The sequence below is a fragment of the Hymenobacter sp. genome (genome assembly GCF_036387835.1).
Taxonomy (GTDB): Bacteria; Bacteroidota; Bacteroidia; order Cytophagales; family Hymenobacteraceae; genus Hymenobacter.
On record NZ_DASVSY010000105.1, the window covers coordinates 1 to 115,343 of the forward strand.

The 115,343-nt window shown below is 54.5% G+C and carries 93 protein-coding genes and 1 pseudogene; 51 read left to right on the forward strand and 43 right to left on the reverse strand.

Annotated elements, in window-relative coordinates; genetic code table 11:
- Positions 1–132, forward strand: a pseudogene (locus tag VF639_RS25520) (IS701 family transposase); the annotation flags it as partial.
- A 993-nt stretch (positions 133–1,125) separates the two neighbouring features.
- On the forward strand, positions 1,126–1,965 hold the full coding sequence (locus tag VF639_RS19830) for an alpha/beta fold hydrolase (RefSeq protein ID WP_331147678.1): 840 nt from the start codon (positions 1,126–1,128) through the stop codon (positions 1,963–1,965).
- Positions 1,966–2,160: 195 nt separating this feature from the next.
- Here VF639_RS19830 and VF639_RS19835 read toward each other — a convergent pair whose 3' ends face one another.
- The 5 genes from VF639_RS19835 to tsaD form a co-directional block, all read right to left on the reverse strand.
- The gene (locus tag VF639_RS19835; RefSeq protein WP_331147679.1) at positions 2,161–2,658 is read right to left on the reverse strand and encodes an HNH endonuclease; all 498 of its coding nucleotides are present in this window, start codon (positions 2,656–2,658) and stop codon (positions 2,161–2,163) included.
- 210 nt (positions 2,659–2,868) lie between these two features.
- A complete protein-coding gene (locus tag VF639_RS19840) occupies positions 2,869–3,672 on the reverse strand; it encodes a C40 family peptidase (RefSeq protein ID WP_331147680.1) in 804 nt (267 codons plus the stop codon).
- A gap of 153 nt (positions 3,673–3,825) precedes the next feature.
- Positions 3,826–4,293 (reverse strand): SsrA-binding protein SmpB, encoded by a 468-nt coding sequence (gene smpB / locus VF639_RS19845; RefSeq protein ID WP_331147681.1) that lies wholly within the window; start codon positions 4,291–4,293, stop codon positions 3,826–3,828.
- A gap of 84 nt (positions 4,294–4,377) precedes the next feature.
- The gene (locus tag VF639_RS19850) at positions 4,378–4,779 is read right to left on the reverse strand and encodes a thioesterase family protein (RefSeq protein WP_331147682.1); all 402 of its coding nucleotides are present in this window, start codon (positions 4,777–4,779) and stop codon (positions 4,378–4,380) included.
- Positions 4,780–4,972: 193 nt separating this feature from the next.
- Positions 4,973–5,986, reverse strand: coding sequence for a tRNA (adenosine(37)-N6)-threonylcarbamoyltransferase complex transferase subunit TsaD (tsaD, locus tag VF639_RS19855; protein ID WP_331147683.1), 1,014 nt, complete (start codon positions 5,984–5,986; stop codon positions 4,973–4,975).
- A 403-nt stretch (positions 5,987–6,389) separates the two neighbouring features.
- On the opposite strand from tsaD, the gene VF639_RS19860 reads away from it, so the two are divergent.
- The 11 genes from VF639_RS19860 (at position 6,390) to VF639_RS19910 (ending at position 20,158) form a co-directional block, all read left to right on the forward strand.
- Positions 6,390–10,955: a translocation/assembly module TamB domain-containing protein gene (locus VF639_RS19860; RefSeq protein ID WP_331147684.1), complete on the forward strand. Its 4,566-nt coding sequence runs from the start codon at positions 6,390–6,392 to the stop codon at positions 10,953–10,955.
- Between the two features lie 149 nt (positions 10,956–11,104).
- Positions 11,105–11,998: a cell division protein FtsX gene (locus VF639_RS19865; RefSeq protein ID WP_331147685.1), complete on the forward strand. Its 894-nt coding sequence runs from the start codon at positions 11,105–11,107 to the stop codon at positions 11,996–11,998.
- A 29-nt stretch (positions 11,999–12,027) separates the two neighbouring features.
- Positions 12,028–12,429, forward strand: coding sequence for a four helix bundle protein (locus VF639_RS19870; RefSeq protein WP_331147686.1), 402 nt, complete (start codon positions 12,028–12,030; stop codon positions 12,427–12,429).
- Between the two features lie 27 nt (positions 12,430–12,456).
- Positions 12,457–12,768 carry a DUF3098 domain-containing protein gene (locus VF639_RS19875; RefSeq protein WP_331147687.1) on the forward strand — a complete coding sequence of 104 codons (312 nt, stop codon included), beginning with the start codon at positions 12,457–12,459 and terminating at the stop codon, positions 12,766–12,768.
- A gap of 127 nt (positions 12,769–12,895) precedes the next feature.
- On the forward strand, positions 12,896–13,684 hold the full coding sequence (locus VF639_RS19880; protein ID WP_331147688.1) for an undecaprenyl-diphosphate phosphatase: 789 nt from the start codon (positions 12,896–12,898) through the stop codon (positions 13,682–13,684).
- A gap of 141 nt (positions 13,685–13,825) precedes the next feature.
- Positions 13,826–14,647: a tRNA pseudouridine(55) synthase TruB gene (truB, locus tag VF639_RS19885; protein WP_331147689.1), complete on the forward strand. Its 822-nt coding sequence runs from the start codon at positions 13,826–13,828 to the stop codon at positions 14,645–14,647.
- Between the two features lie 170 nt (positions 14,648–14,817).
- Positions 14,818–15,774: a bifunctional riboflavin kinase/FAD synthetase gene (locus tag VF639_RS19890; RefSeq protein ID WP_331147690.1), complete on the forward strand. Its 957-nt coding sequence runs from the start codon at positions 14,818–14,820 to the stop codon at positions 15,772–15,774.
- Positions 15,775–15,882: 108 nt separating this feature from the next.
- Positions 15,883–17,109, forward strand: coding sequence for a carboxypeptidase-like regulatory domain-containing protein (locus tag VF639_RS19895; RefSeq protein WP_331147691.1), 1,227 nt, complete (start codon positions 15,883–15,885; stop codon positions 17,107–17,109).
- Positions 17,110–17,131: 22 nt separating this feature from the next.
- Entirely contained in the window at positions 17,132–17,836 is a 705-nt protein-coding gene (locus VF639_RS19900; protein WP_331147692.1) for a CoA transferase subunit A, read from the forward strand.
- Between the two features lie 216 nt (positions 17,837–18,052).
- On the forward strand, positions 18,053–19,348 hold the full coding sequence (locus VF639_RS19905) for a serine hydrolase domain-containing protein (RefSeq protein ID WP_331147693.1): 1,296 nt from the start codon (positions 18,053–18,055) through the stop codon (positions 19,346–19,348).
- Positions 19,349–19,501: 153 nt separating this feature from the next.
- Complete coding sequence (locus VF639_RS19910; RefSeq protein WP_331147694.1) at positions 19,502–20,158, forward strand: CoA transferase subunit B; 657 nt, start codon at positions 19,502–19,504, stop codon at positions 20,156–20,158.
- 61 nt (positions 20,159–20,219) lie between these two features.
- Here the strand turns inward: VF639_RS19910 and VF639_RS19915 are convergent, their stop codons facing one another.
- Positions 20,220–20,699, reverse strand: a complete 480-nt coding sequence (locus tag VF639_RS19915) for a hypothetical protein (RefSeq protein ID WP_331147695.1) — start codon at positions 20,697–20,699, stop codon at positions 20,220–20,222.
- Positions 20,700–20,793: 94 nt separating this feature from the next.
- On the opposite strand from VF639_RS19915, the gene VF639_RS19920 reads away from it, so the two are divergent.
- Positions 20,794–21,918 (forward strand): T9SS type A sorting domain-containing protein, encoded by a 1,125-nt coding sequence (locus VF639_RS19920; protein WP_331147696.1) that lies wholly within the window; start codon positions 20,794–20,796, stop codon positions 21,916–21,918.
- Positions 21,919–21,934: 16 nt separating this feature from the next.
- Here the strand turns inward: VF639_RS19920 and VF639_RS19925 are convergent, their stop codons facing one another.
- On the reverse strand, positions 21,935–22,414 hold the full coding sequence (locus VF639_RS19925) for a hypothetical protein (protein WP_331147697.1): 480 nt from the start codon (positions 22,412–22,414) through the stop codon (positions 21,935–21,937).
- Positions 22,415–22,798: 384 nt separating this feature from the next.
- On the opposite strand from VF639_RS19925, the gene VF639_RS19930 reads away from it, so the two are divergent.
- The gene (locus VF639_RS19930) at positions 22,799–24,340 is read left to right on the forward strand and encodes a carbon-nitrogen hydrolase family protein (protein WP_414654770.1); all 1,542 of its coding nucleotides are present in this window, start codon (positions 22,799–22,801) and stop codon (positions 24,338–24,340) included.
- Between the two features lie 40 nt (positions 24,341–24,380).
- Positions 24,381–24,872 (forward strand): RDD family protein, encoded by a 492-nt coding sequence (locus tag VF639_RS19935; protein ID WP_331147699.1) that lies wholly within the window; start codon positions 24,381–24,383, stop codon positions 24,870–24,872.
- A 223-nt stretch (positions 24,873–25,095) separates the two neighbouring features.
- Here the strand turns inward: VF639_RS19935 and tnpA are convergent, their stop codons facing one another.
- A complete protein-coding gene (gene tnpA / locus VF639_RS19940; RefSeq protein ID WP_331147700.1) occupies positions 25,096–25,527 on the reverse strand; it encodes an IS200/IS605 family transposase in 432 nt (143 codons plus the stop codon).
- Positions 25,528–25,678: 151 nt separating this feature from the next.
- Between tnpA and VF639_RS19945 the strand changes: the two genes are divergently transcribed.
- Complete coding sequence (locus VF639_RS19945; protein ID WP_331147701.1) at positions 25,679–26,398, forward strand: SDR family oxidoreductase; 720 nt, start codon at positions 25,679–25,681, stop codon at positions 26,396–26,398.
- Positions 26,399–26,448: 50 nt separating this feature from the next.
- On the opposite strand, the gene VF639_RS19950 is transcribed toward VF639_RS19945, so the two are convergent.
- Together VF639_RS19950 and VF639_RS19955 are read right to left on the reverse strand one after the other, a co-directional pair.
- The gene (locus VF639_RS19950) at positions 26,449–26,580 is read right to left on the reverse strand and encodes a hypothetical protein (protein WP_331147702.1); all 132 of its coding nucleotides are present in this window, start codon (positions 26,578–26,580) and stop codon (positions 26,449–26,451) included.
- A 65-nt stretch (positions 26,581–26,645) separates the two neighbouring features.
- Positions 26,646–27,368, reverse strand: a complete 723-nt coding sequence (locus VF639_RS19955; protein WP_331147703.1) for an RDD family protein — start codon at positions 27,366–27,368, stop codon at positions 26,646–26,648.
- A gap of 307 nt (positions 27,369–27,675) precedes the next feature.
- Between VF639_RS19955 and VF639_RS19960 the strand changes: the two genes are divergently transcribed.
- The 6 genes from VF639_RS19960 (at position 27,676) to VF639_RS19985 (ending at position 34,885) form a co-directional block, all read left to right on the forward strand.
- Positions 27,676–28,659, forward strand: coding sequence for a stage II sporulation protein M (locus VF639_RS19960; protein WP_331147704.1), 984 nt, complete (start codon positions 27,676–27,678; stop codon positions 28,657–28,659).
- Between the two features lie 94 nt (positions 28,660–28,753).
- Entirely contained in the window at positions 28,754–29,767 is a 1,014-nt protein-coding gene (locus tag VF639_RS19965; protein ID WP_331147705.1) for a hypothetical protein, read from the forward strand.
- Positions 29,768–29,847: 80 nt separating this feature from the next.
- Complete coding sequence (locus VF639_RS19970) at positions 29,848–30,612, forward strand: DUF4129 domain-containing protein (protein ID WP_331147706.1); 765 nt, start codon at positions 29,848–29,850, stop codon at positions 30,610–30,612.
- 11 nt (positions 30,613–30,623) lie between these two features.
- Entirely contained in the window at positions 30,624–32,114 is a 1,491-nt protein-coding gene (locus VF639_RS19975; protein WP_331147707.1) for a DUF4350 domain-containing protein, read from the forward strand.
- Between the two features lie 171 nt (positions 32,115–32,285).
- Positions 32,286–33,449 (forward strand): AAA family ATPase, encoded by a 1,164-nt coding sequence (locus VF639_RS19980; protein WP_331147708.1) that lies wholly within the window; start codon positions 32,286–32,288, stop codon positions 33,447–33,449.
- 80 nt (positions 33,450–33,529) lie between these two features.
- On the forward strand, positions 33,530–34,885 hold the full coding sequence (locus VF639_RS19985; RefSeq protein WP_331147709.1) for a DUF58 domain-containing protein: 1,356 nt from the start codon (positions 33,530–33,532) through the stop codon (positions 34,883–34,885).
- 157 nt (positions 34,886–35,042) lie between these two features.
- Here VF639_RS19985 and VF639_RS19990 read toward each other — a convergent pair whose 3' ends face one another.
- Positions 35,043–36,851, reverse strand: coding sequence for a hypothetical protein (locus tag VF639_RS19990; protein ID WP_331147710.1), 1,809 nt, complete (start codon positions 36,849–36,851; stop codon positions 35,043–35,045).
- A gap of 361 nt (positions 36,852–37,212) precedes the next feature.
- Positions 37,213–38,781 (reverse strand): right-handed parallel beta-helix repeat-containing protein, encoded by a 1,569-nt coding sequence (locus VF639_RS19995; RefSeq protein WP_331147711.1) that lies wholly within the window; start codon positions 38,779–38,781, stop codon positions 37,213–37,215.
- A 950-nt stretch (positions 38,782–39,731) separates the two neighbouring features.
- Here VF639_RS19995 and VF639_RS20000 point away from each other — a divergent pair.
- Positions 39,732–41,801 (forward strand): beta-N-acetylhexosaminidase, encoded by a 2,070-nt coding sequence (locus tag VF639_RS20000; protein WP_331147712.1) that lies wholly within the window; start codon positions 39,732–39,734, stop codon positions 41,799–41,801.
- Positions 41,802–42,003: 202 nt separating this feature from the next.
- Here VF639_RS20000 and VF639_RS20005 read toward each other — a convergent pair whose 3' ends face one another.
- The 19 genes from VF639_RS20005 to VF639_RS20095 all read right to left on the reverse strand — a co-directional run bounded on the left by VF639_RS20005 (position 42,004) and on the right by VF639_RS20095 (position 67,550).
- Positions 42,004–45,798: a hypothetical protein gene (locus VF639_RS20005; RefSeq protein WP_331147713.1), complete on the reverse strand. Its 3,795-nt coding sequence runs from the start codon at positions 45,796–45,798 to the stop codon at positions 42,004–42,006.
- 165 nt (positions 45,799–45,963) lie between these two features.
- Entirely contained in the window at positions 45,964–49,701 is a 3,738-nt protein-coding gene (locus tag VF639_RS20010; RefSeq protein ID WP_331147714.1) for a sensor histidine kinase, read from the reverse strand.
- Positions 49,702–49,803: 102 nt separating this feature from the next.
- A complete protein-coding gene (locus VF639_RS20015) occupies positions 49,804–50,091 on the reverse strand; it encodes a DUF983 domain-containing protein (RefSeq protein WP_331147715.1) in 288 nt (95 codons plus the stop codon).
- Between the two features lie 111 nt (positions 50,092–50,202).
- Positions 50,203–50,463: a hypothetical protein gene (locus VF639_RS20020; RefSeq protein WP_331147716.1), complete on the reverse strand. Its 261-nt coding sequence runs from the start codon at positions 50,461–50,463 to the stop codon at positions 50,203–50,205.
- 39 nt (positions 50,464–50,502) lie between these two features.
- Positions 50,503–51,066, reverse strand: a complete 564-nt coding sequence (locus VF639_RS20025) for a DUF420 domain-containing protein (RefSeq protein ID WP_331147717.1) — start codon at positions 51,064–51,066, stop codon at positions 50,503–50,505.
- Positions 51,050–51,682: an SCO family protein gene (locus VF639_RS20030; protein WP_331147718.1), complete on the reverse strand. Its 633-nt coding sequence runs from the start codon at positions 51,680–51,682 to the stop codon at positions 51,050–51,052. Before VF639_RS20030 ends, VF639_RS20025 begins: the two co-directional genes overlap by 17 nt.
- A gap of 37 nt (positions 51,683–51,719) precedes the next feature.
- A complete protein-coding gene (locus tag VF639_RS20035; protein ID WP_331147719.1) occupies positions 51,720–52,061 on the reverse strand; it encodes a cytochrome C oxidase subunit IV family protein in 342 nt (113 codons plus the stop codon).
- Positions 52,062–52,140: 79 nt separating this feature from the next.
- Entirely contained in the window at positions 52,141–52,920 is a 780-nt protein-coding gene (locus VF639_RS20040; protein WP_331147720.1) for a cytochrome c oxidase subunit 3, read from the reverse strand.
- 21 nt (positions 52,921–52,941) lie between these two features.
- Positions 52,942–53,535 carry a cytochrome c oxidase subunit 3 gene (locus VF639_RS20045; RefSeq protein ID WP_331147721.1) on the reverse strand — a complete coding sequence of 198 codons (594 nt, stop codon included), beginning with the start codon at positions 53,533–53,535 and terminating at the stop codon, positions 52,942–52,944.
- Positions 53,536–53,639: 104 nt separating this feature from the next.
- Positions 53,640–54,491: a heme o synthase gene (gene cyoE, locus VF639_RS20050; protein WP_331147804.1), complete on the reverse strand. Its 852-nt coding sequence runs from the start codon at positions 54,489–54,491 to the stop codon at positions 53,640–53,642.
- Positions 54,492–54,543: 52 nt separating this feature from the next.
- Positions 54,544–55,629 (reverse strand): COX15/CtaA family protein, encoded by a 1,086-nt coding sequence (locus VF639_RS20055; RefSeq protein ID WP_331147722.1) that lies wholly within the window; start codon positions 55,627–55,629, stop codon positions 54,544–54,546.
- A 162-nt stretch (positions 55,630–55,791) separates the two neighbouring features.
- Entirely contained in the window at positions 55,792–57,606 is a 1,815-nt protein-coding gene (locus tag VF639_RS20060; RefSeq protein ID WP_331147805.1) for a cytochrome c oxidase subunit I, read from the reverse strand.
- A gap of 71 nt (positions 57,607–57,677) precedes the next feature.
- Complete coding sequence (locus tag VF639_RS20065) at positions 57,678–58,739, reverse strand: cytochrome c oxidase subunit II (protein WP_331147723.1); 1,062 nt, start codon at positions 58,737–58,739, stop codon at positions 57,678–57,680.
- A gap of 98 nt (positions 58,740–58,837) precedes the next feature.
- The gene (locus VF639_RS20070; protein ID WP_331147724.1) at positions 58,838–60,163 is read right to left on the reverse strand and encodes a quinol:cytochrome C oxidoreductase; all 1,326 of its coding nucleotides are present in this window, start codon (positions 60,161–60,163) and stop codon (positions 58,838–58,840) included.
- On the reverse strand, positions 60,163–60,927 hold the full coding sequence (locus VF639_RS20075; RefSeq protein WP_331147725.1) for a c-type cytochrome: 765 nt from the start codon (positions 60,925–60,927) through the stop codon (positions 60,163–60,165). Before VF639_RS20075 ends, VF639_RS20070 begins: the two co-directional genes overlap by 1 nt.
- A complete protein-coding gene (locus tag VF639_RS20080; protein WP_331147726.1) occupies positions 60,927–61,451 on the reverse strand; it encodes a DUF3341 domain-containing protein in 525 nt (174 codons plus the stop codon). The genes VF639_RS20075 and VF639_RS20080 overlap by 1 nt, the downstream gene beginning before the upstream one ends.
- Positions 61,444–62,901, reverse strand: a complete 1,458-nt coding sequence (gene nrfD, locus VF639_RS20085; protein ID WP_245119260.1) for an NrfD/PsrC family molybdoenzyme membrane anchor subunit — start codon at positions 62,899–62,901, stop codon at positions 61,444–61,446. The genes VF639_RS20080 and nrfD overlap by 8 nt, the downstream gene beginning before the upstream one ends.
- 105 nt (positions 62,902–63,006) lie before the next feature.
- A complete protein-coding gene (locus VF639_RS20090; RefSeq protein WP_331147727.1) occupies positions 63,007–66,045 on the reverse strand; it encodes a TAT-variant-translocated molybdopterin oxidoreductase in 3,039 nt (1,012 codons plus the stop codon).
- 137 nt (positions 66,046–66,182) lie between these two features.
- Entirely contained in the window at positions 66,183–67,550 is a 1,368-nt protein-coding gene (locus VF639_RS20095) for a c-type cytochrome (protein ID WP_331147728.1), read from the reverse strand.
- A gap of 383 nt (positions 67,551–67,933) precedes the next feature.
- Here VF639_RS20095 and rpsF point away from each other — a divergent pair, with 383 nt between their 5' ends.
- The 6 genes from rpsF (at position 67,934) to priA (ending at position 76,662) form a co-directional block, all read left to right on the forward strand.
- Entirely contained in the window at positions 67,934–68,311 is a 378-nt protein-coding gene (gene rpsF / locus VF639_RS20100) for a 30S ribosomal protein S6 (protein ID WP_331147729.1), read from the forward strand.
- An 8-nt stretch (positions 68,312–68,319) separates the two neighbouring features.
- Positions 68,320–68,571: a 30S ribosomal protein S18 gene (rpsR, locus tag VF639_RS20105; protein ID WP_022822548.1), complete on the forward strand. Its 252-nt coding sequence runs from the start codon at positions 68,320–68,322 to the stop codon at positions 68,569–68,571.
- Between the two features lie 95 nt (positions 68,572–68,666).
- The gene (gene rplI, locus VF639_RS20110) at positions 68,667–69,110 is read left to right on the forward strand and encodes a 50S ribosomal protein L9 (RefSeq protein ID WP_331147730.1); all 444 of its coding nucleotides are present in this window, start codon (positions 68,667–68,669) and stop codon (positions 69,108–69,110) included.
- Between the two features lie 243 nt (positions 69,111–69,353).
- Positions 69,354–71,891: a GSCFA domain-containing protein gene (locus VF639_RS20115; protein WP_331147731.1), complete on the forward strand. Its 2,538-nt coding sequence runs from the start codon at positions 69,354–69,356 to the stop codon at positions 71,889–71,891.
- 65 nt (positions 71,892–71,956) lie between these two features.
- The gene (locus VF639_RS20120) at positions 71,957–73,990 is read left to right on the forward strand and encodes a thioredoxin domain-containing protein (RefSeq protein ID WP_331147732.1); all 2,034 of its coding nucleotides are present in this window, start codon (positions 71,957–71,959) and stop codon (positions 73,988–73,990) included.
- A gap of 128 nt (positions 73,991–74,118) precedes the next feature.
- A complete protein-coding gene (gene priA / locus VF639_RS20125; RefSeq protein ID WP_414654771.1) occupies positions 74,119–76,662 on the forward strand; it encodes a replication restart helicase PriA in 2,544 nt (847 codons plus the stop codon).
- Positions 76,663–76,742: 80 nt separating this feature from the next.
- Here priA and VF639_RS20130 read toward each other — a convergent pair whose 3' ends face one another.
- Positions 76,743–77,354, reverse strand: coding sequence for a hypothetical protein (locus VF639_RS20130; protein WP_331147734.1), 612 nt, complete (start codon positions 77,352–77,354; stop codon positions 76,743–76,745).
- A 187-nt stretch (positions 77,355–77,541) separates the two neighbouring features.
- Between VF639_RS20130 and VF639_RS20135 the strand changes: the two genes are divergently transcribed.
- The 4 genes from VF639_RS20135 to VF639_RS20150 all read left to right on the forward strand — a co-directional run bounded on the left by VF639_RS20135 (position 77,542) and on the right by VF639_RS20150 (position 80,541).
- Entirely contained in the window at positions 77,542–78,336 is a 795-nt protein-coding gene (locus tag VF639_RS20135) for a class I SAM-dependent methyltransferase (protein ID WP_331147735.1), read from the forward strand.
- 139 nt (positions 78,337–78,475) lie between these two features.
- Positions 78,476–79,720, forward strand: coding sequence for an S-adenosylmethionine:tRNA ribosyltransferase-isomerase (locus VF639_RS20140; protein ID WP_331147736.1), 1,245 nt, complete (start codon positions 78,476–78,478; stop codon positions 79,718–79,720).
- 133 nt (positions 79,721–79,853) lie between these two features.
- Positions 79,854–80,084 carry a hypothetical protein gene (locus tag VF639_RS20145; protein ID WP_331147737.1) on the forward strand — a complete coding sequence of 77 codons (231 nt, stop codon included), beginning with the start codon at positions 79,854–79,856 and terminating at the stop codon, positions 80,082–80,084.
- Between the two features lie 139 nt (positions 80,085–80,223).
- Positions 80,224–80,541 (forward strand): hypothetical protein, encoded by a 318-nt coding sequence (locus VF639_RS20150; protein WP_331147738.1) that lies wholly within the window; start codon positions 80,224–80,226, stop codon positions 80,539–80,541.
- Between the two features lie 175 nt (positions 80,542–80,716).
- On the opposite strand, the gene VF639_RS20155 is transcribed toward VF639_RS20150, so the two are convergent.
- Both VF639_RS20155 and VF639_RS20160 read right to left on the reverse strand, forming a co-directional pair.
- Entirely contained in the window at positions 80,717–83,317 is a 2,601-nt protein-coding gene (locus VF639_RS20155) for a M14 family metallopeptidase (protein ID WP_331147739.1), read from the reverse strand.
- A gap of 141 nt (positions 83,318–83,458) precedes the next feature.
- Positions 83,459–83,728, reverse strand: coding sequence for a hypothetical protein (locus tag VF639_RS20160; protein ID WP_331147740.1), 270 nt, complete (start codon positions 83,726–83,728; stop codon positions 83,459–83,461).
- A 223-nt stretch (positions 83,729–83,951) separates the two neighbouring features.
- Here VF639_RS20160 and VF639_RS20165 point away from each other — a divergent pair, with 223 nt between their 5' ends.
- Together VF639_RS20165 and VF639_RS20170 are read left to right on the forward strand one after the other, a co-directional pair.
- On the forward strand, positions 83,952–84,419 hold the full coding sequence (locus VF639_RS20165; protein ID WP_331147741.1) for a hypothetical protein: 468 nt from the start codon (positions 83,952–83,954) through the stop codon (positions 84,417–84,419).
- Positions 84,420–84,614: 195 nt separating this feature from the next.
- Positions 84,615–85,526, forward strand: a complete 912-nt coding sequence (locus tag VF639_RS20170) for a prohibitin family protein (RefSeq protein ID WP_331147742.1) — start codon at positions 84,615–84,617, stop codon at positions 85,524–85,526.
- 72 nt (positions 85,527–85,598) lie between these two features.
- Here the strand turns inward: VF639_RS20170 and VF639_RS20175 are convergent, their stop codons facing one another.
- Both VF639_RS20175 and VF639_RS20180 read right to left on the reverse strand, forming a co-directional pair.
- On the reverse strand, positions 85,599–86,951 hold the full coding sequence (locus VF639_RS20175) for a RagB/SusD family nutrient uptake outer membrane protein (RefSeq protein ID WP_331147743.1): 1,353 nt from the start codon (positions 86,949–86,951) through the stop codon (positions 85,599–85,601).
- 53 nt (positions 86,952–87,004) lie between these two features.
- Complete coding sequence (locus VF639_RS20180; protein WP_331147744.1) at positions 87,005–90,067, reverse strand: SusC/RagA family TonB-linked outer membrane protein; 3,063 nt, start codon at positions 90,065–90,067, stop codon at positions 87,005–87,007.
- 307 nt (positions 90,068–90,374) lie between these two features.
- Between VF639_RS20180 and VF639_RS20185 the strand changes: the two genes are divergently transcribed.
- Entirely contained in the window at positions 90,375–91,547 is a 1,173-nt protein-coding gene (locus VF639_RS20185) for a ribonuclease D (protein WP_331147745.1), read from the forward strand.
- A 192-nt stretch (positions 91,548–91,739) separates the two neighbouring features.
- On the opposite strand, the gene aceA is transcribed toward VF639_RS20185, so the two are convergent.
- Positions 91,740–93,020, reverse strand: a complete 1,281-nt coding sequence (gene aceA / locus VF639_RS20190) for an isocitrate lyase (protein WP_331147746.1) — start codon at positions 93,018–93,020, stop codon at positions 91,740–91,742.
- Positions 93,021–93,240: 220 nt separating this feature from the next.
- Positions 93,241–94,872: a malate synthase A gene (gene aceB / locus VF639_RS20195; protein WP_331147747.1), complete on the reverse strand. Its 1,632-nt coding sequence runs from the start codon at positions 94,870–94,872 to the stop codon at positions 93,241–93,243.
- A gap of 275 nt (positions 94,873–95,147) precedes the next feature.
- Between aceB and VF639_RS20200 the strand changes: the two genes are divergently transcribed.
- Both VF639_RS20200 and mltG read left to right on the forward strand, forming a co-directional pair.
- Positions 95,148–96,638, forward strand: a complete 1,491-nt coding sequence (locus VF639_RS20200; RefSeq protein WP_331147748.1) for a helix-turn-helix domain-containing protein — start codon at positions 95,148–95,150, stop codon at positions 96,636–96,638.
- A 265-nt stretch (positions 96,639–96,903) separates the two neighbouring features.
- Positions 96,904–97,962 (forward strand): endolytic transglycosylase MltG, encoded by a 1,059-nt coding sequence (mltG, locus tag VF639_RS20205; protein ID WP_331147749.1) that lies wholly within the window; start codon positions 96,904–96,906, stop codon positions 97,960–97,962.
- Between the two features lie 227 nt (positions 97,963–98,189).
- Here the strand turns inward: mltG and VF639_RS20210 are convergent, their stop codons facing one another.
- Entirely contained in the window at positions 98,190–99,842 is a 1,653-nt protein-coding gene (locus tag VF639_RS20210; protein WP_331147750.1) for a hypothetical protein, read from the reverse strand.
- A gap of 162 nt (positions 99,843–100,004) precedes the next feature.
- On the opposite strand from VF639_RS20210, the gene dtd reads away from it, so the two are divergent.
- Positions 100,005–100,454, forward strand: a complete 450-nt coding sequence (gene dtd, locus VF639_RS20215) for a D-aminoacyl-tRNA deacylase (RefSeq protein WP_331147751.1) — start codon at positions 100,005–100,007, stop codon at positions 100,452–100,454.
- A gap of 81 nt (positions 100,455–100,535) precedes the next feature.
- Entirely contained in the window at positions 100,536–100,868 is a 333-nt protein-coding gene (locus VF639_RS20220; protein ID WP_331147752.1) for a nucleotide pyrophosphohydrolase, read from the forward strand.
- Between the two features lie 302 nt (positions 100,869–101,170).
- Here VF639_RS20220 and VF639_RS20225 read toward each other — a convergent pair whose 3' ends face one another.
- Together VF639_RS20225 and gcvT are read right to left on the reverse strand one after the other, a co-directional pair.
- Positions 101,171–101,884 carry a 2-phosphosulfolactate phosphatase gene (locus VF639_RS20225; RefSeq protein WP_331147753.1) on the reverse strand — a complete coding sequence of 238 codons (714 nt, stop codon included), beginning with the start codon at positions 101,882–101,884 and terminating at the stop codon, positions 101,171–101,173.
- A gap of 136 nt (positions 101,885–102,020) precedes the next feature.
- Positions 102,021–103,121 carry a glycine cleavage system aminomethyltransferase GcvT gene (gene gcvT, locus VF639_RS20230; protein WP_331147754.1) on the reverse strand — a complete coding sequence of 367 codons (1,101 nt, stop codon included), beginning with the start codon at positions 103,119–103,121 and terminating at the stop codon, positions 102,021–102,023.
- Between the two features lie 225 nt (positions 103,122–103,346).
- On the opposite strand from gcvT, the gene VF639_RS20235 reads away from it, so the two are divergent.
- From VF639_RS20235 to VF639_RS20245, 3 genes are all read left to right on the forward strand, one after another.
- Positions 103,347–103,712 (forward strand): CZB domain-containing protein, encoded by a 366-nt coding sequence (locus VF639_RS20235; protein ID WP_331147755.1) that lies wholly within the window; start codon positions 103,347–103,349, stop codon positions 103,710–103,712.
- 49 nt (positions 103,713–103,761) lie between these two features.
- Positions 103,762–105,297 (forward strand): sensor histidine kinase, encoded by a 1,536-nt coding sequence (locus VF639_RS20240; protein ID WP_331147756.1) that lies wholly within the window; start codon positions 103,762–103,764, stop codon positions 105,295–105,297.
- A gap of 68 nt (positions 105,298–105,365) precedes the next feature.
- Positions 105,366–105,791, forward strand: coding sequence for a response regulator (locus VF639_RS20245; RefSeq protein WP_331147757.1), 426 nt, complete (start codon positions 105,366–105,368; stop codon positions 105,789–105,791).
- An 87-nt stretch (positions 105,792–105,878) separates the two neighbouring features.
- On the opposite strand, the gene VF639_RS20250 is transcribed toward VF639_RS20245, so the two are convergent.
- Together VF639_RS20250 and VF639_RS20255 are read right to left on the reverse strand one after the other, a co-directional pair.
- Positions 105,879–106,454: a ribonuclease HII gene (locus VF639_RS20250; protein WP_331147758.1), complete on the reverse strand. Its 576-nt coding sequence runs from the start codon at positions 106,452–106,454 to the stop codon at positions 105,879–105,881.
- Between the two features lie 111 nt (positions 106,455–106,565).
- A complete protein-coding gene (locus tag VF639_RS20255; protein WP_331147759.1) occupies positions 106,566–106,808 on the reverse strand; it encodes a hypothetical protein in 243 nt (80 codons plus the stop codon).
- A gap of 576 nt (positions 106,809–107,384) precedes the next feature.
- Between VF639_RS20255 and VF639_RS20260 the strand changes: the two genes are divergently transcribed.
- The 7 genes from VF639_RS20260 (at position 107,385) to VF639_RS20290 (ending at position 115,240) form a co-directional block, all read left to right on the forward strand.
- A complete protein-coding gene (locus VF639_RS20260; protein ID WP_331147760.1) occupies positions 107,385–107,966 on the forward strand; it encodes an NUDIX hydrolase in 582 nt (193 codons plus the stop codon).
- Between the two features lie 321 nt (positions 107,967–108,287).
- Entirely contained in the window at positions 108,288–109,139 is an 852-nt protein-coding gene (locus VF639_RS20265; protein ID WP_331147761.1) for a lysophospholipid acyltransferase family protein, read from the forward strand.
- A 26-nt stretch (positions 109,140–109,165) separates the two neighbouring features.
- Complete coding sequence (gatC, locus tag VF639_RS20270) at positions 109,166–109,453, forward strand: Asp-tRNA(Asn)/Glu-tRNA(Gln) amidotransferase subunit GatC (protein ID WP_331147762.1); 288 nt, start codon at positions 109,166–109,168, stop codon at positions 109,451–109,453.
- A 6-nt stretch (positions 109,454–109,459) separates the two neighbouring features.
- Positions 109,460–112,522 carry a tetratricopeptide repeat protein gene (locus tag VF639_RS20275; protein ID WP_331147763.1) on the forward strand — a complete coding sequence of 1,021 codons (3,063 nt, stop codon included), beginning with the start codon at positions 109,460–109,462 and terminating at the stop codon, positions 112,520–112,522.
- Between the two features lie 11 nt (positions 112,523–112,533).
- A complete protein-coding gene (locus VF639_RS20280) occupies positions 112,534–113,262 on the forward strand; it encodes an ABC transporter ATP-binding protein (RefSeq protein ID WP_331147764.1) in 729 nt (242 codons plus the stop codon).
- Positions 113,263–113,456: 194 nt separating this feature from the next.
- Positions 113,457–114,005: a cob(I)yrinic acid a,c-diamide adenosyltransferase gene (locus tag VF639_RS20285; protein ID WP_331147765.1), complete on the forward strand. Its 549-nt coding sequence runs from the start codon at positions 113,457–113,459 to the stop codon at positions 114,003–114,005.
- Positions 114,006–114,175: 170 nt separating this feature from the next.
- A complete protein-coding gene (locus tag VF639_RS20290) occupies positions 114,176–115,240 on the forward strand; it encodes a branched-chain amino acid aminotransferase (protein ID WP_331147766.1) in 1,065 nt (354 codons plus the stop codon).
- Positions 115,241–115,343 lie beyond the last annotated feature (103 nt).

Here is a 115,343-nt window from a genome sequence, read left to right on the forward strand (position 1 = left end):
GCCGTGTTGGCCTACACCAAACTGGAGGCCCTCAAGCTCAAGTGCGGCATCGGGCATTTTCGCCTCAAAGCTCAACTCTATGCCGTCGGCCTAAAAGCCATGTACCGGCAACTCGGGCAACTCCGTGCGTAACATCAGTAAGTAAGTTGTCTTGATTCCAGAATACGTGCGTTGCGGCTTGGTCTTCGTAGCGCAGCATGTAATCGTAAGAAGGCGCGTTGGAACTGGTGTCGGGCTCCGCAGACCTATCCTCTATAAGCTCGGCGATACTTGCTTGGTAGCTCTTTTTGAAAGCGCCAAGTTGCTGCTCCCAATACTGCTCTGGCGAGGCTGGTGCCGCTTTCGTGTCCAACGTGTCGCCGCGTAGGCCAAGCAGAATGCCGGCTGCTAACGTGCTCCGTGCTGATTCGGAACCGTTGGTGGGCACCAAGACGTGCAAGCTCGTGCGGCCGTATGCCGATTTTAACTTGTCGGGATAAGCGGCTACGGAATCGGTGAAGTAGAGGGAAACAAATTTGGTGCTGCCCGGAAGAGCAACTTCGCGCAATTGCACGGGCTGGCCGGCCCGGAACCCTAATAGTTCTTTGCCATTCAGGCGCAGCCGCCACACCGCCCCGTCGGAATTTGCGTCCGATAGTTCCGGGTTCCGGTCGCGCATCACCACACTGTCGGGAGTTACAACGGCATCGTAGTCGGACCTGACTTCGTACGGCCGCCCATCGGGGCCGCTATACGAACCGATGAAGCTGGCCTTGTTGCGGTTTTCCTGGCCAGCGGGCAGCCTTTGCAGGTGGAGCGTGACCGTTTCGGCGCCAAGCGTGCCACGGTAGCACCGATACCAAATGCCGGGCGTATCCTGAGGTACAGATGATTCCGACTGTGTTTTTGTTAGGCTGGTGCTAGCCTTAGTTCCGGAGTCGGTTTTGGATTGGCAAGCAGCCATTAAGCTACCTAGCAGCACTATGTAAACACGGATAATAGGCAAGCGACCGGCAATAAGTAAGCTCATCTTATAAGGCTTAACAAAGAAAGACATGTGCAATATATTGTTATAAAAGTACCTCAGCAGTCTATACCTCGTAGGTACCGACATCTATTACACCATCATCTTTCACATTCTTTTTTATGAGCTACATCAAAGCCAGCCAAGACGCCAACGGGGAGGACATCAAATTGCACTACACCGACCAGGGCCAAGGCAAAACCGTCGTGCTGATTCACGGCTGGCCCCAGAACCACGAAGCCTGGACTTATCAGCTTGGCGAGCTGCCCAAGCATGGCTTGCGCGTGGTGGCATATACCCGCCGCGGCTTCGGCAATTCATCCAAGCCTTTCGAGGGCTACAACTACGACACCCTGGCCGACGACTTGAAGGCGGTACTCGACACGCTTGACCTACAGGACGTAACGCTGGTGGGCTTCTCAATGGGCGGCGGCGAAGTGGCCCGCTACATGAGCCGCCACGGCGGAGCCCGCGTATCGAAAGTGGCTTTTATATCGGCCGTAACCCCGTATTTGCTGAAAACCGACGACAACCCCGACGGCGTACCGCAATCCGTGTTCGACGACATCTTGGCGAACATCAACAAAGACCGGTTCGATTTCCTGCAGTCGTTCGGCAAAGACTTCTACGGGGTTGGCGCCCTCAGCAAGCCTGTCAGCCAGGCGGTACTCGACTGGTCGTTCGGCATGGCCTCGTTGGGCTCGCACCAAGCCACCGTGGAATGCGCCAAAGCCTTTGCCACTACTGATTTTCGCGCTGACCTAGCTACTATCACTGTGCCCGCCCTCGTTATTCACGGCGAGGACGACAAAACGGTGCCCATCAAAAACAGCGGCGCCCGGATGAGTGAGCACCTGAAGCAAGCCACCTACGTTGTTTATGACGGCGCGCCGCACGGCTTGTTCATCACCGATAAAGACAAGCTAAGCGCAGACTTAGTGAAATTCGCGACTGGTTCGTAAGTATCGCTCCTCGGTATAGCTGCCAACAGCTATCCATAAACAAAAAGCCCTTGCCTCGTTCACACGAGGCAAGGGCTTTTTGTTTGGCGCCAGTTTACAATTAATTCACTAGGGCAGGTTGTTGCAGGCTGTAGCATAAAGCACAGCAAGGCTTGAACCTAGGGCAAAAAAAAGCCGGTAAGCATAGCTCCCGGCTTAATTATTCAGATAGGCGTGCCAGTTATGGTCGATGGTACCAGCGCTGAGCTTGAGGAAACCGGATAGGGTCGGTTTCTTCGGCTGCTGTCTTATCGTGAGGCCAGCTTCCTGCGGGGTTCGGTGCCCTTTGGCGTGGTTGCACCGGGAGCAAGCCGTCAGCAGGTTGCCCCAACTGGAGTCGCCGCCGCGCGAGCGGGGCAATACGTGGTCGAGGGTCAGGTTTTTGGTCGAGCCGCAGTATTGGCACTCGAAATGGTCGCGCTTCATGATGTTGTGCCGGCTTAGGGCGATGCCTTTATACGGCACACGCACATAGCGCTGCAACCGGATAATGCTAGGTTTCGGAAACGACTTGCTGACGGTACGCAATACGCCGTTTTCCGAGTTGGCAATCATCTCGGCTTTTTCAAGAAACAATAGAACAAAGGCCTTCTGCACACTGCACAGCGTGATGGCTGTGTAATCACCATTCAGAACTAGAACTTTTTGGTCCATACGCTTTACAAAGGAGTAATCATCAGGTACAGCGAAAGCTAGATGATTCTAAGCGTATTAACAATAGCCAGAAAGTTTAGTTTCTCTTGATCAATTGCCGGTATTCAGTTGCCAGGTCGTTCATACTGGTACCTGACCTTACGCCGTGGTGGGGTGTGGTCCTCCGACTGCGTAACAGCAACTGGTAACTCACAACTGGCAACCGGCAACTCAATCCGGCAGCAGGCGCTTGATCAGGCGCAGCTTGTGGGTGTATTTCTGCCGGTCGCGGTTGAAGATGCCATTGTGGTCGAGGGGGTCGATGCGCACTTCGCCGCTGGCGTGGATAATTTGCTGCTCGTCAAGCAGCAGGCCCACGTGGACAATGTTGCCTTCGGCGTTGTCGAAGAAAGCGAGGTCGCCGGGTTGGGTTTGGGCGACGAAGTGAACGGTTTGGCCGAGGTTGATTTGCTGGCGGGCGTCGCGGGGGAGTTGCACCCCAATGAGGCCGTAGAGCTGCTGCATCAGGCCCGAGCAGTCGATGCCGAAGAGGCTTTTGCCGCCCCACAGGTAGGGCGCTTTCAGGTACACCAGGGCCATTTTCTGGAGCAAGCGCAAGCGGGCGTCGGCGGGACCGTGCGGACCGTGGCCATTTTGGGGGTTGGTGGCGGCCCCGTTGTAGAAAAGCTGCCGCTCGCCGAGGCGCAAGGTCATGCCGTCGAAAAACGGTAGGCGCGAGCCTAGCTGCACCGGAATCCGGGTGGCGGGGTCACTTACCATCTGCACCACATCGAGGGTGCGCGGGTGGTCTTGGGCCTGCCAGGCAACTAAGTATTCGGCCGTGACGGGCGTGTGCTGCTTGCCATCCATCCAGCCCACATACTGGTCGGCCGCCGTGCGCACTTGCACCCACTGATTCTGTACCAGCAAAATAGAATAGCACTCCCCGAAAATCAGTTGGGTAACGATTTCGGCTTTATCCGTAGGCTCGGCGCGTACCGGCACGACGCTCAGCGCGCAGATTCCGTGTTCCAAGGTGGTGAAATTGTGAAATGGTGAATTTGTGGAACGGGGGCAAGTATTTTCGCGGAATCTACTCGCTACCTATAGTGCTCTTCAGCGCGAAGCTCCTTTTTTAACCTGAACTCACCAAGCATCTTCCACAAATTCACCACTTCACAAACTCACCTAATAATCGCGGGCGCGGTCTAATTCGCGTTTCTGATCTTTTTCCTTGATGCTTTCGCGCTTGTCGAACAGCTTCTTGCCTTTGGCCAGGGCAATTTCCAGCTTAGCAAAGCCCCGGTCGTTGACGAACATCCGGATGGGAATGATGGTGAGGCCCTGCTCCTGGTTTTTGTTGGCGAGTTGGTTTAGCTCGCGCTTGTTGAGCAGAAGTTTGCGAGGCCGGGTTGGCTCGTGGTTGTTGTAGGTACCGGCGGTGTATTTGGCAATAGTAAGCCCGTGCACCCACAAGCTGCCGTCGGGTTGAAATACGCAATAGCCGTCCTGAATCTGCACGCTGCCGTCGCGGATGCTCTTTATTTCGGTGCCTTGCAGCATAATGCCGGCGTCGTATTTCGCCAGGAACGCATATTCGTAGGAGGCGCGGCGGTTCAGGATGTTGACGCGCTTGGGGGTATCTTCTTTCTTCATCACTAATGGTCACTGAATTTTCGCTGATTCCACTGATTGAATAGAACAGGGGAATCGATGGGTTAAGCAACTATGGTGGGGCAACTATAGTTGCTGGCGCAACTGCTGGAAGCGGGCTTCAAGCTTCGCCTTGCTTATGATGCGCTGGCCGGTGCGGCCGGTGGCTACCAGTCGCTCGCCTACCCGAGCTTCTACGTAGCAGATGAGTTCGGCGCCTTCCAGTCGTTCAAAAATAGCTTGAATTTCCACGGTTTCTTTTTCGAAGGCCGGGGCGCGGTGCTCAATGGTTAATAGGGTACCAATGCCCTCCTCCTCTTCTTCCAGCATCAATTCCACAAACTGCCGGCTGCTCCATTCCAACGCCTGTCCTAAGGCAAACGTGCTTAGCACCGGATGAATTAGCTTGCCATTGAGCACCGCGAAATCCTGCGGCGTTACAGGGAAGGAGTAGCTTTGAATGTCGCCAGGGTGGAAAATGTGTTTCATGTTGCGGGTTGCTTGTCTCTGGTTACGCAGCAAGCGTGCTATCGATCAAGCGGGGAGAGGCTTCAGCGCGAAGCGCAAGCTTCGCGCCTCGTTGAACGACTGGCATTGCTAACGCAGCAACGAAGATGTTCAACAATATGCGAAGCGTAGGCTTCTCGCTACAGCTTTCGGCACGCCGACTTGAACCTAGAAACTAGGAACCTGAGACTAGCTTCAACCTTGGATCGGAGCTTACCAATTGGGAGGCGAAGTCACCGGCCTGGTACTGGAAGTGGGCGGTCATGGCAACCATGCCAGCATTGTCGGTGCAGAATTGGAAGGCGGGAACAAACACTTGCCAGTGTTGCGTGGCAGCTTCGTCTTGCAAGGCCTGGCGCAGGCCGGAATTAGCGGCTACGCCGCCGGCCAGGGCAACGTGGGTGAGGTGGTGGTCGGCGGCGGCGCGGCGCAGCTGGCGCAACAACGTTTGGATAATGGTGTACTGAATGCTGGCGCAGAGGTCGGGCAAGTTTTCCTGAATGAAGGTTGGATTGGCAGCAGTTTCTTTCTTCAGGAAGTACATAACGGCGGTTTTCAGGCCGCTGAAGCTGAAATCATAGCCAGGCATAGCCCCGACGGGAAACGGGAAACGCGTGGGGTTGCCCTCCCGGGCCAGCTTGTCGAGGTGGGGGCCGCCGGGGTACGGCAGGCCGAGCTGCTTGGCGGTTTTGTCGAAGGCTTCGCCAGCAGCATCGTCGATGGTTTGGCCGATGATTTCCATGTCCAGCGCGCTGCGCACAATCACTAGTTGGGTGTGGCCGCCGCTCACGGTGAGGCACAGAAACGGAAACTCCGGCCGCGGCTCTTCAATGAAATGCGCTAAAATGTGGGCCCGCATGTGGTTGACGGCAATCAGGGGCTTACCGAGGGCTAGCGCCAGGGTTTTGGCGAACATGCCGCCCACCAGCAACGACCCAAGCAGGCCCGGTCCCTGCGTGAAAGCCACAGCATCCAGGTCCTTCTTCTCGACCCCGGCCTTCTGCAACGCGGCCGTCACGACCGGAATCAGGTGTTGTTGGTGGGCACGGGAGGCCAGCTCGGGCACTACGCCGCCGTACAACTCGTGGACTTGCTGGGTAGCCACCACGTTGGAGCGAATTTCTCCGTCTACCATTACAGCAGCGGAGGTGTCGTCGCAGGAAGATTCGATGGCGAGAATGGTAGGCATTTTTGTTTTTTAAGCTTGGTCGGCAGGTATTATAAAGAACGTCATGCAGAGGTGCAGCCGAAGCATCTCGCGTGCTGGCATCGAGTGCTATTGAATTAGCATACTAGCAAAATGCGTCAGTTGCTCAGCATCCTTAGCCCTACAACATTTGCAGGCCTCAACACAACAGGCTATGAGAACCTAAAGAAGTGGTTACTTCGTCGTGACCTGTTCTGAAATAGACGGAATTTCAAACAAAGTTCGTTTAAAAGCTTAAACTGATTCCCTTGAATGCAGTCTGAAGCTTAACCAATGGCTGCGTGGTATCGTTCTTGCGACAGCGCTAACGCAACCATAGGTCTCTACCACGCACCGGTTAACCTGTATCTTCGCCTTTTCCGCTCTGTTTTAGCCCGTTTCGCCTGTGCCTCGTTTCGTTTCTATTCTGCTGAAAGTGCTGCTGGTCCTGGTGCTAGTGGTGGTGGTGGCAGTGGTGGGCACTTTGGTAGCGCTACGGATTCCGAGCGTGCAGACGCGGCTGGTACAACAGGCGGCCAGTATTCTGACCGACAAGCTAGGGCAAAAGGTAGTGGTGGGCCGGGTGGATGTACGGCCGTTTTCGCGGGTGCTGCTGCAAGGCGTGCGGGTGCTCGACCGGCGCGGCGGGGAGCTGTTCAACATTGGCCGGGCCGATGCTTCCATCAATTTATTCAGCGTTTTCGACCCGTCGCACCTGCACATCAGCAACCTTACGCTGGAGGAGCCGCGCTTCGCCCTAGTCACCTATAAAGACCAGCCCGATTCCACCAACCTTACGCAGTTTCTGAGGGCGGTGCGCCGCCTGATGGGCCCCGCTGACACCACCAAAGTCAGTAAGAAGCCCTTCGACTTCAAGATTGAAACCGTCAGCTTGCGCAACGGCCGCTTCATCCTAGAAAACCAGACCAAGCCCCGCGCCGCTTATTACGGCCGCTCGATGGACTACGCGCATATGCAGGTCGACAGCATCTACGCCGACGTATCGGAAATTCAGCTGCACGGCGACACGATTCACACCCAGATCAACGGCTTGCGCGGAGTGGACACGCCCTCCCGGACGCGCCTACGGGAACTGACGTCCAACATGACCTACGCCGCCAAGTTTTGGGAGTTTGATAAGCTGACTTTACGCATAGGCAACAGCCAGATCAGCAACTTCTTGCGCTTCGAGTACCGGCGGTTTCTCAACTTCACTAGCTTCAACGATTCGGTGCGGGTGGTGGCCCGGCTGCAACCCTCGCGCCTCTACTCCGACGACATTGCCCAGTTTGCGCCCCAACAGTCGGTGCGCGACTTAAAGGAAACCGTGCTGATTTCGGGCGAGGTCACCGGCTACGTGCACGACTTCCACACCAAGAATCTGGACATCCGCTACGGCCAGAACACCCGCGTCGTCGGCAATATTGGGGTGGAAGGGCTGCCGAATTTCAAGGAGAGCTTCATTGAAATGAAGCTGCAGCCTTCGGTGATTGATGGGCGCGACATCCGGCGCTACATCCCGGCCAAGGGCTGGCCCTACGTGCAGCGGCTGGGCCGGGTGCAGCTGAAAGGGCAGTTCCTGGGCTTCTACAACGACTTCGTGGCCAACGGCTCGTTCAATACCGCCCTGGGCTCGGTGGTGTCCGACGTCAACCTGAAATTCAAAACCGACCCGCGCTTTTCTTCATACGAGGGCGACATTCGCACCACCAACTTCCAGCTCGGCAAGCTGCTCGGCCAGGAAAAAACGGTGCGCGACATCACCATGAATGGCCGGGTGCAAGGCGTAGGCTTCTCGCCCAAAAGTGCCCGCGTAACGGCCCGTGCAACGGTGCAGAGCGTGTGGATCAACGGGTACCGGTACCGCAACATCACCACCGATGGCCGCTTCAGCAGCGAATCGTTTACGGGGCGTATTGCCGCCAACGACCCAAGTTTGCAATTCGATGCCAACGGTACCATCGACCTCAACAAAGCCACCCAAGCCTTCGACGTGCGGGCCCGCATCCGCCGCGCCGACCTACGCGCCCTCGGCCTCACCAAGCAAAGCGTAACAGTAGCTACCACTGCCAACGTGAAGTTTCGGGGCCTGCGCCTCGACGATTTGCTGGGCCGCATTGTTCTGCGCAACACGCGCCTTGGCTACGGCGGCCGCACTGTGGTCTTGGATACATTCGATGTGCTCAGCCAGCGCACGGCGGGGCAGCGCCAGTTTACGGTCCGCTCAGAAGCGCTCAACCTGACGGCCACTGGCAACTACAACTACACCGAAGTGATTCGTAGCGCCCAAGTGCTGCTGACTGAATATCAACTCAACTTCGAGAGCGACGATGCGGCCATTGCCAACTACTACCGCCGCAAGCGCCAGTCGCCCATTCGGGACTATGCTATTGCGCTGGATTTGTATTTGAAGAAGCCGAATCCGGCGTTGCAGCTGTTTATGCCGGGGCTGAAAGTGTCGAACTACTCGCGCATCGACGGCTCGTTCCGCAACGGGCAGACCTCGATATTCCAGCTTGGCGGCAGCTTCGATACGTTGCAGATTGATAGCATCCGCACCTACCGCACGGCGTTCGACTTCACTACTTCCAAGCTGCCCTACCAGCCCGAGGTGCTGGCGCAGGCCAGCGTAACGTCGGAGCGGCAGGTGCTGCCGACGCTGGGCCAAACTGAGCGGTTTTATGTGGAAGGCGTGTGGGACCAGGAGCGCATCAACTTCTCGACGGCCCTGGCGCAAACCAATACCACCAACCGAGCACAGATCAATGGGGCGCTTTCGTTTTTGCCTAATGCCGTGAAAGTGGTATTCAGGCAGTCGGGGGTGAACCTACTGGGCAAGGACTGGAGCATTGCGCAAGACAATGCGGTGGTGATTTCCAGCAAAGGCAAAGAGGTTGACATTCAGAACCTGAGCTTGAGCAACGGGCCGCAGAGTATCAGTGCGCAAGGTTTTATTTCGCAGGATGCCAGCAAAGAGCTGAAGCTAACGGTGAAGGACATGGAGTTGGGTACGCTCAATTCACTGATCAAGCAGAACTTGACCGGCCGCGTAAATGCCGAAGGCACGATGAGCGGCGTGTACGGCCCGCTGGCCATCAACTCCACCCTCACCGTCGACTCGATGCGGATGGACAAGGTGCTGATTGGGGACGTGAGCGGGAAAAGCAGCTGGGACAACCGCGCCAAGCAGGCCCTGCTAGACCTGGACGTGCTCCGCGGCGGACAGCGCGCGGTGCGCGTGGCCGGTGCCATTGCGCCGAGTGCCGAAGCAGACCAGCTCAACCTAACGGCCGTGCTCGACACGGCCCCCGTGAAGCTGGCCGAGCCCTTCCTCAAAACTATTTTTCGTGACCTGGGCGGCACGGCCGTAGGTACCCTGCGTCTGGCTGGCCGCTTCAACTCGCCCCGCCTCACCGGCACGCTCGACGTGACTGAGGGCCAGCTCACGTTCATCTACCTGAATACCACTTACACTTTCTCCGACCGCATTCGGTTTACCGAAGACCGGATTGTCCTGCGCGACATTCGGATGCGCGACCCGCTCGGCAACACCGGCACCATCACCGGCGACATTTTTCACGACGGGTTCAAGAACATGCGGCTGGACCTGGATGCCACGTTCCGTAAGTTACTGGTGCTCAATACCACGCGCAAAGACAACCAGCTTTACTTCGGCACGGCCTATGCCACGGGCACGGCCCGCGTTAATGGGCCCTCTACCAACCTGGTAGTGAACGTGCAGGCTAAATCCGACCCTGGCACGCGCCTTTCCCTACCGCTCGACAATGCCGCCAAAGCCGAGCAGGCCAGCTACATCCGCTTTGTGAACCGCAACCTGCTCGATACGGCCCGTACGCCCGTTCCGGTAGGCGTGCAGGACAAGATCGACTTGTCGGGCATCCGGCTGAACATGAACCTGGAGGTAACGCCCGATGCCTACGTGGAAATTCTGCTGGACGAAAGCACCGGCGACGTGATTCGGGGCACGGCCGCGGGCCGGCTGCGCCTCAACATCGACACGCGCGGCGACTTCAACATGAGCGGGCAAATCGAGATTGTGCGCGGGGCCTACAACTTCACGTTGCAAGGGCTGGTCAACAAGGAATTTGTGGTGCGGCCGGGTGGTACCATCGTCTGGAACGGCGACCCGCTGGCGGGCGAAATGAACGTGACGGCCGCCTACACGCAGCGTACCTCCCTGGCCCCCGCCTTGCCCGGCAACAACGCGGTAGTACCCGTTACGGCCGTGATGAACCTGACCGGCCCGCTCCTGCTGCCGGCCATCAAGCTGAATCTGGAATTCAATGATATTCCCTCGTCGTTGGAAGGTGACTTGGCGCCGTTTCTGTCGTCGTTGCGCAACGACGAGCAGGAACTGAACCGGCAGGTGTTTAGCCTGGTGGTGTTCCGGCAGTTGGCGCAGGTGGGCTCCTTATCGTCGGTAACCTCGCTCAGGGGGCAGGACAACGCCTTGGGCAACAGCTTGGGCCAGATTATTTCCACGCAGCTCGGCGCCCTTACCTCGCAGCTCGACCCGAACCTGGAAATCAGCTTCAACTTCAATGGCCTATCGGCCGAGCAGCTGCAAGCCCTGCAAGTGCGCTTGAGCTATTCGTTTATGAATGGCCGACTGCGCGTAACCCGCGAAGGCGGCTTCAGCAGCGCTGCCACCACTACTGGCGTGCCCGTAAACGGAGCTAGTAACTCAGTTATTGGTGATTTGAGCCTGGAATACGCACTGCGCACCGACGGCAGGTTTCGGGCTAAGCTGCGCTACGAAACCACCCCGCGCGACTATAGCGACATAACCAGCCAGAACCAGGCTCGTGCTGGCATTTCCTTGCTGCACACCGAGCAGTTCGATTCTCTCAACGAGTTGTTCGCCCGTAAGCACCTGCGCCGCCGCGAAACCAACGCCCGCAAAGCCCGCGAAGTCCTTAACATCGACGACGACCCAAGAACGACGCTGTGATTGGGTGAATGGCTGAATGACTGCATTGTTAAATTGTTGGTCGTTTGATGTAGCTAGCACGACCAACAATTTAACAATGCAGTCATTCACCCAACAATTAACAATCAATAACAAACCATCCACCATTCAATAATTACCTTTGCGCCTCTATGCCCCAAACCCGTCCGACCCGTAAGAAAAAGCTTGGCAGCTACCCGCACCTCATGGTGGTGTTCAGCATTACGTTGGCGTTGCTGGTTATTGGGTTGTTTGGGCTGCTCCTGATTCATGCGCACAAGCTCTCTAACCTGGTGAAGGAGAACATCGAGATGCAAGTGTATCTGGAGCGCGACTTGCCGGCTACGGAGCTACTGCGGCTGCAGCAAGACTTTTCGCGCAAACCCTACATTGCCTTCCGCGACCAAAAGCCGCAGGTGCGCTTCTTGTCGAAGGAGGAAGGTGCCAAGCAGTTCATCGACCAGACCGGCGAAGACTTCAAGAACTTCCTTGGCGACAACCCGTTGCGCGACGCCTACATCCTGAAAATAAAGTCCGAGTATTCCGATTCGTTGCAGATGGGGCGCATCGAGCGAGAATTGAAGGCCGAGCCGGGCGTGTACGAAGTGCAGTACGTGCAAAGCCTGATCAGCTCTATCAATCTGAATGTGCGCAAACTTAGTTTAGTGCTCCTCGGCTTTGCCGTCGTGCTAACCATCGTCGTGACGGTGCTCATCAACAATACCATCAAGTTGGCCTTGTTCTCGCAGCGGTTCCTTATCCGCAGTATGCAACTGGTGGGCGCTACTTCCTTCTTCATTCAGCGGCCGTTTCTGCGCCGGGCTACCTGGCAGGGCCTTGCGAGCGGAATTCTGGCGTCGCTGCTTCTGTTAGCCTTGCTTCAATATGCCTACTTGCAAGTAGCTGACTTGCGCATCCTGCGCGACGACCGGCTTATTGGAGTGCTCCTGCTGGTGATGGTGGGCTTGGGCTGCGGCATCGGTTTCCTGAGTTCCTACCGTGCGGTGCGCAAGTACTTGGGCATGTCGTTGGATGATTTGTATTGAGTTGAATTGCTTAATTGTTGAATTGTTAAATGGCTGAGCAGGATGGTGGGGCCAATGAGCGGAAGTTTCTGCGCTTAGCCGATATCGAGTGTTACCGAATCAGCTTCGCGCTTAGCAATGTAGTGTGGAGTATCGTTTTACAATGGCCACCTTTCACTCAACATAGTCTTGGCAGCCAGTTCGTCCGCTCTATAGACAGCATTTCCGCTAATATTGCTGAAGGCTTTGGCCGCTATGGAAAGAAAGATAAAGTGAAATTTTATCGTATTGCCCGTGGCTCTTTGTTTGAGTCACTGGACTGGAACGAAAAAGCTAAAATCCGTCAAATTATTTCAATTGATACCTATAATTACATCTTTAGTGAACTCCAACGCCTACCAAAATCTATTAACTCGCTTATAAAATACACCAACGACCACCTAACAATTTAACAATTCAGCCATTCAACAATCAACCCCATGCAACCCACACAAGAACCTCGTTTTGCTTTCGGGACGCGCAACTACCGCCTGATGTTTCTTGGGCTGGCCGTGCTGGCTGCTGGCTTCGTTACTATGACGCTGGACTCCACCGATTATGGCGAAGGGTTCCTTGGCATCACCTTGGGTCCTATTTTGCTGGTTATTGGCTTTCTAATCGAGTTTTGGGCCATTATGGCGCGCCCGCATGGCTACGCTCCGGTGGCAGCCGACGCCACCACCCGCGAAACGCTGGCGCAACAGCCTGCTCCTGCTGCTCCCGTTACTGCTCCTACTTACAAACGCTCGTAGCTTTGGAGCGTGAAGCTCCAGCTTCGCGTGTGGCAGTCCGTTCCTGAAGCAACACTTCGCGGCACGGGCACGCACGCCTATCTTCTACGAGGCGCGAAGCTGGAGCTTGGCGCCACACTGCTTCCTTATGAATTACTGGCACGCGCTGCTACTCGCTATTGTTGAAGGTCTAACTGAGTTTTTGCCGGTTTCCAGCACCGGGCACATGGTTATCGTAGCCAACCTGCTCGGCATTGGGCAGCTACCTTTCACCGAAACGTACATCACCTCTATTCAGCTCGGCGCTATTCTGTCGGTGGTGGCGCTGTACTGGCGGCGGTTTTTGCAAAGCGTCGATTTCTACGTGAAGCTGCTCGTGGCATTTCTACCGTTCGGGGTGCTAGGCTTTTTGCTGAAAGATGTTATCGAGGAGTTGCTGAAAAGCGTGACGGTGGTAGCCATTTCGTTGGTGGTTGGCGGAATCATCCTGCTGTTTGTGGACCGTTGGTTTTCGGGCCCGCGCAAAGAAGTAACCACCCCTAGCCTAATGCAGGCCTTTAAAATCGGACTTTTTCAGTGCATTGCGCTGGTGCCCGGCGTGTCGCGCTCGGCAGCTACCATCATCGGTGGCCTGACCCAAGGCTTCGACCGGCGCTCGGCCGCCGATTTTTCTTTCCTGCTAGCGGTACCCACCATGTTCGTCATTACGGCTTACCAGCTCTACAAAACCTATAAGGTAAGCGCGCCGGGGGCTGATGACTTGAAGCTGCTGCTTTTCGGCAACGTTATCGCTTTTGCGGTAGGATTGCTGGCCGTAAAGTCGTTCGTGAACTTCGTGTCGCGCTTTGGCTTCCGGGCGTTCGGCTTCTACCGAATCATTGTGGGCTTGGTTATTTTGGTGATGATCGGGTTGGGTATCAACTTGAAGTTGATTTAATACCGAGTTGAAATTTCCGAAGTAACCATCCGTGTGAGTTGTTCTTACCAAAGAAACACTCATGCAAAGCGCAGCCAGCGCCAAATCAAGCAGGACGTTTTTTAGACCGTCTCGCAAAACAGTCTTTCTAAGTTTCATTCAATGCTAGACGCTTCCTTTCCTCCTTTCGACTTTGAAGCTGGCGAAGTTCTACTGCTTGATAAGCCGCTCACCTGGACCTCGTTCGATGTAGTGCGCAAAGTCAAGAACACGCTGCGCATCAAGAAAATCGGGCACGCGGGCACGCTCGACCCATTGGCAACCGGTCTGCTGATCTTGTGCACCGGCAAGAAGACCAAGGAAATCGACTTAATTCAAGCGCAGGAAAAGGAGTATACCGGCACCTTCCGCCTAGGTGAAACCACGCCTAGCTTCGACCTGGAAACGCCCGTAGATGCAGAGCTGCCTTTCGAGCACCTGACGGAGGCGGCCGTACGAGTTGCTACTGCGCCGTTTATAGGGTTGATCGAGCAAACGCCCCCGCTGTTTTCGGCGGTGAAAGTGAATGGCGAGCGGGCCTACGAAGTGGCGCGGCGCGGCGAGGAAGCCGTTATTAAAAGCAAGCAAATCACTATTAAAGAATTTGAAATAACCCGCTTGGAGCTGCCCGAGGTAGATTTTCGGGTAGTTTGTTCGAAAGGCACCTACATCCGCAGTCTTGCCCGCGACTTTGGAGCCGCCCTAGGATGCGGCGCCCACCTAACCAAATTAGTACGCACACGCATCGGCGAGTACCAGTTGGCGGAGTCCTTGAATATAGAGCAGATAGAAGCCCTACGCCCGCCCCACCCCGAAGGGTCTGCCGACCGGCCACCCCGGCCGCAAAAGCAGCGCCGGCCAGAGCGCCGCGCCGGCCTGGAGCATTTCAACACGAATAACACGGCGGCGCAGTCAGATGGCACCAGAAACGACGCAACTGAATAACTTTCGTACCTGAATACGGACCGGTTCCGGCGAAGTACCGTACAGGGTATGCTGTCCAATAACATGTAGGCGGCAGTTGCTAAAGCTGGTTACTTGATCAGCTTGAAGCAGAAACCGGCGGGCTCGTTGAAGTCAGCGAAATCAATTCACTCAGCGCAAATCAGTGATTTATGCAAGTTGTTCGGGACCCGGCGCAATTTCCACACCTTCAAGGCCAGGCGGTTGTTACGAGCGGCACATTTGATGGCGTGCACCTCGGGCACCAGCAGATTTTGCGGCGCTTGCAGGAAGTAGCGCAGCAAAGCGGTGGGCCATCGGTGGTTATTACGTATTGGCCGCACCCACGCTTGGTGCTGGCCCCGCCTCCCTCCCACCCCAACCCGCAAGACTTGTTTCTACTCAGTACCCTTGACGAGCGCATCAAGAAGCTGAGTGATTTTGGAGTTGATTATCTGCTTATCATTCCGTTTACTGAGGACTTTGCCGCCTGGACTTCGGAAGATTATATCCAGAACATCTTGCTGCGCACGGTAGGTACCGGCAAGCTCGTAATTGGCTACGACCACCGTTTTGGCAAGAACCGAGAAGGCGGCTTCGACTATTTAAGTCAGAATGCAGAGCGGTACGGCCTGAGCGTGGAGGAAATTCCGCGCGAAGACGTGGATGCCGTAGGCGTGAGCAGCACCCGTATCCGCCGCGCCCTTGAAAGCGGCGACATCCTCACAGCCAGCCGCTACCTCGGCTACCCCTACGAGCTGACCGGCACTGTGGTGCGCGGCAAGCAACTCGGGCGCACCATTGGCTGGCCCACTGCCAATATTCAGGTAGAAGAGCCGTTGAAGCTGATTCCGGCCCGCGGGGTGTACGCCGTAATGGCCACCACTGCCGCCGGCACCCACCACGAAGCAATGCTCAATATTGGCGTGCGCCCCACCGTAGGCGGCGACCTAGCCCAAACGATTGAGGTTCACCTACTGGATTTCAACCACGACCTCTACGACCAGCAGCTCACCGTGCAGCTGATAGCCCGCCTGCGCGACGAGTTAAAGTTTGCTGGCCTGGACGCCCTGAAAGCCCAACTCGCCCTGGATGCCGAAGCAGCCCGGCAGCATTTGATAGGTGGTTAAAAAGCAGTGACAATGACTGCTGTTAGGCGGCTGGTTTATTGTTTGGGTGTTTAGGTAAACAATAAACCAACCTATCCTTTCAACTAATTATTCACCATCCTACCCACTGTGCGGCGCTATCTGCTTGTGTTTTTATACTTGCTGATTGGGCCACATTTGGTTGGCGCGCAGGGCAAGCTCAGTGGTACCCTTCGAGACTCACTGACGCAGAAACCACTGGAATTTGCGAGTGTATTTCTGGCCAGTACCACCTACGGAGCTACTACCAACGCCAGCGGGCAGTTCACCTTGGCCGGCGTGCCAGCAGGGCCTTACGATCTTATTGTGTCGTATGTGGGCTACAAGCTGCTGAAACGCAGTATTACGGTGCGCAACGGGCCGCAGCTGCTGAACCTGCAACTCACACCTTCAGCTCAGCAGTTGAAAGGCGTGACGGTGCGGCCCAACCCAAACCGGGTAAGTGATTATCAGAAATTTGCCGAGTCTTTTTTGGGGCAAACCAGCTTCTCGAAACAGTGCCGCATCCGCAACCCCGACGATGTGCTGGTTTCTTACGATGCCGATGAGAACGAGTTATCAGCCTCCAGCCCCACCTTCTTACAGGTCGACAATGCGGCGTTGGGCTACCGGGTCAAGTACTACGGCCTGCAATTCACGCTGAATTTCAAGCTGCAGTACATTACATTTTACGGGTGGCCCATTTTCGAGGAAATGGCCCCTCGCAACAATCGGGAACAGCAACGCTGGCGCACCAACCGTGAAAAAGCTTACCGAGGGTCTTTAACGCACTTTCTGCGTAGCGTATACACCAACCAGGTAGCGGGCCAGGGCTTTCTGGTGCGGAAGCTGCGCATTGTACCCAATCCGCGTTTTGCCCGCGCCGACAGCCTCCGGAAAGCCCTGCTACGCGCCCGGCGTAATCAGACCTTATCAGCGTCGGAAGCGGATTCGATTGACCGCTGGGCGAAGGTACCGCACCACTTCTCGCTGCTGTACATGGCGGAACGTCCCATCGACAGTTTGCGCCGGCTAGATACGGCTACCGGGCGGATGTGGCTGTGCTTTCCAAACTATTTGCAAGTCAGCTACCTGCGCGAAAGTCCCGACCTTGCTTACCACCTACCACACCCCATGGGGGCTCCGCCTGCGCCAGTATCTAAATCCACCCCACAGATTTCGCTGCTTTCGCTTACCAAGCGGGAAGCTGAAATTCTACCCAACGGCCAACTAGTAGACCCACTGGCGGTTTTCGTGGACCAGTACTGGGGATTCGAGAAAATGGGTGAACTTTTACCCAACGATTACGTGCCGCTCGCCCCTCCTTCATCCCACTGATACCTGCTTACGCCCTTTCCATATGATCAACAAAGTAGTTCCTGATGCTCAAACTGCCTTGCACGGCCTCACCGATGGCATGACGCTCATGCTTGGTGGCTTCGGCCTGTGCGGCATTCCCGAAAACGCTATTCAGGAAATTCTACGCCTTGGCGTGAAAAACCTCACCTGCATTAGCAACAACGCCGGGGTCGATGATTTCGGCATTGGGCTGCTGTTGCAGCAACGGCAGGTGAAGAAGATGATTTCCAGCTACGTGGGCGAGAATGCCGAGTTTGAGCGGCAGTTGCTAAGCGGCGAGCTGGAAGTGGAACTGTTGCCGCAGGGCACGCTGGCCGAGCGAATTCGGGCCGGGGGCGCGGGTATTCCGGCTTTCTACACCCCGGCTGGCTACGGTACCGAAGTGGGCGAAGGCAAACCAAGCCAGGAGTTCTACGGCAAAATGTATCTGCTGGAAACCTGGCTGAAAGCCGACTATGCCTTCGTGAAAGCCTGGAAGGGCGACACGGCCGGCAACCTGATTTACAAAGGCACCGCCCGCAACTTCAACCCCATGATGGCTACGGCCGGCAAAATCACAGTAGCCGAGGTAGAGGAACTGGTGCCCGCCGGCGAGCTAGACCCCAACCACATTCACACGCCGGGCATCTTTGTGCAGCGCATTTTCGAAGGCCAAAACTACGAGAAGCGCATCGAGCAGCGGACGGTGCGGGCTTCTGCCATGTAACGCTTCATGCAGTAGTCCAGGGACGTTGCTACAAACTACCCACAACGCTTCAAAGTAGTACGGCTCATTAAGTAGCTCGTTGGCCGGGCAATTCAATAAATGCTGCACCGCTTTATAATCTAATTCGTGCAACGGATTGATGATTTTACAAGCCATTGCGCGTAACGCTTGTAGCTGCCCTGCAAGCCATTACCCTACCACCGAATGTAAATTCCTATGAAAAAAACAGCCTTACTGCTTCTCCTTTCACTCACGTTTAGCGGCCACTCCTACGCCCAAACGGTAGCTCCGGCGAAACCCAAGAGCGGCAAGTCGCAAACCCTCACGGCCAAGCCCGAACAGCTGCCGGGCCTCGACCAACTATTGCAGGAATACACGGCTGCCAACCGTGTTCCGGGCGCTATTGCCCTCGTGGCGCGCGACGGCAAGATCATCTACCGCAAAGCCTTCGGCTACGAGGATGTTGATGCTAAGACTCCCCTCAAACCGGATGCTATTTTCCGGATTGCCTCGCAAACCAAGGCCATTACCAGCGTGGGGCTGATGATGCTCTACGACGAAGGCAAATTCCAGCTCGACGACCCGATTTCTAAGTACCTGCCGGCCTTCCGCAACCCGAAAGTGCTGGCTACTTTCAACGAGAAAGACTCTACCTATACCACCGTTCCGGCCAAGTCCGAAATAACCATTCGGCAGTTGTTCACTCATACCTCAGGCATCAGTTACCCGGTAATTGGCACGAAAGAAGGCAACGCCATTTACGCGAAAGCGCATATTCCGAGTGGCATCGGAACCCCTAACGGCAATCTGGCTACTTCGATGAACGCGCTTGGCACACTGCCACTGATGCACCAGCCGGGCGAAAAATTCACGTATGGGCTAAGCGTAGATGTGCTGGGTTATCTGATTGAAGTGCTGTCCAAGCAACCCCTCGACCAGTTTCTGCGCACCCGCCTTTTCGACCCGCTCGGCATGCGCGACACCTGGTTTTATTTGCCCGCCGAGAAGCAAAACCGCCTAGCCACCCTCTACACCGAAGACGCCACCAAAGCTACCGTGAAGATGGCTCCCCAAGGGCGCATGACGCCGGACTACCCCAAAGCCGCCGGCACCTACTTTTCGGGTGGCGCGGGGCTTTCTTCTACCATCGACGACTACGCCGTCTTTTTGCAGATGATGCTAAACGAAGGCGAGTACAACGGGCGCCGCATCTTGAAAGCCACCACCGTGCGCCTGATGACCAGCAACCAAATCGGCGACGTCAACCAGGGCGACAACAAGTTTGGCCTCGGTTTCAGCATCACCACCGCCAAAACCGCCGACACCTCTGGTCTTTCCGAAGGCTCTTACGAATGGGGCGGCATCTTCGGCACCACCTACTGGGTGGACCCTAAGTTGAAAATCGTAGCCCTACTTTACACGCAGAAATACCCCAACACCACCGCCCGCGACCTTGCCGGCAAGTACAAGGTGCAAGTCCGGCAGGCAGTAGTAAGCTCAACTGCTAAATAATTCATTTGCCGGTTGCCGGTTATGAGTTACCAGTTGCCGGTTGAGAGTTACCAGTTGTCAGTATTGAACTCACAACTGGTAACTCACAACTGGTAACTGGTAACTGGTAACTCATAACTGGTAACTCATAACCAGCAACCCAAATCACCCAATATGTTAGACAAACACGGCATCGCTCGGCGGATTGCGCAGGAAGTTCGCGACGGATACTATGTCAACCTCGGCATTGGCATTCCCACGCTGGTAGCCAACTACATTCCGGCCGGTATCAACGTGGAATTGCAGTCGGAAAACGGATTGCTGGGCATGGGCCCCTTCCCTACCGAGGACGAGGTAGATCCTGACCTCATCAATGCCGGCAAGCAGACCGTAACCACGCTGCCCGGCTCCAGCCTCTTCTCCTCCGCCGACTCGTTCGGCATGATTCGCGGCGAGCATGTGGATCTAACTATTCTTGGGGCCATGGAGGTATCCGAAAACGGTGACATTGCCAACTGGAAGATTCCAGGCAAGATGGTGAAAGGCATGGGCGGCGCCATGGACCTGGTGGCATCGGCCAAGAATATCATTGTTGCCATGCAGCACGTAGCCAAAGACGGCTCCAGTAAGCTGCTGCCCGCCTGCACGCTACCCATCACGGGCCTGCACTGCGTCAAAAAAATCGTGACTGAGCTGGCCGTACTCGACGTGACGCCCGACGGCTTTGTGCTGCGCGAGCGGGCCCCTGGCATCAGCGTCGAGCAGATTCGGGCCGCTACGGCCGGCAAGCTGGTAGTGCCAGATGAGGTGCCGGAGATGGTGATTAAGTAAATGAGTGAGGTGGACGTTCCGCTGGCGCCACTTGAGCGGCTAGAACGTCCACCTCACTCATTCACCTCTGCGTGCGGCGGTAGGCTTGGGCCATGATGCGCTCGGCAGCTTCGCGGGTGAAATGCGAGAAATACTTCAGCAGGTGCACTAATGCAGCGTGCGGGGTGAGGCCACCGGCGTGTACAGCTTCGGCCAAATAATCGGCCAGGGTGTCGGGGTGGCCGGTGAGGGCGGGAAACTCGTGGGCGGTTTTGTAGCGCGCCAGAATATCGACGCGGAGCCAGTCGGGGGCGCCGGGCACTTGGGTAAGCAGGCGCTCCATTACCAGCTGCACCTCATCCATGAACAAGGTGCGCACGAGGCCGGGCGGCGCGGGCACAACTTGGCCGGCGGCAGCCACCAATAGTACGGCTGCCGGCATGGCGGGCTGCCAGCGGTGTACGTCGGGCGGGGCGCATAGCCAGGCTGTAGGAGGGAAACTCTCGGGCGAGGCTAGCAGCCGGCCCAACGTCTGGAGACGACGTTCTTCGGGCGGAAGCATACTGCAAGGTACAACGGGCCAACCGGATGGTGTCTAACCTACGTAGAGGTACTATATTCGAGAGCCCCAATCCGTCACCGAAAACATTCTTTCTATGCGCCACTGCTACGCTGGTTTCTTCGCTCTGCTGCTAACCGCCACTACCTTCTCAGTTAAAGCCCAAACGCCTATTATCATCGACCGTAACGACATGCCCAACACAGGCGACTCGTTGCGCACCAGCGAAACGCTCACCCTAACGGGCACCGCTCTTACCCAAACAGGTGCCAACCAGACCTGGAACTACAGTGGCCTACGGCCCGTCAACCAGAGCGTAGCCTACTATTCCGGGGTTAGTAGTACACCGGGCGTGCTGCCCATAGTGTTTGGCGTGTTGGGCGGCATGAACAGAGCCACTATTGCCAATCGGCAGCCGTTGCCGGCTGTGCTGGTGGAGGCGGGCATACCCATCACGGAGGTGTATTCTTTCTTCAATGAGTCGGCAACTACTTACCGCCAGGTAGGCTACGGAGCAGATATTCCGTCGATAGGCGCGCTGCCTGTCTTCTATCAGAGCCAAGCCTTGCAAGACGTGCTCTACCGCTTCCCGCTGGTATACCAACAGCGCGATTCCAGCAATTCCGACTTCTCGGTGAACGTGCCTGGAACAGCCTTTTTGCGGGAAAAACAGAAGCGCGTAAACAACGCCGACGGTTGGGGCACGCTCACTACGCCGTTCGGTACGTTCGAGGCGCTGCGCGTGGTGAGCACGCTGCAAGTCCGCGACAGTGTATCCCTGCAAGGGCAGCCGGGCGCGGCCGTTCAGCGGCCGGTAATGAAGCAGTACAAGTGGCTGGCCAAAAACCAGGGTATTCCGCTGCTGCAAGTCATTACGCAGCTTGTCAGTGGACAGGAAATCGTGTCGTTGGTGCAGTACCGCGACATCTACCGCCGTCAGCCCGTGCTAAGCACGCAGGCGCAACTTCCCGAAACAGCGGTAGCCATTTATCCAACCCCCGTTGGGACAAGCGAATCGTTGCGCCTGACCTTGCCCGCATCTGGACCTGTTGCTCTTACTGCCACCGATTTAGCGGGACGCGTCTTATTTAACTATACTATTCCGAATGCTTCACGCGAAGCCACGGTGCCCGCTGCTGCCTTCGGGGCGTTTCGGGGAGTGGCGATGCTGCGGGTGCAAACTGAAACGGGCGTAGTGGTGCGGCGTATAGTGCGGCAGTAGCAGGGCACCTAGCTGGTTATTTTCCTAGCCTAGCGGCCTGCTGATAGCTGACAACGGTTTCCACTAGTCGTTGGTTGGTTAACCGCAGCTCCACCCCGTCGGAGCCGTCGGGCAGGTCGATAGGAATGATATAGCTGCGAATCAGCCCAAAGAATAACTTCTCTTCTATCTGCCCCAATGCCGACCACGGAACGAGCAGTGGTGGGTGGCCGAAGCGAAATAAGAATAGCACCGCAAGTTCCAGGCCCGCTGATCCGCACCGAATGGTAAGTGCTCCCCTATAATTAGCGCCAAAACCAATTGCCCCTACCTTGCGAAGTGTGCCCGACTGCATCCAGAAGCTGGTGGCCGGGGCTTGGCTGCCTGCCTCACTTGCTTGAAAGTGTCGGCTTAGTTGCCGCCAGCCACTCAAGGAAATCAACCAACAGATGCCAAGCCAGAAGGCCACAAAAACAAACGGGAATAAGGCCAGTGCGAAGTATCCGGTAGCTGTCATGCTGTAAGGATAAGCAAACCGCCGTTTGCACTGGAAATGAAGCTTCTCCTACCCGAACGGAAGGCCTCGTATTTTCCACATAAGCAGCACCAAGTACCAGCAGCAACTTCTTACTAACTGAGCGTTTTTGCCACCGAAGTTGTTGTAGGCCCGTAATACAAGCGCAAAGCCCAACCAGTAGGGCCTTTTTTTGCATTTCTTCAACGACATTTTTCTTTAATACATATGGCAACCTCAAACGGCAAAGTAAGCGGCAGCCACGCCAAAAAAGTGCCGCACGACAAGACCCCACTAGCGGAACTGCTCACGCCTACAGCGGTTCCAGCTCACAAGCTGGTGCTCCGTACGTTGCGCCGCTCCGATTTTAAAGCCATCAAGGGCATCATGGATCAGGTGTATTCCAACATGGAAGGTGCTTGGTCGGCCGACGAGTTTAGCGCGCTGATCCGTAAGTTTCCAGAAGGCCAGATTGGCATTGAGGACAACGGCCGGCTAGTAGCTGCCGCGCTGGCCATCATTGTTGATTACAGCAAATTCGGCGACAAGCATACCTACGCTAAAATTACGGGCAACGGCAAGTTTGATACCCATAGCGCCGACGGTGATACCCTGTATGGAGTTGACGTGTTCGTGGACCCCGAGTACCGCAGCCTACGCCTCGGGCGGCGTCTCTATGACGCCCGCAAAGAGTTGTGCGAAAACCTGAACCTGCGCGCTATGGTGGCGGGGGGTCGTATTCCGGGCTACGCACAGTACGCCAACGAGATGACGCCCGCCAAGTACGTGGAAATGGTGCGGAACAAGGAGTTGGTCGACCCCATCCTCACGTTCCAGCTTTCCAACGAGTTCTACGTCCGCAAAATCATTCGCGGCTACCTGCCCTACGACTCCGAAAGTAAGGCGTTTGCTACGCTGCTGGAGTGGATCAATGTGTATTACGAGGAAGAAGAGAAGCTGATTGGCAACCAGAAAAGCAACGTCCGCATTGGCATCGTGCAATGGCAGATGCGCGCTACCCGCAGCTTAGAGGACCTGTTGCAGCAGATCGAGTTCTTCGTGGATACGGTGAGCGGCTACAAGGCCGACTGCGTGATGTTCCCGGAGTTTTTCAACGCCCCGCTTATGGCCCTTACCAACGAGGACTCGCCGGCAGTAGCTATCCGGGCCATGGCGGCCTTCACGGCGCCCATCAAAGCCAAAATGATGGAGCTAGCCGTGAGCTACAACATCAACATTGTGGCCGGCTCCATGCCCGTATATGAAGACGAAAGGCTGCACAACGTGGCCTACCTCTGCCGCCGCGACGGCACCGTGGACGAGCAATACAAGCTGCACGTCACGCCCGACGAGGCCAGCTATTGGGGTATGCGCGGGGGCGATAAGCTCAAGTGCTTCGACACCGACTTCGGCAAAATCGGCATTCTGGTGTGCTACGACGTGGAGTTCCCGGAGCTGGCCCGCATGCTTAGCGACGAAGGCGTGAAGATTCTGTTCGTGCCGTTCTGGACCGACACCAAGAACGCCTACCAGCGCGTGCGCATCTGCGCCCAGGCCCGCGCCATTGAAAACGAGTGCTACGTGGCCATTACCGGCTCGGTGGGCAACCTGCCGCGGGTCGAGAACATGGACATCCAGTATTCGCAAAGCGCCGTGTTCAGCCCCTCCGACTTCGCCTTTCCGCACGATGCCATCGTGGCCGAAGCCACCCCGAACACCGAGATGACCCTCATTGCCGACCTCGACCTGGACTTGCTTAAAGACCTGAACACCAGTGGGGCTGTGCGTAACCTGCGTGACCGACGCAAGGACTTGTACTCGCTGAGCTGGAGCATCAAGAAGTCGGAGCGTGACGACGAGTTGCTGGCTCAGGGCTCCGATGAGCGTCATCCGCGGGTAAGCAAGCGGAAGGCTATTGCCGCCGGGTAATATTATGTGCATCTTGTAGGCTTACTATAAAAGCCGCACTATGCAACAAGATTACTCTGATCAAGATTATAGCGAAGAACACGTTGAAAATCCGTCGGTTTTTGCCGAGCTGCTGAATTCTCCCTTGGCTATGACGCCGGCCAGCAAAGGCCAGCGCTTCGCCAACTACCTCATCGACCTAGTTACGTTCTACGCCCTCATCTTTGGCTTAGCTTTAGGTTTGGGGGTGTTGGTAGCCTTTACTGGCAACGGGGAGATGGTTAAGTGGCTGGACAGCCCGTGGGCCACTCTGGTATTCGTTCTGATTATGCTGAGCTACTATTTCGTTTTGGAGTCGACGACAGGCCGAACGATGGGTAAGCTGATAACTCGCACCCGCGTGGTTATGGAGGACGGCTCCAAGCTCACGGCCAATGCAGTTCTGAAGCGCACGCTCAGCCGGATTATTCCCTATGACGCATTTTCTTTTTTAGGCAGCGGGTCAGGCCGGCACGACCGGATTGCTAAAACTCGAGTTGTGAAGGTGGACTAGGTAACTAGTGATGGGGCATCTGCCTCTATCAGATCAGCTAACTCTTGCTATTCATCTGCAAAAGCCCATCGGGAACGTTCCCGATGGGCTTTTTTGCTTGGGCAAAGGGTAAGCTTTCTTGAAGTGGCTTTTATTTAACTAAACGACTATGGACTGAAAGTCCATAGGTTTAAAAGCGAATGAAATTCGGCTGTTCCGGCTAAAGCCGGTGGGTGCCGTGGCACTACTCGAGGATGAAGTTCTCGTTGCCGTTGGGGTGCTCCTTGTGATGATTCAAATAGGCTTCTAACATCTCTTCTGTGATATTGCCGACACTCCCTGCCCCGTAGCCAATACCCCAGAAATGCCCGCCCCAGCAGCGGCGCTTCAGTTCCGGGAATTCCTGCAACAGCAGTTTGGCACTACGCCCTTTCAAGCGCCGCACTAAGTCGCTGATGCTGAGCGCCGGCGGATACGACACGTGCAAATGAATATGGTCTTTGCTGACGACGCCTTTCAGAAGCTGCACATCCTGCGCATTGCACGTTTGCCGTAACAAGTCGCGGCAGCGTAGCTGCACCTCGCCCGTCAACACCTGGTAGCGGTACTTCGTGCTCCATACCAGATGAACTTGTAACTGATGAACCGAATGAGTGCTGGAACGCGGGGGCTTCATGCCACAAAGCTACCCCACGCCTGGATTTGAGTAGCAACTAAAGTCTTGCCCTAAAGGGCATAGCTTTAACTAGCGTACCTGAAAAGTAAACTTCCGGGGGCAACTACTCTTTTGCTGCTATTCTGACTTCGTACACCTAAGCTTTCCACCCATGAAATCAGTTCTTATTACCGGAGCCAACCGGGGCCTTGGTCTGGAACTCACCCACCAGTACCTGGAACGCGGCGACACTGTATTTGCTGCCAGCCGCCAGCCCGCCACGGCCACCGACCTGCACCAATTGCAAAACCAATACGCCGGCCAACTCCACCTAGTGCAGCTCGACGTAACCAGTGAGGCCTCCATCGAAGCCGCCCGGCAAACAGTGGCTGGCCTGGTTGAGCGCTTGGATATACTAGTCAATAATGCGGGTATTTTCCCAGGGGCGGGTCCCGAAGATCCGGCCAAACAGCACCTCGGCGGCCTGACGGCAACCAATGCACTAACCTTTCTGAACGTGAATGCCGTGGGCCCGCTACTTGTGGCTCAGGCGTTCCTGGAGTTGCTAAAAGCAGCCAATAAATCGCGTATCATCAGCCTCTCATCGGGCCAGGGTTCTCTGACTTGGAAGGCTGCTGGCGAGCCATATCACTATTCGGCCAGCAAAGCCGCGCTCAATATGTACATGCGCGCCTTGGCAGCCGAAGTAGGTACCTACGGCGTCATTTCGGTGCTCGTGGACCCAGGTTGGGTGCAAACGGGTATGGGCGGCAACACGGCCGCACTGCCCCCCGCCGATTCAGCTCGTGGAATTATCCGCCTCACCGACCAGCTGCACGCCGAAGAGAACGGCAGCTTTGTAACCTGGCAGGGCGAGCCCGTGCCGTGGTAGCACACCGCATTATTATGTTGTTGGTAGAGTACTAAGATGCCGGCCAGCAGTCAATCGAGTGGAACCGCCAAGGCCAAGCGGCTGGTATCTACTTCTTCCGCCTCAACTTCGACGGCCCGCCCGCTGGTACCCGCCAAGGCGTGCTGACGGAATAGTCGCGTCGTTTGGTAGTGTAAAATCAAAAAGGCCGGTCCATCATGGACCGGCCTTTTTGATTTTATGCGCTAGTGTGCTCAACTGGCTTGGCTTAGCCTTGCAGGGCGGCTAGATGTGCATGGTCGCGGAGGATGGTGCGCAGAAACGCTTCGTCGGCGAGTTCGGTGTTAATACCGGTCAGGCTTTTCACTTTGTTAGCGACTTCGTTCAGCAGCAGGTAGTTTTTGTGTTGTACTCCTTTAAACACCAGTTGGCGGATAGTGGCTATGTCGTGGTCGGCGAGTTGAGTTGCCTGCGGAAAAACAACCATATAGTCGTCGGAGGTGGTGAGGGGCGCCAGCGGGCCGACGCTCTGCCGAGGGCGGGTACTAATAACTGAAGTGCCAGCGGCTAAGTCGCCGAGGCGCTGCCCCCGGCCGTTGGAGGCAATAACAATAACCGCAATAAGCCCGCTCATGATGCCGGTATCAACAATGCGCAATATCCAGCGCAACAGATAATCGCCAAGGCTTGGCTGGGTACCATCGAGCCGGATCACCTTGATGTGCCGCGCTTTTTTGCCGAGGCTCTGGCCATTGAAGTACACTTCGCACACAAGATGGTAGAACACATAAGGCAGCGCCGCCAGCAAAGCCACAATCACGACCATCGTGTCGCCCTTCAGATCTAGGGCCGAAAACAGCAACACCCAAGCTACTCCCCAGGCCACCAGAATCAGGTTATCGATGATGGCCGCCAGAATTCGCTCGCCTACGCTGGCTACTTCGTATTCCAGGGATACATTTTGAGTTGTTTGGACGCGAATAGTACTCATAGCAATAAACCGTAAGCGGCGACGCGCAGACGCCGGAATTAATAGTTGCAAGGAATGAAACAGAGCCGGGAAATTTGTTAATCTTCGTTGGCCCGACTTATCTGCAAATTAGCGGTTGATTGCTGATTTTTGGCTACTTATTGCTGAATGTTCATGAAGCTATTTAAGAAGTTGATTGAGCGCCCTACTTCAACCCGCAGACGCTACATCAGGCAGGACGTTCATCTACTTCTCAAACTATTTCAGTTCATGATGGCTGTCTGAAAAATCATTCTCTCACCAGCCATTCCCAATCAACAATCAAGCTATGCGTGAAGCCGTATTTCTGCGACAAAATGAGGCTCGATGGAAGCAGTACGAAGCGGCGGCGGCTAAGGGTCCTGACGAGTTGGCCGCCCGATTCGTGGCGCTGACCGACGACCTAGCCTACGCTCAGACTTTTTATCCTGGTTCGCCCACCACGCGCTACCTCAACGATCTGACCGCCAAACAGCACCAGGCACTATATAAAAACAAGACCGAGCAAACCAGCCGGTTCAAACAGTTCTGGGCGCGCGAGTTGCCGCTGCTTGTGGCCCGTCACCACACGCCGCTGGCCTGGTCGCTGCTGCTCTTTACCGTGTTTACGCTGCTAGGCGCCCTCTCTGCTGCCTACGACGACTCGTTTGTGCGCGTGGTGCTTGGGGATGCGTACGTCAACAAAACACTTGAAAATATCGAGAAGGGCGACCCGATGGCCGTGTATAAGGGCATGAGCGAAACACCCATGTTCCTGCTTATCACGCTCAACAACATTTACGTTTCGCTGGTGGCGTATGCCATGGGCGCTACGCTCGGGCTGGGCACCGTGTGGGCACTTTTTCGCAACGGCGTGATGCTGGGCTCGTTCCAGTATTTCTTCTACCAGAAAGGCGTGCTGCTGCCTTCCCTGCTTACCATCTGGATTCATGGCACGCTGGAAATATCGGCTATTGTGCTGGCCGGAGGCGCGGGCTTTGTGATGGCGCGCGGCCTGCTGTTTCCGGGCACGTATTCCCGCGGCGCCGCGTTCCGGCAAGCTGCCCGCGACGGCCTAAAGCTAGCTATCGGACTGGTACCCATCTTCATGGTGGCGGGTTTTCTGGAGGGGTTCGTGACCCGGCACACCGAAATGCCCGTAGCGCTTAGTTTAAGCATCATTGGGCTGTCGGCCGGCTTTATCGTCTGGTATTTCATCTTGTATCCGCGGTACCTGAGTGGCCGCGTGCCGGTTTCGGCAGCCGACGCGCCTACTGCCGCGGCTTTTACCTGATAAACCAAACTAGTCCACTTATCTTAAGGAGCTTATTTGCTTAAACTAGCTCCCCACGCAAGGTTTAGTTTTACCGAATTCTACGGATACCACCATGCAATTAAAGTTTACTAGGGAAACCGACTTCCGTCAGGAACGGGACTTCGGCGCCAAGATTGGTTCGACGTTCGAGTTTTTAGGAGCCCACTGGCGGCCTCTAGGCAAGTGTCTGGCGTATTTTGTACTGCCAGTGTCGTTGCTGGCCGGTATTGGACTGGGTCTGGTTACCAACGGCATGTGGAACGTGGCAGCCGACAATGCTCAGAGCGCCCGGAACGGCACTATAACAGCCTCGGCCAGCAGCGCCTCGATGTTTGGCGTTTCCTATTTTGTGGGAGTGGGACTAGCCATTGTGAGTGGAGTTATTGCATTTACCATGCTGCTAAGCACGCTGTATGCTTACACCCGCATTCTGCTCACAGAAGAACCGAACGTAGCGCTCACTCCAGCGCGAGTTTGGAAGCAAATCAAAGCTGGCTTAGGTCGCATGCTAGCCGCCATGGGCACACTCTGTGGCCTTTATATGCTGCTGGCGGGCGGCTTCGTGGCGCTGGTGAGTATAGTAGGCGGTGGGGCCGGCATGGTGGTGGTTTTCTTGGTTTTCCTGGTCTTGATGCCCGTGATTCTGTACGTGATGGTGCCCCTATCGCTCTTCTTTCCGGCTTTGTGGATGGAAAATAGTGGTGTGCTGGAGACGTTGCGGCGCTGCTTCTACCTAGTGCGCGGCAACTGGTGGGCCTCGTTCGGATTGCTGCTGGTAGCCGGCATGATTCAGGGTATGCTTACGTTTCTATTCATTTTGCCGCAGTACGCCGTTATGTTCGGGAAGATTCTGAAGATTCCGGTGCTCGGCTCCGATGCTTTCGGTATTGCGGCTCAATGCTTCTACGCCCTCGGCATCACCTTCACTTATTCAGTGTCGTTGCTGGCCATGCTGTTTCAGTACTTCCACCTTGTGGAAGAAAAGGAAGGACTCGGGATGCGCAACCTGGTAGACAGCCTTGGTAACGGTCCGGCCCCGGTGGCCTACAACAGCACCTACCGTCCCGACGGCGACGGCGAATACTAGCCATAAGTGCATAGCAGCCAACCTTTACCGTGGGCTCTTCTGCATTTCGAAGCTACCTTCATCCCCATTTTCTTTGCTCTGTGCGTATTTATTTTAGCTGCTTGGTTCGGGTTTTAGCTTTAGCGTGGCTGCTGGCCGCGCCGCCTGCGTTGGCCCAGCCGGCGCGCAATGCCGCAGCCCTGCCCCGCCAGCTCCCCGCCGACCGCGCCAGCAACGTAGTGCTGCGTGCCCCCACGGCCGAGCGGCTGCGTGCGTTTCGGGAGCAGCGCGATTTTAAGTACGTAACCGTGAAAAGCGAAAACAGCGCCTGGGACCTGCTGTGGCTGCGGTTTTGGCGCTGGGTGGCCGATCTGCTGGAAACCCGGCCCGGCAAGCTGCTTTGGGAGTACGGCATTTATGCCGCGCTGCTGGTTGCCTTTGTGTTTGTAGTGCTGAAACTAATGCAAGTCGACATCACCCGCGCCTTTGGCCGGGCTCCGCAACGCGCGCCCCTCTCCTACGACGCCCAATCCGAAGATATCCATGCCCTCGACTTCCAAACCTTGCTGCGGGAAGCCGAAGCCAGCGGCAACTACCGCCTGGCGGTGCGTCTCGGCTACCTGGAAGTGCTCAAGCAACTCACCGACCAGGGCCTGATCCGCTGGCAGCCCGATAAAACCAACCACGACTACCTCTACGAACTACCCGCTGGTCCGCTGGCCACCGCCTTTCGGGAGCTAACCCGGCAGTTCGACTACGTGTGGTATGGGGAGCACGACGACCTCACGCCCACGCACTACGCACAGGCCCGCACCACCCGCGAAGCTTTCCAGCAACTTCTGGCCACTTCGCGCCGCGCCGCCTGACCCTCTCCTCTATGACAACGTTCCGCTGGTATCTGTTGGGGTTGGCGCTGCTGTTTGGGGCTTATGTGGCCGTGGAGTATTACCGCCCCAAACCCTTAGATTGGACTCCAACCTTCCAAAACAACGACAAAATCCCCTACGGCACCTACGTGCTCTACGACGTGCTGCCCGACCTGATGGGCGTCGATAAGCGCGAAGTACGTACGGTGCGTGTGCCTATCTACAACCAGATTGAAGGCCAGGACGAGCCCACCAACGACCTTGTTGCCGATACGACGGATGCAGTTGTTACCGCCGATCAAACTGATTCGGAGGACTCCGATGAGGGTAATGAAAATTCCGCCAGCACCGATACAACCGCTGTAGCAGACGAAAACGAGGATGCTACTTCGCCTACCTTAGCGCGGGCAGAGGAACCCGCTGATACGGCCACAGCCAGCACTACCGAGGCTCCCGACGATGCAGATTACGAAGCGGGCTTAGCGGAAGCGGGCTATCCGAAAGCCACCTATTTGTTCGTAGATGATGTCTTCGAGCTAAGTGAGTCAGATTGCCGGGCCTTGCTGCGCCACGTGGCCCGCGGCAACGATGTATTTATTGCCGCCGAGCAGTTTAATCGTCATTTCGCTGATACTATTGGCTTTCGTACTGCCGCATTTGTAAGCCGTTTTCATCCTCGGAAAAAGAAGAAGAAGAAGGAGGCTACTGATGCTGCGCTTCTGGATTCAGTGCGCTTGGTGCTCAGCAATCCACGGTTGGCACGAGCCGCCGGCAACGGCTTTAAGCTGCCTGCCTTGGGCGCTTCGTACCGGCTGTTGGCCGATAGTGGCGTGGCAGCCACCCAACTTGCCGCCGACACGGCTGGCCAGGCCGTACTGGTGCGCGTACCGCACGGCCAGGGGCACATCTATCTGTGCACTGTACCCCTAGCTTTCACCAATTACTTCGCCCTCCAGCCGCGCACCGGCAACTTTGCTTTTGCGGCTCTCTCCTACCTGCCAGTTGGCCGCACCGTGTGGTGGGATGAATACCAGAAGCAAGGCCGACAGGGCGAACAGTCGTTGCTACGGGTGCTGATGGCGCACGACGCCTTGCGCCGGGCCTTGTATTCAAGTTTACTAGGGGCCTTACTGTTTGTACTGTTTGAGGCCCGCCGTCGGCAGCGCGTCATTCCTATTCTTAAGCCATTGCCCAACACCACGCTGCTGTTCACGCGCACCGTGGCCAGCCTGTACCGGCAAGGCAACAGCCACGCCCTGATTGCGGAAAAGAAGATTCAGCTGTTTCTGGAGCATCTGCGCACCCGGCTGCACGAACCAAGCCTAGACCTGAACGACGAGGTGGCCCGGGAGCGGCTAGCCCAAAAAACTGGTATTCCTCGCCCTGAAGTCGACGCGCTGGTTCGCCGCATTAATTTTTTACTCACCGCGCCGCAAGTATCTGATGCCGATTTGCTGGCACTAAACAAGGCACTAAATGCCTTCCGCAAAGCAGCAACTTAATTATTGCACTATCCTTTTAAATAATAATTTTCCGTTATTTAATTATTCCAATAAATACTCGCTTGAGCTGATAAGCGCTCTTAAATGTGGTTAATTACAAAAACTAAATGAAATTATTCTGATTACCTTTTTCTCTTTCACAATCGGCATTTCCTCTTTTGATTTCAAGAAATGGACCATACACTTGATGCGCCGGGTCATTCTCCGGATTCAACTTCTCCTTTATCATCAGGCCTCGATACGCAACCCAACGCGCTTCCCGTCGCACCTTCTTCCGTTCCCGATCCAGCGGTAATACTTAGTGCCGAGACAACGCCAACAGCCGATGCTTTGGATGGTAATGTTTCACCCGATGCTTCAGGAGATGCCGCTTTTACATCCCGCACCGATTTGAGTTACTTAAGCCGGTATGCCGATGCTATCCGGCAGGAATTAAGCAAAGTAATCGTGGGCCAACAAGCGTTGGCGGAGCTATTACTGACGGCTATTCTGGCCGATGGGCACGTGCTGCTGGAAGGAGTGCCAGGCGTAGCCAAAACACTTACAGCCAAACTGCTGGCTCGCACGCTTGCTGTGCCCTTCAGCCGCTTACAGTTCACGCCCGACCTGATGCCGTCCGACGTGTTGGGCACGTCGATATTCCGGCCCAACAAAGCAGATTTCGAGTTTCGGCCGGGTCCCATCTTCGCCAGTATTGTGCTGATCGACGAAATCAACCGGGCTCCGGCCAAAACACAGTCGGCGCTGTTTGAGGTAATGGAGGAACGGCAGGTCACGCAGGATGGTACCCGCTATACCGTACCCGACCCGTTTGTGGTGCTGGCCACTCAAAATCCCATCGAGCAAGAAGGCACCTACCGCCTGCCCGAAGCGCAACTCGACCGGTTCCTGTTCAAGCTCAACGTGGGCTATCCTTCTGTAGAAGAGGAAATAAGCATCCTGCAAGGCCACCACGCAGGCTTCGGCGGCATGCCGCTCGATGCAGTGCGCGCCGTTTTGACCGCCGACGACCTGCGCGGCCTACGCGAACAAGTGCGGCGGCAGCACGTCGAGCCCAAGCTGTTAGAGTACATTGCCCGTCTCGTTGGCCAGACGCGCGCCCACAAAGGGCTTTATCTAGGCGCTTCGCCTCGGGCCTCCTTGGCCCTACTCAACGGCGCCAAAGCCCTGGCCGCCCTCCGCGGCCGCGACTTCGTGACCCCCGAAGACGTGCAATATCTGGCCTCTCCCGTACTGCGCCACCGCATTCAACTCACCCCCGAGCGCGAAATGGAAGGCAGCACCGCCGACGATATTGTAAAGCAGATTCTGCAGCAGATTGAGGTACCAAGATAGGCAGGTGCTGCTTGTTGCGGGGCTCTATGTGGCGCAGCAAGCCAGCAGCCCACGCAACGACAGCCAAGCTTTACTGTTTGATGAAATCATTCTTCCTGACTCGCCGCTTTTTTTTCGCTCTGCTTGCCTTGGTTATTGGGTTAGTAGTGGCATTTTTTCTGCCGGGGTGGCTGGCGCCGGTGCAGTTGGCACTTGGGCTGCTGCTGGTTCTAACCGCTCTGGATGCGGGCTTACTCCATGCCCCGGCCCGTGGCGAGACGGGGCAGGTATTTGGCCGCCGGGTGATGGGCGACAAGCTCGCCAACGGCTCCGACAACGACATTGCCATCTACCTTGAAAACCATTACCGCTTCCCGGTTCACACCGAAACCATTGACGAGATTCCGCATCAGTTTCAGCGGCGCGACGTGCTGTTTCGGGCGGAAATAAAGGCGGGAGAAACCACCGTTATCCGATACCAGCTCCGGCCGGTGAAGCGCGGCGAGTACGAATTTGGCGCTGTAAACGTGTACGTGGCTTCCCCGCTCGGGTTGGTGCGGCGGCGGTTTCGGTTCGACGGCAGCCGAATGGTGCCGGTGTATCCGTCGTTTTTGCAGATGCGGCAGTACGAGCTGCTAGCTATCAGCAACCGGCTCACGGAAGTAGGGGTGAAGCGTATCCGCCGGGTGGGCCAGAGCATGGAGTTCGAGCAGATCCGCCCCTACGTAGCCGGCGACGACCCACGCACTATCAACTGGAAGGCCACTGCCCGCCGCGCCACCACGGGCCACGCGGCTGAGGCCTTGGTGGTGAACCATTACCAGGACGAGCGCGCCCAACAAGTCTACTGCCTCATCGACAAAGGCCGGGTGATGCGCATGCCCTTCAACGGCCTGAGCTTGCTGGATTATGCCATTAATGCCACGCTGGTAGTGAGCAACATTGCCATCCTCAAGCATGATAAAGCGGGGCTGGTTACCTTTTCACACCAACCTGGCACCCTGCTCACCGCCGACCGCCGGGGCGGGCACATGGGCAAGCTGCTCGAAGTCCTCTACCGCCAGCGCACCAAGTACCTCGAAACCGACTACGAGCGGCTCTATATCACCGTCAAAACCAATATCCGGCAACGCAGCCTGCTTATCCTGTTCACTAATTTCGAGACGCTGAACGGCATGCAGCGCCAGTTGCCTTACCTGCGCCGCTTCGCCAAAGACCACCTTCTCTTGGTGGTGTTCTTCGAGAATACCGAGCTACGGGAGTTTCTGGACGCGTCAACTGAAACGGCACAAGATGTCTACAATCAAACCATTGCCGAAAAATTCGCCCAGGAAAAGCGCCAGATCGTGCGAGAGTTGAACCGCTACGGCATCCATTCCCTCCTCACAGCTCCTCAGAACCTGACGGTAGATACCATCAACAAGTACCTGGAATTCAAAGCGCGGGGCCTCATCTAAATCACGGATTTATGCGGATTAGACGGAGTAATCGGATTTTGTGAACGATCACCAATCGTTGGATTGGTGCAAAAGATCCGCTAGTAGCTAGCAGTGAGTCGGCTGGATAATCGTCCACAAAATTTCATTACTCCGTCTAATCCGCATAAATCCGTGATTAATTGTCAAATGACTCTAGCCGGGCGTTGTCTAGAAGCAGGTTAGCGGTGCTACCATAGTAGAGGAAGGTGATCGACACACTGTCGAAGTCTTTGGGTGGGCGAACATCAAAGTAGAGGGTACGTGGCCAGCCCGGTTCTAAGGCGCGTTGGAGACGGATAGTTCGAGCCTTCACGATGTCGTTACCGCGCCGAAAGCGCACTACGTATTGCGTCATGTGGTTCAGGTCCCATTCTTTTTGGTCGGCGCGGGCATCGGCATAGGCCCGCAGCCACTCAAACTGGCCAGGACGAGCGGGAATCACCCATTCCGTACTTTGCCGATGCGCGGAATCGAGGGCTAACGAGCAATTACCCTGCAAAGCCGGTGCGCCGCAGATACCGGGAGCTGGCTGTTCGAAGTCCTGCTGCCACAGCACGCGGGTGTTGCGGGCAGTACCCGTAAATTCGGCATTACTGTCTAGCAACAGCATCGTTTCGGGCGGTACTTGATAGCGGAACAATATCCGCCATAGATACGCACGGGTCATTTCGCCGGCGGCTATCAAGCCACCTTGTCCGCCTGGTATGGACATTTGTGTGAGCCAGTACCCATAGGCACAGCCCACTACGGCCACCACGCCGTATGCTGCCGCCCACCGGGGACGCACCAGCAGCCAGCGCAGGGCAGCAGCCATCGGCCACGCTAATACTGCGTAGCTCTCTATCATGGCTCGTTGCCCTAGCCCCCCGCCGTAAGTCCACTCGTTCCAGGCAAAGGTGACGTAGATGAAAAGTACAGTGAAAACCAACATAGCCCAGAACGCCTCGGGCTGCTGGCGGCGCAGTGGCCCAAAGCCAAACAGTGCCGTTAATAGCAACGGTGAGTACAGTAACCAGCCGCTGCGGAAGCTGAAGATGCCATCCCACAGGTGCGGTTTCAGCCAATTGAAACCCTGATCCTGATAGCTATACACTATCCAGTCGCCACTGGCGTAGTACCAATACAGCGGCTGAACAGCAAGCAGCGCCCCACCGGCCAAAAGGGCCGCTAGCAGTAAAGGCAAGTGTTGCTGCCAAAAAGCCAGCCGCTCGCGCAAAGCGGCTCCGGTTGCACGCAAACCCCAGAGCATAGGCAGCAGCACGGCCAGGATTTCGGTAGGGCGGGTCAGCGTCATCAGCCCGATTATCGCTCCAATGCTTATCGCCTTTGCCAAGCTAGGCCGAGCGTAAAAGGATGGGGTGAGAAGTAGCAGTACGGCATACCAGCCAAGCAACCAGCAATGCGTCATACCAGCGTGGCCAGCTCCGCTGTAAACAATGTAATTGGTGCCTAGTAGCAAAATGAGCAGTGTCAGGGCAGTGGGCCACTCGCCAAACCGTGGCAGCAGCGCCCGTCGTAACAGCCAAAAGCTGAGCACCGATATCAGCAAGCTTGCCAGCTTGATGGCGAGCTGATAGGGGGGCGAAAATCCATCGGCAGGATAGCCCAGAGGCCTAGCAAGCGCATGCGCTACCAAGAAAAAAGGCAATTCTTGCACAGCCAATCCGGCGGAGTATTTCATTACAAAATTGCCGCTGCCGGGGTGCCGAAATGCCTGGTAGAAGTCGGGGGTTGGGGCGTATTCCTTAAGGAGTTGGTCGCGGAATTTCAGCTCGCGCAAGTCGTGATGCACGAATATAGCTGGCAGATAGAGGTAGTATCCTGAAGCATCCCAGTTAAGAACCGGCGACGTCGGCCAAGGCTGCGGCGCGGGATGATACCACCATGCCATGGCCACTAGTAATACCGTGCAAAACCAGCCAGCTATTCGGGAAGGAGACTTCATAAACTAAAAGAAAACAATCAGGCCCTCGCCGGAACAGCTGAATACAGGAGCTGCAAATTGCGGAAAGTTACGTATCAGACCAATCTGTCCGCTACACGTGCTACCGCAATCCCAGTACTCGCAATACCTATGCTTGGCAAACAGACGACACTCCTAAGCAACTGATTAAAGTCGTGATTCAACTTATATTGAATGCGAGCAGCACTCCAGGAAGCGGCAGATAAACTGCTTTCTGGAGTGCTGCTCGCGTTATTTTAAGTAGTAGGCACAGACACTTAGCTGTGTTCTGCACCAACTTGCCGGCTAACTCAAGTAAATGCTTGGTTTTACTTTTTAAGCCTCGACTATAAAACCAGCATTCTTATTCAACTAGAAGTGCTTCACTATACCGCCGGCTCCCTTGAATAACCTCCAGGTGATACCGCCCCGCTACCAAAGCGCCAAGTGGAACATGCAACTCCATAGTAGTCGCTGACTCCGCTTGACGGGTCTGCGAAAACTGAAGCCGGCCCATGGCATCATATAATTGAATCAAGACGGGTACACGGCTGGCAGTTCTATCACCAACGAGTTTCAGATGAAGAGCTTCTCGGGCCGGGTTCGGATAAACACCACACCAACCAGGCAGGGCAGCCTTGCTAGTACTAGCAACCACAGCCGTTTCATAGGCTCCAATAGTACGCCCGGCACCACGCGCAGGAGTGGAATTACCGAAAAAGTCGCGTGGGCCCGGATTCACGTTGAATTCGCTAAGTATATCCAGTCCTGCATTTCTTAAGCCCGAACTAGGTTGCAGCTGATAGGCTGCCAGAGAGGTCAGTGGCAAGCCTGATCTCCAGATTGCTAATGTGCCACCAGTACCTGGCTGCTGCAGTTGCGGATCTAGCTCCACACCCGTAGCACGGGTACCGATTTGCTCTTGTCCAGTTGCTGCCCGCCATGCCGCCAGAGAGGTATAATGGCCTGAGCCCCACTCTAGCTGCACAGCTTGCCCGCTACTCCAGTATGCATTGCCTTGCAACATTATTCCCTGCGTGGTAACGCTGGCCACCAATGGCAGTCCGCCTGTGGTCTGAAATATGTTGTTGCACACCACCACATCACTGACACCACCACTAATGATGTCTACAGCCTTAGGTCGTGAGCCATCAGCCGGAGGAGTTACGTAGATGGTGTTGTTATGAATTAAGGCCCGCTCGATACCACCACTGGCTCCCGACGACCAAAAAGAAAGGGCACCCTTCCCATAACGGCGGCCATCGTTTTCGCTGATGTTGTAGCGGATAACCAAATCGTGCATGGGCGGTGCGTCCGGGTATTGAGCTAGTAAGTAGCCTGGTCCTTCATTGTCGTGCGAGTAATTGTATTGCATAACTGAATTGGTGCAGCCTCCATCCAGGTCAAAACCACCCCCATCATAGAGCGTACCCGATCGATTATGATGCGACTCGCAATACTGAATCAGCAAGTTGTTGCAGCAATAGCCCCAAATACCCACTGGTCCTCCGCTCTGGTTCGCATTAAGCCAGCCATTATTGTACGCTTCGCAATGCTCTACTAAGGCCCCGTCGATACCCGATAACACGATGCCGTTACCCGTGTTGGTGGTAGTAACATCAGCGCGTCCGGCATTGTCAAAGGCTTGGCAATAACCTACGTACCAATTGTGGTGGGCGGCTAGCGCTTCCGCGTAGGAAGCTAGCCCAACCTCGCCGTTGGCCGACATAGTGCAGTGCGTAACTCGCACTTGGTTGTAGCCGCTAGTCCCGTTCCAACTACCAATGGATATACCAATGCCCCGATAACCCTGTACACTAACATTATCGAACACAAGATGCTGCAGATGCACGTTAGCGGAATCAAGATAGAAGGCTACGCCGGAACTGGTATTGGTTAGCCGGCCAGCACCCACAAACTCAAGGTTCCGCACTTCTATACCGCCGCTGTTGTGGGCGTAGAAGCCGGTGCCATTACCGCTGTTGATAACAGCCCGGCCGCTACCATAAGAACTAAAAATAACAGGCTGTGTAGCTGTACCCTGTGTTCTTGAACCTATTTGTATACCACCAGCAAACGAAGCACCTCCTTCAAATAGCACAATATCACCTGCTGCTAAACGCGCCCTGTTAACTCTGTTTATACTACGCCAGCTCATTGGCGCAGATATACCCGAATTAATATCATTACCCGATGAACTCACGTAATACGTAGTAGCATTAGCTGAGAGCGACAAAGTGAAGAAAGCAGCAATTAGTAGTATTAGTTTACTCATAAGAAGCTTACCATTTATTTAGACAATGATAAGCTTCATAGATTACTATAAAAATAGGACTATGCTAAAACCTATTTTACAAGATTAAAGCTATAAATCACATATTTTCGTGCAAAATCATAAGTCACATGTTTTCATTAGAAGCAGACAACATTAAATATGAATATAAAGCTAAGCTGCTTCGTGCAAGCTCTATTTAAATTGAACGCCCATTATAAGTTGGTTGGCAAGAAATTCGACCAATAGGATATAACACCCGGCGAATAGATGCTTCTACTCTCTTGCACCTACGTCCGAACTTTATATTAGAAATATCTTATTGATGCCGGGCATCCAACTCGTTCGCATTGGAGTGTATAGACGGTGACAAGGCGCAGATCCAGTTGTATCAAACAGAAACCTGTTCTACTGGAATCTGCGTGCTGTACACCAGAAGATCATCAACATCCGCTAGCTGCTTGTTTCGTTCAGCTTGTGTGGTCGTTTGGTTATTTAATCAGTTCAGGTGCAGGGTTATTCTTTATCTGCTCGGCACGAATGATGCAGTAGCTAACCCCTGATGCGGCTGCTCCCGTATCTTTCGCTACCGTTCGATACTTGCATAGCCCATGTTTCTTCGCTTTTTTATTGTTCTGTCTTTTTTTTGGTTAGCTACTGTGTCTTTGCGGGCGCAGACGGCGCCGGTGTCTCGCAACCTGCTGCCAGTACCAAGCTCAGTGCGGTGGGGAGCGGGTATTCTAAGCTCGAAAACCTACCTGCGGCCTAATTTGCAGGGCCCTGTTGATGCAGCTACGGCAGCAGCCGTGACGCGTACCCTGTCCCGGCTGCGCCGCGGTGGCAATTCAGCACCAGCCGGCACTAAAGCCATACCCCTGCAGATTCGCTACGGTAAAGTAGGCCGACCCGAAGCTTTCGACGAAGAGCGGTACAGTTTACGCGTGACCCCAATGGGCGTGACCATTGATGCACCCACTAGCTTGGGCGTGTTGCACGCTTTGGCCACTCTCGAGCAGCTACCTCAAATCAATGGGCGACGAAATGAGTTACCAGAGGTCGATATTCAAGACCAGCCCCGTTTTCCGTGGCGAGGGTTACTGATTGATGCATCACGGCATTTCATGCCAGTGGCCCTGATCAAGCGCAACCTCGATGCCATGGCCGCGGTGAAGTTGAACGTGCTTCACTGGCACCTCTCCGACGACCAAGGTTTCCGGGTGGAAACGAAGACACTACCGCGTTTGCACGAGATAAGCGGCCAATACTACACGCAAGCGCAAGTGCGCGAGGTGCTGGCCTACGCCGCCGCCCGCGGTATTCGGGTGCTGCCGGAGTTCGATGTACCTAGCCACACCATCGCCTGGATTGCCGCTTACCCACAGTTGGCTTCCAACGATTCAGTATACACCGTGTACCAGAGCTGGCGCACCGCCAACGTGGCCATGGACCCTACAAAAGAAACCACCTACGCCCTGCTCGACTCCCTCTTCAAAGAGATGACGGCGCTGTTTCCTGATCCGTATTTCCACATAGGAGGCGACGAAAACGACGGCCGACAGTGGCGGCGCAGCCCGCGCATCATGGCGTATGCCAAAGCCAACGACATGCTGAAGCCCGATGGCAAAACCTTAGACAAGCATAAGCTTCAAACCTATTTCAACCGCCGGGTGCTGGCCATCGTCACGAAGTACAACAAGAAGATGGTAGGGTGGGACGAAATTTTAGGGCCTGGCTTGCCGCAGAATGCCGTTATCCAAAGTTGGCGCGGCAAAAAAGGACTCAACGATGCCGCCGTGGCCGGTCATGCCGCTCTGCTTTCCAGCGGCTATTACCTCGACCTCAATTTTACGGCCGCTACGTACTACACCAACGACCCTCTCCCGCCTGATACTCCCTTAACGCCGGAACAACAAAAGTTGATCTTGGGCGGTGAGGCTACTATGTGGGCCGAATTTGCCGACAGCCTGATTATGGACTCGCGTATCTGGCCCCGGGCGGCGGCCGTTGCGGAGCGGCTTTGGTCACCGGCCGCGGCCACGCAGGATGTAGCTGATATGTACCGTCGCCTGGCCACTGTTTCCACTCAGTTGGAGGGCTTAGGTTTACAGCATCGCAAAGTTCCGGCGCAGCTTTTGTCGCAGATGGGTGGTCCTACTTACCGGGTGCCGTTGCGCACGTTGGCGGAAGTGCTAGAGCCGGTGAAGGAATATAAACGGCATTTTCAAGGCTTCACCTACACGCCTCAGACGCCCTTAAACCGGCTGGTAGACGCCGCACCGGCTGAATCCGATGTAGCCCGTCAATTCAATGAGAAAGTGAGTACTCTGCTTTCCGGCTATGCTGCCGGTGAAGGCGCCTTACCTAAAGAAGCCGCCACGCGCGATGCCTTAGCCGCCGTGCGCGACCAACTAAAGCTTTGGGAAACCAATGACGCCCGGCTACAACCGTTGTTTACCACTACTCCCGCTCTCCTGGAATATGCGCCGCTTTCAACTCAGCTTCACTTGCTCGCCACCTTAGGCTTAGAGCGGTTGCAGCTACTGGAAAGTGGCCAAGCGCCTAGTCCTACCTGGCTGGCTGCAACTCAAAAGCAATTGGATGCCGCCAAAGCTCCCGCGGGACAAGCTGAGTTGGCGGTGCTACCAGCCATGCGGAAGCTGCTTCAACAAAGCGTATTGTGATACGCCAGCCCATTTTTTCAGGTACTTAATACTCGAATACCTGTCTTGCTTGATTTGACGTCCGCTAACGAAGCCTCGCTCCTGCCCCGCTCGATTTCTACTTTGGCGAGAGGCTTCAACTTCGTTGCATCACTGACTTGATTTGCCACCTGCTTGGCAAGGCTTTTTGTTGCTGTTTACTACCACTTACTGTCCTTACCCGCTAGAACAGCACCGACACCTGCATCCGGCCGGTGTGGACCACATTCAGGCCGTTGGCTTTACGGCCGTCGTAGGCGAGGTTTAGATTCAAGCCGTTACTGAGGCGCTGCTCTACGTTCAGGTTCCAAGTGAAATTGCTGCCATTGCGCAGGGCATTCAAAATTTCCAGGCCCACCACTGAGTTAGGGTCTCCTTTAAAATCTACGCTGACGTAACGAGTGCTTGCCGTGATAGTACGCTTACTAACCTGGCTCACGCGGGTTTCGATACCTAGCTCATCGAAAGTACCACGGGCCTCCGCTTCCGGCCTAATGGGAGTGGTGTTGTCTTTGTTGGTGCGTAGGTAAGTACCCGTAAAACGCAATGTACCGTTGGGCTGGTAGCTGATTTCGGGGGCTATTTCGTAGATCAGAAGCCGGAAATTACGGTCGGCAAGGTAGGTGGAGTTGTTTTGGCGGATCGTACGGCTGGTATTGAGCCGGCCCGTGAACGACTGTGCCAACGTGCGGCGCAGCAACACGCTCTGCGCGGCCAAATTGCGGATATCTGAGCCTTGGGAGAGCAATACCTTCTGTTGCGTTTGCTGCACCGTCAGTTCCGCGCCAAAAATAGGGTTGGAGCGGTTGAAGTAAAGCGTGTTGCGCAACAGCTTGTTCAGCGAAAGCAACATAGCGTCTTCAGTTTGGAAAGCAAACGGGTTCAGACGCGACGAGAGGCTTTTATCGGTGGTGCGACGGTCCAGCGTAATGGTGCTGATGGTCGAGAAGCGGGCGGCAGCTTGGCGCCAACCGCCCCCGTCGCGCCAAGCGCGCGGGGCGGCTGTGCTGAGGCGGTAGCTGAAGCGGTTGGTGAAAGCAATGATGTAGTCGTCGGTGGGCAGGTATACTTTGATGTGGGTCCGGTACACGGCATCGGGGGTCGGTGCTTCAAAGAATTCCTCTTTCTGCTCGATACCGTCACCATTCACATCCTGGAAGTAGTGCGTGCCTTGCCCGTTGGGAACCGCCAGAAACGAGTAGTCGCGCCGCAATTCGCGGCCCGTGGCCACCGAGTAGCTTAGCTCCGACCGCACCTGGTTTTGCAGCAGGCTAGCGTTCCAGTCGAGTTTGGTGAGAATAGTACGCTGGCGGGCACTGTCGCGGGCGGCTAGGTCGCGGTAGGTAGCCAGCACGGCCAGGTCCTGGCTTTTGCCAATGCGGGTGGCCATGGTGCCCTGCCAGGTTTGGGCAGTACCCCGGCGTTGCAATTCATTCTGGTTTAGGTTAGGTGCCTGGTCGCGCCGATACGTGTAGTCGGCACGGAACCGGGTTTTAGCTGAATCATGGCTTTGAATGAACACGTTGTGCTCATCGAAGTAGTTAGCCGTTGAAAGCAGCGTGGAATCCCCGGAGGGCGAAGCCACTCGGTTTTTATCGAAGCGGTAGGCGTAGCCGGGTATTACGGGGCCCCGCACGTAGCGAGCGGCAGCTTCGCCCCGCGCCCATTCCGATTTGCTGGTGCCCGCCTTCGAGTTCAGCAGAAACAAGCTTCCCCGCAGCTGCACCCCACCTACCTGCCGGGCCGCATCCAGCCAGTGCTGCAAGCCCTCGGCTTCGCCCGCGCGGAACCGCCGGCTCAGGCGGTAGTTGACAGCATTGTCGGCGTCTTTGGCGGCGCCTACCGCAAAGTTCAAAATGTTGTCGGCCCGGGCCTCGCGCCGCGTAGCGTTGCCTTGCACCGTACTGGCGGTGCTCCAGTTACGGTCAAATTCAATATCCCGATAGCGGTCAATAGGCGCAAATTCCGGGCTGGTGTACTCGTAATCCAGGGCGCTACGGAAACGATAGTCCTTCAGAAAGCCTAAGCCGGGCAGTTTGCGGTCTTGTATCACGTAGCCAACCCGCATGGCCTGTCCCTTGTCCGACTCTGGTGAAAAACGGTTCAAATCAAGCTCGGAAGAAGCCAGGTCCACAAAGACTGTTGAATTAGCATCCACCTGGTAGCTCGCACCAGTTGAAATAATCTGCTTTTGCAGAGGGGCAGGCAGCAACCGGATTGGCTGGTAGTTACCCTGCTTAGGCCCCGCGTATTCATACACCCGCCCATTAGCGCTGGCATTGGCCAAGCTCAGCCGGTAGTCGCCGCTGCCCGGGCCAACGTCGGTAAAGCGCACATTGTAGGCCTGCCGCAATGAATCCGTCAGATAGGTGTACACTTCCACTTGCTGCCCGTCTACTACCCGCACGTCGCGGGTATACTGCACCTGCTGCCGGTTGAACTTACTTACTTGCCCACCAGCTACGCTCGCCTGGGCGGCGTTTTCGCTTAAATCCCGCAATGCCGTACGGTCCGAGTCTGATAACAATAGGTTGGGCGAGTTATCAGGATTATCGGCTTCGCGGTAGAAGTTGCCGTGCACCGACAGCCGGCCTAGTTGCTGGTAGTGACTGGCCGAGTACAGAGACCGAGCGTAGTTGAAATCGGAGTACTCGAAGTCAATCTTGATGCGCGAATTGTTGGTGATAAGGTGCTGAGGCGAAAACGTAACTTCCGACTGGTTGTAGTCGATAACGTAGTCGTTGTCGAAGCCCCGGGTCATCAATCGGCCATCGAGATACACTCGCTCTGAATTCGCCAACACAATAATAAATTGCTCGCCGTTGGGCCCGCGCAAACGGTAGGGGCCCTGCACATTCTCGATGGGCGTTACGTCGATACTGGCGAATTTGCCTTTGGCCACTCCGCCCGCTACGGTGGTGGAAGACCGAATTGGCCCGTGCCGCCCCTGCTCTACCGTGCTAGCCGTCCCCGACACCACTCCGGCAGGCGCGGTTCCGGATGGCAATACCTGGCCCGGCGCAGTAGGAAGTATGTTCGCAGGCGCCGCACCTGGGCTCAGCGCGGGTGTCTGCCCTCCGTTGGTGATGGTTGTTGTGGAATACGTTCCGGGATTGATGCCGGGATAATTGGGTAACGGCGTCAGTTGGGGGGTGCTGAAACCGCTAAGGCCCGCCCCCGGCTGTCCCAAATTCACTTCCAAAGCTGCGCCTTGCACATTCTTGTAGAACCGCAGAAAGTAATCGGGCTTGTTGCGCAGCACCACGTCGCCGGCCGTCAAATTCCACCGCTGGCTGGTAAGCGTGATGTAAATACGATCGAATTCCTGGAGCTGCTGCGTGTTGCCCTCGGGCTGAAACGGGACGCTCTGGTCGCTGATGGCAGCGGTCAGGTTGATGTTATCGGTAAGCTTGCCTTCGAGCTGCAAGTTGAGCGAGGAATTGACAAACACGTTTTGCGCATTGCCGAAGCTGATGCCGCGGGCTAGCGTGCCGGTTTTGTTGATACCGGGCGTGCTCAAAATCTGTTCTTTCACAGTGAAATCCTGCACGCCAAATGTGCGGCGCGGAAAATCCAGGCTGTCGAGCAGGCCGCGCGGACGGCGAAACTGCGGGGCTGCCAGCCGCACTGGTAGCACCCGGTAGCACACGAGTACCGAATCCAAACCGGGCAACACAATATCGGGCTGGCCAGGGTCGGGGGATGGTACGCGGCGGGTTTGGCTGTAGCGGTAGCGGTCGGTTCGGGAGTCGTAGGCTACGGCGCGGCCGCTGATACTGACGGATGCTGGTACTACGGTTAGCGTATCGGGCAGCGTGAATTCAGTTAGGTCTTGGTCGGGAACAAGGTGCACCCATACGCAGCGGCGCGTATTGGGCGGCAATTCAGGGCGTTGTTGGGCCCACGAAGTGGCCGTGCCAAGCATACAAGTCAGCAGCAGCCAAAAGCGCAGAAAGCGGGGCGTAAAACTGCTGATCATTGAAGGCAAATAAATACAAAGATAACAGCCTCAACAACGCATAAGGCCACCTTATTCGTGCCCATTGTTAAGCTGTACCCTTTGAGTGGCAAGCTTTAAGCTGCAAGCGAATATTCGACGAACAGCTTCCGGCTTGCTACTTAAAGCTTGCGGCTTTAAACCAGCTTATCCCGCTAATGGCAACTCGATGTAGAAAATGGTGCCGGTTCCTTCCTGCGTCTCAAACCAGATGCTGCCGCCGGCACTTTCAATGCCGCGCTTGGCTACCGCCAACCCGATGCCCGAACCAGTAATTTTTGTGGTGAAATTGGGCACAAACACCTTTTTGCGCACATCCGCCGGAATGCCCGCTCCATTATCCTTGATACCAACGCGTACTCGTCCTTCTGATTGAATCTGCAGACATACTTCAATCACCGGGGACCGTTCTTCGGGCACCGCTTGCAGGGCGTTGATTAATAGATTGTTGAAGGTCCGCACCAACAGGTTTTCGTCGGCAAACACCATCACCGGCTCCTCTCCAACGGGCAGCAACAAGCAGATGTGCGCGTCGGGACGGCTGCCTTGGTGCAACTCTACGCAACGGCGCACCACTTCCACCACGTCCAGCCGGGCCGGGCGCATAGCCGGCAGGTTGGTGAAGTTGGAAAAGGACGTGGCAATGTCCGTCAAAACATCAACCTGCGTGATGAGCGTTTGAGACACCTTGCCTATTAGCTCGTTGATGTTGGGACGGTTATCCTGAATGGCGCGCTGCAAGAACTGCAAACTTAGCTTCATGGGCGTGAGCGGGTTCTTGATTTCGTGCGCCACTTGTCGGGCCATTTCTCGCCAGGCGGCTTCCTTCTCTTGCACCGCCAGTTCCTGCTTGCTTTGCTCTAGCTTTAGCAGCATGGTATTGTACTCGCGCACCAGCAGCCCAATTTCGTCGTTGGATTGGTAATCGAGCATCTCGTTCTGGCCAGTGAGCGTGGTTTGCTTTAGCTTTTCGGTGAGCAGCTTAAGGGGGTTGGTAAGCACTCGGGAAGCAACAAAGGCCAGCACCAGAAACAGAATGAACATCACCGTGAACGTGTTCAGGATGATGGCCACCAAGTCAACCAGCTTGTTGTCGAGGTCTTTTTCGGAGTCGAAAAAGGGAATACCCACGTAGCCGAGCACGGCACTAGCGCGCTCGTCGGCGTCGGCGGCGGCCCGCAAGGGCAGATACAACGTGTTGAATGACAACGAGCCGGCTCTTTCCTCCAGCAGCACCCGAGGCTTCACCTGCTCTTTCAAGCCGGCTACCGCCTGCGGATTCATCAGCGTCCCCAACAGGCCGGACTCGAAGATGATTGGCTGACTGCTCACCAGCAGGATACCATGCGAATCGTAGAGGTTGAGGTCGGTTTCAGTGAGAGCCGACACGTTGTCGGCCAAGGCCAGAAGGTCGGTTCGGCTTGCTGAGTCGGCCAGCAGGCGACTATTTTCGAGTAGGTTGTCTTGTACGGCCCGGCCGCGGCGCTCATAAGTGCGCCGCAGGTCGCGTTGGTAGGAGCTTTTCACTTGGCTGATGGTGGCCACGCTCACCACTACCAGGGGCAGCATAATGCCAAGGTTCAGAAAGAGCTGAATCTTGGTGCTGAAGTTGGTGCGGAACACATCCAGATAAGCCCCTTGCCCCAGCAGGTAAAGGCCACTGCAAATCAGCACAAAGAAGGCGTGAAGCAAAAATAGAAACGAGAAGTTCGACAACCAGTCGCCAAAGCCATACGTGGCGGTGGTTACCACCACGGTTCGCTGCTGCGTTTCGTCGCGCATAGCAAAATGATGAAACCGCCCTAAGACAAGCCCCCCCTGGTACAAGCGCGGGTTCTTATAGAGGTCAGGCGTGAGCCGGTTCACGTAGTCATAGTCCCCTTCGCTATACACCAACTGGTCGTTTTCGTAACCAGCATAACTTAAATCAGCTCCTAAGCCTGGTTGGAAAAACTTCTGGTCTACTAGTAGTTCTGGTACTACACTGTAAGTAGTTAGCTTTTTCAGGGTAAGCTCTAGCAGCACGGTAGCGCTGCCTTTAGCGGTCGGCACGGTTATGAAGTCGACGTAGCGCCGGGTGCTAAACGAATTGCTGCCCCGCACCAGAAACAGATTAAGTTGATCGGTACGCGTGGCTGAGCGCAACAGGCGCGTGCGCATCTCGGGCAACGTTTCCGCTCCCGGCTCCCTTCCTATCGGCTTGCCAGCCGGGTTGAAAAGTGAAACTGCAATTTCGTACTTGTCGAAGTAATCGCGCAGGTAGTGCTTCACAATTCGCTGGCGCACTATTTCTGCATTTAGCGCGGTGACGGGAAGCATAGTCCGCAGAATTAGGGTGCGCAAGGAATGGTCAGCAGCCATTTCCTGCCCGCGCTCGTTCAGCAAAACTTCCCCCTGCAAATCATTTTCCAACAATAAGTTGCCCGCCAAACTCTGCTTATTAAGGACCAATTGCCTGTCAAAGTGCTCAAATAGGGCTAGTGCTCCCACAGCCGAGCTAATGCTAAGCATCAGAAACAAAAACAAATAGGTCTGATAGGGTATCATGGCAGCCACACTTCGCAAAGTGGTAAGCCGCAGGAAAAAGAAAAACAGCAGTGTAATTCCAAGCAGCACTAAATCAACCTGTGTTAGCGCCACTCCCAACGGCAGAATTACTAACGCACTCAGGCCGAGTGCTATGACGCCCAATTGCCGGGTTTCGAATCGCACAGTAGCTTCAAACAACTGTGCCAAGGCGTAGAAGCCCGCCAAATATGCTCCTGTATGCAACACGATAGCCAGGCAAAGCAAGGCTTTGAATCCAGAAACGGATATGTCCTGGGTTACATCAACTATAATTTGGGAATTGTTGAAGCTATTGGAGTAGAACGTAAAAAGCAGCTCCAGCAGTCCAAAAAAGCTGAATACCAAGGCCGCTCCCAACACTACCCGCTTCGGTAGTGACGTTACTCGTGCAGGCCACTGAACTACTTGGTAGCGTTGAAAAAGCAGCAGCCCATACCCGGCAGTAACTGTTAGCAGCAGGGCATTAATCAGTAAGTCGCCGAGCGAGGGAGAAAGCCAGGAAGCGGCGTATACCCGCGGGTTGAAAAGCGAAAGCTCGATAAAAGAAAAGGGCAGCTCGAAGTGCAAGAGTGCCGCCCGCAAGGCAGTCAAGGGCAGTACCACTGCCGCTGCACTCTCTAGCACCCGCCGCACCCGAAACAGCCTTCGCGCTAATACTAGCCAAGCTGTTATATATAAGCCAAGCCCTAGAAGCATTAAAGCAAGTGGCAGATACTTAACCGTTACGGGGTTAGGTTGCAGGCTCTCCAACGAAAAAAGGTAGTTGCCCTCGTTGGAATACAGCTTAGGCAGCTTAGAACGTCCGCCATCAGCTACTAGCCGTAAGTTGAGTCCCCGAAACAGTGCTCTCTCGGCACCTTCACCCAAGTAGCGGTTGCTAATACCATAGCTCTCTTCAAGCGGAATGTAAGTAATCACCACGTACGGGCCGGCCACGTGCCGTAAGGCTAGGTAACGCCCAAATTGCATGACTACCAGTTTCTCGTGGAAATCCTGCTGAGCATTGGAGCGGTTTGGCCGCACCATATTATCAGACCAGTACAGCAGCTGACCGCCCCGAAATATGAAGCAAGGATAAGTGGTCTGTTCTACTAGGGTCTGAAAAGTTAGCTTACCTTCCTGTACCTGTGTGGCTACGGCAGCAGCTTCTTGCTCTGCCCCAGTTTCCGCCTCCATCACCAACTGCTGCAACCGTGCCGCATCCGTACGCAACACCACGCCGGACGCTTGGCCATAGTGGTTGCCCAGGTAAGCGCCAACGAAACAAATAAAAGCGGCTAGCAACAAAGCCAGCGGCGAAAACCGGAAAAGCTTCAAACGACAAACAGTAAAGCGGTAGCGTGTTGCTCCGCAGCAACCGCCACCCAACAAAAATGCCGCCAAATGGCGGCATTTCCTATTTTCAATGAAATAGCATTATTACGAAGGTGGCCTATCTAGCAGGTTCGGATTATAGCGAATACCGCCAAAGAAGTACAGCATCACTACCCGTGCGTAACGAAAGAGCAAGGGTGTCATCAACACCACAATCGTAGCTACTGCCGTCACATATACCCACACAGGTGGATCGTTGGCCAAGTAGTAGAGTAGCACCCCGGTAAAGAAGACTATGCCTGTGGAAAAGCCATAACTGATGTACATAGCCCCCCAGTAAAAGCCTACCTCCGGCTCGTAGTACTGACCACAAGCCACGCAATCCTCATACATTTCATCGAACCTGCGCAGGTTCCAAGCCGAATGTTTGAAAAGCGGCCCCTGATGGCATCGTGGACATTTCTGAGCCACCATGGACAACAGCGCAGAATCGACAGCGGCCATTTATTCGCTGGTCGCCTTGCTCCGCGGGTGGGTGTTGCGATACCAGAAATAGCCAACGGCCCCCATCAACAGGTACGGAATGGCCGCCATGTACAAGATACCCTTGTTCAAGCCCGAAAAATCGTATCCATCCTTTTCCGTGCGAGATGCTTCTACTTGCGTTTTGCACATAGAGCACTGCGCATTGGCCGCTAAGGGAGCTAAGCTAAACAGCAGACCAAGTACCACTGCAAAAAACGACTTTACTACTAGCTTCTTCATACTATTTCCAACAACAGGGAGCAGGCAAAGTTTCCTTACTTAAGTGTAGTAAGGCGAAATCATGAAATACACAATCACGCCCGTTACGGATACGTACAACCAAATCGGGAAGGTCCAGCGGGCAATGCGCCGGTGCTTGGCAAATTGCTGCGTAAGAGCAAAGTAGAGCGTAAACAGCACCAACGCCACCGTTACGGCCGCCAACGTGATGTGCGTGAGCAGAAAGAAGTAATACACGCTTCTAATCAGGCCAACGCCACCGAATTTGGTGCTAGGCACTTGTGAGTGGTAGACCACGTACGATACCAGAAAAAACGAGCCCATCAGGAAGGCCAGCCCCATCATGGTACGGTGCCGAATTACATTCTTCTGCCGGATAAAGTAATACCCAGCTACCAGCAACACAGCCGTAAGAGAATTCAGTACGGCATTTACAGCAGGCAGCATTTTTACCTGTGCCCCTTCTATGCGAAAGGTATTGGGGAAGTAGTGCAGAATAGCTACTGCTACTGGAATGATGGTCCCAAGCGCTGCTGCTAATACTTTGTACTTGGTGTAACTGCCGTTGTCGGGCTTAAGGGCCGGCTTACTGACTGTGGTCATAGGTGTAGAGTAGCACGTTGATTTCCGTCATGAGGCGATCCACGTCTTTGGCCTTGGTCCCGTCGTAGATGCCGCGCACGCGCTTATCACGGTCTACGAGGTACAAGTTTTGGCTGTGCACAATGCCGGGAGCCACCCCACTAGGGGCTGGCAGCCGAAACTCCTCAGTAGCTAACCGATAAAGAGCCGTTTTGTCACCAGTCAGGAAAAACCATTTTCCAGCAATAGCACCATACTGCTCAGCATAGCGGCCAAGCACTGCCACCGAATCGTGGACGGGGTCCACCGTATAGGAAACCAATTTTACCCGCGGTTCGTGCCGGAACTTCTCTTGTACTCGCGCCATTTGGCTGTTCATGCGCGGGCAGGCCCCTGGGCAGGTAGCAAAAAAGAAATTGGCGATGTACAAACCGTCGCCAAGGTCTTTTTGCGAAATCAAGCGGCCCGACTGCGAAGCCAACTGAAAATCAGCTACCCTATGAAAAACAGTATCGCGCTGCCACTTTCCGGCTACCAGCGTCGAATCGACCCGGTCAGGCAGGAAAGTAGGCAGCGCGAAACGGTTGGCACCGAACGTGTAGAGAAACACGAAAGCCAGTACCGGGACCAACAACATAAGGCCCAACAACAGGACGTGTTTGGGCCGCATGTACTTAGTTGAAAGCGTTCTGGATAGCTTGGCCGCTGTAAGTGCCTTCCGAAACCAGAGCAATCAGCAACCAGACGAGCAACGCCATCGGGATGAGAATAGTCCAGATAAGCGCTTTTACCTCATGCTTCAAGTGCATGAACTCGGCCACAATAAAGAAAGCCTTGAAGATGGTGAGGATGATGAAGATGGAATTGCGAAGAGTACCCGGATTCATCAGGAATACGAACACGAACTCTAGAGCAGTGATACCAACTAAAACAAAAAAGGTCTTCCAGATCCAGCCTACATTGGGCTTTGGAATCTCCCCAGCGGGTACCGGTTCGGTGTTTGCGTGATTAGCCATTTGGTATGAGTAGTTGATTGTTGACTGCTGAGTTGTTGATTGTTAGGCAATCTGCTTTCAGCAATCAATCATGCAGCAATTAAACGAGGTAGAAGAAGGTGAAAACGAACACCCACACAAGGTCTACAAAGTGCCAGTACAAGCCTACTTTTTCTATCATCTCGTAATGCCCCCGTTTGTGAAACGTATCGTTGGTAGTAGCAATAAAGCAATACACCAACAGACACACGCCCGAAAAAACGTGAGTACCGTGAAATCCAGTGATGAAGAAAAACAAATCGGCAAAAAGTACCGGACCGTATTGATTCTGCGCCAAGTTAGCTCCGTGGAACACAGACCCATCGGCCATCAAAGTACCCTCCTCATGGCCACCAATAAAGTGGCTCCACTCCCAGGCCTGAGAAGCAAGGAAAGTAGCGCCAAACAGGATGGTCCACAACATCCACTTCTGCACGTCCTGCTTGTCCATCCGGTGACCAGCTTCTACGGCTAGTACCATCGTTACAGAGCTGAAAATGAGAATCATCGTCATCAAGGCCACGAAAGCCAGCGGCAGATCTACGCCGTGCAAGCCAGGAAAGGCATTGAACACTTTATCCGGCACAGGCCAATAGGCCGTCGAAAACTCGAAAGCTTTGCCGGCCGCCGCGTCGAAAGCAGGATAACGGTGGCGGATCAGGCCATATGTGGTTAGGAAAGCAGCGAACGTGAAAGCGTCCGACAGCAGGAAGAACCACATCATTAGCTTGCCATAGCTAGCTTTGAAGGGTTCGTTGCCACCGTCCCAGTTGCCGCTCCGTGGCCGATCAGTGGCGGAGGAGGCAGTGGTTTGGGGCTGCGTCGAGATGATGGTGGACATAGCGTGCGGGGTAAGACGAGACTAGTGGTTCAAAAGTAGGAACAAATACAAGTACAACCAAAGCCCGCCGAGGAAGTGCCAATAGATGGTCACGTTGCCAATAGAAAGCATTTGCCGCGAATGCACTTGATACTTAAAGCTTTTGCGTAGTACGCGCAGCAAAAAAATCAACCCCGTAATCAAGTGAAAAGCGTGTACCCCCATCAGCACATACAGAAACGAACCCGACGGATTAGCATCAACGCCGCCGAAGTGAATCTTGTTGCGTACGAGTTCAACCCACACATTCCACTGCCCTATCAAAAATACGAGGCCAAGTACGAAAGTGATGAGGATGCCCGTCTGCACGCGGCGCAGCTCGTCTTTGCGCGCCGAGGCATAAGCCCACTGAATACTGGCGCTGCTTAAGGCAATGATGATGCTGGTATAAAGCAGGCTATGGGGCAAGTCGAACTCCAGCCAGTTGCCTTCTTCGCGCCGCACAATGTAAGCGCTGGTATACGCAGCAAATATCATAGTGCTGCTTACCATCATGAGCCAGAGCAGCACGCGCAACGGATGGGTTCCAATGGCGGGCTCCCGGTCTTTAAGAATCTCTAATTCAGAGGAATGCATGGCAGAAGATTATATGGTTTTGAGCGACGCTCAGCTTATTAAGAAACACTTACAATTGAAATGTAGTTTGCATTATCGCTACATCTCAACTGTTTTTTCTTGACTCACATCTTATCCAGAACCAACGCAATTTGCACGATGGGTAAGTATAAGAAAGAACCGAACATGATTCGCATGGCCGCCTTCTTGGTGCAAGTGCGCATCAGATAGAGCGTTTGCATCAGGAACAGCACACCGCAGAGCACGGCAATAAGAGCTGAGGTTTTACCGGCCATGTTGAACTGCAATGGCAGCAAACTCAGCGGGATGAGCAGCAGCGTGTAGGTCATGATTTGAAAAGCCGTGCGTAGATCTTTTCGCCCGGGGGAGGGCAGCATCTTGAATCCAGCCGCCTTATAGTCGTCGTCTAACACCCAGGCAATAGCCCAGAAGTGCGGAAACTGCCACATAAACTGGATACCAAAAAGCACCCACGCCTCTGGCCCTAGCACGCCCGTAGCGGCTACATAGCCAATAAGAGGAGGCATACCACCCGGAATGGCTCCTACTGCCACACACACCGGCGAAATCGTCTTGAGGGGCGTGTAGATGAAGCCGTAGAGGATAAGCGAAATCAATGACAGCGCTGCCGCGAGTGGGTTAAAGCAATAAGACATTATTGCCAAGCCTGCTACCCCCATCAGAACAGTAAACACCCATGCCTCGGTGATACTCAGAACACCTTGCGGTAACGGCCGATTGGCCGTCCGCTTCATTAGCTTGTCCAGATCAATCTCGTAGATCTGATTGATAGTATTGGCTGCGCCTGTCACCGCTAGCCCTCCTACCATCACCAGTAGTGCCCTACCCCAATCGAAAGCCTGGACTCCAAGTAGATAGCCGATAGCGCTTGAGAAGGCTACCGTCAACGACAACCGGAATTTTAGTAACTGAAAATATGCCCTGGCTTTGGTCATCAGTGGGTAAAACAACGCAACCGGCGAATAGTCTTCGAACCGGGCCGCAAAGTTACGCAACAACGCTTGCATAAGTGGTCTTTGGTTGCGTTTTAGCTTGGCGAGCATACCGGATAATAGTTAGGAACTGTGCCCCGAATAGAACCGTAGCAACCGTCAGATGCACGGGCTGGACGGTGGCCGGCAACGCCAAATAGGCCAGAGTCACCCCTGCTATTATCTCCATTGCCAATAAACCCATTGTAACAGTTGCTAGTCGTTGCAATTGAGAGTTACGAGTCTGATACAACTGGTACGCTACGTACACATTCAGAACCAGCAGGATCAAAGAGAAAGAGCGGTGCACTTTGAAGATATTGCCTAGCTGCTCTACCCATTCGGCCCGACCCAAGTAATTGGCTGCAGTAGCAACTACGTCTACCTGCTCACGAACTTGAGTACCCAGCACTATCTGCCCGAAAGTGAAAAGAGCAGTCAGCCATAGAAGCGGAATCAGCCGCTTAGGAAGGCCCTCAGAATTAGCCGCTACCGCCGTTCGCTCCTGCTGTGAGCGGTCAACGGCATAGATTAACATAGCTACAATGAGCAAAGCAAGCGCCATGTGCACTGTTACAAGCTCGGGCAACAGGTTAGTAGATACTACCAAGGACCCCAGCCAGCCCTGAAAGCCAGTAAGCAAGAAGGCCGCAAAAGCCAACCAAAACACGGTGCGGTCACGCCGCCAGTAAGGCAGAGCTAACACTACCGTCAGAAAAATAAATACTCCAATCAAAGCGCCCAATAACCGGTTCAGGTACTCGATCCAAGTTTTAGTGGCATTAAAGTCAGTCTCAATGAATTGGGTAGGATGCGCAAATATTTGACCGGCTACCTGCTTGAAACCAAGCCGCTCCAAAGTTTTGGCCAACTTCTGGTTTTTAGCTACTCGCTGCGCAGTGTATATCTCCTTGTAGCCAACAGGCAACTCACTAGCTTGTGTTGGAGGAACCCACGTGCCAAAGCACTTCGGCCAATCGGGGCATCCCATTCCGGATCCTGTGCTTCGAACGATGCCACCCACAAGAATCAGCAAGTACACAGAAACCACAGTCAGGATGCCAAAAAACCGAAAGCGGCGTACAAAAGCAGGTTGAGTCATGTAGGATTTCTTGTTGCTAAGGTGGACAAAGAAGTAACAGTTGAACTCCCCTTTTGGTGTCCGATTTTCGGTTAAACAGCTTAGCTGTTTATGAGCACCCTAAAACAAAACGGGCCGCCGTAAGTACAGCGGCCCGTTTCGGGGTTATTTGCCAAGCGGCTACTACTCGTTTTCGCTCTCGTAAGGCAAGTTCGAAGACTGCGTTTTCGAGTAAGGCACGTTCTGCGGAATAAAGTCTTCCTCTGAACCAGGCTTGCTATAGTCATAGGGCCAACGGTAAACGGCGGGAATTTCGCCGGGCCAGTTGCCGTGGCCAGGTACTACCGGGGTAGTCCACTCCAGCGTAGTCGAGCGCCATGGGTTTTCGGTGGCACGACGACCGCGGAAGATGCTATAGAAGAAGTTGAAGATGAACACAAATTGTGCGAAGAACGCTAGGATAGCGGCAACCGAGATGAACTTGTTGAGGTCAGCAAACTGGCTGAACATCTCGAAACCCGTCCATGCATAATAACGACGCGGGAAACCGGCAATACCGATGTAGTGCATAGGCAAGAACACCAAGTAAACACCTAAGAAGGTCAACCAGAAGTGGATGTAGCCAAGCTTCTCATCCATCATGCGTCCGAACATCTTCGGGAACCAGTGGTACACCCCGGCAAACAAGCCGAAGAAAGCCGAGCTACCCATTACTAGGTGGAAGTGAGCTACCACAAAGTAGGTGTTGTGCATCTGAATGTCCAGAGCAGCGTTACCAAGGATAATACCGGTCAAACCACCTGAGATAAACAGCGACACGAAGCCAATGGAGAACAACATAGCTGAAGTGAAGCGGATATTGCCGCGCCAGAGCGTCGCCAGCCAGTTGAAGGTCTTTACCGCCGAGGGCACGGCAATAATGAGCGTCAGGAACATGAACACCGAGCCCAGGAACGGGTTCATCCCCGTCACGAACATGTGGTGAGCCCACACAACGAAAGACAACAAGGAAATACCGAGGAGTGAACCAATCATAGCCCGGTAGCCGAAGATAGGCTTACGAGAGTTAGTAGCCAGAATTTCGGATACCATACCCATGGCGGGCATAATGACGATGTACACCTCAGGGTGACCCAGGAACCAGAACAAGTGCTGGAACAGAATCGGCGAGCCGCCCGTGTTGGGCAAGGCCTGCCCGGCAATGTAGATGTCGGATAAGAAGAAGCTCGTGCCGAAGCTGCGGTCGAAGATGAGCAGCAGCGCCGCCGAAAACAGCACCGGAAACGCCAGTAGCCCCAGGATGGCCGTCAAGAAGAACGCCCAGATAGTAAGCGGCAGCTTGCCCATGCTCATGCCGCGGGTGCGCAGGTTGATAACCGTGGTGATGTAGTTCACGCCGCCCAAAAGCTGCGAAATGATAAACAGTGCCATCGACACCAGCCACATGGTCATACCCATACCAGAGCCGGGGATAGCCTGCTTTAAGGCGCTCAGCGGTGGGTAAATGGTCCAACCAGCAGAAGCAGGTCCTGTCTCCAAGAAGATAGACACGAACATGATAACACTCGAGGTAAAGAAAAACCAGTACGAGAGCATGTTCATAAAGCCCGAGGCCATGTCGCGGGCCCCGACTTGCAGCGGAATCAGAAAGTTGGAGAAAGTACCAGACAGGCCCGCCGTCAGCACGAAGAACACCATGATGGTGCCGTGCATGGTAACCAGCGCCAGGTAAAATTCAGGATTCAGCTTACCAGCCTCCACCCATTTCCCTAGTACCGGCGTCAGCCAAGCCATTGTCGACTCGGGCCAGCCTAGCTGCAAACGGAACAAGCTAGACAAAGTACCACCCAAGATTGCCCAGAAGATACCCGTAATGAGGAACTGCTTGGCAATTACCTTGTGGTCGGTGCTGAACACGTACCGAAACAGCCAGTGCTGATCATGGTGATGATCATCATGGAGCTCATGCTCATGATGGGTGGTCTGTGGCTCGGACATCCCGATACCCACTTGCACCTGATTTGGAAGATTAGCAGCCATATAAGGAGCTTGCGATTAACTAAGTGAAATTATAGCGAAGCTTTGGTAGCAGGTATAGCCACCGCAGCAGCTGCCTTCTTTACAACCAGCTTCTCTTCCTTCTGTTTGAAAGAAGCCAATACATCTGGATTCTGTTCGGAGAAAGACTTTTGCTGAGCATACCAAGCGACATAATCATCTGGCTCATCCACCACGATGGTAAACTTCATGGCGAAGTGGCCGCGGCCGCAGATCTGATTGCAGGCAAGCTCATAGTTGAACTTTGGATTGCCTAGCTGAGCACGCATCTCGTCCGTAGACTTGGTTGGGGTAAACCAGAACTTAGTTGGCATACCAGGCACGGCATACATCTGCACCCGGAAGTGCGGCATGTATACAGCGTGTAGCACGTCGCGCGAGCGAATTTTCAGCAACACAGGGTGACCCTTAGGAACATGTATCTCACCAGGCACAAAGTCGTCAAGACCTGCCTTATCTGAAAGATCAAACCCAAATTCGTTGGTAGCATCAATCAAACGATAGTTCACGACGCCTAGCTTCATATCACGGCCAGGGTAGCGCACCAACCAGTTGAACTGCTTGCCCATCACCTCTAATACCACTGAATCTTTCGGAGCCGGACCCGTAATACGGGTCCACTCTTTCCAGCCAGCGAATACCAGCGCGGCCATCACGATGGCGGGAATCACCGTCCAGATAATCTCAATTTTGTTGTTGTGCGGGAAGAAATAAGCGCGGCGGCCTTCCTGATGTTGGTACTTATAAGAGTATACAAACAGCAAAACCTGCGTCAGCACAAATACCAACCCGATGACAATCATCGTAATCCAGAACATCCGCTCAGTTGCATGGCCGTGCACCGAAGCAATAGGCGGGTTCATCTTGTCGTAGTTGTCACCAAACGACCAAGCGAAGGCAGCACCACCTACTATTAGGAACACCAGCATCAGTATCCCGTTCACACGGTTGCTAGTGCCGAATTCACGAGCTGAGCTACCAGAAAAAATTGAAGTCAGAATCTGGAGACGAAATAGCAGGCCAAATACGACCAGTACCAATGCCAGCACCAACAAAATACCAAGAGCAGTCATTCTGTAAAGATTAGAAGAGAAACTTAGAGCCTAGAGCTTGCCCACTTAGACTAAACAAATAATCCAAGCTTTAAGCTCCACAATCTTGTCTCTAAAATTTAGGTGGTATGATGAACGCTTTCATCCAGGAACGGATGGTGCACTGGAACCAAAGAAGCCTGAGCAAGACGCTTGGTCATTAACAGCAGGAAGCTTCCCAAGAACACAAGTGCAACCCCGAACTCTATTACAAACCCGTTATTGGCTTGCATAGTTGCCGGCATGATCATTAAATAAAAGTCAAACCAGTGGCCTACTAGAATGGCGATACAAACAATCTTCAACATGATCATCTGGCGTTTAGCATCGCGCGTCATCAGCACCAAGAAGGGGAAGGCGAAATTGATCAGCAGGTTGAAAAAGAACAGCCAAGTGTATTGACCATTGAAGCCCCCAAGACGCTGGTTGAAGTACACTGCTTCTTCAGGCAGGTTGGCGTACCAGATCAACATGAACTGCGAGAACCATATGTACGTCCAGAATATGCTGAAACCGAACATGAACTTACCTAAGTCATGCAAATGATCAGGCCGAATGAAGTTCAGATAACCAGCCTGCTTCAACAGGATCACGCACAAGGTAGTAGCAGCAATACCTGACACCCACCAGGAAGCAAAAACGTACCACCCAAACATAGTGGAGAACCAGTGCGTGTCGATAGACATCACCCAGTCCCAGGCAGCCATAGAAGAGGTAACAGCGAATAACACCAAGAAGAGCGCCGATGCGGTAATGCTCTTGTGGAAGTATTCTGTGCCTCCATTCAAATCTTCCTGCAATGACAACGTCCGCAACTTGTTGGTGAACACCACCCAGATTGTAATGTAGGAAATGGTGCGAATTAGGTAGAAAGGAATGGTAAGAAACCCCGACTTGCCAGCAATGATAGGGTCATAGGTAGCACTGCCTTTGGTCATGATGCCTGGCAACGTCCAATGGAAAATATCATTGTTGATGAGGTTGAGCCCGAAAAGCAAAACCAGCAAAATACCACCAGGCAGCACCCAAGCACTCAAGGCCTCGTTAACACGCTTGATCAGGACCGACCAGCCAGCGTAAGCCACGTACTGAATGGCCATAAACACCGTACCAATCACCGATACTCCCGTGAAGAACACGTTGTTGTGCCATAAGCTCACGAGTAAGCGCTTCAACCAAATAGGGCTACCATGATGGGCCGTGCCCTCGTGACCAGCAGAGGTGGCGCCATGAGCAGCGGCAGCACCTTCGTGCGCTGCTTCGCCTACACCAAAAGCAGCCAATATCAGGCCTATTACCAGCAGAACTACGCCAGCAATTATAATAGTGATGAACCTCTTGCGGGTGCTAGGCGGAACCTGAAGGTATTCCGCCGTTATGCTCTCTTGATGCGTCAGAGTTGCCATTAATTCTGCGGTTTAGCCGTTTCGCTTGGGAGATTGGTTCCGTTTCGTGCTTCTACGCCGCCTTGTCCAGGGGTTACTGATTCTTTATCAGCTTGTGCTTCCTGAACAGGAGCTTGGTTTTGACCATCGGTTGATTCCGATGTAGTACCAGCACTTTGGCCTCTCGCTTTCAAGAAATCATTCATACCATCCGGGCCTTTGCCTTGCTGCAACATGCGCACATACATAGCAATTCTCCACCGTTCGTCAGGAGCAACCTGTGAGCCGTGCGGCATCATGCGACCCTTACCCCATTGAATCACGTGGTAGATATGGCCGTCGTTCATGGTTTTGTAAGCCCCAGCTGAATAAGCCGGAACACCTTTGAACTTAGCGGCAACCGGCCCTTGGCCATCGCCTTGCTCACCATGGCAGTGTTGGCAGTTACGCGTGTAAAGCGTCTGTCCTTCCTGTAGGTTTTCCTTGGTATAAGCAACAGGATTCTTGAGCGTGCGCTCGGCAATACCTATGCTATCCTTCGGGATATGCGAGTAATAGTTTAGCTTACCTAGAGGTACAGTTCCGACCACCGGCGTACGCTCGTTAATCCCTAAAGGATTAACCGTATTGGTGTTCAACTGCTTCAACGGCTCGTACGGAATAGGATAATACATTTCCGGAGCGTACTCGAGGCCGGGGTCGTCAGCACGGTTGCACCCGGTAGAGAACACCGAAGCCAACAGAAGAGCTGACGCTTGCAGACCTAGTTTCAGCGAATGCGTCATTAGAATTTAGACATTTCTTTCTCATTCACCTCTGAAGCGCCGTTAGCGCGCAGCAGCTGTGTCAGACGGTTCAAGTCAGTTTTCTCGTTCATTTCAATAGCCATCACAAACTTGTCGTCAGTAGCCCGAACGTCTAGCACTGGCGTTTTCCAGCGCGGATACAGGCTACTAATCGTATAGAAAGTGATAACCATCCCGTGACAGGTGAAAAAAACTGTCAATTCGAAAGCCACGGGAATGAAGGCCGGCAATGCAATGTGAGGCTTACCACCAATGATCATTGGCCAGTCGAAGCCTAGCATATAAATCTGCATCCACAGGGCAAATGACAAACCTGTCATGCCTAGAAAGAACGCAGCAATGGGCAATCGAGAGCGTTGTATCCCTAGCGCATCATCGATGCCGTGCACGGGGAAGGGAGAAAACACCTCGTAGATCTTAATGCCCGCTTCCCGGACATTTTCAATAGCGTGCAATAGCACGTCCTCGTCTTCAAAGATGCCGAGGGCAAAGCGCTTACTCATGCTTGTTGTAGTTTACGGGCGCCGAAGCCGGAACACCGTGAGTGGCAGGTTGGTGAGCTTGCTCGCTGTGACCATGGATACCAGTGTAAGTTGGACCATTGTCGACAGTATATTTCAGGATAGTCTTTACCTCGGCCATGTTCACTACAGGGAAGAACTTGGCGAAAAGCAGGAACAATGTGAAGAACAAGCCCAACGTACCTACATAAATACCGATGTCGATAATGGAAGGCGAGAACATAACCCAACTCGATGGCAGGTAGTCACGGTGTAGCGAGGTTACGATAATTACGAAACGCTCAAACCACATACCGATGTTCACAATGATCGACAAGATAAACGTCAGCGGAATGCTATAACGAACCCGGCGGAACCACACCAACTGAGGAGTAATTACGTTGCAGGTCATCATGGAAGCATAAGCCCACCAGTAAGGACCAGTAGCCCGGTTGATGAAAGCATATTGCTCGAACTCAACCTGCGAGTACCAAGCAATGAAGAACTCCGTGATGTAAGCAACCCCTACGATAGAGCCTGTCACCATCATGATTTTGTTCATGAGGGCAATGTGCTCCAACGTAATATAGTCTTCCAGCTTGAACACTACCCGCGTGATAAGCATCAGTGTGAGTACCATGGCGAAGCCGGAGAAGATAGCACCAGCAACGAAATAAGGCGGGAAGATGGTGGTGTGCCAACCCGGTACAACCGAGGTAGCAAAGTCCATTGATACGATAGTGTGTACCGAAAGCACCAGCGGAGTGGAAACACCTGCCAAGATCAGCGATACTGTTTCGTAACGCGACCAGTGTTTGGCCGAACCTTTCCAGCCGAAGCTCAGCAAAGAGTAAGCTACTTTGGCAATTGGACCCTTGGCCCGGTCACGGATAGTAGCGAAGTCTGGAACCAGACCTGTATACCAGAATACCAGCGATACAGTGAAGTAGGTCGAGATGGCGAAAACGTCCCAGAGCAGCGGCGAGTTGAAGTTAACCCACAACGAACCGAACGTATTCTGGAAAGGGAACACCCAATAAGCCAACCACGGACGTCCCATGTGCAGCACAGGGAACATAGCGGCACAGATTACGGCGAAGATGGTCATTGCCTCGGCCGCACGGTTGATGGACGAGCGCCACTTCTGACGGAACAGCAGCAGTACAGCCGAAATCAGCGTGCCAGCGTGACCGATACCTACCCACCACACGAAGTTGGTGATGTCCCAGGCCCAGCCGACCGTTTTGTTAAGACCCCACTCTCCAATGCCGTACCAAAGGGTACGATACACAGAGTAGAGGAAAATCCCGAGGAAGAAAAGCGCCACGCTTAAAGCCGCCATCCAACGAATGTTGGGTTTAGCCTCTACCTGGCGGCAAATATCTTGTGTGACGTCGTGGTACGTTTTCCCCCCGGTTACGAGCGGCTCCCGTACAGGCGATACGTGCTGCATATGTTTATTGGTTTAGTAGGGTTTAGAAACTCAGGAACTGGACTTCTTCTCCTCATAGCCTAATATGAAATCCGAGGTCCAAGTCTCTGAGACCCCAATTCTAGCTTAGGCGTTGAAATCCGACTTATCTCTGTTACGAATCTTAGTCAGGTACGTGATGTTTGGCTGCGTGTTGATAGAATCAATCACTTTAAAAGCACGCTCACCATCTTCCCGACGCCATATTTGCGCAACGCGGGTGTTTGGGTCACGCAAGTCACCGAAGGTAATAGCCTGCGTAGGGCAAGACTGAGCGCAAGCAGTTACCACTTCTCCGTCCTTCGGACGGCGCTTTTGCTTTTTAGCGTCCAGCTTAGCAAGTTGGATACGCTGCACGCAGAAGCTGCACTTCTCCATCACACCCCGAGCCCGCACCGTCACGTCTGGATTTAATACCATGCGGCCTAGATCCGAGAACATGTGGTTGTTTACATCCTCGAACTTCTCGTTCGAGTAGTACGAGAACCAGTTGAAACGACGAACCTTGTAAGGGCAGTTGTTGGCGCAATAGCGGGTTCCTACGCAACGGTTGTAGGTCATCTGGTTGAGACCTTCAGAGCTGTGCGTCGTAGCAAGTACCGGGCACACCGTTTCGCATGGCGCGTGGTTGCAATGCTGGCAAAGCATCGGCTGGAAGATAACCGACGGATTCTCCGAAGGATCCTCCATGGCCGCATAGGTAGCTAGCTTACCTTTTGTTTCGAAATCCTCCTTGTGGGCATCTGAACTGTAGTAACGGTCGATACGCAACCAGTGCATTTCGCGACGGTTAATCACCTCCTGCTTACCCACAACAGCAATGTTGTTCTCTACTTGGCACCCAATCACACACGAGCCGCAGCCGATGCAGGAGTTGAGGTCAATAGACATTCCCCAGTGGTGATTCTTATACTCGTAGTCTTGCCACAGAGAAACCTTGTTTGGCTTCTGCGGTCCTTCCGGCGTGGAAATGGTTTCGTACTCCGTTACCTCTTTCGGGTTTTTAATGTACTGAGCCAAAGTGGCCTCCTGCACCACAGACTTCCGGTCCATGATGGTATGGTGGGTCTGCGTCTGGGCAATGGGGGCGGTAGCGTCAGTTTTTTCCAGCTTCACCTCGCTGTTGTAGATGAGCCCATTGTCAGGACCAACTACCACGAATGGATAAGCATTGGCTCCGACTTTGTCACCAACCCGGCCAACCTTTGAACGGCCGTAACCAATGGCAATGCTTACAGTACCCCTGGCCTGGCCTGGCTGTATCAGCACCGGAAGCTCAATTGATTTTCCGTTAGCAGTTACTTTAAGTACGTCGTTCTGCTCCCACTTATTGGCCAAAGCCATATCACGTGGAACAGCTACGTAGTTGCCCCAAGTAGCTTTCGATACTGGATCAGGCAGCTCTTGCAGCCATGGGTTGTTCGACTCGCAGCTACCCGGACCGATACCTACTTTCTCATACAGGCACAGCTCAACACCGTTGGACTTACGAGCACCTGATATAGCGGAAATAGCTTGGTTAACGTCCAAGGCTGGCGCCACCTGCCCCTGCGTTGCAGCAGACAGTGTTCCTACTGCCACGCCATCGTGCACTGCTTTATCCCAAGCTTTCTGGAAGTCACCGGTCAACACACCACGCCAAGAGTTGCGCAGATAGTTATAGTATGTCAGCGGATTGCCAGCCCACACGAGTAGGCTGTCTTGCGCTTGACGGGTTCCGAAGAGCGGTGAAATAGCTGGCTGCGCCAAGCTCAAGTAGCCACGTCTTGGCTCGTAGTCGTTCCACGACTCGAGGTAGTTGTGGTCTGGGCAAGCATAGTAGCACAAAGAGCCAGTTTCGTCTAACCGATCATTAAGCGAAATGCTCACGGGCACCTTGGCGATGCCGCTTTTTACTTTTTCAGCTAAAGGATGATCGTAGGCAGGGTTGGCGTTGTAGAAGATTACGGCTCCTACAGTGCCTGCATTCATGTCATTGACCAAACGCAGCATCCGAGCATCATCACCCTGACGCATCAATGAAGGAGTCGTCAAGTCGATGGATGTACCGACGTTTCCTAAGTTTTGGTTGATAGCAGCTACCAGAGTTTGAACAGCTACGTCATTTGAACCTGATACCACAAGGCTACGGCCCCGTGCTGCTTTCAGTTCAGCAGCAGCCTGCTTTAGCTGCTTGTTGGTGCTGTTGCTGCTCCCACCTACAATCTCGTTATAGAGTGCCAGCGTGGTAGCACCCATTTCCGAAGGCTTGATGGGCACACGGATGTCGGCGTTAGCACCCGTTAGCGTCATCATCGTCTCGAACTGGAAGTGACGCGACATGCGCCGTCTTTCGCTCGAAACCTTACGGTTAGTGATGTATTGAGGCGCGAATTCAACTGGTGAAATCCAGGTACCTAAGAAATCAGCTCCTAAGCTTACGATAACGTCTGCCTTGCTGAAATCGAAAGCAGGCAGTACGCCACCGTTTGCCCGCAGCAATGCTGACTGCGAGTTGGCATCATACATGACGTGCTCCGTGTTAGGGTAACGGGCAGCAAAATCAGCAATAACCTTTTTAGTGGATGGGCTGATGATAGTTGGCGAAACAATAGCAATCCGACCTTTAGCTGCAGACAGCTTGGTGCGAATTTCTTGGTCTACTTGGTCCTTCTCAGCGACCCGACCCTTGATAGCAAAGTGTTGCAGGCGTGCCTTATCGTATAGGTTCAGCACAGATGCTTGCGCCCGTGCCGACAAACCACCACGGGTTACGGGTGATTCTGGATTACCTTCCAACTTGATTGGCCGTCCCTCGCGGGTCTTTACCAATACGCTATTGTAATCGGTGCCATTGAAATAAGTGGAAGCGTAGAAGTTGGCAATGCCTGGATCTACTTCCTCAGGCTTATTTAAATAAGGAATAGCTTTCCGAACGGGAGCCTCGCAGCTAGCCAACGTGGCGGCTGCAATACCGAAACCCATCAACTTCAAAAAGTCGCGGCGTGGTGCTGCGGAGGCGTCCGAAGACGCATGCGATTCTTTTACGGGCAGGTAGTCCGTGAATTCGCTGAACGCGTTTTTCACGAACTCCGGCGAGTTCTCTAATTCCTCAATTCCCTTCCAGTACTTGGGCGATTCTTGCATTTGTTATGGGGACTTAGGGTCTTGGGCAGTTGGAGCGTGACTCCGCGATTCTCCCAAGTTTTAAGGCTTGTTATAAGAGCTTTCGATTTAGGAGCCAACCAGACTACATAAGGTGTAATCTGGTTGGCTCGATCAGCTTAGTAGTGGCACTTCGAGCATTCCGTACCACCGTTCGATGATACAGTGAAAGGAGCGCCTCCGTTAGCTTGGTCGTGCAACTTCACCAAGTTGTTGTAGTAAGCGTTGCCTTTGGTGTTAAGCGGGGTTTCGCGGTGGCAGTTAATGCACCAGCCCATGGTCAGCGGCGAATACTGATACACTACTTCCATGTTCTGGATCGGACCGTGGCAAGTCTGGCACTGAATACCGCCCACTTGCGTGTGCTGTGAGTGGTTGAAGTAAGCCAGGTCCGGCAAGTTGTGTACCCGCACCCACTGAATTGGCTGCTTACGCTCAATGGCCCGGTAGATTTTCTTGATTTCCTGCGACTCGGTCTTGATCTGCGAGTGGCAGTTCATACAGATGTTAGCCGATGGAATGTTAGCTGACTTGCTTTTGTAAACCGACGTGTGGCAATAGGCGCAGTTGATCTGGTGTTCGCCGGCGTGCAGCTTATGCGAGAAGGCAATAGGCTGCGTAGGCTGGTAACCTTGCATCAAGCCAATACCCATGGCTCCCTGCACCGACTCGTATAATAAGACGAGCGTGAACACCACCCCGGCCCCAATGCGGATAGCCGAAGACTTGTACAGCTTGCTCCAGTCGAAACGCTGCTCCAGAACTTCAATGTCGCGGCCGTCGAGGTCTTTCCGACCACGCAGCACATCTTTCATGATGTTGGCAATGATAACGAGCGTCACCACCAGCACAATCAGTACTACCACCAACACGATCAACAGAATGTCGGCATACTGACCGGCACCACCACCTTGGTCTGCACCGCCTTCACCGAGTTTGGTGTCAGTACCTGCATCTTTGCCAGTGGGGTTAGCATTAACTTGTGCGGTCTGGCCTTCCTGTGAAGTTACCCAGGCCACGATAGAAGTGATTTCCTGATCAGACAGTTGGAAGCTAGGCATCTGCTGCTTCTGGTACTGATTGTAGAGCTTCACAGCATACTCGTCGCCGCTGGCTACCACTTTGCTGGAGTTCTTGATCCAAGGAATCAGCCAAGAGATTGGACGACGCTTGGTAATGCCTCCCAGTGCTGGACCCACTACGACCTCATTCACGGCGTGGCATTGGGCACAGTTGTTTTTGAAGAGGGCGTCACCAGCGGCAATAGCGGCGGCGTCACCGCCACCGGCACCAGGAGTTGCTCCTGCGGCGGGCGCGGCCGCGGCGGCAGGTGTTCCGGCATTTGAACTGCCAGGAGTTACCCCGTCCTTGCTTACGGCCGGAGCCGCACCGACTTCCCCTTGCGCCGAAACAGTGTTAACGGCGGCAAAGGTCAGGAACAGAGCAAGAAAGAGGTGAGGTAAGGAACGAAAGCGAATGCTATTCATAGCACAATTTTACTATAAGGAAAGAAACGCGAGGGGGTGCTTCAAGGCCACAAATGTAGGTCAGGAATCGTAGAGAACAAACCCAACTGGGCTAATTCTCGCCTATCTAAGTTTGCTTAGAAGCATTCTAAAAAGCGATTTACACACCTTATTACTACAGGTGTCACCAAGCAGTCTATCTCCGGTTTCCCTCATTCTACCAGCCACAGCAACTTGCTATCTAGCTAACCCATTCTACGCCGCGAAGGTTTGCTTCCTGATGCCCAAATTGTTAAGAACTGTCTTTCCTTAAATATTTTGTTACCGAGGAAGAGAGCCACAACGGAAAAGTCGTATCTTTGCCGGCTCATTAATTTTCACATTTTAAATTCTACCCCGTCGTAATGGAAGTAAGAAATTACGAGACGGTCTTCATTCTGACTCCCGTGTTGAACGAGGGTCAAGTGCAAGAGACGGTCGAGAAGTTCTCGCAGGTGCTTAAGGAAAATGGCGCCGACATCATCAACACTGAAGCTTGGGGCCTAAAAAAATTGGCATATCCAATTCAGAAAAAAAATACGGGCTACTACTTCCTCGTGGAGTTCAGTGGCTCGGGTAACATCGTGGACACGTTGGAACTCGCTTTCCGTCGGGACGAGCGAATCATCCGCTTCCTCACTACTGTTCTGGACAAGCACGCTGTAGCGTACAGCCAGCGCCGTCGTAACGGGGAGATGAACCAGCAGAAAGCTCAGAAACAATCGGAAGCCGTAGCCCAGTAATTTAGACCATGAGCCTCGCCAACGAACGTATCCACAAGCAGGATACCCGCAAGAAGTACTGCCGTTTCAAGAAGAACGGTATCAAGTATGTTGATTACAAGGACCCGAACTTCCTGCTGAAGTTTGTGAACGAGCAGGGCCGCATTCTGCCCCGCCGCATCACCGGCACCAGCTTGAAATTCCAGCGTAAAGTAGCCCAAGCCGTAGCGAAAGCTCGTCACTTGGCTCTCATGCCCTACGTAACTGACTCTTTGAAATAGATGATTGTTAGTTGCTGAATTGTTGATTGTTTAATAGCTCAGCTATTCTATCAATAAGCAACAATCAGCAGTTGTCAATCAACAATTAAAAAATCATGGAAGTAATTCTGAAAGACGACGTAAAGGGCCTGGGCTACAAGAACGACACCGTAAAGGTGAAGCCCGGTTACGGTCGCAACTATCTGCTCCCGCAAGGATTGGCTATTCTAGCCGATAAGACCAACAAGAAAATTGTCGCTGAAAACATCCGTCAGGCTGCTCACAAGGCTGATAAAGTTAAAGGTGATGCACAAGCCATTGCTGATAAGATTGGCGATGTAGTGCTCGACATTCCCGCCAAGGTGGGTGAGAGCGGCAAGATTTTCGGCCGTGTAACTACGCTTCAGCTCGCTGAAGCTTTAAAGGCAAAAGGTATCGATGTGGAGCGCAAGCGCCTCTCGTTCGACCAAGAGCCTAGCTCGGTAGGTGAGTACACTGCTACCGTGGACCTGCACCGCGAAGTAAAGCACAAAGTGCGTTTCAACGTGGTAGCTGAGTAAGCTGTTCCAGTTAAGAAAAAGCCCGACTGTTTCGACAGCCGGGCTTTTTTGATTGTTTTATTAACCGACAACGCAGTTTGTTTTACTGTTTCTGCTTAGTTGGCTTGTTACAGAAGTGGGGGCTGAAATAATGACAGCCCTTTTGTTACTTGAATGATGCTTCGACAGGCCACCTTTTGGCTGAACGAGCGATGTTGAGTAGGTTGCCTGTCCGTTGGCTGATTTTTGCCGTATCTGTTTGGAATGTTCCGCACTGAATTACCCCTTACTCCTGCTTCGTACCAGTTGCCTCTCTCGGCACGCGTGCTAACTATTGGCTCCTGTTTTTCCGACACCATTGGTAGTCGGCTCACAGAAACCAAAGTACAAACGCTGGTTAATCCTTTTGGCACTTTATTCAACCCTGTTTCAGCCTGCAAATTGCTGAGAGCGGCGGTTGGCGAGGATATGGATTGGCAGCAGCACCTGGTAGAAGCGCGGGGTCGTTGGCAGAGCTATGATCTGCACGCAAATTTTGGAGCTGACTCACCCGTGGAATTGCTCCAGATGATTCAGCAATTAGCCCGCGACACAGGCGTATTTTTGGCCACAGCCGATGTGGTGGTGTTAACGCTTGGTACGGCTTGGGTTCATCGGCTGAAAGAAACCGATGAACTGGTAAGCAACTGCCACAAAGTACCGGCCGAGAAATTTAGTAAAGAACTACTGACGCCCGACGAAATCATTAATGCTGTGGCAGAAACGCATGCTTACCTCCGCTTGCGGAACCCTAAGCTGCGCTTTGTGCTAACAGTAAGCCCGGTGCGTCATTTAAAGGAAACACTGCCCCTGAATGCAGTAAGCAAGTCGGTATTGCGGGTAGCCTGCCACTACCTGAGTGAGTTGCTGCCCGACGTGTCGTATTTCCCGGCGTATGAGCTACTCCTGGATGATTTGCGTGACTACCGCTTTTATGCGGCCGATATGCTGCATCCTTCATCGGTGGCGGAAGATTATATATGGAAACGGTTTGCCCGGACCTATTTTGATGTGGAGTTTGGCCGGTTCCGCAAGGAGTGGGAATCAGTGCGGCAGGCCTTGAACCACCGGCCGCTACACCCAGCCGCGCCCGAACATCGGGAGTTTTTGACTAGCACGTTGGAACGGCTGGAAAAGCTAGCCCGGCAGGCTGATATGCGCATGGAGATTTTGGAAGTCCGGAAGCAGATTGAGAATCTGCCGGTTCCAAAACCCGCACCGGTGCCCGAACCTAAACCAGAGGACGATGAAGAACGCATAGATATAGGCTATGAGCCTACACCTGTGCCGGTGGTAGCAGCAGAGCACACCGTTCTGATAGAAGCTATAAACGACATTGTTGAAGTAGAACCAGAAGAGGTCGAGGAAATCAGTGAAGCAGAGTCCATGGCGGAAACCATGGAAGAAACTGCTCAACCCAAGAAAAAGCGCCGCAACCGAGGAGGTGCCAAGCGCAACAAAAAGAAACACGCGGCGCGGTTGGCCGAAGAAGCGGCGGCCTTGGCTGCTGGCACCACTATTCTTCTGAGTGAAGCCACATTGGTGGCAGAATCGGAAACCGCAGCGGAAAGCTTAGCGGCGGAAGAATCTTCTGCCTCCTCTGCTGTTACCGTGGCTCCCAATCCGGATGCGCCTTTGCAAACAGCTATGGAGCGCCGTAAGCGCGCTTCGCGCCGGGGCAAAGGCCGAGGCAAGCAACTAACCGAAGCAGTTGTTGAAGCAACAGGTATACCGATTGAGCTTACCCCATCTGCTTCGGAAGCAAACGAGCCATTTACTTCGGAAGATTCCAACGAGCAACCAACGGCCTCCTTGCCAGAACCGCTGCCAGCAGCCGACCAAAGCGAGGCTACGGAACCAGCAGTTCCTGTTGTGACCCCAGGCTTACAGCGCCCAGTTCGGATAGGCCGTTCCGCTAGCGAAGTGCGTGCTGCCGCCTTACGTAAGTCGCGCCGGCCTGATTCGCGCATCAAAACTTTGTATGCAACTCCACCAGAGCCAGAGACGCCGTCGACAGTAGTACCGCCAACACCACCGGCGGAGGATGCTCCGCTTTCCGGCGACGCTGCAACTCCTGCCGGGCCAGTTACGGTTGCCGCTGATGCACAAGTGGAACCGCAGGCTCTGGCTTCTCCAGCGTCAACGCCAGTTCAGCCACCAGTTGTTAATCCAGTTCCGCCAGCGAAAGGAACAGGCGCTTCTGGTCGGTTGACTGCTTCAGGACAAGCTACACTCAATAAAAAGCCAGTTCGTTCGGAGCCAGCCTCTCCCCCACCTCCTGCCGAAGTTGAGTTTCCAACTCAATCAGTCACTGAAAATTCGACACCCGAGGTGGCAGCACTGGTAGAGGATACCCCCGCTTCTACTCAAGCCAACGAAGAAGTTGCTGCCGCCCCGGTTGCGGAAACTCCGGTAGCAGCACCCTCGCCAGATCCTGCTCGGGCCGCTTCGGCACCTAAGAAGCCTCGGCGCAGACCAGCCAATGCTAAAACTAAGGCAGCCGCCGCATCCGCTGCACAGCAGGCACCAGCCAAAGCGGACACTAGCAGCACTCCCAAGGCAAAGCAAAAAGGAAAGGTAACCGAACCACCTGCTCCCGCCGCTGCCCCGGATACCCCCCCGGCTCCTGCATCGCGCCGACGGAAGCCGGCAGTTAAACCGGTGGCTACGGCGCCTGAGCCCCCAGTGGCAGCACCTAAACGGGCGCCTCGTCCTTCTCGCCGCAAGCCGGCAGCCCCCGACGATACACCGGAGGCTTCTTAACTAGAATTGATTTTAAACCCGGCCCTATGCGGCCGGGTTTTGTCTTTCCAAGCTTCCTTCTCCCAATGAGCACCCAGCAGCCCGCTTCTACCAACCGTCTTGCACAGGAATCCAGCCCGTATTTGCTTCAGCATGCTCACAATCCCGTGGACTGGTACCCGTGGGGCGAGGAAGCGCTGAGCCGGGCCCGAGCTGAACAGAAGCCGATACTTGTGAGTATCGGCTATGCTGCCTGCCACTGGTGCCACGTGATGGAGCGCGAGTCATTTGAAGATGCGCGCGTTGCGGCCATCATGAACGAGCATTTCGTGTGCATCAAGGTGGATAGGGAGGAACGGCCGGATGTAGACCAGGTGTATATGGAGGCCCTACAGGCGATGGGGGTGCCGGGCGGCTGGCCGCTGAACGTGTTTCTGAACCCGGAAGCCAAACCATTTTACGGCGGCACTTACTTCTCGCCGGGTAACTGGAAGCAATTACTAACCAGTATCGGCCGGGCTTACCAAACGGAGGACCGCAAAGAACTGGATGCTTCGGCCGAGCAGTTTGCGCAAGCACTACAAGCCAGCGAGCTAGAAAAATACCGTATTCCAGCTTCTGCCGAAGGTTTTTCCACCGACGAGTTTAAGCTGCTCTTATACAATCTGGCCGATAAGTTTGACCGGGAATTGGGAGGCATGAACCGCTCACCGAAGTTTCCAATGCCAAGTATCTGGCGCTTTTTGCTGCGCACCTACCAGCTTAGCGGCAGCCGGCGCGTGTTGGCCCAAACCAATCTTACGCTGCGCGAAATGGCTTGGGGTGGCCTCTACGACCAAGTGGGCGGCGGCTTTGCCCGCTACTCTACCGATGCCAAGTGGCTGGTACCGCACTTCGAGAAGATGCTCTACGACAACGGCCAACTAGTAAGCCTGTACGCCGAGGCCTACCAGGTAACCCACGACGACTTATACCGGGAGGTAGTATATGATACAATCAGCTTTCTGGAACGAGAGTTAACCAGCCCGGAAGGCGGATTTTATTCTTCCCTTGATGCCGATAGCGAAGGCGAGGAAGGCAAATTCTATGTTTTCACCTGGGAAGAGCTGCGTGATATTCTGGACGACGAGGAGCCGCTGGCAGCAGAATACTACAGTTGCACCGCCGTAGGCAATTGGGAGCATGGCCGCAACATCCTGCACCGCCGTACTTCCAACCACGATTTTGCGGAAGCCCATCAGCTCGCTCCTGACGTTGTAGAAGCGTTGGTGAAAGGCTGGAAGCTCAAGCTGCTGGCAGCCCGCAACCAACGCATCCGTCCCGGCCTCGACGACAAGATTTTGACGGGCTGGAATGCACTGATGCTCCAAGGTTTGTTGGATGCCTACCGCGCCTTCGCCGAGCCTGAGTTTTTGAAGCTGGCGCTTTGGAACGCGCAGTTTATCGAAAACAAGCTGCGCAACGGTGCCGGTCTTTACCGCAACTACAAGAACGGCCGGGCCTCCATCAGCGGCTTCCTGGAAGATTATGCCCTCGTCATCCAAGCATATGTCAGCCTCTACGAAGCAACCTTCCAAGAAAGCTGGCTACACGAAGCTGAAAGCCTGACCGAATATGTGCTAACCCACTTTTTCGACCCGGCGGAAGAACAGTTCTTTTACACCGACGACACCGGCGAGAAGCTAATTGCTCGCAAGAAAGAGCTGTTTGATAATGTAATTCCTGCCTCTAATTCGGTTATGGCGCATAACCTGTACCGCTTAAGCCTGCACCTCGAAAACAGCCGCTACAGTGAGTTGGCCATGGGCATGTTGCGCCGCATTCAGGCGCTGGTAGTGCAGGAGCCGCAGCACCTCACTAATTGGGCTGCGCTCTATGCCACGCAACTCAAACCAACGGCTGAAATTGCTATTGTGGGGCCGGAGGCAGCTACCTTACGCCAGCAACTAAGCCGCGAGTATTTGCCTAATGCCGTGCTGGCAGGCACCGCAAGCAGTAGTGAGTTGCCGATGCTTAAAGGCCGAGAAGCACGCAACGGACAAACCACCATTTATGTGTGCTTCAACCGCAGCTGTCAGAAGCCAGTGCACACCGTAGCGGAGGCCCTGACGCAGATGTAGTACCGGGCCAGCGTCTCCGGTTTTGGTGCCAGCTATATAGCTGCTCGCCCGATGATTTTATTGGCGCGGGGGCACGGCGCAAGCACCACCTTGTTATCTTTACCTTCCGCTTCCAGATTGATTTTCCTTTGAGTCTTACGTTCGACTTTGTTCAGTTGCAGCCGGAACCCGCTGCCGACCGTGTCACGCTGTTTGCCGACGTGATACTGCCGCTGCCGCTGCCCAAGCTCTACACCTACCGCGTCCCCTACGAGTTGAACGACCAAGTGGTGATTGGCGGACGGGTGATTGTGCAGTTTGGGGCCAAACGGACGCTAAGCTGCATTGTGGCGGCCGTGCACGAAACCCCACCCAAGGAATATCAGGCCAAATACATTCTCGAGTTCATCGACGATGCACCCGTCGTCACGCAGCCGCAGTTACAGCTGTTCCGCTGGCTGGCCGACTACTACATGTGCACCCTAGGCGAGGTGATAAACGCGGCGTTGCCCTCGGCCTTGAAGCTCAGCTCTGAGTCGCGGGTACAGCTGCATCCGGCTTTTGTGCGCGAGGAAAATCCTTACCCGCTTAGCGAGCAGGAAGAGAAGATTGTGGATACGCTGAGCACCGGCGAGGACGGAAAGTCACTGACCTTCACAGAAGTAGGCGAATTACTTGGCATTGCCTCGTTCCACAAGGTTATTAAGAGCTTGATGCAGAAAGACGTGGTCTTTCTTTTCGAGCACATGGCCGACAAGTATTCTCCGAAGGTGGTGAAGAAAGTGCGGCTGGCGCATCATTTTGTGGCCGAAGCGGCACTGGAAGGTTTGTTTGCGCAACTCGCGGCGCGCCCCAAGCAGCTCGACGTGCTCATGCGCTACTTGCAGAAGGTGCCGGTCTACCAAAACGAATTCACCAACCAAAACGGCATCGAGAAGGCCTACCTCACCTCGGCTCCGCACCTCTCCCCTTCCGCCGTCAATACGCTTGTCAAAAACGGGGTGCTAGAGCAATTCGATGTGATTGTGTCGCGCTTTCCGCTCGATGACGCCACGCAGGCCAACATGCATTTCACCCTGAGCGAGGCCCAAACCGAGGCCCGCGACGAGGTGATGCGCCTCTTCAATACCAAGGATATTGTGCTGCTACACGGCGTGACGGGCGCCGGCAAAACGGAAATCTACATCGACCTCATCCGTAACGCCCTCGACGGCGGCGGACAAGTGCTGTACCTGCTGCCCGAAATTGCGCTTACCGCCCAAATCGTTACTCGTCTGATGCGCGTGTTCGGCTCCCGGTTGGGCGTGTATCACTCGAAATTCTCCGACAACGAGCGGGTGGAAGTTTGGAACGGGGTGCTGTCGGGGCGGTTTCAGGTGGTAATTGGCGTGCGGTCGGCCGTATTTCTGCCGTTCGATAATTTGGCTTTAGTGATTGTGGACGAGGAGCACGAGTCGAGCTACAAGCAGTACGACCCGGCCCCGCGCTACAATGCGCGCGAAGTAGCGTTGATGATGGCCAACTTCCAGGGAGCCAAAACACTGCTCGGGTCAGCCACGCCCGCCGTTGAAACCTTCTACCAGACCCGCACCGGCCGCTACGGACTCGTGACGCTCACCAAGCGGTTTGGCGAAGCTGGCTTGCCGGAAATAGAGCTGGTGGATACCCGCAAGAGCCGGGAGGCGAAGAAGATGCTCAATCACTTCACGCCGGAGCTGCTGACGGCCATGGAAACCAAGCTTAGCCTCAAGGAGCAGGTGATTCTGTTCCAGAACCGGCGCGGCTATTCCCCTTTTATCAACTGCGTGGATTGCGGCTGGATTCCGAAGTGCATGAACTGCGCCGTGAGTTTGAGCTACCATAAACAAGCCCACGAACTTCGCTGCCATTACTGCGGCTACCACGACCGGATGCCGGTGGAGTGCCCCGCCTGCGGCTCGCGCAACATCAAAACCGTGGGGTTTGGTACCGAGAAGATAGAAGACGACCTGAAAGTAATGCTGCCCGCCGCCAATGTGCAGCGCATGGACCTCGACACCACCCGCGCCAAGAATTCCTACCAGCAAATCATCGGCGACTTCGAGCAGCAGAAAACCAACATCCTGGTAGGCACCCAAATGGTAACCAAGGGCCTCGACTTCGCCAATGTGAGCCTAGTAGGCATCATTAACGCCGACAGCATCATTCATTACCCCGACTTTCGGGCGCACGAGCGGGCCTTCCAGATGTTTGTGCAGGTGAGCGGGCGGGCGGGCCGCAAAGGCAAGAAAGGCAAGGTCATCATCCAAACCGCCGACCCGCAGCAAATCATCTTCGACAAGGTGATTCGCAACGATTACTTGGAATTTTACGATTACGAAATCACGCAGCGGCGTGAGCACGGCTACCCACCATTTATGCGTGTTATTCGGCTAGTGGTGAAGCACATGGATCAGCTGCTCTGCGAGCGGGCCGCTATTCTGCTAACCGGCGAGCTGGTAGCCCGACTAGGCCGGGAGGCGGTGCTAGGCCCGGAAGCGCCCTATATCTTCCGCATCCGCAACTTCTACTTGCAGGAAATCACCATCAAGCTCAGCCGCGAGCATACCGTTCTTAAAGCGGCTAAAGCCGATATTCTGGCGGCCATCAACGCAGTAAAAGACGAGAAAGACTACAAGCAAGCCCGCTTCGTAGCCGATGTCGACCCGATGTAATAAGTTTCTTTAGGCTCATAAAAGCAAAAGCCCCAACCGTATCATGCGGTCGGGGCTTTCTATGGGAGTTGGATTGACGCTTATAGCTCGTCGAGCAAGTATAGGATAATGAGTACGACGCCGATGATGAAGAGAATGCTTCCTACTACGGCGAATATGCTGCCAATCACGCCGCCGATTGCTCCCAACAAACCTACTAGTAGGCCTACTAGTATCAGGATGAGTCCTTGGCGTAGCTTGCCTTCTAATCTTTTTGTGCCGGCCGTTTCGGTATGTTTTTTGATTTGAACCTTGCTAGAGGCTTTGTCTACCTGCTTCAGCACCTTAGCAACTGCTAACCGCTGCACCAAATTAGCCTTGCGCGGCGCTGGCTTGGCAGCTGCTTTGGGCGCTTTAGCAACTGATGGCGCTGCAGCAATAGGGGTCGGCTTAGTGCTAGCAGCGGGAGCTTTTACGGCCGGGGTCGTGGCTACTGCATTTTTTTCAATTGCTTCAGCAGCTGGCACCTCGTTGGTAGTTGCTTTTTCGTTCACCACTGTTGGCGCAGGCACCGACTTTGTGGTGCCATAGGTGGCGTGGTAGGGTGTAGTCTTGGGCAACATAGCGTACTCGGCGCGGTTGCAACTACTGGCACTCAAGGCAATAGCTGCCACAATGGTCAGCTTAGGCAGAATGTTGAAAAGGTGCTTCATGAGCTAAAAGAGTTTGTGGAAAGTTGGAAACAGGATTTGTACGCGTCAAAATAGGAAATCGGCGATAATTCGTCGGCTAAATTGCTTTTACATTCAGTTGTCCTTTGCTGTTGTGGTTTTAGAAATGGCCGAACGCTTCCACTAGTTAGGATGTTTACTTAAACACGATTTACTTGCACTCGTGCCTATGTTTCTCTCCTCTTTTATCCGGGCCTCCACTCTGTCCGTTTTTCTGCTTCCCGCAGCCTGCACCCAAACTCCGATGGAAAGCTCCCCGGACATGGTGGCAGAACAACACCTTTCAACCAATCAGCCTGATCAAGCTGATGCGGCCGCCGACACGAGCGGCTACCGTTTGGCTGCTCCCCAGGACCCTAACGGGATTGGCAAATATTACCAGGGACGCCAGATTGCACACGTTATGGGCCACGAAGGGGCTGAGTGGCTGGAGCGTGGCGACCGACAGGAAGAAGAACGAACCGATGTGCTCTTGCGCGAGCTAAAGCTGAAACCCACCGACGTAGTGGCCGACATTGGGGCCGGTACGGGCTATTTCACGTTCCGCATCAGTCCGTTGGTGCCACGGGGCAAGGTGTTGGCGGTCGATATACAGCCGGAGATGATTAAATACCTTAGCGACCATAAGACAACCAATAAGGCTCAAAACGTGGAGCCAATTTTAGGTACGGTTAAGAATCCCAATCTGCCTACTGGTAGCGTGGACATGGTGCTTATTGTCGATGCGTACCATGAGTTTGACCACCCGCGTGAAATGATGCGCGCAATTCGCAACTCGCTGCGTCCTACCGGGCGAGTAGCCCTGGTCGAGTACCGCGCCGAAGACCCGAACGTGCCCATCAAGCGCATCCATAAAATGACTGAAGCCCAAGCCCGCAAGGAAATGGAGGCCTTGGGCATGGTGTTCGTGGAAAACATCAAGAACTTACCGCAGCAGCATTTGCTGATTTTCCGAAAATCGTAGCGTCAGGCTTCTTTCCAGCCTCACCTCATCCTAGTAAATACGGTCCGCTAAGCTAGCGGACCGTATTTATTTAGTAGCAATGCGAAGAATCCGGGGCGGCCGACTGATCCGGCTGATTTCATAATCTACCTTTGTGGTTATGCCGATTCCTGTTGCTGACCCACGCCTGCTTTCAATCCAAGATTACACGTACACGCTTCCCACAGAGCGAATTGCGCCTGAGCCCCTACCCGATCGGGACCAGTCGCGGCTGCTTGTGTACCGCGGCGGCCACATCACCGACCAAACCTTCCGCAGCTTACCCACGGAGCTTCCGCAGGATACGCTGTTGGTGTTCAATGATACTAAAGTTGTTCAGGCCCGGTTGTTTTGCCGCAAGCCGAGCGGGGGTCAAATCGAGTTGTTCTGCTTGGAGCCCGTGGCGCCACACAGCGCCATTGAGTTGGCTATGCAGCAAACCGGAGAGTGCGTATGGAAGTGCTTGGTAGGAAACGGCAAACGCTGGAAGAACGGCTTGATTCTGCTTGACTTTACGGCGCAAGGCCAGGCGGCAACGCTTACGGCCGAGCGTATGGAAGCCACTGACGGCTATTCCTTAATCAAGTTTAACTGGCAGCCAGCCACTCTGCCTTTTGCAGAAGTACTACGCGGCGCTGGTCACTTGCCGCTGCCTCCTTACCTCAACCGGGAGGACACCGAAGCTGACGCTGTACGCTACCAAACTGTGTATGCCGCGCACGAAGGCGCGGTAGCCGCCCCCACCGCCGGTCTGCACTTTTCTGATGCGGTAGTGGCCGACCTCGTGGCGCAAGGCGTAGCCATGACTCGCGTAACCCTGCATGTAGGAGCCGGCACTTTTCAGCCCGTGAAAGCGGCTCGTATGGCCGACCACGCCATGCACGGAGAACCGTTTGTGGTGCAGGCCGCCGTGTTGCGTCAGTTGCTGGCACACCATCCGCGGCCCGTAGTTGCGGTAGGTACCACCAGCTTGCGCACGTTGGAGAGCCTGTATTGGCTTGGGGTGCAAGCTGCCAGCAATTCGCTCCTCCCTGATAAGCTGCCTCATGTGCTACAGTGGCAGCCTTACGCGCCTGGCTCCACTCTTCCTGCCACCGATGCTTTACAAGCACTGTTGAACTACCTAGATGCTCAGGGTTTGGAGGCTTTACACGCTACCACTCAGCTGCTGATTGCTCCTGGCTACCGGTTTCGCATGATACGGGGCTTGCTTACCAACTTCCATCAGCCCGAAAGTACCCTGCTCCTGCTGGTAGCCGCGCTACTTGGTCCCGACTGGCGACGCGTCTACGATCATGCCTTGTCTCACGAATACCGCTTCTTGAGCTATGGTGATAGTTCGTTGCTTCTGCCTAATGCGGAGTAGCAGTTTAATCCTGCCTGATTCAAGTTGAAAATAAAATAGTTAGGTCCTATTTTCTCATGCTTTCTTCATGAGTGTCGAGGTAGATTTATTCTGTCAACTTCGACATTCTCATCCAACTCCATTCCCCGAAACCATGAAAAAGGTAAGCCTGCTTCTCGTAGCCGTAGCCTGCGCCGCTACTGCATTCGCTCAAAACGAAGTGAAGACCACTTCCAAAAACGAAGCCACTGGAGCTAAAACCGAAAAGAAGACGGAAATGCGCGATAACGGCACCGCCAAAACCACGACCATGCACAAGACCGGCCGCACCGCAATGGGTCAGAAAGTGCATAAAGCGCACATGAAGGCCAAGAAAGCCGTTTAGTCGCCGCTATCTGCGAACAGTTTGCAAACCCCTTGGACTTTCTAGTCGAAGGGGTTTTGTTTGAGTTGGCTTTGCCGCAACCTATTTCACTGCACCCGTATAAGGACCGGAGTTCAGATAACCAACTCCTCCCTAACCCATGAAAAAGATCCTAATGTTGCTCGCGGCCGTAGCCTTCTCTACCGCAGCCTTCGCCCAGGGCGACAAAGTAGTAGTGAAAGACGATGCCACCGGTGCTAAAACCACCACCACTGTGCGCGACAATGGCACAGTGAAAACTGAGTCCCGCTCGGGCCGCACCAAAGCAGGCGAAAAGGTGCACAACACCAAGGAAGACGCTAAAGTAGCTGGTCAGAAGACCGGTGCCGTCGTTAAGAAAGGCGCCCAGAAAACCGGCAAAGCCGTGAAGAAAGGCGCTAAAGCAGTAGAGACCAAAGCCAAAGACGTAGTCGACTAGGATTTCGGATTAGCCGGATTAATCGGATTTTGTAGACGACCAACAAAACAAAGAGGCTTGCCTGATGGCGAGCCTCTTTGTTTTGTTCGGAGTTGACTTATCTGGTTGACTTATCTGGATTAGCGCCGTCCACGAAATTCGATCAATCCGGCTAATCCGAAATAATCCGTGATTCTTATTGGCCCACGAAGAACAGGGCGTTACCGAAGAGCAGTTTGCCGCCTTGCCAGAACCCGCGGAATAAGGGGTTGTCGGCGAGGTAGATAACTTGGCCGCGGCCCATATCCTGGGTGCCAAGGACGAAGGTGTCGGTGAGTTTGCGGCGCGCTTTGCGGCCGGCAAAACCGGCGGCGTAATTGTCGCGCTTGAGCACGCCTACATTCCAGCCCCCTTCCCCTAGAAAGCGGTAGTTGAGGGTGTCGCGCACCAGGGCATAGTAGGTGGAGCCATAGCCGAAAGCCAGGGGGTGCGTGTTGTCGAGCTGCACCCGATAGACACTACCTTGTACTCGCTCGCCAATTTGTTCTCGCTCGGCATTCGCATAAGGGCGCAGCAGACGGTACGGATTGGCTTTTTTGCTGGCAGCCGAATCGGCGGGCTTGGTTTTCAGTAGGAAATCTTTCTTACCCGATAAGAAGGCAGCCGCCCCTTCCAGCGCAATAAGCCGGCCGCCCCCGCGCACCCAGGTCTTCAAGGTTTCCAGGCTCCGCTCCGGGTAGATGTCCTCGTAATTGCCATCGGGCAAGATCAAGACATCAAACTTGCTTAGCGGCACCGAACCCAAGTAATCAGAGCCAAGTATCGTGACGGGATACCCAATCTGCTGCTCGAAGAAGTGCCACACCTCCCCGAAGGCAGTGGGCGAAACTCCTTCCCCTGCCACTACGGCAATGTTTGGCTTGCCAACGCTCCGCACATAGCCCGAACCCAAATCGGCCCCGGAAGTGGAGAAACCCGATTTTACGGCTTGTACCAACACCCCCACCGAATCGGCCTGGGCACGGATTAGCTGATCGAAGCGGGCCCCCAGAGTTTCGTTGCCAGTGCGCGTAATCACCAACGTACCCGGCTGATACTTCTGCCCCTCCGACTCGAATGCCCGGCTGGCTACCCGCACTTTCACCCGCTGCTGCAACAGGCAACTCAGAAAACGCACGTCCTGCAAGTTGTTCCAGCGGGCCACGTAGGCGTAGGGTTTTTCGGTTGTCGATTGCGCGTTGCCAGTTGCCGGAGCTTTTTTATCGGATGCTTGGGCACTGGCAACCGACATCTTGTCTCGGAGCGCATACGCTTTGAGGCCGAAGGAATAGGGCAGCGCCCAGGCTGTGATGTCATAAGTAAGCGAGTCTTCCAGTGCCGGGCGGGGCTCAAACAACACCTTCACCAGCGTCGACTTCGGTTGATACATGCTGACGACTACGTCCTTGCTTTCCACCTGCACAGTTTCTTCCTTGCCCGAGGCATAGTTGAAACCGCGGGTGCGCAGGCGGCGCGGCGCATAGCCGTACTGAATTTGCTGCCGCTCCAAATAGTCGGTAAAGGCTCGCAGTTGGCCAGGGTCACCGGCTCCCGCCACCACAAACGCTTTGTAAGGGCCATGAGGCTTGGTACGGGCATTGTCGAAATACTTCTGAAACTCACTGATCAGCTCATCGTGGCGTTCGGCAGCGGCCCGGATGGTAGCCAGGCTAGTGGCGTGGTGGTGCGAGATGCGCTGGGCCAACGTTAGGGTGTCACCGTCGGATTTGGCGTACTGAATACCAGCCCGGCCCGAGCCCCCTTGTTCGTAGGTCATGCCGATGGCCCCGTTGAACGACGGGTAGGTGTCGCCGTAGCTGGGGTAGAACAGGTCGTAGGTTTCGCGGGTGAAGTAAAGCCAGTTGTTTTTGTCGAATACCTGCCGGTTGTAGTCGCCGATGGTATTCTGGAATTTGCGCTGAAAATCGGTGATGTCTTCGTGGTAGGGCTTGGCGGCCGGCGAAAAGTAATACGGGTCGTCGGGACCCATTTCGTGAAAATCGGCGTGCACCTGGGGCAGCCACTGGTTGTAGAGCGTGAGGCGCTGCCGGCTTTCCTGCTGGGTTTGCCAGGCCCAGTCGCGGTTCAAGTCGAAGTAGTAGTGGTTGAAGCGGCCACCAGGCCAGGGTTCGTGGTGCTCCCAGGCGTAAGGCGAGGCGTTGGGCACGTTGGCCCGCATACGGTTATACCACTGCACGTACCGTTCGCGGCCATCAGGGTTTACGCAAGGATCAAGCAGCACCACCGTATTTTGCAGCCACTCCTGCGTTTGCGCGTTCTGCGGATTAGCTAGGTCATAAAGCACCTGCATAACTGCCTCCGACGACACTGCCTCGTTGCCGTGAATGTTGTAGCTGAGCCATACAATAGCAGGCTGTTGCCGTTGTCTGGCCCCGGTTTCCAGGCCAGCCAGGCGCAGGTTGTTGCGCCGGATGTCATCGAGGTGGCTTAGGTTTTCGGGAGTAGCTACCTGTACTACCTCCAGCCGGCGGTTTTCATAGGTCTGCCCGTAGTCTACGCGTTTCATTCGGCCCGGCGAATGGGCCACCACGTGGTCGACATAGCGCAGCAACTCGGAATGAGGAGTGAAGCGGTTTCCCAACGGGTAGCCTAAAAACTGGCTAGGCGTAAGCAGTGGTCCGGCCTCCGTGGCAACGGCAGGTGCCTGTTGCGCAACACCCGGAAGCCAAGCCAGCAGCAGAAACAACAACAGCGTCCGAAGATAACTAGTAGTGGCCAGCCGATAAATTTCAAACATCAGTGAACAGTAAGGTGAAAAATTTGGAAGAAGCAAGGAAATACGCAAGGCGAACGGCACTTTTAACTACCGCAACAGCGTATAAAAAGCCCGCTGGTGTCAACCAACGGGCTTCCAAAATTACCAGGTTTCCTGGCGGCCTTAAAAACGAGGTACGTTGCTATAATCGAACAAGGCATCCTCCTCTTCTTTTTCGCGCACTTGATAAAGCACGCTTTCTGCCACGCCACGCCCAAACAAGCTCACGCCCGCATTAAGCACACACAAAGCAACAGTACCGGCTACCACCCAATCGGTTGTTGGTTCACCGCGCTCTTTCTTCGCGGATGCCCATTGCACCAAGCAGGAGCCCAAGCCGATGACCATCAGCCCACTAGGGGCAAACAATAACCATTTTTTCTTGTGGGTCATGATAGAAAAAGAACAGAATAGGTGAGAAAGCAGCGCAGAATAACAGCCGGGACAACAAGCGAAGATAGCTTAGAACTGCTTTTATACCGCATCAGCATCCGCGGTTTCCCGTTGTAGCTTTGTTGTACGGAGTTATGGGCCCCGGATGTTCAGCCAGGATTTCTTGCCAATATATAGCTACGCCCGTTACTAGCCGTTTGATTTGCCTCTTTTTTTCTCTCGCATGTCTGCTTACCAAGAACTGCTGCGCACTGCCTTTAGCCGCGTGGCTGAGCCTAGCCGCTACCTTTCCCCCCCTACCCTAGCTGCCTACACCGACTTCGAGCGCGCTGGTAAGGCCGAGCTGCCTTTCCGATTCGAGCGGGTCCGCTTAGGCGTAGCCATGAGCTTGCTGCAACTGCTAGCCGACCTAGGTGACCACGACGAAAGCCGGCAGGTGCTGGAGGTGCTCAACCGAGCCTTGGGTGCCCGTTCCACTACCGAAATCGACGCCATCATTCAAAAGGAAGTGAAGCACTTCGAGCGGCTTTACACCAACCTTTACGTCAACGAGGAAGGCGAGCAGTTGCTCCACCTCTTTGAACGCACCCTCGATGCCGATACCGAACTCCTGATGGATGAAGTTATCAACGAAGCATTAGCGTTGATTCCGGAGCTAGACTTCGACCACAACGAGGACGACGAGGAATAGTCTTTGCCGACAGCCTGCCCCTGAAAAAGCCAACTTCCGCCTTCGTGGTAGCGTTGGCTTTTTCGTTTTCGCTACCGCAAGAATAGTTAGCAAAACAGTACCTTTTCCGCGGCTTTTGCTGTTGTATTACTGCAGCTCTAAGCTGCGCGCTGGCTTGACGGTCAGTGCCCGGTTTGTTTCTCTTTTACTATTCGTATGACTCTCCTTTTTTTGGGCCTGCTACTCCTTTTGGTGGGCTTTAATGCGGGCAAGATTTCCCTGTCGCTGGAACGGCTACGGGGGGCGCTCCTGCTACTAGGCACTTTGCTGGCTGTGCTCGGCTTAGCCCTCAGCACCGTGGTGCAGATTGAGCCCGGTGAAGTAGGGGTGCAAACCCTGTTCGGCGGCATCCAGCCCCGCATCCTGACCAGCGGCCTGAACGTAGCAAACCCGTTGATCAACGTCACCGAATTCGACACCCGCACTCAGAACTACACTATGTCGGCCCAACGTGACGAAGGCCAGCAAGCCGGTGATGATGCCATCCGCGTGCTTTCCGCCGACGGACTGGAAGTGATAATTGACCTGACGGTGCTCTACCGCGTGCAACCCGACAAGGCCCCGCAGATCCTGAAAACCATTGGCACCGGCTACCAGGACGCCATTGTCCGACCCATCACCCGCACCCGCATCCGCGACAACGCAGTTTACTACGACGCCGTGGCCCTGTACTCCACTCGCCGCGACGAATTCCAGACCCGAATTTTCAACAGCATCGAGAAAGACTTTAAACAGCGTGGTCTGCAGCTGGAGCAGCTCCTGATTCGCAATATCCAGCTGCCAGCCTCGGTCAAGCGCAGCATCGAAAGCAAGATTTCGGCCGAGCAGGACGCGCAGAAGATGCAGTTCGTGCTGCAGAAGGAACGGCAAGAAGCTGACCGCAAGCGCGTAGAAGCGCAAGGCATTGCCGACTACCAGAAAATCATCAATGCCGAGCTAAGCGACAAGCTGCTGCAATACGAATCCATCAAAGCCAACCAGGCCATTGCCACTTCCGCCAACAGCAAGGTTATCATCATGGGCCAGAGCCGTGGCGCCACGCCGCAGGTAATGCTAAGCGACAAGTAGATGGTGTTACTACTGCATAAAAAAGCCGCTCCAGCGTCTGGAGCGGCTTTTTTCTTTGCAAGTTGGTTAAACCTAGTAGCCTGGATTCTGCACCAGTGTGTTATTCAGGTTGATTTCGTGGATTGGAATAGGGAAAACGAGTAGCGGGCTGTTCCAAGCCAAGGTACCCGCTGGCAACTGCCGACGACGCAGATCATGGATGCGGAAGCCCTCGAAAGCTAGCTCCAGTTGACGCTCCCGCAACACGCTAGTTATCGTGATATCAGTAAGCGACCCCAAACCGGCACGCGCCCGAATAGTGTTTACGTCTTCGAGCGGTGCAGCTCCTATTCGTGTACCTAACTCTAAATTAGCTTCGGCACGAGTCAGATACATTTCGGCTAGCCGTATAACAGGAATATTCTGTCCAAAGTTGTTCCACTTCGTAGTTCGAATACGACCACTACGGCCACCCTGGTCTTCCACGAAAAGCAAATTTGCATCAGGACCACGTAAGTCGGCGGGTTCGTATAAACTTAAGTAGGGAACCAGCACAGCCACGTCGCCGCGGCTGAAATCAGAGGGCCCAAAGAAAGTAGCCAGCCCATCGTTCCCCGAACCCGCGTTGTACTGGTCGTTCTGTTGGATCTCGAACAAGGATTCCGAGGAATTACGGGTCCGGAACGGTCCCGTTACCGTAGATGTCAAATCGGCTCCACTGTTTTCAATCACATCACTGGCTAGGTCACGGGCCATTGCAAAATTGCTTTGCTGCAGATACACGCGGGCCAGCATGGCTTTAGCCGAGTATTTATTCACCCGACCACTACCACTGTTGTTTTCTTCTGGTAGCAAGTCTTCAGCAGCTCGTAAGTCTTCAATAACCTGCGTGTACACCGCACCTACCGTCGCCCGCGGTACCAGTTCTGAAGCCTGTTCGGCAGTTTTATTGGGGGTCAGCGTTATGGGTACGCCAAGGTTGTTGGCTCCGGCTTGGTAAGGCAGCCCGTAAAGACGAACCAATTCGAAAAATAGCGCCCCCCGAATGAATCGGGCTTCTCCTTCATATTGCTGCTTTAAATCGGCATCGGTCACCACGGGTAGGGCTTCCAGAATCAGATTAGCAAAGTTGATGGTTTGATAGGCCTGCTGCCATGTCCGGTTGGCTTCCGCGTTGCTGTTGATGATCTGTCGCTGATAGATATCGCGGTAACTCGTGAAAGTACCTTGCCAGAGCACGTAGTTATCAGGAGCCAGCAGTTCGGGCAAGAGCAGAAAGTTGGTGCCGTACAGCGCAGGGTTGTCGAGTTTAGCATAGGCGCCCACAACGGCGCTTTCTACTTTTTCCGGCGAATTAAGAGCGGTAGCCGCATCTACGGCCAGTTGCGGCTCCAAGTCCAGCTGCTTGTCGCAGGCTGCTAAACCCAGCGTGAGGAGCAGCCCCAAAGTAGCGGTCGACCAAAGGAAATTATAGTCATGATGAAGAGTCGTTTTGCTGATTAAAAGCCCAGATTGAAGCCGAACAGAATAGTACGCGCCAGTGGTGGCGTGTAAAAATCGTGGCCCAGGATGTAGTTGCCACTCTGCACACCGGCAGCAGTGTTGCCTCCTACGTATCCAGTATTTACTTCTGGGTCGTAACCTTTGTAATTGGTAATAGTGGCTAGGTTTTGCCCCGTCACATACACGCGAGCTGATTGCAGCAATGCTTTTTTAGCCCATACTGTGGGCAGCGTATAGCTTAGCGTCACGGACTTGATGCGGAAAAATGAGCCATCCTCAATCCAGCGCGACGAGGTTTGTGTTCCGTTAGCATCGCCATAACGCGCTTGCGGCACGTTCGTGATGTCGCCCGGGTTCCGCCAGCGGTTCAGCTGATCTGTGGTTTGGTTGTCGAAGTAGTCGCCGTTTACCGACTGGTACACCCCGGCAATATTGTAAATGTCGTTGCCGTACGTGAACTGCGTGAGTGCACTCAATTCAAAATCCTTATAAGATACAGTGTTGCTGAAGCCACCTGTATATTGAGGATTGGGGTTACCAAGCTTCTGCACAGCTCCTTGGCTATACACACTGGTCTTGCTGCCGTCGGCAGTGTAAAACAGTGCATCACCATTGGCAGGGTCCACACCAGCATACTTTACGCCGTAGAACACACCAATCGGTTCACCAACCCGCACTCGGCTTAGGTTACGACCTCCGGAAATAATTTCCTGTCCGTTCAAGTCCGTAACTTTGTTGCGGTTAAAGGAAATATTGAAGTTGGTGCTCCATCTCACTACCCCATCGAGGTTGATCGTGTTCAGCGAGAGTTCCAAACCCCGGTTGCGCATCTTGCCCAAATTCTCGTAGATATTATCATAGCCACCGGTATACAGCAACTGACGAGCCAGTAGCAGATCACTGGTTTTCTTCTCGTATACATCCACTTCGCCCGATATGCGATTCTTCAGTATTCCAAACTCCAAGCCGATATCGGCTTGGGCAGTATTTTCCCAAGTCAGAAAATCGTTGCCGAGCTGAGTAGGCCGAATACCAGCTTGGTCAGCATAAGGAATAGCCTCGTACAAGCCCCGAGAAGCATAATTAGTAATTTCGGCATTACCTGTCAGGCCATAAGACCCGCGTAGCTTTACCAAGCTCACAATGCTATTGCCTTTCAGGAAATCTTCGTTGGAGATTACCCAGCCAAGAGAACCGGCTGGAAACACGCCGGTGCGCTCGTCTCGACCGAAGCGCGACGATTTATCGGCCCGTAAGCTACCTGACACCAGGTATTTCTCACGGAAGTTATAATTTACCCGACCGAAGTACGACAGAAATACATACTCGCTGAGTTGCGAGTCGCCATCCGTGATTTTAGCAGCACTGGTAATTTTGCGGAACTCGTCGTTAGGAAACGTCTGCCCTTCTGCGGATACCGATTTTTGACTGTAGCGCTGGAATGAAAACCCCGCCAATGCCTCAACAGCGTGATCTTCATTGAAGCTTCGGGCATAGGTAGCGGTGTTGTTAGTGGTATAATTCACCACGTTGCCTTGGCTCTCAAAAGCATAGCCCCGGCGTCCCCGACCCGTTTCGGTTTCAATACCACGATACAATTCTTCGTTGATATTGAGGAAGTCGCCCCCTACCTCAGTGCGCAAAGTCAGCGCCTTGATTGGGTTGTAAGATAGGAAGGCTGAACTTATTGAACGGTAGTTGCCGGAACGGTTGGTTGAGCTTAACTCCGCCAGGTTGTTGTAATAGAGCGTACTAGAGTTGACTTTCCCGTCGGGCAAATACTTCGCTTGCAGAGGTGGCAGGGCGTTTAACTGCACTGGGTTGGAAAAGTCGTTGTCGTCTGCCACCCGATCATTTACTGACCGTACCAATGACACGTTCACGCCAACTTTCAGCTTGTCGCTGATGCTGTGGTCGAGGTTGGCGCGAAAGCTACCTCGGCGGTAGCGGTTGCCGATTATAATGCCTTTTTGGTCGTTGAAGGTGCTGCTGATGTAGAAGCGCGTTTTGGCATCGCCCCCATTCACATTGAAGTCATATTGCGCTACCGAGCCTTTACGAAAAGCCGCACCAGCCCAGTCCGTATCCAAGTTAGAATTGTAGTCAATACCACCTTCCGCATCAAACACTTCTGCTACATCAGGATTAGCCCCATAGTTGCGGAAGACATAGCCGCCGCGAAAACCCGTTACCGGATCGGCCACCCGAGAACCACTATTCAGGATAGCTTCGCTGAACAGTTCTTTGTACTGAGCTGAATTCAGAAACTTACGGGTGCGGGTTGCTTTACTGGTCCCCCAGTAAGCGCCCACATTCACGCGGGTTTGACCTTGCTTGCCTTTTCTGGTGGTCACAAGTATGACACCGTTGGAAGCCCGCGAACCATAGATAGCTGAGGAAGCAGCATCCTTCAGAATCGAGATGCTCTCAATGTCGTTGGGATTGATGTCGGCTAGTGGATTACTGGTTTCTCCGAATGCTACGCCCGCATCATTCGACGTTACCGGAATGCCGTCAATCACATACAAAGGCTGGTTAGAAGCCGTCACCGATGATGCACCCCGTACCCGAATCTGAACTCCTGCTCCTAGCTTGCCGGAACCCTGGTTGATTTGCACCCCGGGAGTGCGACCCTGAATAGCTTGCTCGAAGCTAACGGTGGGTACGTTCTGCACGGCATTGCCCGAAATTTGCGTCACGGCACCAGTAACCTCCGATTTAGCTTGGGAGCCGTAGCCGATAACTACCGCTTCGCTCAGCGCTACCGCATCTTCTTTCAGCGTCACTGCTACGGTCGTCCGGTCGCCGACTACCACATTTTGCGTGGTATAACCCACAGAACTAACTACCAATGTAGCGGTGGGCTGTACCGTCAAGGAGAAACCACCATCAGGGCCGGTGCTGGTGCCGTTGGTGGTACCGCGTTCCAGCACGGTTACGCCTGGAATTCCGGAACCATCTGAACCAGTTATCCGGCCACTGATGGCGCGAGTCTGAGCCCAGGCTGGTGTGGCCGCTGCAACGGCACACACCAAAGGAATGAATAATTTTTTCTCCATGCATCTGACCTGCAAAAGGCCCATTAAAGTGAAAGTAGCTATGAAAAAGAAGGTGAGTAACCGATTAAAAGCATTAAACCCGTCATATGTAGGTCGCAAAGTAATGCCAATCCATGATAAAACATGACTTTATTGAAATTTACCCCTTCAAAAACAACCCTGTGTTTTCTTTTATGTTCGAAGCCTAGCTCTCGGTAGTATTGGAAGTTGGGTTTACTTGTTCGTCATACCTACCTTTACTGCCGTTACTGTCGCCTTCTTTTCGCAGCGGATTATACCGCGCGCCGTTCCCTTCTTTTTTCCCTGAATGTCTACCCCCATCCAGTACCTGACCACAGCGGCCGAGGTGCAACAAGCCGCCGACATTCTGCGGGCTGTTCCCCGTATTGCTATTGATTTAGAGTTCGATGATATGCGGCACCGGTACGGCCGCAACCTGGCTCTGATCCAGATTTTCGACGGGCAGACGCCTTACTTGATTGACCCGCTGCCGCTCACTAATCCGGTGCACGATCTGGAGCCGCTGTTTGCCATCCTGCGCGACCCGGCCGTGGAAAAAGTGTTTCACAGCTGCAAGTCCGATATCCTGTTGCTCGATGAGGTATACGGCGTGCACGTGCGCCACATTACTGACACGAGCGTGCAATACACGCTGCTGGCTGAAGCTGACAACAACATCTCCTTGGGTCGCCTAATTCAGACCGAGCTTGGTATCGAAGTCGACAAAGGCGAACAGAAATCCAACTGGCTGAAGCGCCCCCTTACCGAAGCTCAAATGCAGTACGCGGCCAACGATGTACTGTATTTGTTCGAGCTGGCCGACCGGCTACGCGATAAGCTGGCTGCCCTCGGGCGCACGCATTGGGCCGAAGAAGAAAATGCGGCGCTGGAAGACGTTCGGTATTCGCGCGATGAGCGGCCGTACCTACGCATGGCCGGTAAGTACCGCATCCTGCCCCAGGAGTTGCCCTTATTTCGCGACCTGTACCTGCTCCGCGACCAAGTGGCCCGGCAACTGGACCGCCCGCCTTATATGGTGTTTGCCAACGAGCGCCTTCCCGAGCTAGTCCGGGACCTGCCGCGCAACCTCAACGCCTGGAAAGCTGCCCGCGGGCTGCACCCCGAACTCAAGCGCCCGCCCTATCTCGACCAACTAACTGCTCTTTCCGCCGAGGGCTTTGTACCTACCCCCGAGCCAGTCATACCCGCCGAGCAGCGCCGTTTCCCTTTCCGCCGCCGGCTAACCGGCGAGAAAGCCGCCCGCGCCGACGCCCGCGAGCAACTGCTAACCCAGTTAAAAACCTACATCACTTCCGACATCAACGGCTTCGTCGCCAACCTAGTCCTCTCCAACCGCCTCGTGGCCGACATAGTGGAACTAGGCGCAGAGCAAGTTCTCCGCCCCTGGCAGAAAACCATCCTACGCGAAACCGCCGAGCGCCACAATCTCGATTACGAGCTAGTAGCAAGCGCCTTCTAAATCACGGATTTAGCCGGATTTTTCGGATTTCACGGATTTTGCAGTAGATCCATCCAGAAGCAAAAAGGCTTGCCACTTGGCAAGCCTTTTTGCTTCTGGATGGATCTACTCTCAGTATTTCTCAGCTAATAGTTATTAGCCAGGCCGTCGTTTGCATCCGTGAAATCCGAAAAATCCGGCTAAATCCGTGATTTAGAATTGCGCTTCTTCTGTGCTGCCGACCAAGGCCGCAGTGCTGGTTTGGTTGCTGGTCACCACGTTTTGTACGGCATCAAAGTAACCAGTGCCCACAAAGGTTTGGTGTTTTACGGCTTTGAAGCCGTGCTGCTGCAACGCAAGTTCCCGCTCCTGCAGCTCCGAGTAGCCGGCCATGCCCCGTTCCCGGTAGGCCATGGCCAGCTCAAACATGCTGGTATTGAGGGCGTGAAAACCGGCCAGGGTAATGAACTGGAACTTATAACCCATAGCCGCTAGCTCCTCGCGGTAGGTGCTCATTTCCTTCTTGCTCAGCTTAGCGGCCCAGTTAAACGATGGCGAGCAGTTGTAGGCCAGCAGCTTATCCGGATACTGCGCATGAATGGCATCGGCGAACTGGCGGGCCTGCGTCAAATCTGGGTGAGAGGTTTCCATCCAGATGAGGTCGGCGTAGGAGGCATAGGCGAGGCCGCGGGCAATGCCGGCTTCTACCCCGCAACGCACCCGAAAAAACCCTTCTGGGGTGCGCTCTGCCTCCTGCAAGATGAAAGGTTGGTCCCGCTGGTCTACATCGGAAGTGAGCAGGTCGGCGGCGTCGGCATCGGTGCGTGCTATTACCAAGGTTGGTACGCCCTGCACGTCGGCGGCGAGGCGGGCGGCTACCAGCTTGTTGATGGCTTCTTGCGTGGGCACTAGCACTTTGCCGCCTAGGTGGCCGCATTTTTTGGCCGACGAAAGCTGATCCTCGAAATGCACGCCCGCTGCGCCGGCTTCTATCATCATCTTCATCAACTCGAAAGCATTGAGGTTCCCCCCAAAACCAGCTTCGGCATCGGCCACAATGGGCACCAACCAGTGCACGTTGCCTTCGCCCGAGACGCTTTGAATCTGGTCGGCGCGGAGCAGGGCGTTGTTGATGCGCTTCACTACGGCCGGGACGCTGTCGGCGGGGTAAAGGCTTTGATCGGGGTACATCTGACCGGCGCCGTTGGCATCGGCGGCTACCTGCCAGCCTGAGAGGTAGATGGCGTTCAGGCCGGCCTGCACTTCCTGCACGGCCTGGTTGCCGGTGAGGGCGCCCAAACCGGCCACGTACAACTCGGTGTGCAACAGCTGCCACAACCGCTCGGCACCTTGGCGGGCCAGCGAGTATTCTATCTGCACCGAGCCTTGCAGCCTCACTACGTCTTCAACGGTGTAGGGGCGCTCAATCCCGGCCCAACGCGGATTCGTGGCCCAATCGTGTTTGATGGCGGCAATGCGTTCCTGCTTGTTCATGTGTATTGGGATTAGTGGTACAGAATAGGCAAGGCGCTGCCCTGCCGGCTTGAAAGGCGGCTTTTTTATTAGCTGGAAAAGGCGGAGTGGTGCCACGACTTTTTGGTCGTAGTACCATTATCGTTGAACGATATCGGGTAGCACGACATCGGGCAACATCAGCAACGGTAATGCTACCACGGCCGAAAAAGCCATGGTCGTGGTACCACGTTGTTCGACTTTAGGCTAGCTGCTCGTAGGCAGGTATTGTCAGAAATTCAATGAATATCTCACTGGTCACCATTCGGTCGAAGAGGCGGGCGGCTTCGAGGTAGCGGCCGGTGGTGTAGCGCTCCTCCCCTACCAGGGTCCTGATTTTGTCGAGTTGGCCGGGCACCAAAGAGCGGTACAGCGCCATCGTGACGGGGCGGCCATCTTGCAGAACAGTGCCGGGCGTATGCACCCATTGCCACACCTGCGCCCGGCTAATTTCGGCGGTAGCGGCGTCTTCCATCAGGTTATAGATGGGCACGCAGCCGTTCCCTCCCAACCACGACTCCAGGTACTGAATGGCTACATCGATGTTCAACTTCAAACCTTCCTCCGTGATGCTTCCGGCCGGGGCCTTCACCAAGTCGGCCGCCGATACCTTCACATCTTCCCGCTTATTATCAATTTGATTGGGCTGCAACATAAACTCATCGAACACGCGCAAAGCAACTGGCACAAGGCCCGGATGAGCTACCCACGTGCCGTCGTGGCCGTTTTTCACTTCCCGCAGCTTATCTAGGCGGACTTTTTCCAGCGCGGCCTCGTTGGCCTCAGGGTCGTTTTTGATCGGAATTTGCGCGGCCATGCCTCCAATAGCGTGCACGCCCCGGCGGTGGCAGGTTTGGACGACCAATTGCGAGTAAGCCGCCATGAAGGGTACCGTCATGGTTACTTCGGCACGGTTGGGCAATCGGAATTCGGGGTTGAGACCTAGCCGCTTGATATAACTGAAAATGTAGTCCCAACGGCCGCAGTTGAGGCCAGCCGAATGCTCGCGCAACTCATAGAGAATTTCGTTTAGCTCGAAAGCGGCGGGTAATGTCTCTATAAGTACGGTGGCTTTGATGGTGCATTTGGGCATCTTCAACGACCACTGAGCAAACCCGAAAACGTCGTTCCAGAGGCGAGCTTCGAGGTGGCTTTCAATTTTGGGCAGGTAGAAATATGGGGCGGTACCGCGGGCGCACAGCTCGTGCGCGTTGTGGAAAAAGTAGAGCCCGAAGTCAAACAACGAAGCACTAACCGGCTCACCATCCACCAGCATGTGCTTTTCCAGTAGGTGCCAGCCGCGAGGTCGCACCATAAGCACGGCGGTTTGCTCGTTGAGCTTATATTCTTTGGTTGGAGTGCTAACGGAAATAGTGCGGCGCACGGCGTCGCGCAGATTGCGCTGCCCTTCCACCACGTTCATCCAAGTTGGCGAGTTGGAATCTTCGAGGTCGGCCATGAACACCTTGGCTCCCGAGTTCAAGGCATTGATTATCATTTTACGCTCTACAGGCCCCGTAATTTCCACCCGGCGGTCTTGTAAGTCGAGCGGCACGGGGGCTACCGTCCAAGGCTTCTCCCGAATAAGATGCGTTTCGGGCAAGAAGTCTGGCAACTGCCCTGCTTGAAATGCGCTTTGCCGCTCTTCCCGCCGCTTCAAGAGTTGCTGCCGCGTATGGTCGAATCGGCGGTGCAACTCTGCCACAAATGCTAGTGCAGAGGGCGTCAGAACCTCGTTGAACTCAGCGGAACAAGAGCCAATAATTTTGACGCGCTCCGGCGTGACATAAGTGGGAGCAGCTACGAGTGGTTGCGGTTCAGTGAATGGCGACATACTAGAATGAAATTGGAAGTGTTGGAGAGGAAGTATTGCAGTGTTGTTAACCAAACATACACAAGCGAATTCTAATATTCAAGCGAATATTCGCTAAACATTGAAAATACGCTCTCTTGCCTTTATTTGCGGGATTTTATTTTTGTCCAAAAGAAACCCTCCGAAATTCTGTTCTTTGCATTCAGGCAGTTAAGAGTCTTACTCACACCTTGTAACTGCCTGCTACTTCTGCTTCTACATTCCCACCCGAAGCTTGTCTTCGTGCCCTATTGCCTATGTTGAGCCACGGCCAAGTTGTCCGGTTGATTTTTGGATTGAAGCTGCGTGAATTGCGCCAAGAGCGAGGATTTACTCCGGCCGAGCTAGCTCGCGCCTGCGACGTTTCGGTATCGTACTTAAATGAGATTGAGAAGGGCAAAAAATACCCGAAAGCCGACAAGATTCTGAGCCTCAGCAAGGTGTTAGGCGTTAGCTACGACCAGCTTACTTCGCTGACCCTAAGCCGGCGCTTGGAACCGATATCAGAACTGCTACAATCGGAAGTGCTGAAGGAATTTCCGTTGGAAATGTTTGGGCTGGACCCGGTGCGCATTGTGGAGCTAATTGCCGATGCGCCGGCCAAAATGAACGCTTTCATCAGCACGCTCTTCGAAATCGCCCGCAACTACGAGATGCGCCAGGAAAACTTCTTTCTGGCGGCTCTGCGCTCCTATCAGGAGATGCATGATAACTACTTCGAAGATCTGGAACAGGACGTCCGCACCTTTTGCGTAGAGGAAAAGCTCACGACTACCGCCCCCTTCGACACCACGCAGCTGGAACGGGTACTCGTGGAGAAGTATGGCTACACCCTCAATCGCACCAAGCTGGCCAACTATGCGTCGCTGGGGCGGTTGCGTTCAGTGTTTCAGCCCAAGACCCGCAGTTTGCTTTTGCGGCCGGGTCTCTCCAAAGCGCAGGAGGCCTTTGTGCTTGGCCGCGAGGTGGCCTTCAACTACCTCGGGCTAAAGGAGCGGCCTTACGTGAATGCCACCTTCCCGGTGCGCTCGTTCGACGAAGTGCTCAACAATTTCAAGGCGTCGTACTTTGCCGGAGCACTTTTGATGGAAGAGGAAAACCTGGTGCGCGACTTGCAGCAGTTCTTCGAGCTGCCGCAGTGGCAACCCGAGCGCCTGCAAGACCTGCTCACGCGCTACGACGTGTCGCCGGAGATGTTTATGCAGCGCCTGACCAACCTCCTACCGCGCCATTTCAACCTGCAAAGCTTGTTTTTTCTGCGCTTCGACCAGATCCACGCCATGGACGACGGCTACAAGCTAAGCAAGGAACTACACCTCTCGCGCCTGCACAACCCCCACGGCAACGAGCTGCACGAGCATTATTGCCGCCGTTGGGTGTCGATCAGGCTGGTGCAAGAGGCACGGCTGCGGGCCCTTACCGCAGCGCCCGCCTCGGTGCTCGGCGCCCAACGTTCCTGCTACCCCAACAACGACGAATACCTGTGTTTGACCCTGGCCCGCGCCGCGGGCCCCACCGAACCAGCCGTCAGCGTAACCGTCGGATTACTCTGCGACGACAACCTGCGCCAAAAGATTCGGTTTCACGATGACCCCGCTATCATTCAAAAAACGGTGAATGAAACCTGTGAACGGTGTCAGATTCCAAACTGCGAGGTGCGCGCCGCCGAGCCCATAGAGTTGGAACGCCGCGCCCGCCGACGCGAAACCGAAGCCGCTATCGACGCCTTAGTTAACGCTGACCGATAGCACAGGCCCGTCAACCAGCTCACCCTAGTGGTAGTCACACTGGCAGCAGTCTTCACCGACAAAGTTGGCGCGACTGCCTGCTCACAGACCGGGTCAGTCGCCTGACTGACGGCCGTGAAGCGGCCATGCGGCACCGCGCCATTCGATTCCGCTGCCAAAATCTAGGACCAAGCCAGCGGTTGCCAAACAGTTGTTTCCGAACTGTACACACTATTTTTGGGTATAGCCAACCACTACCCGCTTCGACCACCAGAACCCGTTGCCTTTGCCTATTCAAGCCGCTACTACCTCCCGCCGTTTACTTTGGTATGTGCTACTGCTGGCCTTGCTGATAGGCGGCACCGTATTTTATGCCGCCTGGCGGGTGCTTTGGCAACCCAACGTGGCCGTTTCGCCCTACGGTGCGGCATTCCTCTACATCCGGACGGGTACGGGCTATGCGGCTGTACTAGACTCGTTGCGGCGCCACGAGCTGCTGCGCAACCAAGGCACCTTCGAGTGGCTGGCCGAGCAACGCGGCTATCCTCGGCTGATACGCCCGGGTCGCTACCGCCTGAATCCCACCTTCGGCAACGACGATTTGCTGGACATGCTGCTTCAGGGCAAGCAAGACACCTTGGATTTCACTCTTGATGCCTTCAAGTACAAGCCGCAGCTAACCCGGCAAATCAGTCGGCAACTAGAAGCCGATTCAACGCAGCTACGGCGCCTACTGAACGACAACACCTTCCTGACCCGCCGCTACCACCTCGATACCACTACGGTGCTAACCATGTTCCTGCCCGGTCCGTACCGTTTCTTTTGGAACACTTCGGCCCAACAATTCCTGGATTCGGCCGCCGCTATGCACCGCCGGTTCTGGACCAGCCAGCGGCAGCAGCGCGCCGACTCGCTCGGACTTTCCCCCGTGCAAGTACACGTGCTGGCCAGCATTGTGCAGCGCGAAACGGCCATGAAAGAAGACAAACCCGTTATTGCGGGCGTGTATCTGAACCGCTTGCGGCGCGGTATGCGCCTGCAAGCCGATCCTACCCTGCTGTGGGCCATCGGCAACTTCAGAGTGAAGCGGGTGCTCAACAAAGACAAACTCGTCGATTCGCCCTACAACACTTATAAGCACAAAGGTCTCCCGCCCGGCCCCATCACCTCCGCTAATCGCCAAAGCCTGGATGCCGTCCTGAAGCCCGCCGCTCACAAATATGTGTTCTTCTGCGCCCGCCCCGACGGCAGCGGCTACTCTGACTTCGCCGAAACCTTTGCCGAGCACAAGCAAAACGCCCGCCGCTACCAGCATCGTTTGGACAGCTTAGGCATCAAGCGGTGAAGCAATGAGGTAGTGATTTAGCGACTAAGAGGCTATCCGAATAGGCCAAGTGTTTGTCATTCTGCTGGCGCGAATGGTGCGGCGGCGGCATGGTGCCACCGCCGCACCATTCGTGGTATCCTTGCTGATGTCTGCTCGGTGTTAAGAAAGAAGAGTCATTCAACGATAGTGGTACCACTCTCCGTGCCACTCCCCGCGCCACACATCAAACTCACTCATTCACCATTTCACCGAAGCCGGTACAAGCGGAGTTGGGCGGAATCCTGTTGAGTGGTGTGCTGTAAGGCGAGGGTTTCTTCGTAACCTAGGCCTGTGTATTCAGAGTGCTCTAGGAACAGCAACGGGGAGGTAAGCAGCGGCTCGGATAAGGCGGCCAGAGGCGGTTGGTGTTGGAGAGAATCGAAGTTAGGCGAGTTGGTTACGCGCCAATAAGAATCGAGCAGTACGTAATCGAACTGCTTTTTTCTCCACTGAGGGAGCTGCTTCTCATCGGTAATAACAGCTACGGTATCAGTACTCGCCAGAAAAGGCCGGAGGCCAAGGCTCAGGGAGCTTACGACGTGCAACGGGCCAGGAGTACGGGCTTCAAGCAACTTGGCCATTGCGCCGTAGTGGGTGGGTGCATAGGCATAGATTTCACGTTGAATTCTATACAGATTGAAGGCTATAGCTGCCAGCAGTACGCCCACCCACAACACCGTTGCCCTAAAGTTAATCAGTTGGCCGCTGCGTAGTATTCGGCGCAATGCCAGAAACGTGAGGATATAGAACAGTGGATACACCAGCAACAACCCACGCGGCGCTTTCAGCAGCAACGACATTCCTATCAGAAAACACCCTGCCCATATCCCCAAATAAACCGGCAGACCCACAGGCGTCTTCCACCAAGCCCTTTTTCGCAGTGCTTGCCGCACCCCTAGCAGCAGCCCCCCTACCAGCCCCGGCAGCAGCAGCGGCGACTCGAAGTCCCATAAGTAGCGCAGGTAATAAAGCCCATCGAAGCGCAGGTGCCCAACTCGGCCGGCGGAATTGCTGGCTCCCGGAAACACTAGGTTATAGTACACGGCCGGCCAACGGTACCACGGCAAACCACCTAGTACGCCAAGTAATCCTAGTAGTATGTAGGGTGCAGCAAGTATCAGCAACACCCGCAGCAGCATTGTGGGATGCCACAGCAAGCCCCGGCCATAAGTGAGTTCTAACAGCAACAAAATTGGCACCGTGAGCAGGAATTTGTAGTTGATGCTCAGGCCGAGCGCCAGCCAACCAGCCGCTCTTATCAAGGCGCTGGTACTCGGCTGGTGCAACCGTTGAAAATGACTCCGCAGCAACCCAACAAAGACAAATAGGCTCATGGAGCCCATGGTAAAGTCGCGGCCGGAGAAAGTGAGAAAGACGGAGGTGCCAGTGAAAAGCACCAGAAGCGCTAGTTCGGAGGCAGTTAAGCGCAACTGTGAGCCGACAAATTGCACCAGCCACGCCAGCGCGGCCACTGCAATTAAAGCATTCAGGTGCTGGTATACCCGGTAGTCGGTGGTGAGCCAAGCTAGGGGAGCCAGCAGCAGGGAAAAGGCCGGACTACCATGGTGAAACAGGTTGCGCAAGTTGCCATAGGCTACTTCCTGCACGATTTGCCAGTTGCGCACCGAATCGTAATCGGGCAATGATGCTTCCGCTAGCCCATATAGCCGCACCGCCGTTACAGCCAGCAACGCCAGCGCCGGAAGCAGCAAAGATTGAGTAGAAGATGAGGTGAAAGGAGCGCGCAAAGCAGTGAGCTGCGAATGAAGCCGCAAGATGCTAGTTTTGCCCGTGAGGTGAGTGGCCGAAAGCAGCGCTCCTCGGCTCCTTGCGTTGAAAATGGCCGACGGAAACGTCATGTATAGCTTCCATTACTCAGTTACTCGTGTTCCACAGGCAACTCTGGAAGTAAGTTGTTTCAGGTCGTTTGTGGGCGAGGTTTGTGGCCTGCTCCAAAATTATCTAAACCAACAACGATAAGCCAACCGTCTAACAACAGTCACTTACGCTGTTACTCTCTTATGCGCATTGTTATTCAGCGTGTCCAACATGCCAGCGTCACCGTCGAAGGGTGCATCACAGGTCAGATTGGTCTGGGCCTCTTGGTGTTGGCCGGTTTCGCGCCCGACGACACCCCTGCTGTACTCGATTGGATGGCTCGTAAACTGGTACAGCTGCGCATCTTTTCTGATGACGAAGGTAAGATGAACCGTTCTGTGCAAGATACAGGCGGGCAGGTGCTGGTAGTAAGTCAGTTTACGCTGCTAGCTGATGCCCGCAAAGGCAACCGCCCAAGCTATATCGGTGCCGCCCCACCGCCCATTGCTATTCCGCTGTACGAGCAGTTTGTGCTGCGCTTGGAGCAGCTTCTAAGGCACCCCGTTGCCACCGGCGAATTTGGTGCCGATATGAAAGTGGCATTGCTCAACGATGGTCCCGTAACCATTGTGCTCGACTATCCCGAGAAGTGAGCCTGTGCGGGGTGCCATTGCGAAAAACAATGCCGGCCACTCCATCTTTCACAAATTCACTCTTCATAACCGCAACTCCTCATGACGATCGAAGAAGCACAGCAAACCGTTGACACCTGGATTCAAACTACCGGCATTCGCTACTTCAACGAGCTAACCAACATGGCCATGCTCACCGAGGAAGTAGGCGAAGTAGCTCGCATTATAGCCCGGCAGTACGGCGAGCAGTCGTTCAAAGAATCCGACAAGGATAAAGTATTAGCCGACGAGCTGGCCGACGTACTGTTCGTAGTCATTTGCCTGGCCAACCAGACCGGTGTAAACCTAACAGAAGCTCTCCAAAGCAACCTGAAAAAGAAAACGCTCCGTGACACCGAGCGGCACCGCAACAACGAAAAACTGAAAGACATTTGACATCTATCAGTTATCAATTAACAATTGTCCTTCAGCACTTCTTCTGGCAGCAGTCGTAGCCGGCAAAGTCGGCCCGACTGCCCGCCGCCGGACCGTGTCAGTCTCCCGACTGGCGGCCCCGCGAAGCGGCCATACGGTACCGCGCCGCTTGGCTTGCTTCTCGCTCATCGGCCTCCAACCTATAGCCACACATAAGTCAGCCCTGAGGCCCCGACTAAGTAGCTGCGTCTTATAGGTAGGCTAGTATGCGTTTTGGCGAGCCTACTGCGTCAGCTAAGAATCTACAACCCTGCTACGAGTTGCTAAACCGATACAATGCGCCCCTCGCTGTAGACTGGCACCACATCGTACACATCTTGGCGCACGCAAAACTCCATGTCCTTGTGCGACTCCAGATTATTGAGCCGCCGAACATGAGCTGATTTGAGCAGGTAGTTAGCTACGTCAGGCTGCGCGGCTTGCCATAAGTCGAGAGCGGCTAGCGTGGCGTCAGAGTCCGTGGTGTTGAATTCCGATGCTAAGTGATACGCTAGTGCACCGCCATAAAGGGTGTCTTCCAAACAAAAGTTGCCTTTCCAGCCGGCACAAACCACCACCACATTTTTTTGCTGCTGCCGCAGGAAGCTTGCCACGGCCCGCAGGTTTAGAAAGGCCCCAACCACCACTGTATCGGCGGCTTTCGATAAATGCAAAGCGCGGGTTCCGTTGGTGGTCGTAATGGCTACGGCCCGGCCGCGCACCGCTACTGCCCCATCTAAATAACCGTACGGTGAGTTGCCGAGGTCTACGCCTTGCAGTTGCCGACCGTCACGCTCGGCAGCCGTCAGGTAGCCTTGCGCGGCCATGGCCTGGCACTCGGCCACCTCACTTACGGGTACCAGATGCGTGACGCCTTGCGCCAGAGCCGTTACAATGGAAGAGGTTGCGCGCAGTATATCAACGACTACTGCTACCCGGCCGCGCAGGTCATAGAGCGTTAACAGTTCCGGCGAAAAGCAGATATCAAGAGTAGGCATCAGGGGTAGTTGTGAATTGCCCGTTGCTGGTATTGAACTGAGCCTTACCAGGCAAATAGTTTGTATGAAGGCACAAAAAAGAATTGCCAGTTACCATAGTTTTCCTGGCACTGGCAATTCTTTTTTGGCAACCGAATTACTCAGTGCCTGATACGAATGGCAGTTTAACCACCGTGGCCGGATGGTTCTTGCCGCGCACTTGCACAAAGATTTTGCTACCGGGCGCGCTGAATTCGGTTTGCACGTAGCCTAGTCCGATGCCTTTGCTGAGCGAGGGAGACTGGGTACCGCTGGTCACTTCGCCTATCTTCTCGCCGGCTTCATTTACTAGCTCGTAGTGTCCGCGCGGAATACCCGGGCCATCCATCAGGAAACCGACCAGCTTGCGGGTAACACCCGTTTCCTTTTGTGTTTTGAGGCTATCGGCGTTGGTGAAATTCTTGGTGAACTTGGTAATCCAGCCTAAGCCAGCTTCCAGCGGCGAGGTTTCGTCGTTGATGTCGTTGCCGTAGAGGCAGTAGCCCATTTCCAAACGCAGCGTGTCGCGGGCGCCGAGGCCGATGGGCTTCAGGCCGTACGGTTCGCCAGCTTCCATCACCTTGTCCCACACCTGCCGGGCGTGCTCGTTGGGCACGTACAGCTCGAACCCGCCCGCGCCGGTGTAGCCCGTAGCCGAAATAATGACGTTGGGCGCCCCTGCAAACGTGCCTTGCACAAAAGAATAATAGGGAATAGACTTCAAATCGGCGTTGGTTAAGCCCTGGAGCACGGCTATGGCTTTAGGGCCCTGCACGGCAAACAAGCTGATTTCGTCGGACACATTTTGCATTTCCACCCCAGCCGTGTTGTGCGCCTGAATCCAGTTCCAGTCTTTATCGATGTTGGAGGCATTCACTACCAAGAGGTAGTCCTCCTCGGCCAGCTTATACACCAATAGGTCGTCGACAATGCCGCCTTCCTCGTTGGGCAAACACGAATACTGTGCTTTGCCAGGAGCCAGCTTGCTAGCATCGTTGCTGGTTACGCGCTGAATCAGGTCGAGGGCCTGCGGGCCACGCACCCGGAACTCACCCATGTGCGACACGTCGAAGATGCCCACCGCCCGGCGCACGGTGCGGTGTTCTTCGAGGTCAGAGGAGTAGCGCACCGGCATATTGTAGCCAGCAAAAGGCACCATCTTGGCACCGAGTTGCTGGTGTACCTCGTTCAAGACTACAGTTTTAAGGTCTTCAGCCATTGGTAGTGTTTTTAATTGTCGATTCCGCCGTTCCGTGCATCAAGCGGCGCGTAACAACGAAAGGGCCTATCGGGTCAAGCGGCGAAATTAGCTAATTCTAACGGGTAGGGGGCTACTATTATCTTTGAGAGCAAGCTCAGCATTTGCCTGTTTGGGCGTCTCACCAATTCCGTAGCTCATCCTCTCTTACTCTTACCTTCCTGCCTGCTTCGGGGGCGCTTTTTTATGACCAACGAACTCAAGCAAGACTTTGAATCGGGGATGGTGAAGCACTTGCTGTTCAAATCCAAGCTGCGCTCTTATCTCTACGGCGGCAAAATCAACCAAGGCCCCATCCGCGACCCAACTCAATGTGCTTTCGGCCACTGGATTCAGCAACGCGCCTTGGGTCCTTATGCCCACTTAGCTGAATCGCGCGAGCTGGAACGCTTTCACACGCTTATTCATCAAGAAGCCAACCGCCTCATGGATCTGCATGACCGCGGCGAAACCGAGCAGGCGCTAGCCGGTTTGCCAGCCGTGGAAAAAATAGCTGATCAGCTTACTCAGCTAATGCGAACTATGGAACAGAAGCTGCGTACCGGCCTCTAGCCGCTTTCCTGTCTTTCCGACTACTGTCTTTTTTCACTGCCCTGCCCGCATGAAGCTGAAGCTTTCCACCAAACTCTTTGCTGGCTTTCTAGTTGTCTTGTTGCTGTTTGTGGGGGTGGTAGTGGTTAATTACCAGCTCTCGCGCAAAGTGCTGCGCAACGCCCGACAGGTGCAGGCGTCGCAGCGCATCTTCGTCGATGCGTCCTTGCTCATGCGCAACATTGTGGACATGGAAACTGGGTTCCGGGGCTACTTGCTCATCGGTAAAGAGGAAGTACTAGAACCTTATCACCAGGGCGAGCGGTACTTGCTGCGCAACTTCAACCAGCTACTTAGCGAGCTAGATCCTGAGAGCCCGCAGCACGCGCGCATCGTGCGGGCGCAGAAAATGTTTCGGGAGTGGCTTAACTATTCGTACCTGCTTATCAGCGAGAAACGGGAAGCCCAACGCCGGTCAGCCACCCAAGAAGGGCTGCAGGGCGTGGAGCATCGCAAGCTGGCCGAAAGCCTGGAGGGCAAGCTTCTTATGGACCAGATTCGGGTGCTGTTTGCCGGCTTCGACCAGGAAGAGCGCAAGCAGCGCGCCAAACAAAGCACCCGACTACAGGAAAGCATCACTGAAACCCGTTTTATTTCGGTGGGCATCACGCTGCTAGCTATTTTGCTTGGGCTACTGTGGGCAACTTACATTATCCGGCTCATTGGGCACCGCATCCAAACCATGGTCTCGCTTTCCTCGCGCATCGCCGCCGGAAAATACCGCACCAACCTGCGTGATACGGAAGGCGACGAGCTAAGTGAGCTGGCCGCATCGCTCAACCAAATGGCCATGACCATCGACAGCAACATTACGCAGCTGGAACGCCGCAACCAGGAGCTCGACCAGTTTGCTTACGTTGTATCGCACGACTTGAAGGCGCCGCTACGTGGCATCGAAAGCGCTTCCCGCTGGATTGAGGAAGACATGGGGCAGGACACTCCCCCGCACATCCAGGAATTTCTGGTGTTGATGCGGGCGCGGGTGAAACGCATGGAGCAGCTCATTATCGGCATTCTGGATCTGGCCCGCGTAGGCCGCTCACCTCAGGCCGATGAGCCGGTATTCGTGCGCCAGCTACTACGCGAGATTATCGACTCCGTGAATCTGCCGGAGGGCTTTAAAGTGGAGCTGCCATTCTATCTGCCTACCTTGATCACCAACCGGGTGCAGTTGCAGCAAGTATTCACCAACCTCATCAGCAACGCCGCCAAATACCACGACCATCCTGAATCGGGCACCGTGTACATTGCCTGTAGCGAAGACCCACAATTTTATACGTTCTCGGTAACGGACGACGGGCCCGGCATCGACCCCGAATACCATGAGCGGATCTTCGTTATTTTCCAGACCCTCACGGAGCGCGACACCTTGGAAAGTACGGGCGTAGGCTTAGCTATTGTCAAGAAAATAGTGGAACGCCAGGGAGGTTCTATCCAAGTAGAATCGAAAGAAGGTGAAGGAGCAACCTTCCGGTTCACATGGCCCCGGCAAAAGCGAGTAGTGTTAGAAAGCCGAGTTAATAGCACAATTTCAACACTAAATTAGGTGTCAGCCGTATAGGTCGGTAGCCCAAAGGCTAGTTTATGCTCTTACTCATCTAACCGACACCTGCTATGCCTAATATTCTTTTGGTCGAAGACGACCAGATGGACATCATGAACGTGCAGCGCGAATTGCGCAAAAATAACATTGACCTGCCCCTGCACATTGCCCGCAATGGCCGTGAAGCACTCAATATGTTGCGTGGCGAAGGTGGCCAAGAAAAAATAGAGCTACCCCGCGTCGTGATGCTCGACATCAACATGCCCCGCATGAATGGCCTCGAGCTACTAGAGCAACTCCGCTCCGACCCCGAATTTGTGGGCCTCAATGTGTTCATCATGACCACCTCCGACCTGGATACCGACCGCCTCAAAGCCAAAAACCTAGCGGTCAGCGGTTACATCATCAAACCCTTGAACTTCGATACCTTCGGCGAGGGCGGCACCACCGTCGACGGCTTTAGCTTATTCCTGGACCTATTGATGATGAAGGAATAAAGCGATGCGCAAAAGTCCATCATGCAGAAGCGCTGCCGAAGCAGCTGGCTCCGCTAGTATGAGTAGGTTAAACCTCAAAGTTGTTATTCATAGCAGCCTGAATCCCATCCGGTGGTGCCCGGTAGTACCGTGGGTACGAATGGCGGCGCGGTGCTGTAGTGTCGGGTAGCCGGCGTTTTGTTCCCAACCGTATTCTGGATGCAGTTCGGCCAATTCTGCCATTCGCTCGTCGCGGAAGGTTTTGGCTAGTATAGACGCCGCCGCAATATGGCGGTAGCGCGCATCGCCCTTGATGAGGCAGGTGTGCTCCACGCCAGTGTATGGCCGGAAACGGTTGCCGTCGACGGCTAAGTGAACGGGGGTCACTGCAAGCGCTGCCACCGCACGGTGCATTGCTAGGTAGCTCGCCTGCGCAATATTGAGCGCGGAAATCTCATCGGGCGAGGCTTCGGCCACTGCCCAAGCCACAGCATCACGACAGATATCGGTGCGTAGGGCCGTGCGGCGGCGGGCACTCAGTTGCTTGGAGTCGTTGAGGTACTTGGGGTTGAAATCGGGGGGCAGGATAACGGCAGCGGCGAAAACTGGTCCGGCTAGGCAGCCCCGGCCGGCTTCGTCGAGGCCAGCTTCCAGCGGGTGGCCAGTGTGGGAGGCGAGTAACATACTACAAAGGTACGGGAGCCAGCAGCCAATAAGTGAAAAAGGCACCTCCGGGGACCGTAGCGGCCGGAAGTGCCTTTTCCTGAACTTGGTCTTACTTAAAACTATCGGGCGCTATTTGTGGCTACCGGCCGCAGAGCCCGTGACAGGAGAACTCTCACCGCGGCGCAAACCTTGCTTGTCGCGTGGTCCCTCGTCTATTTCATCATCTTCGTCGCTCGTGACGTATTCATTGCTAACGGGGCCAAGACCACCCGTATTAGCGCTCAGCTCGGATTCAGCTTGGGCGTGTTTAAGATTGAATAAAGGGTCGCCAGGTTGCGGCTGGTTTTCCTGGTTTTTCGACTTATTAGCCATAGACAAATGACGCCAACCGGAATGTGAACGGTGGACTCTTGCTTGGTACGGCGGCGCGACCGAGAGGTTGATGCAGAATCTTGTCCTAGGGTTGAGCTACCTTCCCTTGTCGTCAAAAAATGCCGTGAAAGCAATTCTACAGGCTCAGCACTTCTCAAAAATGCCTTTCAACGGTTAACCCGGCAACCAATCTACAGGTTGTGAGCAACACCAACAAAGGATGGCCTCAAGCTCAAGGTGTGCAGCATGCGCAACGGAGCCAGGAAAAAAATAAAAGGGGCTGCCGCCTTCCAACGCAACAGCCCCTTTAATATAATTGCGTCGGATGATCATAAAAATCATCCACCCTACTCCTAGGACCATTCCGACGCGGCGCGAGCGAAGCCTTCCTTTCCACAAATACCCACCCGCGCTATAATTGAGTATGACAAAACTACTTACTCTCAACCGGTTATCTACACTTTTTTGGTCAATTGGTCGATTTACCCGGTCAACTAGCTATTCTGCCCGATAGACGCTAAAAACACAGTATGGCCTTACCTTTGGTGGTAATTTCAATCTTCCGATCATCCTACTATGGCATCTTCCAAACCGCAACTAGACGAAAACCATAATCCTTGGCAGGTCTTGAGCACCGAAGTAAAATATCATAATCCTTGGATTAGCGTCCGCGAAGACCAGGTAGTGAACCCGGGGGGTGGCCGTGGTATTTACGGCGTTGTAACCATGAAAAACAAAGCTTTGGGCATTGTGCCAGTCGATGCCGAGGGCAACACTTGGTTGGTAGGCCAATACCGCTATACCCTTAGCGAATACAGTTGGGAAATACCGATGGGCGGCGGCCCCGTCGAGCTAGACATACTGGAATCAGCGCAACGCGAGTTACGTGAAGAAACCGGCCTTTTGGCCCGGCGCTGGACCAATATTGCTCGCCTGCACACTTCCAATTCCGTAACCGATGAGGAAGGCTTTGTATTCCTGGCCGAAGACTTGGAACACGGTGAAGTAGAACCAGAAGAAACCGAAGACCTGCGGATCTGGAAGCTCCCGCTAACCGAAGCGGTACAGATGGTAATGGATAGTCGGATTACAGATGCAATAAGTGTAGCGGGCCTATTGAAAGCGGAAAAGGTGTTGGCCAGTCGGGCAAACGAATAAGGAATCGACCAGGAAGTTGCTCGAACGTCATGTCGGCAACAGGAAGTATTCAGAACCTATCCAACTAGGAATTGTCATTCCGACGCAGGAGGAATCTGAGTGTGCCCATTAAACGAGTATACCCAGATTCCTCCTGCGTCGGAATGACAATTCCTAGTTGGATAGCCACTTAGTGGACTTTCTGCATAGCTTCTATAGGCCAAAGGCTTTTGCCGGTGCTTCGTGGTACATCTTCTGTTCACTTTGGCGTTTCCACCTTGTGAATTCGTTCAGTGGAGCGTTCTTTCCAAACAACGTCAGACAACTTCCTAACTTTGCTATATGCGGCACCTCTTGCGCTACATTGGCCATCGTCTCTACACCACTTGGGCGACCTTCTGGTTTGTGACGCCGTTTGTTGTTACGTATCCGGTGCAGTGGGCACTAAGCCGGCAGCCACGATGGCACCGACACCTGCATAGCCTCAACCGAGGTTGGAGCCAGCTGTTTATCTGGATGTGGGGTATGCCCGTGGATGTGGTAAAAAAAAACCAGCTACCTGCTGGCCAGCCCTGTGTGTACGTAGCAAACCACAGCTCCTACATTGATATTCCGCTGCTCTTCAAGGCTATTCCAGGCTGGCTGAACATCATGGGCAAAAGCTCACTGGCCAGAGTACCCGTGTGGGGCCCTATTTTCGGGCGGGCGTATATTGTTGTGGATCGGCATAATGCCATGAGCCGGGGCCGGGCCATGGTGCAGGCGCGTCGCTCGCTGGAAGCTGGCCGGCCGGTGATCATCTTTCCAGAAGGCTCTATCTCGAAGAAACCAGGCGAGCAGTTAGGTGAATTCAAGGATGGCGCTTTTCAGCTGGCTATTACGGCGGGCGTGCCTTTGGTACCAATTACCATGACCCTGAACCACCGCTTCATGCCAGACGTTGAGGGCTTGCGCGTCCGCTACTCGCCATTGCAAATCATCTTGCACGAGCCCATTTCCACGGTCGGTCTCACAAATGCTGATGCGCCCGCTCTCAAGCAGCGTGCTTGTGCTATTATCGCCAGCGCCTTCCGGCCTGATGCAGCGGGTATTCCGGCGCCTAGCTCGTGGCGTCAGCCCAAGCCGCAGCCCCCCGCAAGGCAAGCTGCAGCACCTTCACCAGAAAACTCGGAATTGGCTCTGCCCAATTCCTAATTCCTCATTTCTAATTCTTCATTGCCTTGAGTACTGACCTTGCCACCCTCCGCCAGCTAGCGCACCTTTCCCGCCTCGAACTCGACGAATCCAAAGAGCAGCAGATGCTAGGGGCTCTCAACGAAATTTTGGATTGGGTGGACCAGCTGCGCCAGCTCGACACGACCAATGTAGAACCGCTGATCCATCTGTCGCATGAAATTAACGTCCTGCGGCCCGACGAAGCGCAGAATACGGTGAGCCACCAAGACGGCTTGCGCAATGCTCCGCGTAAGGATTCGGATTATTTCCGCGTACCTAAAGTGCTGGAATAACTGCTAGTGCCCACTCCTTCTGTTTCGCGCGCCGCCACCTGGCGCAATCCGTTTTTGCTAGGCCTGTTAGGGCTGGCTGTTGGGGCTATTGTTCTAGCCATCTACCATTATTTCACCGGCGATGATGCCGCCTTGCCCGTGCAGGCGGTAGCGCAGCTCAAGCCCGTACCCACGGTATTAGCAGCGGTACGCGTAGGACTTGCCGAGTTGCCCCTCCGGGTAAACAGCTACCTACTCACCCAAACCCACGACATGGTGGGACCTTACGTCCGTCCGGAGGCGGCATGGGCCCTGCTAGGTTTATTCGCGGCGGCGCTGGCAGCTTTTTTGGCCGTGGTCAGCACTTTGGAGCGGCCCGCTTTTGTGGCAGGAATGGCAGGATTGATTTTCCTGCTGATGTCGCTAAATGCCGACTTGTTGGGTGTTTTCAACTCGCAGGAGCAGTACTTTCTAATCTTGACACTGGCGGCGCTTGGGCTGCCAGCCTACGCGTTTCATGCCTTTTGGACGGAGGTGCCATTGGGTTTCCGTTTGCTTGTTTTTGCGGTGCTGGTTGCGGGCTTGAGTGTGTTGCTGCTAACTCGCACCAACCTCTCGTTGGACGAGACGGCGCTGCACCTAACCAGCTTTGCTACGCTTGGCGGGGCTGTGGTCGTGGGCTTGCTGGTGTTGTGGGTGGCCTTCGAGAATATTCAGGGGCTGCTCTGGTTCAACACGCAAGCTGAGAATCCTGCCAGCCGCTTTGGGTTGTTGCCTTTTGTAGCGTCCAGTGTGCTGTATTTAGGTATTCTGGCTATGTACTTATGGAACGGCGGGGAACTATTGATACTGCCCGGCGTGCGGTTCGACCCGCTGGCGCTGCTGCTCCCGGCCGTCGTGATTGGGTGGTTGGGCTTGCAGCGCCGGGCAACTTCTTATGGCGAGGCGTTGCCTTATTGGCCTGCGGCAGCGCATCTGTATCTGATTTTTGTGGTGCTGGCAGCCGGGTTCCTTGGCTATGCCTTTGCTACCGCTAATGATCCGTTGCTGTTGGCTGCGCGCCAGTTTACCGCCTTGGCGCTACTGCTTGGCGGAGCAGCATTTCTGCTGTACGTACTAGTCAACTTCGGCACCCTTATCCGGCAGCGGCTGCGCGTGTACCGCGTGGTGTACGAGCCGCGCCGCCTGCCCTTGTACGCGGTGTACGTGCTAACTATAGCGGGCTTGGCAGCTTTGGAGTTTCGATACAACTTCGAGACCCTGCACCAAGTTCAAGCCGGCTACTATAACAACCTCGGCGACCTAACCCGCCTGCAAAGCGAGCTAGACCCCAAAGGCGATGCCTTGGCCTTGCTGGCAGAGCGCTACTACGCTGAAAGCGACGTGCTGGACCAGCACAACCACAAAGCCAGCCTCGGCCGCGCCGCGCTGTACCGCTACCGGCTCCAACGCCAAAACGAAATCAACATTCTGCGCCGTGCCCTTAGCCGCCGCCCCTCCGAGAAAGTATCCTTGCGCTTGGCCGCTCTTTACAACGAGCCTACCGACTTCTTCGACCGCCTGGCCGCCCTGCGTGAGGGCTTGAAAAGCACGCCAGCCAGCGCCAGCCTCAACAACGACCTCGCCCAACTGTACACCCGCTCCACGCTCACCGATTCGGTGGTGTGGTATCAAAACAGGGCCGAAGCGGTAGCGCCCGCCAGTCCTGTCGTCCGGGCTAATCAACTGGCTTATTTACTGCAGCTCGGGCAGTTTCAACAAGCACAAAAGCTGGTACAAGAAGAAAGCAATACTTCTGATGCCGCTTGGCAAAGCAACGTGTTGCTGCTACACCAGCTTTACCCTTCCGGCACCCAACCTATACCTGTGCCGACACCTGATGTGGCAGCCAACCTAAGTGTACCAGAGTTTACCCGGCTTTACCATGCCACCTTGCGTCAGGCGCAGTTGCAGGATACCAGCTCCGTAAATATCCTTACCAAACTCGCGCAACGGCCAAGCAATAGTGCCTACTTCGAGCAGCTGACCTTCCTGAAGGCGCTTGTGCAGCATTACGGCGGCCGAGCAGTAACCGCCCAAACCACTCTGCTCCCACTCGCTGTTGGCGCCACTCCTAGCGCGGCCTACTATCAAAACGTACAGGGCTTATGGCTACTTGAGCAGCGCGCCTACAGCTCAGCCGCCGCCCGCCTTGCCGAAGCAGGCGGCAACGGGTATTCAGAAGCTCGCTTAAACCAGGCATATGCTTTGGCCCTGAATGAGCAGTTGGATTCGGCCCACGCCGTGGCACGAACGGTGCTTCAGGGACTTGATTCGAGCTTGCATCTGCCTGCAAAATCCTTGCAACAAGTACTAACGCTAAATTTTAATTCAGAATATGCAAGTGCCTCAGATTCCGTAAAAACACAATTTATTGTGCTGCGCGGCAACTCATTCTATCCGGAAGGTTTACTGTCATATGCCGTTAAGCTGACCAATCCTCGCTACCGCGAAGTGGCCTTGCTGGCGCAGCTGCCACGTGCTCTGAAAGCCGGTCAACTGGCCGCAGTTCAAGAAACGCTAACACGTTTTACCCCTCAGAGCGAGTTGCAGAAGAGTCCGGTTACGTCTGCCTGGAATGTGGTGCGGGGCGAACTTCTGTTACGTCAGAAAAAAGCTACAGAACTGCGCCAGCTAACTGTAAATGGCTTTTTTGCACCCTCTGACAAGCCTAAGCGGCTTTACTATCAGGCGGCGGCGGCAGTTCTGGAAAACCAGCCAAAGCAAGCTCGGCAGCTATTCGCACAACTTGTACGCGAAGCGCCGTTTGAAGAGGCCGGCATACTAGCCGCTGCCGACTTCTTTACCAAGCAACTCGACTATCAAACGGCCTATTCTACTTTGCAAAGTGCAGCAGAATATAACCCTGAGTCTATTTCGGTGTTAAAGGCATATACGTTAGCTGCTATTCCGATGGGGTTAACAGAGTACGCTGCAACCTCCCTGAGCAAGTTGCGCACATTGCTTTCACCCATCGAATACGCTACCTTTCGTACCACATATGACGCCCGCCGCGCATCTCAGGACTCGGTGGTCGCTCCCTGGAACTAACCCGGCCGGCTATGCTGCACCCCGTTATCGAAACCCACGACATCTCTAAGATGTATCGGATGGGCACTGAGGAAATTCATGCTTTACGCTCTGTTACTATCACTATCCAACGTGGTGAGTACGTTGCCTTCATGGGTCCCTCAGGCTCTGGCAAATCAACTTTAATGAATATTGTTGGCTGTCTGGACACTCCTACTAGCGGCAACTACATCCTCAACGGCAAGGACGTCAGCCGCATGAGCGACAACCAGCTGGCCGATGTACGCAACAAGGAAATTGGGTTCGTCTTTCAGACGTTCAACCTGCTGCCCCGCGCTACCTCGCTCGACAACGTGGCGCTGCCGCTGATCTATGCCGGCTACAACAAGCCCGACCGGGAGGAAAAGGCTATGCAAGCCCTGCGGAGCGTAGGGCTCGATACCCGCGCCAAGCACCGCCCCAACGAGTTATCGGGTGGTCAGCGCCAGCGCGTAGCCATTGCCCGCGCCCTCGTCAACGACCCTAGCATCATCCTGGCCGACGAACCTACAGGTAACCTCGACTCCAAGACCAGCTACGAAATCATGGACCTTTTCGAGGCCCTGTATGCTAAGGGCAATACCATTATCATGGTAACGCACGAAGAGGATATTGCCCGCTATGCACACCGCATTGTGCGTCTGCGTGACGGCCTCGTCGAGTCCGATCAGGTGAACACTGACGTGGCGCTTCACCACGAGCAAGCCGCCAAGCAGCTCTAGAAGGATTAGCTATAAGTTGCTCGTCTTTCTGGCGTAGAAAAGACCTTTTTGTTGTTGGTGTGTTAACTTCATTTATGTAGCACACTGCCGACAAAAAGGTCTTTTCTTTGTTGGCACTACGGTTCACTTACAGTCGCAGGCACAAGCTTGCAATTCAGCGTTATGCCAGCGGCAGTAGCGCTACCCCATCCTTCATGAAGATTTACACCAAAACCGGCGACCAAGGCCTCACCTCTCTCATCGGCGGCACGCGGGTACCCAAATCCAGCCTGCGCATCGACTGCTACGGCACGGTAGACGAGTTGAACTCCTACATCGGGTTGCTGCGCGACCAAGACGTGAATGCCACGCGCCGCAACTTACTCAAGGAGATTCAGGACCGCCTGTTTACTATCGGCTCTTCACTGGCTTCTGACCCGGAGAAGTCGAAGATGAAAATACCGGACCTGCATGCTACCGACGTAACCTTGCTGGAAGAGGAAATGGACCGCATGAACGCGCAACTCCCGGAATTACGGGTGTTTGTGCTACCAGGAGGCCACCAATCGGTGTCATTTGCGCACGTGGCCCGGTGCGTATGCCGCCGCGCCGAGCGGCTAGTTATTCACCTGCGAGAAGACTCGTTTGTGGCCGACCTAGTGGTAATGTACTTGAACCGCTTGTCTGATTATCTGTTCGTTCTCAGCCGCCAGATGGCCCACGACCTAGGCGCCGAAGAAGTAACTTGGCTGCCCCGGATGTAAGGTGTTGCTTTATGATTTCTGTTCTGTACGTTCGCACTAGCTGAACGATAAACAGAAACTGGAAACGAGAACCTTCGTTGGCTCGTTTCAATCATATCGCTGGTAGCATTCGAAAGTACTCCGCTCCCTTCTACCCTAACTCCCCATCCCTACTCTTTTCCTCTATTTTCATGCTCGACACCCTCACCATCCGGACTCAGCGCACCACGGCCTCACGCCTGCAACAGCTGGACCCCGAACGCCTTGAGTTCGGCAAAACCTTTTCCGACCACATGTTTGTGGTGGATTACCGCGACGGAGAGTGGCAAGACGCGCAAATTTTGCCTTACGGTGATATGCCCGTGAGCCCCGCCAACTCGGCGCTGCACTACGGCCAAGCCATCTTCGAGGGCATGAAAGCCTACAAGAACCCCGACGGCGACATAGCCCTTTTCCGGCCCTACGACAACCTTCGCCGCCTCAACGCCTCGGCCGAGCGCATGTGCATGCCGCTGGTACCCGAGGAGCTATTTATGCAGGGTCTCAGCCAGCTGATCCGGCTCGATGGTGCGTGGGTTCCTGATGCGCCTGGCAGCGCCCTCTATATCCGCCCGTTCATGTTCGCCACCGATGGCTTCATCGGCGTGCGTCCCTCCAATACCTACCGCCTTGTCATCTTCACTTGTCCGGTTGGCTTATATTACAACAAGCCGCTGCGGGTGCGCTTCGAGGAGCGTTACGTGCGCTCAGCGGAAGGCGGCGCCGGCTATGCCAAGAATGCGGGTAATTATGGCGCGGCCATGTATCCCACTAAGCTAGCGCAAGAAGAAGGCTACAACCAACTTATCTGGACCGATGCCTCCGAGCACCGCTACGTGGAGGAGTCGGGCACAATGAACGCCATTTTTGTGGTCGATGGCAAAGTAATAACTCCGGCCTTGAGCACCTCCATCCTCGACGGTGTAACGCGCCGCAGCGTACTTCAGCTAGCCCATGATTGGGGTATGCCGGTGGAGGAGCGCAAAGTTTCAGCCGTAGAGCTTATGGAGGCCTTGGCCGCTGGCAAACTACAGGAAGCCTTCGGCGTGGGTACTGCCGCTACCATTGCACCCATCGCCGTTATCGGCTACCAGGGCCACGACTACGAGCTACCCACTCCGGGCACCGACAGCTTTGCGGCCCGGGCAACTGCCGCCCTCCATGCCATTCGCACCGGCCAAGTGCCCGACACCCACAATTGGATGGTAGCGGTGTAAAACTGAAGTAAGGGCATTCTGTTCGCAAAAAGGACTTCTTGAGGCTAGTGTCGCGTTCCTCGGATGAGGGCGTTGAACCAGTCGTAAGAAGTCCTTTTCCATT

Excerpts from the sequence above, each read along its gene's own strand:
- VF639_RS19830 (WP_331147678.1), top strand. The coding sequence starts at position 1,126 with ATGAGCTACATCAAAGCCAGCCAAGACGCCAACGGGGAGGACATCAAA.
- VF639_RS19835 (WP_331147679.1), bottom strand. The coding sequence starts at position 2,658 with ATGGACCAAAAAGTTCTAGTTCTGAATGGTGATTACACAGCCATCACG.
- smpB (WP_331147681.1), bottom strand. The coding sequence starts at position 4,293 with ATGAAGAAAGAAGATACCCCCAAGCGCGTCAACATCCTGAACCGCCGC.
- VF639_RS19850 (WP_331147682.1), bottom strand. The coding sequence starts at position 4,779 with ATGAAACACATTTTCCACCCTGGCGACATTCAAAGCTACTCCTTCCCT.
- tsaD (WP_331147683.1), bottom strand. The coding sequence starts at position 5,986 with ATGCCTACCATTCTCGCCATCGAATCTTCCTGCGACGACACCTCCGCT.
- VF639_RS19865 (WP_331147685.1), top strand. The coding sequence starts at position 11,105 with ATGCCCCAAACCCGTCCGACCCGTAAGAAAAAGCTTGGCAGCTACCCG.
- VF639_RS19870 (WP_331147686.1), top strand. The coding sequence starts at position 12,028 with ATGGCTGAGCAGGATGGTGGGGCCAATGAGCGGAAGTTTCTGCGCTTA.
- VF639_RS19875 (WP_331147687.1), top strand. The coding sequence starts at position 12,457 with ATGCAACCCACACAAGAACCTCGTTTTGCTTTCGGGACGCGCAACTAC.
- VF639_RS19880 (WP_331147688.1), top strand. The coding sequence starts at position 12,896 with ATGAATTACTGGCACGCGCTGCTACTCGCTATTGTTGAAGGTCTAACT.
- truB (WP_331147689.1), top strand. The coding sequence starts at position 13,826 with ATGCTAGACGCTTCCTTTCCTCCTTTCGACTTTGAAGCTGGCGAAGTT.
- VF639_RS19890 (WP_331147690.1), top strand. The coding sequence starts at position 14,818 with ATGCAAGTTGTTCGGGACCCGGCGCAATTTCCACACCTTCAAGGCCAG.
- VF639_RS19900 (WP_331147692.1), top strand. The coding sequence starts at position 17,132 with ATGATCAACAAAGTAGTTCCTGATGCTCAAACTGCCTTGCACGGCCTC.
- VF639_RS19905 (WP_331147693.1), top strand. The coding sequence starts at position 18,053 with ATGAAAAAAACAGCCTTACTGCTTCTCCTTTCACTCACGTTTAGCGGC.
- VF639_RS19910 (WP_331147694.1), top strand. The coding sequence starts at position 19,502 with ATGTTAGACAAACACGGCATCGCTCGGCGGATTGCGCAGGAAGTTCGC.
- VF639_RS19915 (WP_331147695.1), bottom strand. The coding sequence starts at position 20,699 with ATGCTTCCGCCCGAAGAACGTCGTCTCCAGACGTTGGGCCGGCTGCTA.
- VF639_RS19920 (WP_331147696.1), top strand. The coding sequence starts at position 20,794 with ATGCGCCACTGCTACGCTGGTTTCTTCGCTCTGCTGCTAACCGCCACT.
- VF639_RS19925 (WP_331147697.1), bottom strand. The coding sequence starts at position 22,414 with ATGACAGCTACCGGATACTTCGCACTGGCCTTATTCCCGTTTGTTTTT.
- VF639_RS19930 (WP_414654770.1), top strand. The coding sequence starts at position 22,799 with ATGGATCAGGTGTATTCCAACATGGAAGGTGCTTGGTCGGCCGACGAG.
- VF639_RS19935 (WP_331147699.1), top strand. The coding sequence starts at position 24,381 with ATGCAACAAGATTACTCTGATCAAGATTATAGCGAAGAACACGTTGAA.
- tnpA (WP_331147700.1), bottom strand. The coding sequence starts at position 25,527 with ATGAAGCCCCCGCGTTCCAGCACTCATTCGGTTCATCAGTTACAAGTT.
- VF639_RS19945 (WP_331147701.1), top strand. The coding sequence starts at position 25,679 with ATGAAATCAGTTCTTATTACCGGAGCCAACCGGGGCCTTGGTCTGGAA.
- VF639_RS19955 (WP_331147703.1), bottom strand. The coding sequence starts at position 27,368 with ATGAGTACTATTCGCGTCCAAACAACTCAAAATGTATCCCTGGAATAC.
- VF639_RS19960 (WP_331147704.1), top strand. The coding sequence starts at position 27,676 with ATGCGTGAAGCCGTATTTCTGCGACAAAATGAGGCTCGATGGAAGCAG.
- VF639_RS19965 (WP_331147705.1), top strand. The coding sequence starts at position 28,754 with ATGCAATTAAAGTTTACTAGGGAAACCGACTTCCGTCAGGAACGGGAC.
- VF639_RS19975 (WP_331147707.1), top strand. The coding sequence starts at position 30,624 with ATGACAACGTTCCGCTGGTATCTGTTGGGGTTGGCGCTGCTGTTTGGG.
- VF639_RS19980 (WP_331147708.1), top strand. The coding sequence starts at position 32,286 with ATGGACCATACACTTGATGCGCCGGGTCATTCTCCGGATTCAACTTCT.
- VF639_RS19985 (WP_331147709.1), top strand. The coding sequence starts at position 33,530 with ATGAAATCATTCTTCCTGACTCGCCGCTTTTTTTTCGCTCTGCTTGCC.
- VF639_RS19990 (WP_331147710.1), bottom strand. The coding sequence starts at position 36,851 with ATGAAGTCTCCTTCCCGAATAGCTGGCTGGTTTTGCACGGTATTACTA.
- VF639_RS20000 (WP_331147712.1), top strand. The coding sequence starts at position 39,732 with ATGTTTCTTCGCTTTTTTATTGTTCTGTCTTTTTTTTGGTTAGCTACT.
- VF639_RS20005 (WP_331147713.1), bottom strand. The coding sequence starts at position 45,798 with ATGATCAGCAGTTTTACGCCCCGCTTTCTGCGCTTTTGGCTGCTGCTG.
- VF639_RS20015 (WP_331147715.1), bottom strand. The coding sequence starts at position 50,091 with ATGTATGAGGATTGCGTGGCTTGTGGTCAGTACTACGAGCCGGAGGTA.
- VF639_RS20020 (WP_331147716.1), bottom strand. The coding sequence starts at position 50,463 with ATGAAGAAGCTAGTAGTAAAGTCGTTTTTTGCAGTGGTACTTGGTCTG.
- VF639_RS20025 (WP_331147717.1), bottom strand. The coding sequence starts at position 51,066 with ATGACCACAGTCAGTAAGCCGGCCCTTAAGCCCGACAACGGCAGTTAC.
- VF639_RS20030 (WP_331147718.1), bottom strand. The coding sequence starts at position 51,682 with ATGTTGTTGGTCCCGGTACTGGCTTTCGTGTTTCTCTACACGTTCGGT.
- VF639_RS20035 (WP_331147719.1), bottom strand. The coding sequence starts at position 52,061 with ATGGCTAATCACGCAAACACCGAACCGGTACCCGCTGGGGAGATTCCA.
- VF639_RS20040 (WP_331147720.1), bottom strand. The coding sequence starts at position 52,920 with ATGTCCACCATCATCTCGACGCAGCCCCAAACCACTGCCTCCTCCGCC.
- VF639_RS20045 (WP_331147721.1), bottom strand. The coding sequence starts at position 53,535 with ATGCATTCCTCTGAATTAGAGATTCTTAAAGACCGGGAGCCCGCCATT.
- cyoE (WP_331147804.1), bottom strand. The coding sequence starts at position 54,491 with ATGACCAAAGCCAGGGCATATTTTCAGTTACTAAAATTCCGGTTGTCG.
- VF639_RS20055 (WP_331147722.1), bottom strand. The coding sequence starts at position 55,629 with ATGACTCAACCTGCTTTTGTACGCCGCTTTCGGTTTTTTGGCATCCTG.
- VF639_RS20060 (WP_331147805.1), bottom strand. The coding sequence starts at position 57,606 with ATGTCCGAGCCACAGACCACCCATCATGAGCATGAGCTCCATGATGAT.
- VF639_RS20065 (WP_331147723.1), bottom strand. The coding sequence starts at position 58,739 with ATGACTGCTCTTGGTATTTTGTTGGTGCTGGCATTGGTACTGGTCGTA.
- VF639_RS20070 (WP_331147724.1), bottom strand. The coding sequence starts at position 60,163 with ATGGCAACTCTGACGCATCAAGAGAGCATAACGGCGGAATACCTTCAG.
- VF639_RS20075 (WP_331147725.1), bottom strand. The coding sequence starts at position 60,927 with ATGACGCATTCGCTGAAACTAGGTCTGCAAGCGTCAGCTCTTCTGTTG.
- VF639_RS20080 (WP_331147726.1), bottom strand. The coding sequence starts at position 61,451 with ATGAGTAAGCGCTTTGCCCTCGGCATCTTTGAAGACGAGGACGTGCTA.
- nrfD (WP_245119260.1), bottom strand. The coding sequence starts at position 62,901 with ATGCAGCACGTATCGCCTGTACGGGAGCCGCTCGTAACCGGGGGGAAA.
- VF639_RS20090 (WP_331147727.1), bottom strand. The coding sequence starts at position 66,045 with ATGCAAGAATCGCCCAAGTACTGGAAGGGAATTGAGGAATTAGAGAAC.
- VF639_RS20095 (WP_331147728.1), bottom strand. The coding sequence starts at position 67,550 with ATGAATAGCATTCGCTTTCGTTCCTTACCTCACCTCTTTCTTGCTCTG.
- rpsF (WP_331147729.1), top strand. The coding sequence starts at position 67,934 with ATGGAAGTAAGAAATTACGAGACGGTCTTCATTCTGACTCCCGTGTTG.
- rpsR (WP_022822548.1), top strand. The coding sequence starts at position 68,320 with ATGAGCCTCGCCAACGAACGTATCCACAAGCAGGATACCCGCAAGAAG.
- rplI (WP_331147730.1), top strand. The coding sequence starts at position 68,667 with ATGGAAGTAATTCTGAAAGACGACGTAAAGGGCCTGGGCTACAAGAAC.
- VF639_RS20115 (WP_331147731.1), top strand. The coding sequence starts at position 69,354 with ATGTTCCGCACTGAATTACCCCTTACTCCTGCTTCGTACCAGTTGCCT.
- VF639_RS20120 (WP_331147732.1), top strand. The coding sequence starts at position 71,957 with ATGAGCACCCAGCAGCCCGCTTCTACCAACCGTCTTGCACAGGAATCC.
- VF639_RS20130 (WP_331147734.1), bottom strand. The coding sequence starts at position 77,354 with ATGAAGCACCTTTTCAACATTCTGCCTAAGCTGACCATTGTGGCAGCT.
- VF639_RS20135 (WP_331147735.1), top strand. The coding sequence starts at position 77,542 with ATGTTTCTCTCCTCTTTTATCCGGGCCTCCACTCTGTCCGTTTTTCTG.
- VF639_RS20140 (WP_331147736.1), top strand. The coding sequence starts at position 78,476 with ATGCCGATTCCTGTTGCTGACCCACGCCTGCTTTCAATCCAAGATTAC.
- VF639_RS20145 (WP_331147737.1), top strand. The coding sequence starts at position 79,854 with ATGAAAAAGGTAAGCCTGCTTCTCGTAGCCGTAGCCTGCGCCGCTACT.
- VF639_RS20150 (WP_331147738.1), top strand. The coding sequence starts at position 80,224 with ATGAAAAAGATCCTAATGTTGCTCGCGGCCGTAGCCTTCTCTACCGCA.
- VF639_RS20155 (WP_331147739.1), bottom strand. The coding sequence starts at position 83,317 with ATGTTTGAAATTTATCGGCTGGCCACTACTAGTTATCTTCGGACGCTG.
- VF639_RS20160 (WP_331147740.1), bottom strand. The coding sequence starts at position 83,728 with ATGACCCACAAGAAAAAATGGTTATTGTTTGCCCCTAGTGGGCTGATG.
- VF639_RS20165 (WP_331147741.1), top strand. The coding sequence starts at position 83,952 with ATGTCTGCTTACCAAGAACTGCTGCGCACTGCCTTTAGCCGCGTGGCT.
- VF639_RS20170 (WP_331147742.1), top strand. The coding sequence starts at position 84,615 with ATGACTCTCCTTTTTTTGGGCCTGCTACTCCTTTTGGTGGGCTTTAAT.
- VF639_RS20180 (WP_331147744.1), bottom strand. The coding sequence starts at position 90,067 with ATGGAGAAAAAATTATTCATTCCTTTGGTGTGTGCCGTTGCAGCGGCC.
- VF639_RS20185 (WP_331147745.1), top strand. The coding sequence starts at position 90,375 with ATGTCTACCCCCATCCAGTACCTGACCACAGCGGCCGAGGTGCAACAA.
- aceA (WP_331147746.1), bottom strand. The coding sequence starts at position 93,020 with ATGAACAAGCAGGAACGCATTGCCGCCATCAAACACGATTGGGCCACG.
- aceB (WP_331147747.1), bottom strand. The coding sequence starts at position 94,872 with ATGTCGCCATTCACTGAACCGCAACCACTCGTAGCTGCTCCCACTTAT.
- VF639_RS20200 (WP_331147748.1), top strand. The coding sequence starts at position 95,148 with ATGTTGAGCCACGGCCAAGTTGTCCGGTTGATTTTTGGATTGAAGCTG.
- VF639_RS20210 (WP_331147750.1), bottom strand. The coding sequence starts at position 99,842 with ATGACGTTTCCGTCGGCCATTTTCAACGCAAGGAGCCGAGGAGCGCTG.
- dtd (WP_331147751.1), top strand. The coding sequence starts at position 100,005 with ATGCGCATTGTTATTCAGCGTGTCCAACATGCCAGCGTCACCGTCGAA.
- VF639_RS20220 (WP_331147752.1), top strand. The coding sequence starts at position 100,536 with ATGACGATCGAAGAAGCACAGCAAACCGTTGACACCTGGATTCAAACT.
- VF639_RS20225 (WP_331147753.1), bottom strand. The coding sequence starts at position 101,884 with ATGCCTACTCTTGATATCTGCTTTTCGCCGGAACTGTTAACGCTCTAT.
- gcvT (WP_331147754.1), bottom strand. The coding sequence starts at position 103,121 with ATGGCTGAAGACCTTAAAACTGTAGTCTTGAACGAGGTACACCAGCAA.
- VF639_RS20235 (WP_331147755.1), top strand. The coding sequence starts at position 103,347 with ATGACCAACGAACTCAAGCAAGACTTTGAATCGGGGATGGTGAAGCAC.
- VF639_RS20240 (WP_331147756.1), top strand. The coding sequence starts at position 103,762 with ATGAAGCTGAAGCTTTCCACCAAACTCTTTGCTGGCTTTCTAGTTGTC.
- VF639_RS20245 (WP_331147757.1), top strand. The coding sequence starts at position 105,366 with ATGCCTAATATTCTTTTGGTCGAAGACGACCAGATGGACATCATGAAC.
- VF639_RS20250 (WP_331147758.1), bottom strand. The coding sequence starts at position 106,454 with ATGTTACTCGCCTCCCACACTGGCCACCCGCTGGAAGCTGGCCTCGAC.
- VF639_RS20255 (WP_331147759.1), bottom strand. The coding sequence starts at position 106,808 with ATGGCTAATAAGTCGAAAAACCAGGAAAACCAGCCGCAACCTGGCGAC.
- VF639_RS20260 (WP_331147760.1), top strand. The coding sequence starts at position 107,385 with ATGGCATCTTCCAAACCGCAACTAGACGAAAACCATAATCCTTGGCAG.
- VF639_RS20265 (WP_331147761.1), top strand. The coding sequence starts at position 108,288 with ATGCGGCACCTCTTGCGCTACATTGGCCATCGTCTCTACACCACTTGG.
- VF639_RS20280 (WP_331147764.1), top strand. The coding sequence starts at position 112,534 with ATGCTGCACCCCGTTATCGAAACCCACGACATCTCTAAGATGTATCGG.
- VF639_RS20285 (WP_331147765.1), top strand. The coding sequence starts at position 113,457 with ATGAAGATTTACACCAAAACCGGCGACCAAGGCCTCACCTCTCTCATC.
- VF639_RS20290 (WP_331147766.1), top strand. The coding sequence starts at position 114,176 with ATGCTCGACACCCTCACCATCCGGACTCAGCGCACCACGGCCTCACGC.